Annotated in this window: 93 protein-coding genes, 5 tRNA genes and 4 pseudogenes (2 of these 102 only partly in view); 35 read left to right on the top strand and 67 right to left on the bottom strand. The window is 41.8% G+C overall.

Annotated features, from left to right (window positions below; all coding sequences use genetic code 11):
- Positions 1-250 carry the beginning of a LysR family transcriptional regulator gene (locus AC6I7V_RS19610; protein WP_261883642.1) on the bottom strand. Its footprint begins 653 nt before the window's first position, so only the first 250 of its 903 coding nucleotides appear in the window; it begins with the start codon at positions 248-250; its stop codon lies beyond the left edge, outside the window.
- A 148-nt stretch (positions 251-398) separates the two neighbouring features.
- Positions 399-472 (bottom strand) — tRNA-Cys (locus AC6I7V_RS19605).
- A 284-nt stretch (positions 473-756) separates the two neighbouring features.
- Here AC6I7V_RS19605 and AC6I7V_RS19600 point away from each other — a divergent pair.
- Entirely contained in the window at positions 757-1,545 is a 789-nt protein-coding gene (locus AC6I7V_RS19600) for a lipase family protein (protein ID WP_255231900.1), read from the top strand.
- 40 nt (positions 1,546-1,585) lie between these two features.
- Here AC6I7V_RS19600 and AC6I7V_RS19595 read toward each other — a convergent pair whose 3' ends face one another.
- From AC6I7V_RS19595 to AC6I7V_RS19565, 7 genes are all read right to left on the bottom strand, one after another.
- Positions 1,586-2,095 carry a hypothetical protein gene (locus AC6I7V_RS19595; RefSeq protein ID WP_498011967.1) on the bottom strand — a complete coding sequence of 170 codons (510 nt, stop codon included), beginning with the start codon at positions 2,093-2,095 and terminating at the stop codon, positions 1,586-1,588.
- 212 nt (positions 2,096-2,307) lie between these two features.
- Positions 2,308-2,381, bottom strand: a tRNA-Cys gene (locus tag AC6I7V_RS19590).
- A 56-nt stretch (positions 2,382-2,437) separates the two neighbouring features.
- A tRNA-Leu gene (locus AC6I7V_RS19585) sits at positions 2,438-2,524 on the bottom strand.
- An 80-nt stretch (positions 2,525-2,604) separates the two neighbouring features.
- A tRNA-Gly gene (locus AC6I7V_RS19580) sits at positions 2,605-2,692 on the bottom strand.
- Positions 2,693-2,717: 25 nt separating this feature from the next.
- Positions 2,718-2,791: transfer RNA gene (locus AC6I7V_RS19575), tRNA-Cys, on the bottom strand.
- 169 nt (positions 2,792-2,960) lie between these two features.
- Positions 2,961-4,406: an ATPase RavA stimulator ViaA gene (gene viaA, locus AC6I7V_RS19570; RefSeq protein ID WP_032552636.1), complete on the bottom strand. Its 1,446-nt coding sequence runs from the start codon at positions 4,404-4,406 to the stop codon at positions 2,961-2,963.
- Positions 4,407-4,418: 12 nt separating this feature from the next.
- Entirely contained in the window at positions 4,419-6,077 is a 1,659-nt protein-coding gene (locus tag AC6I7V_RS19565) for an ATPase RavA domain-containing protein (protein ID WP_255232793.1), read from the bottom strand.
- A gap of 291 nt (positions 6,078-6,368) precedes the next feature.
- Between AC6I7V_RS19565 and AC6I7V_RS19560 the strand changes: the two genes are divergently transcribed.
- Together AC6I7V_RS19560 and ltaE are read left to right on the top strand one after the other, a co-directional pair.
- Positions 6,369-6,884, top strand: coding sequence for an NUDIX hydrolase (locus tag AC6I7V_RS19560; protein ID WP_255231905.1), 516 nt, complete (start codon positions 6,369-6,371; stop codon positions 6,882-6,884).
- Positions 6,885-6,893: 9 nt separating this feature from the next.
- Positions 6,894-7,898 carry a low-specificity L-threonine aldolase gene (gene ltaE / locus AC6I7V_RS19555; RefSeq protein WP_498011966.1) on the top strand — a complete coding sequence of 335 codons (1,005 nt, stop codon included), beginning with the start codon at positions 6,894-6,896 and terminating at the stop codon, positions 7,896-7,898.
- A 488-nt stretch (positions 7,899-8,386) separates the two neighbouring features.
- Here the strand turns inward: ltaE and AC6I7V_RS19550 are convergent, their stop codons facing one another.
- From AC6I7V_RS19550 to AC6I7V_RS19535, 4 genes are all read right to left on the bottom strand, one after another.
- Positions 8,387-8,983 carry a TfoX/Sxy family DNA transformation protein gene (locus tag AC6I7V_RS19550; RefSeq protein ID WP_498011965.1) on the bottom strand — a complete coding sequence of 199 codons (597 nt, stop codon included), beginning with the start codon at positions 8,981-8,983 and terminating at the stop codon, positions 8,387-8,389.
- 90 nt (positions 8,984-9,073) lie between these two features.
- Positions 9,074-10,102 (bottom strand): porin, encoded by a 1,029-nt coding sequence (locus tag AC6I7V_RS19545; RefSeq protein WP_498011964.1) that lies wholly within the window; start codon positions 10,100-10,102, stop codon positions 9,074-9,076.
- A 434-nt stretch (positions 10,103-10,536) separates the two neighbouring features.
- The gene (locus AC6I7V_RS19540) at positions 10,537-13,353 is read right to left on the bottom strand and encodes an ImpA family metalloprotease (protein WP_498011963.1); all 2,817 of its coding nucleotides are present in this window, start codon (positions 13,351-13,353) and stop codon (positions 10,537-10,539) included.
- Positions 13,354-13,664: 311 nt separating this feature from the next.
- Positions 13,665-13,961: a DUF723 domain-containing protein gene (locus AC6I7V_RS19535; protein WP_498011962.1), complete on the bottom strand. Its 297-nt coding sequence runs from the start codon at positions 13,959-13,961 to the stop codon at positions 13,665-13,667.
- A 261-nt stretch (positions 13,962-14,222) separates the two neighbouring features.
- On the opposite strand from AC6I7V_RS19535, the gene AC6I7V_RS19530 reads away from it, so the two are divergent.
- The 4 genes and pseudogenes from AC6I7V_RS19530 to AC6I7V_RS19515 all read left to right on the top strand — a co-directional run bounded on the left by AC6I7V_RS19530 (position 14,223) and on the right by AC6I7V_RS19515 (position 19,875).
- Positions 14,223-17,315 carry a cellulose-binding domain-containing protein gene (locus AC6I7V_RS19530; RefSeq protein WP_498011961.1) on the top strand — a complete coding sequence of 1,031 codons (3,093 nt, stop codon included), beginning with the start codon at positions 14,223-14,225 and terminating at the stop codon, positions 17,313-17,315.
- A gap of 672 nt (positions 17,316-17,987) precedes the next feature.
- Positions 17,988-19,119, top strand: a pseudogene (gene istA, locus AC6I7V_RS19525) (IS21 family transposase); the annotation flags it as partial.
- Between the two features lie 290 nt (positions 19,120-19,409).
- A complete protein-coding gene (locus AC6I7V_RS19520; RefSeq protein WP_498011960.1) occupies positions 19,410-19,640 on the top strand; it encodes an ATP-binding protein in 231 nt (76 codons plus the stop codon).
- Entirely contained in the window at positions 19,564-19,875 is a 312-nt protein-coding gene (locus AC6I7V_RS19515) for an ATP-binding protein (RefSeq protein WP_498011959.1), read from the top strand. The genes AC6I7V_RS19520 and AC6I7V_RS19515 overlap by 77 nt, the downstream gene beginning before the upstream one ends.
- Before the next feature lie 412 nt (positions 19,876-20,287).
- Here the strand turns inward: AC6I7V_RS19515 and AC6I7V_RS19510 are convergent, their stop codons facing one another.
- The 25 genes from AC6I7V_RS19510 to AC6I7V_RS19390 form a co-directional block, all read right to left on the bottom strand.
- Complete coding sequence (locus tag AC6I7V_RS19510) at positions 20,288-21,313, bottom strand: hypothetical protein (protein WP_498011958.1); 1,026 nt, start codon at positions 21,311-21,313, stop codon at positions 20,288-20,290.
- Entirely contained in the window at positions 21,279-22,421 is a 1,143-nt protein-coding gene (locus AC6I7V_RS19505; RefSeq protein WP_498011957.1) for a cytochrome-c peroxidase, read from the bottom strand. The genes AC6I7V_RS19510 and AC6I7V_RS19505 overlap by 35 nt, the downstream gene beginning before the upstream one ends.
- Positions 22,384-22,650 (bottom strand): hypothetical protein, encoded by a 267-nt coding sequence (locus tag AC6I7V_RS19500; protein WP_498011956.1) that lies wholly within the window; start codon positions 22,648-22,650, stop codon positions 22,384-22,386. The genes AC6I7V_RS19505 and AC6I7V_RS19500 overlap by 38 nt, the downstream gene beginning before the upstream one ends.
- A 1,039-nt stretch (positions 22,651-23,689) precedes the next feature.
- Positions 23,690-25,057 (bottom strand): GGDEF domain-containing protein, encoded by a 1,368-nt coding sequence (locus AC6I7V_RS19495; RefSeq protein WP_498011955.1) that lies wholly within the window; start codon positions 25,055-25,057, stop codon positions 23,690-23,692.
- A gap of 249 nt (positions 25,058-25,306) precedes the next feature.
- The gene (gene tnpA, locus AC6I7V_RS19490; protein ID WP_498011954.1) at positions 25,307-25,741 is read right to left on the bottom strand and encodes an IS200/IS605 family transposase; all 435 of its coding nucleotides are present in this window, start codon (positions 25,739-25,741) and stop codon (positions 25,307-25,309) included.
- Positions 25,742-26,363: 622 nt separating this feature from the next.
- Entirely contained in the window at positions 26,364-26,837 is a 474-nt protein-coding gene (locus tag AC6I7V_RS19485) for a type II secretion system protein (protein WP_498011953.1), read from the bottom strand.
- Positions 26,838-26,995: 158 nt separating this feature from the next.
- Entirely contained in the window at positions 26,996-29,914 is a 2,919-nt protein-coding gene (locus AC6I7V_RS19480) for a hypothetical protein (RefSeq protein WP_498011952.1), read from the bottom strand.
- Between the two features lie 5 nt (positions 29,915-29,919).
- Entirely contained in the window at positions 29,920-30,348 is a 429-nt protein-coding gene (locus tag AC6I7V_RS19475; RefSeq protein ID WP_498011951.1) for an MSHA biogenesis protein MshP, read from the bottom strand.
- Positions 30,338-31,078 (bottom strand): prepilin-type N-terminal cleavage/methylation domain-containing protein, encoded by a 741-nt coding sequence (locus AC6I7V_RS19470; protein WP_498011950.1) that lies wholly within the window; start codon positions 31,076-31,078, stop codon positions 30,338-30,340. Before AC6I7V_RS19470 ends, AC6I7V_RS19475 begins: the two co-directional genes overlap by 11 nt.
- Positions 31,078-31,647, bottom strand: a complete 570-nt coding sequence (locus tag AC6I7V_RS19465) for a type IV pilus modification PilV family protein (protein ID WP_498011949.1) — start codon at positions 31,645-31,647, stop codon at positions 31,078-31,080. Before AC6I7V_RS19465 ends, AC6I7V_RS19470 begins: the two co-directional genes overlap by 1 nt.
- The gene (locus tag AC6I7V_RS19460; protein ID WP_498012381.1) at positions 31,644-32,093 is read right to left on the bottom strand and encodes an MSHA biogenesis protein MshC; all 450 of its coding nucleotides are present in this window, start codon (positions 32,091-32,093) and stop codon (positions 31,644-31,646) included. The genes AC6I7V_RS19465 and AC6I7V_RS19460 overlap by 4 nt, the downstream gene beginning before the upstream one ends.
- Before the next feature lie 52 nt (positions 32,094-32,145).
- The gene (locus AC6I7V_RS19455) at positions 32,146-32,721 is read right to left on the bottom strand and encodes a prepilin-type N-terminal cleavage/methylation domain-containing protein (protein ID WP_498011948.1); all 576 of its coding nucleotides are present in this window, start codon (positions 32,719-32,721) and stop codon (positions 32,146-32,148) included.
- Positions 32,722-32,910: 189 nt separating this feature from the next.
- Positions 32,911-34,134 (bottom strand): type II secretion system F family protein, encoded by a 1,224-nt coding sequence (locus tag AC6I7V_RS19450; protein ID WP_498011947.1) that lies wholly within the window; start codon positions 34,132-34,134, stop codon positions 32,911-32,913.
- 11 nt (positions 34,135-34,145) lie between these two features.
- Positions 34,146-35,870: an MSHA fimbrial ATPase MshE gene (mshE, locus tag AC6I7V_RS19445; protein ID WP_498011946.1), complete on the bottom strand. Its 1,725-nt coding sequence runs from the start codon at positions 35,868-35,870 to the stop codon at positions 34,146-34,148.
- Complete coding sequence (locus AC6I7V_RS19440) at positions 35,860-37,044, bottom strand: tetratricopeptide repeat protein (RefSeq protein WP_498011945.1); 1,185 nt, start codon at positions 37,042-37,044, stop codon at positions 35,860-35,862. Before AC6I7V_RS19440 ends, mshE begins: the two co-directional genes overlap by 11 nt.
- On the bottom strand, positions 37,041-37,886 hold the full coding sequence (locus tag AC6I7V_RS19435) for an ExeA family protein (protein ID WP_498011944.1): 846 nt from the start codon (positions 37,884-37,886) through the stop codon (positions 37,041-37,043). Before AC6I7V_RS19435 ends, AC6I7V_RS19440 begins: the two co-directional genes overlap by 4 nt.
- 43 nt (positions 37,887-37,929) lie before the next feature.
- The gene (mshL, locus tag AC6I7V_RS19430; RefSeq protein ID WP_498011943.1) at positions 37,930-39,597 is read right to left on the bottom strand and encodes a pilus (MSHA type) biogenesis protein MshL; all 1,668 of its coding nucleotides are present in this window, start codon (positions 39,595-39,597) and stop codon (positions 37,930-37,932) included.
- Between the two features lie 14 nt (positions 39,598-39,611).
- Entirely contained in the window at positions 39,612-39,947 is a 336-nt protein-coding gene (locus AC6I7V_RS19425) for an MSHA biogenesis protein MshK (protein ID WP_498011942.1), read from the bottom strand.
- Entirely contained in the window at positions 39,940-40,587 is a 648-nt protein-coding gene (locus tag AC6I7V_RS19420; RefSeq protein WP_498011941.1) for an MSHA biogenesis protein MshJ, read from the bottom strand. The genes AC6I7V_RS19425 and AC6I7V_RS19420 overlap by 8 nt, the downstream gene beginning before the upstream one ends.
- Positions 40,587-42,023, bottom strand: a complete 1,437-nt coding sequence (locus AC6I7V_RS19415; RefSeq protein ID WP_498011940.1) for an MSHA biogenesis protein MshI — start codon at positions 42,021-42,023, stop codon at positions 40,587-40,589. The genes AC6I7V_RS19420 and AC6I7V_RS19415 overlap by 1 nt, the downstream gene beginning before the upstream one ends.
- 310 nt (positions 42,024-42,333) lie before the next feature.
- Entirely contained in the window at positions 42,334-43,740 is a 1,407-nt protein-coding gene (locus AC6I7V_RS19410) for a lytic polysaccharide monooxygenase (RefSeq protein ID WP_498011939.1), read from the bottom strand.
- Positions 43,741-44,123: 383 nt separating this feature from the next.
- Positions 44,124-46,211: a glycosyl hydrolase family 18 protein gene (locus AC6I7V_RS19405; protein ID WP_498011938.1), complete on the bottom strand. Its 2,088-nt coding sequence runs from the start codon at positions 46,209-46,211 to the stop codon at positions 44,124-44,126.
- Between the two features lie 370 nt (positions 46,212-46,581).
- Positions 46,582-48,234 (bottom strand): response regulator, encoded by a 1,653-nt coding sequence (locus tag AC6I7V_RS19400; protein WP_498011937.1) that lies wholly within the window; start codon positions 48,232-48,234, stop codon positions 46,582-46,584.
- 128 nt (positions 48,235-48,362) lie between these two features.
- The gene (locus AC6I7V_RS19395; RefSeq protein ID WP_498011936.1) at positions 48,363-48,710 is read right to left on the bottom strand and encodes a hypothetical protein; all 348 of its coding nucleotides are present in this window, start codon (positions 48,708-48,710) and stop codon (positions 48,363-48,365) included.
- A gap of 101 nt (positions 48,711-48,811) precedes the next feature.
- Positions 48,812-49,465, bottom strand: a complete 654-nt coding sequence (locus AC6I7V_RS19390) for a winged helix-turn-helix domain-containing protein (RefSeq protein ID WP_498011935.1) — start codon at positions 49,463-49,465, stop codon at positions 48,812-48,814.
- A 1,989-nt stretch (positions 49,466-51,454) separates the two neighbouring features.
- Here AC6I7V_RS19390 and ylqF point away from each other — a divergent pair.
- Entirely contained in the window at positions 51,455-52,399 is a 945-nt protein-coding gene (ylqF, locus tag AC6I7V_RS19385) for a ribosome biogenesis GTPase YlqF (RefSeq protein ID WP_498011934.1), read from the top strand.
- Positions 52,400-52,595: 196 nt separating this feature from the next.
- On the opposite strand, the gene AC6I7V_RS19380 is transcribed toward ylqF, so the two are convergent.
- From AC6I7V_RS19380 to AC6I7V_RS19370, 3 genes and pseudogenes are all read right to left on the bottom strand, one after another.
- Positions 52,596-53,024, bottom strand: a complete 429-nt coding sequence (locus AC6I7V_RS19380) for a group II intron maturase-specific domain-containing protein (protein WP_498012380.1) — start codon at positions 53,022-53,024, stop codon at positions 52,596-52,598.
- A gap of 111 nt (positions 53,025-53,135) precedes the next feature.
- Positions 53,136-53,887: pseudogene (locus AC6I7V_RS19375) on the bottom strand (reverse transcriptase domain-containing protein); the annotation flags it as partial.
- Between the two features lie 617 nt (positions 53,888-54,504).
- A complete protein-coding gene (locus AC6I7V_RS19370; RefSeq protein ID WP_255231907.1) occupies positions 54,505-55,044 on the bottom strand; it encodes a GNAT family N-acetyltransferase in 540 nt (179 codons plus the stop codon).
- Positions 55,045-55,226: 182 nt separating this feature from the next.
- On the opposite strand from AC6I7V_RS19370, the gene AC6I7V_RS19365 reads away from it, so the two are divergent.
- Positions 55,227-56,369 carry an acyl-CoA desaturase gene (locus tag AC6I7V_RS19365; RefSeq protein ID WP_498011933.1) on the top strand — a complete coding sequence of 381 codons (1,143 nt, stop codon included), beginning with the start codon at positions 55,227-55,229 and terminating at the stop codon, positions 56,367-56,369.
- Between the two features lie 176 nt (positions 56,370-56,545).
- Here the strand turns inward: AC6I7V_RS19365 and AC6I7V_RS19360 are convergent, their stop codons facing one another.
- The 6 genes and pseudogenes from AC6I7V_RS19360 to AC6I7V_RS19335 form a co-directional block, all read right to left on the bottom strand.
- Positions 56,546-58,255 carry a methyl-accepting chemotaxis protein gene (locus AC6I7V_RS19360; protein ID WP_498012379.1) on the bottom strand — a complete coding sequence of 570 codons (1,710 nt, stop codon included), beginning with the start codon at positions 58,253-58,255 and terminating at the stop codon, positions 56,546-56,548.
- Between the two features lie 385 nt (positions 58,256-58,640).
- Positions 58,641-61,718: an efflux RND transporter permease subunit gene (locus AC6I7V_RS19355; RefSeq protein WP_498011932.1), complete on the bottom strand. Its 3,078-nt coding sequence runs from the start codon at positions 61,716-61,718 to the stop codon at positions 58,641-58,643.
- Positions 61,705-62,967: an efflux RND transporter periplasmic adaptor subunit gene (locus tag AC6I7V_RS19350; protein WP_498011931.1), complete on the bottom strand. Its 1,263-nt coding sequence runs from the start codon at positions 62,965-62,967 to the stop codon at positions 61,705-61,707. Before AC6I7V_RS19350 ends, AC6I7V_RS19355 begins: the two co-directional genes overlap by 14 nt.
- Positions 62,968-63,198: 231 nt before the next feature.
- Positions 63,199-63,351: pseudogene (locus AC6I7V_RS19345) on the bottom strand (aromatic hydrocarbon degradation protein); the annotation flags it as partial.
- Positions 63,352-63,510 (bottom strand): annotated as a pseudogene (locus tag AC6I7V_RS19340) (outer membrane protein transport protein); the annotation flags it as partial.
- Entirely contained in the window at positions 63,503-65,698 is a 2,196-nt protein-coding gene (locus AC6I7V_RS19335) for an alpha/beta fold hydrolase (protein ID WP_498011930.1), read from the bottom strand. The gene AC6I7V_RS19335 and the pseudogene AC6I7V_RS19340, both read right to left, overlap by 8 nt.
- Positions 65,699-66,154: 456 nt before the next feature.
- On the opposite strand from AC6I7V_RS19335, the gene AC6I7V_RS19330 reads away from it, so the two are divergent.
- The 3 genes from AC6I7V_RS19330 to dcuC all read left to right on the top strand — a co-directional run bounded on the left by AC6I7V_RS19330 (position 66,155) and on the right by dcuC (position 69,069).
- A complete protein-coding gene (locus AC6I7V_RS19330) occupies positions 66,155-66,820 on the top strand; it encodes a winged helix-turn-helix domain-containing protein (protein ID WP_498011929.1) in 666 nt (221 codons plus the stop codon).
- Positions 66,813-67,325: a hypothetical protein gene (locus AC6I7V_RS19325; protein ID WP_255231913.1), complete on the top strand. Its 513-nt coding sequence runs from the start codon at positions 66,813-66,815 to the stop codon at positions 67,323-67,325. Before AC6I7V_RS19330 ends, AC6I7V_RS19325 begins: the two co-directional genes overlap by 8 nt.
- Positions 67,326-67,701: 376 nt before the next feature.
- A complete protein-coding gene (gene dcuC, locus AC6I7V_RS19320) occupies positions 67,702-69,069 on the top strand; it encodes an anaerobic C4-dicarboxylate transporter DcuC (protein ID WP_255231914.1) in 1,368 nt (455 codons plus the stop codon).
- A 130-nt stretch (positions 69,070-69,199) separates the two neighbouring features.
- On the opposite strand, the gene AC6I7V_RS19315 is transcribed toward dcuC, so the two are convergent.
- Both AC6I7V_RS19315 and narQ read right to left on the bottom strand, forming a co-directional pair.
- Positions 69,200-69,832 carry a response regulator gene (locus tag AC6I7V_RS19315; RefSeq protein ID WP_255231915.1) on the bottom strand — a complete coding sequence of 211 codons (633 nt, stop codon included), beginning with the start codon at positions 69,830-69,832 and terminating at the stop codon, positions 69,200-69,202.
- A complete protein-coding gene (gene narQ, locus AC6I7V_RS19310) occupies positions 69,819-71,549 on the bottom strand; it encodes a nitrate/nitrite two-component system sensor histidine kinase NarQ (RefSeq protein WP_255231916.1) in 1,731 nt (576 codons plus the stop codon). The genes AC6I7V_RS19315 and narQ overlap by 14 nt, the downstream gene beginning before the upstream one ends.
- Before the next feature lie 251 nt (positions 71,550-71,800).
- Between narQ and napF the strand changes: the two genes are divergently transcribed.
- From napF to AC6I7V_RS19280, 6 genes are all read left to right on the top strand, one after another.
- Positions 71,801-72,280, top strand: a complete 480-nt coding sequence (gene napF, locus AC6I7V_RS19305) for a ferredoxin-type protein NapF (RefSeq protein WP_255231917.1) — start codon at positions 71,801-71,803, stop codon at positions 72,278-72,280.
- Between the two features lie 22 nt (positions 72,281-72,302).
- Positions 72,303-72,608: a chaperone NapD gene (locus AC6I7V_RS19300; protein WP_032552659.1), complete on the top strand. Its 306-nt coding sequence runs from the start codon at positions 72,303-72,305 to the stop codon at positions 72,606-72,608.
- Positions 72,605-75,094 (top strand): periplasmic nitrate reductase subunit alpha, encoded by a 2,490-nt coding sequence (gene napA, locus AC6I7V_RS19295; protein WP_498011928.1) that lies wholly within the window; start codon positions 72,605-72,607, stop codon positions 75,092-75,094. Before AC6I7V_RS19300 ends, napA begins: the two co-directional genes overlap by 4 nt.
- 75 nt (positions 75,095-75,169) lie before the next feature.
- Complete coding sequence (locus AC6I7V_RS19290; RefSeq protein WP_032552661.1) at positions 75,170-75,625, top strand: nitrate reductase cytochrome c-type subunit; 456 nt, start codon at positions 75,170-75,172, stop codon at positions 75,623-75,625.
- Positions 75,626-75,650: 25 nt separating this feature from the next.
- The gene (locus tag AC6I7V_RS19285; RefSeq protein ID WP_150869674.1) at positions 75,651-76,229 is read left to right on the top strand and encodes a NapC/NirT family cytochrome c; all 579 of its coding nucleotides are present in this window, start codon (positions 75,651-75,653) and stop codon (positions 76,227-76,229) included.
- A gap of 11 nt (positions 76,230-76,240) precedes the next feature.
- Positions 76,241-76,378 (top strand): TIGR02808 family protein, encoded by a 138-nt coding sequence (locus AC6I7V_RS19280; protein WP_255231919.1) that lies wholly within the window; start codon positions 76,241-76,243, stop codon positions 76,376-76,378.
- Positions 76,379-76,477: 99 nt separating this feature from the next.
- On the opposite strand, the gene phaC is transcribed toward AC6I7V_RS19280, so the two are convergent.
- The 5 genes from phaC to AC6I7V_RS19255 form a co-directional block, all read right to left on the bottom strand.
- Positions 76,478-78,259: a class I poly(R)-hydroxyalkanoic acid synthase gene (gene phaC, locus AC6I7V_RS19275; protein WP_498011927.1), complete on the bottom strand. Its 1,782-nt coding sequence runs from the start codon at positions 78,257-78,259 to the stop codon at positions 76,478-76,480.
- 89 nt (positions 78,260-78,348) lie between these two features.
- A complete protein-coding gene (locus tag AC6I7V_RS19270) occupies positions 78,349-78,693 on the bottom strand; it encodes a phasin family protein (RefSeq protein ID WP_255231921.1) in 345 nt (114 codons plus the stop codon).
- 104 nt (positions 78,694-78,797) lie between these two features.
- Positions 78,798-80,009 (bottom strand): acetyl-CoA C-acetyltransferase, encoded by a 1,212-nt coding sequence (locus AC6I7V_RS19265; RefSeq protein ID WP_255231922.1) that lies wholly within the window; start codon positions 80,007-80,009, stop codon positions 78,798-78,800.
- A 21-nt stretch (positions 80,010-80,030) separates the two neighbouring features.
- Positions 80,031-80,771 carry an SDR family oxidoreductase gene (locus AC6I7V_RS19260; RefSeq protein WP_255231923.1) on the bottom strand — a complete coding sequence of 247 codons (741 nt, stop codon included), beginning with the start codon at positions 80,769-80,771 and terminating at the stop codon, positions 80,031-80,033.
- Between the two features lie 549 nt (positions 80,772-81,320).
- Positions 81,321-81,995, bottom strand: a complete 675-nt coding sequence (locus AC6I7V_RS19255) for an SH3 domain-containing protein (RefSeq protein WP_498011926.1) — start codon at positions 81,993-81,995, stop codon at positions 81,321-81,323.
- Positions 81,996-82,084: 89 nt separating this feature from the next.
- Here AC6I7V_RS19255 and AC6I7V_RS19250 point away from each other — a divergent pair, with 89 nt between their 5' ends.
- Complete coding sequence (locus tag AC6I7V_RS19250) at positions 82,085-82,675, top strand: hypothetical protein (RefSeq protein WP_498011925.1); 591 nt, start codon at positions 82,085-82,087, stop codon at positions 82,673-82,675.
- 203 nt (positions 82,676-82,878) lie between these two features.
- Entirely contained in the window at positions 82,879-83,121 is a 243-nt protein-coding gene (locus tag AC6I7V_RS19245) for a hypothetical protein (RefSeq protein WP_084181908.1), read from the top strand.
- 106 nt (positions 83,122-83,227) lie between these two features.
- On the opposite strand, the gene AC6I7V_RS19240 is transcribed toward AC6I7V_RS19245, so the two are convergent.
- Positions 83,228-83,686 carry an Lrp/AsnC family transcriptional regulator gene (locus AC6I7V_RS19240; RefSeq protein ID WP_255231926.1) on the bottom strand — a complete coding sequence of 153 codons (459 nt, stop codon included), beginning with the start codon at positions 83,684-83,686 and terminating at the stop codon, positions 83,228-83,230.
- Between the two features lie 152 nt (positions 83,687-83,838).
- Between AC6I7V_RS19240 and AC6I7V_RS19235 the strand changes: the two genes are divergently transcribed.
- Positions 83,839-84,789, top strand: a complete 951-nt coding sequence (locus AC6I7V_RS19235; RefSeq protein WP_255231927.1) for a DMT family transporter — start codon at positions 83,839-83,841, stop codon at positions 84,787-84,789.
- Between the two features lie 81 nt (positions 84,790-84,870).
- A complete protein-coding gene (locus AC6I7V_RS19230; RefSeq protein ID WP_498011924.1) occupies positions 84,871-85,326 on the top strand; it encodes an exoribonuclease R in 456 nt (151 codons plus the stop codon).
- Positions 85,327-85,357: 31 nt separating this feature from the next.
- On the opposite strand, the gene AC6I7V_RS19225 is transcribed toward AC6I7V_RS19230, so the two are convergent.
- The 5 genes from AC6I7V_RS19225 to AC6I7V_RS19205 form a co-directional block, all read right to left on the bottom strand.
- Positions 85,358-86,746, bottom strand: coding sequence for a sensor histidine kinase (locus AC6I7V_RS19225; protein ID WP_498011923.1), 1,389 nt, complete (start codon positions 86,744-86,746; stop codon positions 85,358-85,360).
- 83 nt (positions 86,747-86,829) lie between these two features.
- Positions 86,830-87,564 carry a response regulator transcription factor gene (locus tag AC6I7V_RS19220; RefSeq protein WP_498011922.1) on the bottom strand — a complete coding sequence of 245 codons (735 nt, stop codon included), beginning with the start codon at positions 87,562-87,564 and terminating at the stop codon, positions 86,830-86,832.
- 79 nt (positions 87,565-87,643) lie between these two features.
- Positions 87,644-88,327 carry a spondin domain-containing protein gene (locus AC6I7V_RS19215; protein WP_255231931.1) on the bottom strand — a complete coding sequence of 228 codons (684 nt, stop codon included), beginning with the start codon at positions 88,325-88,327 and terminating at the stop codon, positions 87,644-87,646.
- A 9-nt stretch (positions 88,328-88,336) separates the two neighbouring features.
- Positions 88,337-89,020: a spondin domain-containing protein gene (locus AC6I7V_RS19210; protein WP_498011921.1), complete on the bottom strand. Its 684-nt coding sequence runs from the start codon at positions 89,018-89,020 to the stop codon at positions 88,337-88,339.
- 258 nt (positions 89,021-89,278) lie between these two features.
- Positions 89,279-89,617 (bottom strand): YggL 50S ribosome-binding family protein, encoded by a 339-nt coding sequence (locus AC6I7V_RS19205; RefSeq protein WP_498011920.1) that lies wholly within the window; start codon positions 89,615-89,617, stop codon positions 89,279-89,281.
- 237 nt (positions 89,618-89,854) lie between these two features.
- Between AC6I7V_RS19205 and AC6I7V_RS19200 the strand changes: the two genes are divergently transcribed.
- Positions 89,855-91,879 (top strand): PhoX family protein, encoded by a 2,025-nt coding sequence (locus tag AC6I7V_RS19200; protein WP_498011919.1) that lies wholly within the window; start codon positions 89,855-89,857, stop codon positions 91,877-91,879.
- Between the two features lie 77 nt (positions 91,880-91,956).
- On the opposite strand, the gene AC6I7V_RS19195 is transcribed toward AC6I7V_RS19200, so the two are convergent.
- The 3 genes from AC6I7V_RS19195 to AC6I7V_RS19185 form a co-directional block, all read right to left on the bottom strand.
- On the bottom strand, positions 91,957-92,577 hold the full coding sequence (locus AC6I7V_RS19195) for a LysE family translocator (protein ID WP_498011918.1): 621 nt from the start codon (positions 92,575-92,577) through the stop codon (positions 91,957-91,959).
- 96 nt (positions 92,578-92,673) lie between these two features.
- Positions 92,674-93,960 (bottom strand): DEAD/DEAH box helicase, encoded by a 1,287-nt coding sequence (locus tag AC6I7V_RS19190; RefSeq protein ID WP_255231935.1) that lies wholly within the window; start codon positions 93,958-93,960, stop codon positions 92,674-92,676.
- Positions 93,961-94,120: 160 nt separating this feature from the next.
- Positions 94,121-95,104 carry a CobW family GTP-binding protein gene (locus tag AC6I7V_RS19185; RefSeq protein WP_255231936.1) on the bottom strand — a complete coding sequence of 328 codons (984 nt, stop codon included), beginning with the start codon at positions 95,102-95,104 and terminating at the stop codon, positions 94,121-94,123.
- Between the two features lie 569 nt (positions 95,105-95,673).
- Here AC6I7V_RS19185 and clcA point away from each other — a divergent pair.
- Both clcA and AC6I7V_RS19175 read left to right on the top strand, forming a co-directional pair.
- On the top strand, positions 95,674-97,080 hold the full coding sequence (gene clcA, locus AC6I7V_RS19180) for a H(+)/Cl(-) exchange transporter ClcA (RefSeq protein WP_498011917.1): 1,407 nt from the start codon (positions 95,674-95,676) through the stop codon (positions 97,078-97,080).
- A 226-nt stretch (positions 97,081-97,306) separates the two neighbouring features.
- Complete coding sequence (locus AC6I7V_RS19175; protein ID WP_255231938.1) at positions 97,307-98,281, top strand: TDT family transporter; 975 nt, start codon at positions 97,307-97,309, stop codon at positions 98,279-98,281.
- A gap of 174 nt (positions 98,282-98,455) precedes the next feature.
- On the opposite strand, the gene hmpA is transcribed toward AC6I7V_RS19175, so the two are convergent.
- Complete coding sequence (gene hmpA, locus AC6I7V_RS19170; protein ID WP_255231939.1) at positions 98,456-99,652, bottom strand: NO-inducible flavohemoprotein; 1,197 nt, start codon at positions 99,650-99,652, stop codon at positions 98,456-98,458.
- A gap of 353 nt (positions 99,653-100,005) precedes the next feature.
- Here hmpA and norR point away from each other — a divergent pair, with 353 nt between their 5' ends.
- On the top strand, positions 100,006-101,607 hold the full coding sequence (gene norR, locus AC6I7V_RS19165) for a nitric oxide reductase transcriptional regulator NorR (protein ID WP_498011916.1): 1,602 nt from the start codon (positions 100,006-100,008) through the stop codon (positions 101,605-101,607).
- Positions 101,608-101,695: 88 nt separating this feature from the next.
- Positions 101,696-102,055 (top strand): glutaredoxin family protein, encoded by a 360-nt coding sequence (locus AC6I7V_RS19160; RefSeq protein WP_032552686.1) that lies wholly within the window; start codon positions 101,696-101,698, stop codon positions 102,053-102,055.
- Between the two features lie 117 nt (positions 102,056-102,172).
- Here the strand turns inward: AC6I7V_RS19160 and AC6I7V_RS19155 are convergent, their stop codons facing one another.
- A complete protein-coding gene (locus tag AC6I7V_RS19155) occupies positions 102,173-102,817 on the bottom strand; it encodes an OmpA family protein (RefSeq protein WP_255231941.1) in 645 nt (214 codons plus the stop codon).
- Positions 102,818-103,116: 299 nt separating this feature from the next.
- Between AC6I7V_RS19155 and AC6I7V_RS19150 the strand changes: the two genes are divergently transcribed.
- From AC6I7V_RS19150 to AC6I7V_RS19125, 6 genes are all read left to right on the top strand, one after another.
- Entirely contained in the window at positions 103,117-103,752 is a 636-nt protein-coding gene (locus AC6I7V_RS19150; protein WP_498011915.1) for a thiol:disulfide interchange protein DsbA/DsbL, read from the top strand.
- A gap of 45 nt (positions 103,753-103,797) precedes the next feature.
- Positions 103,798-104,271 (top strand): BamJ family beta-barrel-assembly machinery protein, encoded by a 474-nt coding sequence (bamJ, locus tag AC6I7V_RS19145; protein ID WP_032552689.1) that lies wholly within the window; start codon positions 103,798-103,800, stop codon positions 104,269-104,271.
- Positions 104,272-104,437: 166 nt separating this feature from the next.
- The gene (locus AC6I7V_RS19140) at positions 104,438-105,025 is read left to right on the top strand and encodes a TetR/AcrR family transcriptional regulator (protein ID WP_255231943.1); all 588 of its coding nucleotides are present in this window, start codon (positions 104,438-104,440) and stop codon (positions 105,023-105,025) included.
- 119 nt (positions 105,026-105,144) lie between these two features.
- Positions 105,145-106,173 (top strand): NADPH-dependent curcumin/dihydrocurcumin reductase, encoded by a 1,029-nt coding sequence (curA, locus tag AC6I7V_RS19135; RefSeq protein ID WP_498011914.1) that lies wholly within the window; start codon positions 105,145-105,147, stop codon positions 106,171-106,173.
- A gap of 9 nt (positions 106,174-106,182) precedes the next feature.
- Positions 106,183-106,800, top strand: coding sequence for a glutathione S-transferase family protein (locus AC6I7V_RS19130; RefSeq protein WP_255231945.1), 618 nt, complete (start codon positions 106,183-106,185; stop codon positions 106,798-106,800).
- 109 nt (positions 106,801-106,909) lie between these two features.
- Entirely contained in the window at positions 106,910-108,598 is a 1,689-nt protein-coding gene (locus AC6I7V_RS19125) for an RluA family pseudouridine synthase (RefSeq protein WP_255231946.1), read from the top strand.
- 34 nt (positions 108,599-108,632) lie between these two features.
- On the opposite strand, the gene AC6I7V_RS19120 is transcribed toward AC6I7V_RS19125, so the two are convergent.
- A complete protein-coding gene (locus tag AC6I7V_RS19120; protein WP_255231947.1) occupies positions 108,633-109,799 on the bottom strand; it encodes a D-alanyl-D-alanine carboxypeptidase family protein in 1,167 nt (388 codons plus the stop codon).
- A gap of 497 nt (positions 109,800-110,296) precedes the next feature.
- On the opposite strand from AC6I7V_RS19120, the gene AC6I7V_RS19115 reads away from it, so the two are divergent.
- Entirely contained in the window at positions 110,297-110,551 is a 255-nt protein-coding gene (locus AC6I7V_RS19115) for a YgjV family protein (RefSeq protein ID WP_032552699.1), read from the top strand.
- Between the two features lie 105 nt (positions 110,552-110,656).
- On the opposite strand, the gene AC6I7V_RS19110 is transcribed toward AC6I7V_RS19115, so the two are convergent.
- Positions 110,657-113,818 carry a chitinase C-terminal domain-containing protein gene (locus tag AC6I7V_RS19110; protein WP_498011913.1) on the bottom strand — a complete coding sequence of 1,054 codons (3,162 nt, stop codon included), beginning with the start codon at positions 113,816-113,818 and terminating at the stop codon, positions 110,657-110,659.
- Positions 113,819-114,268: 450 nt separating this feature from the next.
- On the opposite strand from AC6I7V_RS19110, the gene AC6I7V_RS19105 reads away from it, so the two are divergent.
- On the top strand, positions 114,269-115,343 hold the 5' portion of the coding sequence (locus AC6I7V_RS19105; protein WP_498011912.1) for a BCCT family transporter. It continues 512 nt past the right edge of the window; only the first 1,075 of its 1,587 coding nucleotides appear in the window; the start codon lies at positions 114,269-114,271; its stop codon lies beyond the right edge, outside the window.

The raw sequence follows: 115,343 nt of genomic DNA, 5'->3' as shown, positions 1-115,343 counted from the left end.
CGATCGATTCTTCTGCTGTTGCAACAGCTTGATAAACGCGTTTTGCTTGTTCATAAAACGACTGGCCCGCTTCGCTCAGCTTAATACTGCGTGTCGTTCGATAGAGAAGTTGCACACCGAGATCTTGTTCTAACTTAGCAATGCGCTTGCTCACCACCGACTTGGTCAACTGCATCTGTTTTGCTGCGCCACTAAAAGAGCCTTGCTCGATTAAGTGATAAAAGATGATGTAATCGTCGGTACTTCTCATGGACTCTCGCAAGCTTGTTGATAACAAGGTAATTTTAGGTGCTTTTAATTAAAAAAGCTGACCCTAATCTCACACTTGTTCAGCTCGGAGCACAAAGTTTAGATATAAAAAAAGCCAGCATAGCTGACCAATCTGAGTGATAGTGAAATGGAGGCGCCTCCCGGAGTCGAACCGAGGTCCACGGATTTGCAATCCGCTGCATAGCCACTCTGCCAAGGCGCCTTTGAGCTTTATTGTTATCTTAGGGAGCTTGTATAAAACCATGCCCTATAACAATTGTGCCGTGTTCTTACACGCTCTGTGCGAGAACGGGACGTACTATAACGCCTATAAAAATAGAGTCAACCGCTGCCTAAACTTTACTGTCTCATTCGTTGATGCTTTAAGCTAATGTTGAACAAAATAAGCACACAAACCCCCAAAAGCTAAATTCTTCGTATTAGTTTTCATGGATACTTCACAATTGCTCACTAAGGTAAGAAACAAAGGGAAAATTGGAATCAAGTTTGAAACCACTTAAAAGATACCAATATGAAAGGTATGCCGTTTTGTGCAATCTCGCCTACCCGAGAGTGTTTAGACATACACGCTATGGGTTTGACCCAAACGGACAACGAATCATCAAAAATCAATTTGGCAAAACCATGATCCGAGTATTGTGGAGTGAAGCAGAAACAGAGGTGATTGTGGTGCTTAAAGGGTCTCATAGCCTCAGTGATTGGCTGATGAACTTTGCGTTATGGACAAGAAGCTGTAAATCTATTGGACTCAACTACCGAATCCACGCAGGGTTTTATCATCTTTTGTTTCAAGAGAGCCAACCCAGTAGAAACGACGATACACTCGGCGCTTCAGTCTTCGAGCGTTTAGACACTACACTCGCGCCACTGATCGAAAAAGGCAAGCGCGTTACCATCACCGGCCACTCTTCCGGTGGAGCTATTGGCTGCGTTTTCGCTGATTACCTGAATCACAAATACCCAAAGAGCATTAAACGTGTCGTGACGTTTGGCCAACCAGCGATTGGCAACTGGCAATTCAAGCAGCGCTATTCTCTTAACAAGAAGACTTATCGCATCTGCTGTGATTTAGACATCGTGACTTTCATGCCACCCATTCCCCTTGTCTATTGGCATGCAGGCAGAATGCTCTGGCTTTACAACGGTCGAATCTATGAGAACACCCCAACCCTAATTCGCTTTGGGCGCTCACTGCTCAGTTGGGTTATTCGTCCCTTCTCGTATCACTTAATGAGTAAGTACATTCGCAACAAAGATTTTTTTGATCAGAGGTAAATACATAATTGCCCTACGCGATTCTAAGTGTTGTCACTGCTTAACAGTTGATCGACGCGTAGTAGATATCTGAATGAGTAGTAAACTCAAACATAAATTGATATGTCTTGCCATGGCTGTCTGACACAGAGATCATCAGTTGATTCGGCTGGTCAGTAAGCTGGAAAGCATTTGACGAGTACCAAGTGCGATACACTCCATCATTTAAATACTTCGACGTTAAAGTCAGCGATTCAGATTCCTCATTTAATTGAACGTCATTACTGACAACGGTATTTAGCTTCAAATGGTCACTGTCCTGTGAAGACTCTAATCCAAAGTTCACTATCAATGTCTTTTCTGAGGACAAGCTAGGATAAACTCGTACTGTGATATCGTCGACGGTCTGCTCAAGAGCGTCATATTTCGCTTTGTGATAACCACACCCAGAACTTGCTGTCTCTGCTTGCCCAGCTTGCACAATCGGCTTGTAGTAGTCTCGTGTTGTTGGATAAAGCACACAACCGGTTAACATGGTAATCAATGATACTGATACGAGTTTTCTGAACATTCACTATTCCTTTTCTTGATAACCCAACAATTATGAACAGTGTTTTATTATAGTGCTCGATTTCATTACACACGCTTACAAGCGAGAGGTTTTGAAACACGTTATTTAAAAAACTAAGAAATGACTGATTCAGTAACTTAAGTGAGGCAAAACAAGCTCATGGAAATTTAGATACAAAAAAACCAGTCACTAGGACTGGTTTGATTGAATAATGGAGGCGCCTCCCGGAGTCGAACCGAGGTCCACGGATTTGCAATCCGCTGCATAGCCACTCTGCCAAGGCGCCTTAAATTGGTTGTCGTAGTCTAAGGTAACTACGTGTCTCTTTGGAAGAGAAATAGATGGTGCCCCGGGCCGGACTTGAACCGGCACAGCGCGAACGCCGAGGGATTTTAAATCCCTTGTGTCTACCAATTCCACCACCAGGGCACGCAATTCTTTATTGCGATGCCGTTACGATTCGTAAACACCATCTTAATGTCGAAGTGAATCAACATTACAAAATTTTGAGCGAAACACGAGCTTCCCTATCTTCAAGGCTTAAGGCGTGGCCTCAACCTTGGCAAGGTTGCGCTCCACCAGCTGAGCTAGTCTCGCATAGTATTCAAACTCGAGGTTTGAATGGAGGCGCCTCCCGGAGTCGAACCGAGGTCCACGGATTTGCAATCCGCTGCATAGCCACTCTGCCAAGGCGCCTTTTTATTTCAACACGTTAGGATGTTGTCCCGCTGTGTTCGGGTGCTTACTTTACGGATTGAGAAAGGATAGTCAAATAAAAATGTGCATTTAAATTCTGTTTGCTGACATTTAAATCAAATTGCTGCACCTTCCACCTATTCAGACAGAAATCGTACAGCAATTTACATCACCATTTTTTCATTAAACGCCCAACGAGACTTGGATGGTACGACCAACAGTGGTCAAACATACTCATTAATTGAGGGTTGCCGTACTTAGAAAGGCTCACAGCGTGGAAGCGGTTCTTGTGTTGTTTCAATTTCTCAACCTGCGCAATCATCTCATCAGACTGCTTAGGCGCAATAAAGTCAGAAAGCACAACCAAATCTGCGTTCTTGTACTTATCGCCCATCATAAGATCAATCGACTTCATTAACACAGGCTCTAGATCGGTACCGCCGTGGAATGAGTAACTTAAGAAGTCACTCGCTTCACGCAATCCGTCCTGCCGAGTTAACTCATAAGTGATTTGCTCTGAAGAGAACAGAATTACGTAACAATCGCGCTCTTCCGCCAAAGCAATTTGCATCAGAGCATAAGCCATAGCTTTAGCCGATTGCTCAGGGAATCCGCTCATTGAGCCAGAGGCATCAACACAGACGATAAACGGCCCTTTTTCGATGTCGACATTCTTAGCATCTGGCTTTTGCGCTTTCACTTTTCTTAAAGTTCGAGATTTACCTTGAGAGCGGTAACTCAATAAACGCTTATCAGCTAAATGCTTGTAGAAGATAACTTCTAGTTCTGGGTAAGCCAAAAACATGGTCTCATTTGGCAGCATCTTATTGAGGTCGTCACTTTCGTGAATACCAACAATATCATCTACCGCTTCATCGGCTTTCTCTTCCACCATTTGAAGCTCTTCAACCGGTGCTTTATGCAGTGAAGGATCATCTTCTAACCCGGCCATACGGCCAAGCTTCTCAGCAATCTCTTGAAGCCCTTTGTGCTTGTTGAGGAACTCTGCATGACGCTTCATTACAGTAAGGTCGGTTTTACTCAGCTTAGCCGACGCCATATCCCACAATCGCCCTACACTGCCTTCGTCGCCAGATTCCGTCACTTTGTCCATGTTTTTCATGGTTTCCATACGTTGGTAAAGATCTGCAAGCACTTTCTCTTTGCTTGCTTCAAGCTCAGTCACCTGAGCTTGTTTGATCGCTTCAGACAGGGCTTGATACCACTGGTCACAGAAGTAATGCGGGAACATGGCGTTGTACACACCCTTGTTGTGTTCAAGCAGACGGCGAGCTTGCAGATAAAACGCAGAGTGCCACTCCAGCTTTTTGATCACCGAATCGATCTCTTCAAAAAACTGCTCTTCATTCCAGTGAATCACCTCTTGGTAGAGGGCAATTTCTTGTTGGAATCGATCGGTTTCGCAGACTTTGGTGACGCGTTTTTTTACCTTGCCACGCCACTTAACTAAATGGTTTTTAACAGAGGTTTTTACGCCTTTGTTCTCCGCCGCCATCATCACTTGCGAGCGGGCCAATAAGTCATTCATTGCAGTATCAATGATGCCAGAGTCTGCCACCATTAAAGCCAGATTTAATCCGTCTGCTCCTAACATGTAATGCCCCCCTTACTCGAAGTATTGGCTCATGAACTTGATACGCTGAACGATCTTACTGCTCTTAACTTGTGTAGTTTCAAGATCTTGAGTGATGGATTGCAAGCTTGCCTCCATCGCCTTCGGTAATTCAGGGTCAATAAAGTTATGTGGTAGCGCGCCATGGAAATCTGAGCGCACTTTTTTAAGGTTAAATTCTGCATCTTGAAGTTGTTTAAGCGCGGCTTCTGCACCCGTTAACCATTTGTCGTATAGCTCTTTGTCCAGGCCATCAGACGTCACGACGCTCACTAACACTGAACGGTTAGCAATATCTTTGATAACAAGTTGGTTGGATGCATCTAAATCCAGCTTCAGGCGACATAGGTTTTTGTTTTCATTTACATAACCATAGATGTCACCGTGACCTTCTTTGATCACGCGGTCGAAGTCGTCTTTCGCAACGTAAACCCAGCGACTGTCGCCCTTTTCAGACTCAGATACTGACATATTGCTTTGCAACAGCACCAATTTCACTAGATTGTAGGCACTACCTACGCTGTACATTTTGGCGTTTTTGATATCGTGCTGGTAAATGTCTTTACGCAGTAGACCGCTACTCGTTTCCATCGAAAGAGACACAGACAGCGTAGATTCTACGTCCGCTTGAATCTCTTCTAATTCTTCACGTGCTAGCTCAATTTGGTGTTTCGATTCTTGTTGGTCAAACGCTCGGTTCAACGCAAAATCGTTAACGACACTACGAACCACGTCACGAGATTCTGGGCTATGCCATAGGCAGTCTTGAAGTAGCATGATATCAAGTGGATTCACGGTATCACGCCCACTGAAGAAGGCACTTGCTTTAAGCAGTTTAACGGCTTTCTTCCAACGACGGTCAGACACGTAAAGTTCTGAGTCTGACATTACACCGCCCTGCTTCTTCACTGTCTCTTCAAGCATGGTTTTAAGCTCATAAAGCTTGTCGAAAGCGTTATCGTTAAGCTCTAGACGATCCAGCTCTTTCTGCCATTGGTGATACTCAATATCTGTGATGGCAAGACCCGGTGGAATAGTCGCTTCTTGAGGTGTACCCGTGGTTAGCATCGACTTAAAGTTTTGCTTATTCTGGATACGATTAACGAACACGCGCACCAACATACGGTCGTAAAGTGCCTCTAGGCCGCTGTCTTCATCTGGTAATTCGTTAGATGCCGAAACCAGCAGTCGCATCGGAACACGTTCGATATCGCTGCCGTTTTTAAAGGTTTTTTCGTTAACAACGGTCAATAGCGTATTAAGGATTGCCGGACCTGCTTTCCAAATCTCATCAAGGAAAACAACCTGAGCTGTTGGCAAGTAACCTTCGGTTAAACGCACGTAACGACCATTGTCTTTCAATTCTTGAATACTCAACGGGCCAAAAACTTCTTCTGGGGTTGAGAAGCGCGTCATCAAATATTCGAAGTAGCTACTGTTATCGAAAGCTTGTATTAAACGTTTCGCGATCAAACTTTTCGCGATACCCGGAGGACCAAGCAAGAAAACACTTTCGCCTGCAAGCGCAGCAAGTAAACAAAGTTTAATGGTGTCTTCACGTTCATAGACACCGTCAGATAAGGCTTGGGCAAGCTTGTTAATGCGTTCGGAGAGTAATGCTTTGTCAGCATGGGAGGATACAGAAGGATTCATCACAGCAAAACTCCGGAAACTTTCAAGATAATTAAGAGTGTAGATATGTTTTTATACATTTGTTAGCACTTTGTTACAAGTGTATTTTATTGTTGAGTAGCATTTATATCAGATGGTTAGATTGGTAATTTTGCTGTAATCAAAGATTCCAATTTTGAGAATAGAGTCACAATGTGTGATGAGTTGCAGGAAACACATTCAGAATTTTTCTTTTATTTTCGACATATTTGGCGTTAAGGTGGTCAACGTCTTATATGTCCGGCAATTGGCAAGGAAAGTGACTACCACTCCATGAAAACAATAATCCACAAATGGAAAAGCATCTCATTAATAGAAGAGGATGTTAAATTACCCACCGGGTCCTTAATTACTCACACCACGATTCAACACCCTGGCGCAGCAGTCATACTTCCCATCACGTCCAATGGAAAGGTCATTCTCATTAATCAATTTAGACCTTCGTTAAAAAAATGGCTGTTAGAGCTCCCAGCAGGCACGATGGAACAAGGTGAAACACCTTTAGATTGTGCGAAGCGAGAACTCGAAGAAGAGACTGGTTATAGTGCTGATCAATTTCAGAGTTTGGGGCAAGTGACTCCACTCGCTGGTTTCTGTGATGAGATCCAGCATCTATTCGTCGCATCAGAGCTCAACCTGACCACACGCTTTAGCTGTGATGATGACGAAGTGATTGAAGTGCTCGAACTGACTGTTGAAGAGCTTCAACAAAAAATTCGTAACGATCAAATTACCGATACCAAAACTATCGCGTGTTTAAGTAAAGCCCAACTTTGCGGCTACCTATAGGAGAGAAATATGGACTTTCGTTCTGATACCGTCACCAAACCAAGTCAGGCTATGCGCCAAGTTATGGCTAATGCAGAAGTTGGCGACGATGTTTACGGTGATGACCCGACTGTAAATGACTTAGAACAGTGGGCCGCCGAAGAGGCAGGTTTTGAAGCCGCCATGTTCACTTCATCGGGCACGCAAGCCAACCTTCTTGGATTGATGGCACATTGTGGCCGCGGTGATGAATACTTGTGTGGGCAGCAAGCTCACAACTATAAATATGAAGCGGGAGGTGCCGCAGTTCTCGGTTCAATTCAGCCACAGCCGATCGAGAACAACCCAGACGGTACTCTAGACTTTCGCAAACTCGAAAGTGCAATCAAACCTGACGACAGCCACTTCGCTCGCACAACACTTTTGAGCTTAGAAAACACCATCAACGGTAAAGTGTTACCACTCTCCTACTTGGTAGAAGCTCGTGAGTTTACCAACAAGCACGGTTTAAAACTGCATTTAGATGGTGCTCGTGTTTACAACGCAGCGGTAGCATTAGATGTCCCTGTTAAAGAGATCGCTCAACACTTTGACTCAATGACCATCTGTTTATCTAAAGGTCTAGGTGCTCCGGTTGGATCACTACTTCTAGGCAGCAAAGAGTATATCGCTAAAGCACGTCGCCTAAGAAAAATGGTGGGTGGTGGTATGCGTCAAGCCGGTATCTTGGCGGCAGCAGGTAAAATGGCGCTTACAGAAAACGTGGCGCAACTGAAAACCGACCACAAAAATGCAAAAGATCTCGCAATTGGCCTTAGCGAACTGCCAGGCTTCTCTGTAAACACCGACTTTGTTCAAACTAACATCGTATTCGCCAAGCTAGATGACAGTGTCGATATCACTGCAATCGCAAATAAACTGGCAACAAAAGAGATCACGATTACACCAAGCAAACCAATCCGCTTTGTGACACACCGTGATATCTCTAGCGAAGACATCGCTCGATTCCTCACAGAGCTTAAATCAGCACTTTAGTTAGCGGCTACGCTCCCAATAACTGAATACAACCCTATGTTGCTAGTAGCATAGGGTTTATAAGCAACAAGTTTTTGTTACAAAGATCGTAAGAAATAACGTACTAACGTAAGACTTGGACACTTATATTAAAACTTTAGTGTACAATATAGAAATCTAATTATAACAAAACAAATGTTCGTAATATAATCGATCTTTATTTTTGGATAAACACAATATACACAAGAACATTAATATAATTCAGTAACTTATTTATCGCCACTTTACGGGAAATCGAATTTTTAATACCCTTCACTCTGGATGAAATTTATTTATAATATATTTTAACTTGTTCAAGATTATAAAAATAAGAATAGATAAGAACGATAAATATCCACGGAGAAACTTTCTTTTTTACCTTGGCCAAAATATTGTGTCTATCTAACTTATCAAATCACGCAAACTAGCCTAACTCTATATTGGAAAAATCATGAACTTTAACTAAACATTCAAATACCATCGACTTGTATAATCGCTGAATGAAAACCATTCCACAGCTCTTCTTGTCTTAGTTTTGGTACAACTGACCAATGACAACCGACTATAGCACCTTCCAAAGAAAACAGAAATTGTGAGCTTACTTTAATATTTTGACTTTGATAGATAGCAATACATGCTGATAAAGATCCCATACATTTGAGTGACTCGACACTATTGATACCTGCTTTACGTAAGAGACGTTCAGTAGATACTCTCAAGTTAGGAAGATCTCTAATCCTAACACGCTTAGGAGTCATATTTTTTTCACAATTACTCACAACACTTTGGATTAGCAAAGAGAAATAACTGCTATTCTCAACATCTACAGGAAAATAATTCGTTATGATAGTACTCCCTAGTTTAGTATAAGAGTAAGGTTTTACTCCTCTACACATAAAGTGCAATTTAAGATGCCCTTCACATTTCAAATAAAAGGTATCGTTTATTATTTTTCCTACAAAAAAGTTATCTAAAAACACCCCATAACTACCGAATATAGTAGTATATGATACTTCTCCAAAGTTATCTAATACTGAAGTGCACTTTAATATAAATCTACTTTTCACTAAAAAATCACACTAAAAGTAACTGAATATTTTCATATTATTTTATATAAAGCCGCCTAAAAATAGGCGGCTACACTATAGATTATACTTTTACCAGTAAAATCTAGCACCAGCGGCAAAATTATTAACGCTATCAACAGTCTGAGGCTTAATCATTCTGTCATCGTTATTGTAACCAAACGTGGTTCCATTTCCATATCCATATTCGACATATGTTCTGAATTTATCATCAAACTTGTATTCAGAACCCAAATAGATTACTTTACTATCATCAATAAACTCCCCGTTAACTCCGGATAAGTCGTGGGCAGTCAGCTCATATCCGGTATAAATACTGGTTTTCTCCGTAACTTTATACTTACCTGCTAATGAGTATCCGTTTTCTTTTATTTTTGCAGAGCTTAAATTAGTCGACAAATTAGAGTGGAAATAAGTAAAGCCTACTAGTAAGTCATCACGATTATATTCGGCCGTTAATTGATAAAATTCATTTTTTATTTGCGTTGGAGCAACAGTTCCAATCAAGTCAGATGTTGAATTATAATCTTTATTAAAACCTACCCCTGCATGTAAGTCTAAATCACCAATAGAAGTCCCTGTGTAAACTTCATATAAGTCTTGGTTCTTTTCGTTCTCATTTAAACCGACACCAACTTTGATCCAATAGTTGTCACTGTCATATGAGTACTTAACTTGAGAATCATGTAAAGCGCCATTTAGAGTGCTATATCTTAACGCAGAACCACCAAAGAAATACGAATAATCCGCACCATATACATCGTCAGAGATAGTCCACTGTTTACCTAGTTTAACTGTGCCGTATTGACTGCTAAAACCCAAGATATGCTGTCTTACATTAACATCAGAATTATCACGTAATCCAAATTCCACTTTACCTAAGACGTCAATATTGTTTGATAGTGCATATGTACCATTAACTCCAGCTCGAGAGGATCCGGAACTTAAGTCTGCTTTATGATCATTGTTGTCTAAAAATTTCAATTCCGTACGTAGTTGACCATAAAAATTTACAGTTCCTTCATCAGAGTTGTAAATTTCAACAGCATTTACTGTTGCACTGCTAGATAATATAGCGATTGCAATAAGTGATTTTTTCATTTATCAAACCATTTTTAGTTTATTGTTAGATTTATCTATACCATAACTTTGTATAGAGATATTAGGGTAACCCTTATGTTCTACTTTTTCAGGTAATTAAATAAAAAAATCACTAATTTACATATAAAATGATAATTCGATTGATTTTAGAACTTTAATATTTAATAATTCAGTCAAAGTGTGTGTCTCGGAAAATTTTTAAGTAACGTTGTGATACAGAACTTCTTTTCCTAGAAAAGCAGAAATGTAACAAAATCAGAATTCAAACATAAAAGCGATTCAATAGATCGTATTAATAGGTAGGTTGAATACTGCAATATTAAGTAAATCAATATAAAAAGCCTAGCTCCATTGAGATCTCGGAACTAGGCCTTAAAATTCATTAAAACAAATGTGTAACTTTATGAAACCGTTTATCTAACTGATTAATCAATCTAAGGTTTCTTTTCTAAAGGATCACCGATAATTATCGTTTCTGTTGGGTTGTCTACAGGCCAAGTAATACAATCAGCCCCCCATATACAATTATCTTGCTGCCAAGGTGCTGTATAAAATACTGCTTGTTGAACTTTATTATAAGTTAAAGAATCCAACATGACATCCATTTTACTCGTCGGTGCTAACCCCCAAGCTGCAAAGAATTTTCTATAGTCTTTTTTGGTGATAAGGTTAGAAGCATAAATCATAAAGTCTATTGAGCTCATCTTTTGGAGGTCATCCAGTTCATAACTATCCAAGTGGAAATTAGAACGAACTCTTTGCCACTCATTTTCATCCTTAGCAACATGATCAAAATACCTTGTCAGTATAAACATTTTTGTATAAAAGTCCCAAACATCATTTTCAACGTCATCAGCGGTATACAATAATTGCGCATAAAATAAAACATTATTGACCCAAAGAGGATTTTGCCCAGGAGTTTCATTTTGTCTAGTTAGTAGGTATTGATAGGAATCATAAAAGTTAATTCTTAGCTGGTCCCAACCACTGAACGTACTCCACCCCATTTCTTTGGCTTCAGCCCAAGAACTACGCAAAATAATAAGTAGGTTACCGGTTTCACCACCGCTTGGAGTTAGCATTCGACCTGGAACCAATCTGTGGCCTATTTCATGAGAAATCAATTGCGATCTAGGATCAAACGGGATCTCCATATCCACTGGGTTTCCAGCACAAGCATTACCGCAAACAGATGAACTATCTGCGTTAAAATGTGAAGGAATTGGGTTGTAATTAACATAACTACTATCACAATCTATTGAAAAAACTGAACAAAAATCACGTACGCTGATAGACAATGCATTCAAAGAGTTACCATGCAAACCGATCAATTCGAGATTAGTTTTAATCAGGTATTTATCAATTCGTTGCGTAAAATCATCAATATTGCCATCGTAGCTATGTTCAATAGTGTTGACTAAACGCTTAGAAAGACTATGTAATTCAAAGCCATCGTGCTTAATGTCAATCCAACTAAATCTGCCTTTTTCTTTTGTTGCGAGCTCCCAGAATTCTTCAATGTCGTTGCCTTGAGCTACGGACAAATCTAAACAAGGGTGCTCAGCAACATTGTTGAAAGTCACGTTCGATGAGTTTTCCCCTTGAGAGTTAAAGTAAATTGGGCCACCATAAGGTGTAGAATAAGTATACACCTGCCCTGGCTCTAAATAAAAACGAGGAGATCTTAATGTTTGTGGCTTGTCATAACCATCATCTCTTTCTATTTCGTACGTATTTGGTCGGTTAATATTAAATTGGAAGTAAAATTTATCCGCTTTATTGTTATCTTTCCTCTCAACCGTGATTTCTTTACCAGGTAAAGCATAAAGACAGCTGGCAGTAACCATATCATACGGTTTGGAAGTAACCACTTTATCAACTATTTTAGCGGGAAGATTATGAATCTCTTGATTTGTGGCATAAGCCCCCTCAATATTCATATCTGCACCTAAAAACCTCCCCATATCCGTTTGCACAGAGTTACTCGATCTAGCATAACTCACCATATTATCGGCAAACAAACCACGATAGAAAAAGATATCCCCCTTAGCTTTATCAAGTGGGAATCTTAGTTGATCTCTATACTTGTCAGCCATTAAGTGTAGCAGTTTCACCCACTTGTATCGACTTTGTTCGAATATATCAATATTGCGGACATTGTGATAATAGTTCATTGCTGTCAGAATTTGTACGGGTTTAATGAAATCACTCTCAAAATTACCGTTTCCAAATTCATTTTCCAACGTTGGAGTTGGTGGAGCACCATTACAGCCATAGCCTGGGTAACTCGTATTTCCCCATGTCCAATTGTTATTTTGATTATTTGGACAACTTCCTTCAGGGAATGGAAATTTTATCTTTGACTGATGAAGCTTTTCGACTAGAGAAAATGATTCACTAACAAATGATCCAGATAAACAATTGCTATCTAAATCTGTCGCCTCGAAATTACTAACGTTTTTTGGTCCCCAACCTGCTAAGTGCATCGGCAGCCCGACTTTTTTGCCTCCGTATACCGGGTTAAACAAATGAATGTACATAGCAACGGGTTGCTTTGAGCTTTCTAGTGCATCTATTACATCTGGACTGGGTTCACCAGTAAATATTAATGTGTCAGGGTGATCTTTTATTGTGTCAGGCGTAATACTACTAATAAAATCGGCACGTTGATAAGGGTAGTCGTGTGAATCTAAGTACGATTTAATCCCATGAAATAAAGATTGTCGATAATCCCAACCCGAACCCTGATTATAAACAATTTTCAAGTCATCGCTTGAGCTTGCTCCTCTTAACCAATCGATCACGTTCACACCAATACCTCCAGATATGTATTCTCCTGCGGAAGGAGCAACAAAGGCAGCGACGGTACTAACCACAACTCTCGAACCATTAGGATATTCTTTTACAGCCATATAGGTTTCATGCGTAGTTTTATCAGCTAAGATAGGAATCCACGTTTCATCAAAGAGTAATATTGCGTCCGTTTTGTCTATCGTTCCATCGGTTTTGTCGCGGTTAGGAAATTGCGTGAGTATTTCTTTACACTGTGTGTTGAGTACCTTTTTCTCATTAATTAATCGATTAAAAATATCATCAGTTGATATATTTTTCGCATCGCCTTTTTCTAAAGCGATATCTACAATCCCATCGATAGAGGGAGGACTTTGTGGATGTGTGACCGAATCATTATCATCCGAATAGCAAGCAACTAAGGATGAACCCAAAGAGCAAACAAGTAGTATCTTTCGCATATACATTTTAAATACCGAAGAGATTAATTTTTATCTTTTATCAATTATACGATAGTTATAATAGCCACCATAAAGTTACTAGGAAAACCAATCTATCGCATAATTGCCCGTATTGAACAAACTTTGTTACTTAGTTGTCACTGAAATTAATTTGAAACAAAAACAACAAGGTAGACTTAATCGTTAATTTTTTCACTAGTAATATAGCCCATTTATTAAACTCATATAAAATAACCATGTTCGATGTTTATAGTCATAGACACCGACAATAAAAGCCACAAATTATAAAATAAATATAACATTCTTTAAAGTCAACTAAATATAGTATTAATCTTTTTGTTAATTATTTCCAAACTACTATATTCTTCAACATTACCTTTGTTACTTCTCCATAAATTTTGATATAATCCTGATATCTCTTTATAACATAATGGGCAACACTCTCGCTTTGCCATAAAATGCGCTTTGGGTGTTTGTTTGAAGTACACTTGATGTTTATTGCAAAATAGCTTCAACGAAGTTCTACTATTTATATAATCTACTTTGTCATAACCATACTTATCCCCCCACTTTCGCTTTGACCTTTCAATAAACTCTCTTTTGGTCATCCTCTTTATCGCCACACGCACACCCCTTCAACAAATCAACAAAAACCTTAACTGGCATAGCTATTATCAAGATCTAAGCGTAAAAAAAACTAAAAAGAGCAATTTATTTGATAAATTACCAATAATATGGTCGATTTTAGTTAATTTTAAGTATTACTAAAATGTTGTTGTGTAGAATTTTTCGGGTCATCTAGGTAAAAACCTATAACCTTTGAAGACTTACTGTATTAACAAATAGAAAACGTAATAAGGCAATGAGGTATGAGAAAATTAACTAAATTAGCTTTTGCTGTATCAACTGTTATTTTTAGTAGTTATATTTATTCAGCTGAAAATTATGAACCAAGCAAGTCCTACACTAGCGGACAGCAAGTATCAATTAACGGGAAGGTATATGAAGCTAAATGGTGGGTAAACCCTGGTCAAAGTCCAACAAATAATTACGCTAATGAATGGGACAGCCCTTGGAAAATGGTAGATCAGTTAGTCCCTCATCCACCAGAAACACCAGAAACACCAGAAACACCAAGCAATGTAATTATTTTTGTCCCTGGCAAAACGACGGTCAATAATGGTGATATGGTAATGTATAATGGTGAATGTTTTATCGCTAAAAACAGCCCTGGAGTTTGGGAAACTCCAACATCGACTTCATGGTTTTGGGATAAAGTCGGCTGTCCAACTGATGTTCCTGATGTTCCTGATGTTCCTGATGTTCCTGATGTTCCTGATGTTCCTGATGTTCCAAGCAATGTGATTATTTTTGTCCCTGGTACAACTGCGGTCAACAATGGTGATACAGTTATGTACAATAACGAATGTTTTATTGCTAAAAATAACCCAGGAATTTGGGAAACCCCAACGTCGACTTCATGGTTTTGGGATAAAGTAGCTTGTCCAACTGACGTACCTGACGTACCTGACGTACCTGACGTACCTGATGTACCTGACGTACCTGACGTACCTGACGTACCTGATGTACCTGACGTACCTGACGTACCTGATGTACCTGACGTACCTGATGTACCTGACGTACCTGATGTACCTGATGTACCTGACGTACCTGATGTACCTGACGTACCTCACGCACCAGGAGAACTATGTCAAGAGTTCAATGTTTATCCGAACTGGACAAGGGGCGACCATGCACTTAAAGGAGATATCATGGTTCACCAAAACATTGCCTACTCTGCAAACTATTATACTCCATCCATACCGGGAAGTGATGACTCTTGGAGTCATCACTTAAATTGTGACGGTACTGCTCCAGGAACCGCTCCCCTTTTCTCACTTCCTAACCCTCTTGATCCTTTAAGACTAGAAGTCGACGGCTGGCCAAACAAGCTTGTAGTACTTTCACCTTCATCTTCGAATCATGTTGTCACCACAATTAATACTGTTGGACTTGATGAGATCACAAGTTATGACCACGTAGTAAGTGCTTTCATATCATTAATTAAACAGACTCAAAATGTCGGAACTACCTCAATTGTACTTAATGGTGAGATCTTAAGTAATGTTGGTGCTGATATGGGTGCATCACTCGGTGTTGTGCCTGTTAAAAAAGCCCTACTTCAAGCAGCTCTTCAAACGGGCGCAACTTTGGACTTTGATAAGGTCAATTTATTAAGTGACAACATCAAAGGTTGGGCTCTTGCACACAACTTAGTGGTGTCAACTCTCGCTCCTCAAGCAACATTTGGCTGGTCATTAAATATTGGTGACTTCGCATATGACTCGTACTCTGGTAGACAATCAATATGGGACAATGCGTCAGGCTTAACTGCGAACGTTCTAGATAAGCTTGAGATTTACAAATCAGAACAATTTATCGAGGCAAACTTTTTAGCGTTTTCCAAAGGTACTGAAACGCCAGTCCTAACTGATACTCAATGGCACAATACGTTAGAATACATTAAACAAATAACTGATTATGTAAAGGCACCGGCAATACTAGCTCCAATTCCCACTCAAGAAGCTACTTACTATTTCATGGGTAACACCATCGGAGAAAGTAACCTTCGTAAAGCGGCTTATAGCAATGTATTCGCCGTGTTATTCGACAGTGAATCTACAGAGCTTCAAGAAAGAATTGAACGTTATCAGAGTTCACAAATCCCACTCTATTACGATGGAAATGACGTACATGAAGGTCCGCTGACTACCATCGAAAAACTGAATCAAGATCTAATTGAAGCAACCAGCGTCATGAACAACGAAGCGTTCTTATTTGAGACTCCCCAATCAGAATGGATACCTTCTACTGTCTACAAGTGGTCTGATTTTTTAGATGGCTTAAATGCCATGCATAACATTGGTGTTGCCGGTAACAAGTTCTGGTTGATCGACGATCAAACTGATGAAGAAACTAACATTAAATATGCAAAAGTTGCTATTGCAGCCTTCTTAGCACAAAGTATGCAGGAAACTATACGTTACAATGCATGTGATGAGAATAACTGGTCTGAAACACGCTGGGGAGCACCTACTGATTACCCAATGTCAGCAAGTTGTGGTCAACTAGACCAAAAGTATGCGGATTATGGTTTTAACCCTATAACAGGGCGGGATCATGCGCTATCGTGCCCACGTGATGACAGAATGGAAGTCAGTGCTTTAACTCATGCAAAATGGTATGGAGCTCCAGCCCCGGTATTTGCAGCTCCAGATTCAGTTCTAGAAGAACGTGGTTTGCTTGTTAATGGTCACGCTGGCCGTTGGTCTAACGAAGGTCATTGTAACGATGTCCCTGAGGCCATCGACACCTCTAAACAAGTTTGGGAGCGAGATGAATGTAAAGTCTATGAGGGTCAACTGGCTGGTAAGTTCATCTGGGATGGTAGTAGTCAAGAAAGTGTTCAAGGTTGTGGTTGGTGGGGCCGTGGCGTTATTCAGACCACAGGACGCCAAAACTTTGGCACGCTTAACCACTACATGGGACGTTCACATGTAGATCCTGATACGATCGGTAAAACAATTGATGGTGTAGTAGTAGAAGCACCACCAGAAAATCCGTTATATGCTGGGTTAGATTTTTGTTCTAATCCTGGTTTGATTTGTAGCTCAGAAGAAAACCGAGAGATTAAATGGATTGCTGGATTGTTTTACTGGGTAACATCAGTACAAGCTTACCCTGATGAAAGCGGTCAATACGGTGGTTGGAATTACTACGATGAACTCAAGGGTTACGTAAACAATGGTATGAAAGGCAATCAATTTATTGATGATGTATCAGGCATAGTTAACCGCGGATGTCCGGCTTTAGCTTGTGATACAGGTCCTGTTCATAATGTCGAAGAGCGCCGTGCAAACTTTAAGTTAGTGCTACAAAAACTAGGCCTCAATCCTCAATAATTATGATTTAGATCGCATATCTAAATCAATATAGATAATAGTTTTGATACATAGGTTGGCATTTACTATTAATACCAACCTATTTACTCTGATATGAAGGTATAAATTAAACAGGTTACATAAATCACGCTCTGGTCATTCGACAATAACAACAAATTATAAGAAACCCAAAACTAATTGATTCATATAAAGATTACATCGATCTAGTATTTATTCCTTAATAGAAAACAGTTTAATTAAAATTAATTTAAAACAATAAAAGTAACTTTACAAATCATCACAAATTGAATCATTCATATAGTCACTTTCCAACTATGATTAGTTATACAGAATACAGTTACTTTTCCACCATATTTTGCTTGGTTGAACTAATATTATAATCTACAAAATTGCTTTGTTGGTAATTCGATGTAATTAAATCAAGAAGTTAAGATTTAAACGGCTAAATCAGCTAATACTCGTAGCCTTATGTCTAAACCTCATTATAAAACAACTAGCTGGAAAGCCGTAATCGGCTTTGGTTCAATCACTTTCTCGATTAATAAAGAAACACAAAACGAGTGGAAGCGTTTACTATAAGAAACAGCCATAAATAGTGTTAAGCCGTCGCTAGGAGGGGCGCTAAGCTTTATAAATTACAATACTCACATACGTAGTGATTAAAACACTGAAAAAGCTTACAAGGCTTGGAGCAAAACCATGTCGCTTTCGATGCGTCAGGTTCACAGGTTCATAGGGCTGGTGGAAAGCTATTTATTGATTACTCTGGACGTTGTCGATCCTGATAGTGGAGAAGTAAGAACGGCTCAAATCTTCGTGGCAACGATGGGAGCTTCAAGTTACACCTATGCCGAAGCCACTTGGTCGCAAGGGATTGAAGACTGGGTCATGAGTCATGTTGACTACCTAGAAGGCTCCCCCTCCCCGAAATCGTGGTTCCTGATAACTTAAAATGCAGTACAACAAGAGAGTGTCGGTATGACCCCGCTATTAATCCTACCTACCAACAGATGTTGGCACATTATGGTGTCGCTGTGATGCCAGCAAGACCAAGAAAACCTAGGATAAAGCAAAGGTAGAAACTGCCGTCCAAGTCGTAGGGAGGTGGATAATGGCTAAGCTCCGTCATGAAACGTTCTTCAGCCTAAGTTCGCTCAACTACCGTATTATGGAGCTCTTGGTCGAACTCAATCAAAGACCGATGCAGAAGCTAAAGAGCTCTCGATACGAACTATTCACCCAGCTCGATAAACCTGTGCTTAACGCGCTCCCACAACAAGCGTATCAATACACCTACGTAAAAAAGGTGCGCGTTCATATGGACTATCATGTAGAGCTTCCAGGGCATCACTACTCAGTACCATATCGCTTACTGCAAGAGCAGTTAGAGGTACATATAAGCGGTGAACTGGCCACGCTTTTCCATAACGGTCAACTTGTCTCTAGCCACCCAAGAAAAAGGCATTTCGGTTACAGTACATTAGAAAAACACATGCCAGAAAATCACCGTCAGTACGCACAATGAACACCGGAACGCTTCTTAAAATGAGTGGCAGTAAGTGATGATTCGACAGAAGAACTGATGATGCATATCCTTGATAGTAAAGAGCATCTGACCCAAACATATCGTTATCTTATGGGGTTAATGCAACTACATGAACCTTACGGTTATCACCAACTGAATGACGCGTTAGCGACCAGTGTCTATCGACTCAAAGGGATTAAATCCATCTTAGAGAAAAGACTCGACTAGCAGCCTCTCCCTCAACCGGCTTCAGATCATCTAGCGGATCTAGAACACTGAAACGTACGAGGCAGTCAGTACTATCACTAAGCACAGGAAATCGATATGCAAGCCATACATAATCAACTGAAGCTCTCGGGCGTGAAAAGCGTTCTAGAGCAACAAAATGAACTCCCTAGTACTTACGGCTTAGCTTACTGTTAGATGAAGAACTGACACAGAGAGAATAAAAGGATCGCGCGCCTGCTTAAGCAGGCGTACTTCAGGCTTCATGGTGAGTTAGAAGAACTGGATCACCGCTCAGTAAGAGGGCTAAAGAAATCCGTGATACAAAACTTGGCAAGTGGTCAATGGTTAAGCAGGAAACAAAAATCCTTCTTACAGGAGCGACAGGATGTGGAAAAACTTACTTAGCTTGTGCTCTAGGTAGATATCTCTGCCGACAAGGCCATAGCGTTTACTACTTCCGACTAAAGAACCTCTTAGAAGAGTGTTATCAAAGCCATGCTGATGGCATTTATCCTAAGCTTCCCGGAAAGCTTGCAAAGAGCTCGCTCCTCATCACCGATGACTGGGGCTAGAGCCACTTGCTGCCAATCAGCGAGTTGTTTACTGGAGATCATCGATCAGCACTATCAAAAAAGTTCAATCTTGTTCATCAGTCAGCTTCCAATAGAAGAATTGCATAGGATGATCGGAGTTACTACTCATGCAGATGCAATCTTAGACCGTCTCGTTCACGGAAGCATCAAAGTGAACTTAGCGGGAGAATCAATGAGAAAAGTCTGTAGTCAGTTGACGGAAAGAGCTCAGTAAATGTAGTTTAAAGAAGGTTCTATGACGCCGGAGAAAACTGATCTCCATAAATGTTATTACCCGATCTCCTTCATGTTAATACGCAGTATGCCTGAATCACACAAATTCAGGCAGCTTAACTTTATATCCGAATTATGTACGAAACCTGTCACAAATAGAAAATACCGCGCATGCCACCTTTGTTCGGTTATATAAAAACCGACCATTATAATACCAATCACAATAAATAAGTGATCAAAAATAGCGCAGGAAAAAGGCTTGAGAACAAGGCAGAATTTTTCGATAAGTAGTTATTCTACAATCAAAAATTCTAACGCAGTTATCGAGCATTTTAACAAGCTAGGGTGAGCAATTATTTACTACGATTGGTATAATTACTCGGCTTAAAAACAGTTCTTATACAACTCCAGGGCTAATTATAAAATAACCTAACACACTTACTCTCTTTACTAATATTAGTCTTATTACATAGTTCAAAAAGTAGGACAAAAGCTGCTCCAAATATAGGTAAATGTCCTTCTATTTCATGTGCTCCATGGATTACAGCCGTAGTGACAAATGCACAGGTTAACATTATCATTACCAATCTATTCGCCACTCCAAATATTAATAGTATACCAAGTATTAATTCACAAAAGCCTATAAAAAATACAAAGTGTAGATCTGTCATCATCTCAAACCCGATAGATGGGAAGAAATTATAGAATGGAAACATTTCAACGAAAACTAAGGCTAAGCCAGGGTAGACTAGCTTTTCTGTAAATGCAAGTATAATAAGTTGTAAGCCAATACCGATTCTGAGCACTGTAACCGCTGCGCACCACATTTTTTTCTTATCTAACTGTAATTTTTTTACAACGATGCGATCTACATTAGATAAATAATGCCCGGTTAAAAACATAAACGTTCCCACGGCTAAAAACTCAAACGCATAATTTATGCTAATAAATAAAGGAATATGCATCATCATAAACAAAGTTGACACTAGCACCGCGAAGCCAGATAAACTTATACTAACACATGCTAATAAAACTATCATCGCTTGCAAAAACACACCTACACCTATCCACTTGGTGGGTAAATTTAAATTAGGTGCGATAAAACCACCTTTAATTAGCATTAGTAAAAAAAATAGCACAGTACAAAGCGAAAAGACTGTAGTATATAAATTTTTACTGTCTTCTGAATAGCAAGATATAAAATAATTCAACAACTTGTTTTTATAGCTTGACCGAGTTATAAGTATTGCTAAAAAAGCAAATGTAAGAACCGTTAGAGTAATAGTGTAATAAAGCCAATCGAACTTAAAAGAAACTTGTTTCATCTCTTCAGGTGAAACAAACCACTGAACATGAGCAAATGATATCGTGGGCATCAACATCAATAATGTGACAATTAAATATTTAATATTTTTTAGTACTTGTATAATATTCTTCATTTAAAACCTTTAAAAAAGCGAGTAATTGTTGTCTTTCATGAGGCATTAATCTTAATGGCCTAATATCAGTATGTGTCAATGGGTAACTATAAGGGTTTATATAGTAGTCAATCACTTCTTCTAATTTCCCAAACCGCCCATCATGCATAAACGCTGGACTGTCTTTTAAATTGCGTAATGATGGAACCTTGAAGGCTCCTTTTAAATCTGCTCCTTCAATCCTTGCATATTTTGTATATATACAAGATGATGACTCCTGCCAATTTTGACATTTATAGTTATTTATTTTATATTTTTGGCCTCCAGTTTGCCGGTCATAATTAGGTGTTTTACCTGTTCCAATCGCATAAAAACCTCCATTAGTGAACCTATAGCCACTATGGCAATCTATACAGCCTGTTTTCTGAGAATCAAAAAAGAGCTTAGCACCTGCGATCTCTTGTTCAGAAAGGAGCCCAACAATCACTTTATCTTTCATGATATATTGATATACAAATTCATCAAACCGTGTCCAATAGTGGTTTATACTTGAAACATAGGCTTCAATTGTACGACCGATAGCGACAATTAATTGGTCATCGCTTTTTTCGTTATCACATAATTCGAGTTCTAAAGTATACTTACCCTTGTAAGTGGTACATACGTATTCTAATATTTCATTTTTTTTTAGCCCATGATCATTTTCCAGTGCTTCTAGTGCTTGTGACCATAAAGAATCAACTCTTCCATCCCAAAAAAACCAATACTGGTCCTTAACACCTCGTAAGCTTAATGCACGAATAGAATCCGAATTAATTTTTTCAGACATACGGTTTACATCTTGAAAATTTCTATTTGGCACATGACATTTTGCACAACTTACCTCTTTGTTTTTGCTTAACCTATTGTCATTAAAAAGCTTTTCCCCTAACTCTATCACCTTTAAATCAAGCGTAGATTGATCCAAGCTATCAGGATCACGTAATCTAGGGTCAAGTAAAGACTGACTTAACAAGTTATATTCATGTGATGTAAAATATACTTCACCTTTATTAAGATAGAAACATAAGGCACAAACAAACAACAAACAACTACTTAGCAACAAAAGAAAGAGCTTTGACAGTTTCATCTTTTCTACTTACTTTAATTTTCCATATACCTGGCATATTAAAAAATATGCCGTCAATAACACAGTGTTCATCATTAAGTGTTTTTATTAGAGGTGATGTAGGCAAGCCATGATTATGACCAACCATATATCCAGAGACGGTTAAATGCGCACAATCTTTCCCTGAGTAATAAAATTCGATACTGTGTATAGTATTAACACTCATAAATTCCTCATTATTATCTGCCATTAATATCATTGGATAAAAAAACAAGCCTATTAGCAACTGGATATATATGATAATTGATTTCAATGACGCCCCCAAAGTTAAAAAATTAATTATACACTTATCTCTTATTAACAAGTAAAAAACAATATAAATTATTGAGTGTTATTAGACTGAAATTACACTGTCTCAGTCAGAAAAATTATTAATCTCAACCTAAGGCATGAATGAAACTTGTCAAATGTGTATTGGCTCCAACCATTTTATTAATGACAATATTCTCATTCAATAAAGGTGCTGATAACCTTATTTTACATCTCTTCTGACTTAAAGAAGACAATAGTTTTATCAGTAACTACTTAATACGAGAGCTTAGTGTAAGGTTAGTTGTTTTTATCCTTGACTATATTGTTTTCCAATGAGATCTAACGATATAATCGATGATTCCACGCTATAATCACCAGATCAAAAAATGGGATTGTAAATATTTAAAAGAACCAATACAGCTAATTAAAGGAATGGCTAACTCTTATCTCAAAGTATGAGCAATCATTCGTTTATATCGAGTTCTCCTTGCGTAACAAAGCCAAGGTTGATTTTTATTCCTAACTGAAAATGAACATTAATCGTCAACTTCGTATATCAATTCAAAATTGGTTAGATCAAAAGGTATCGATGTTACTTGTTTTGGCGTAATTTTTTGAAAGTGCTTAGTGCGTTTTTATATGTCAACTTTAAAGAACTTTAGTATAAGTTCTTGTTTATCGAACACCAGAGCTAGTCATATCAATGATTTATCTTTTATTCTTTAGGCTTCCTATGCCTCGTCTAGTTGAAATAAGCACTCGTAATCTAGGCAACGGCATCACTAACCCCGCGATGCCTTAATCTTGTGTAAAGGTGCAGTTGATTACAAAAACGGCAGTTTTCTTGAATAACAGCAATAGAAATACCTGGTCATGGACGTACCTACTTCTTGTTTCTTTGACGAGAATAACCAATCGCTTAACTTTGCTACACCTTCCTATGAATGTAGTACTTATTATATGTAATCAGAACTACACTAACCAATAACGCAATGCCCTTTTTTATCATTATACATTCTTGAGTCTGATATGCCTATCAACGTATCAATATCGGAAGACTCTTTTGAAGATGCAACACCATAAGAAACGGAAACACATTCGCCTTTTATCACTTCACAAACTTTAAGATTTTCAATAAGTCTGTTCATTACACCATGTACGTTTCTTAATTCATTGCATTCAACAACAATAACCAAAAATTCATCGCCACCGATTCTAAAAATTAAGTCATTACTTCTAAAATTACGACTAAGAGCCTGTGCGATAATTTTTATTGCATCATCTCCGATCTTATGTCCATAAGTATCGTTGATATATTTTATTTTGTTGCCGTCTATCGATATTACGAAAAAATCATCTAACGTATGAAAGTCTTGTTTGAGCTTATCAAAATATTTTCTATTATATACTCCAGTCAGCGCGTCGATATAAGCATGCTCATTAATTTTCAAAAAATCACTAATTACTCTCTTTTTTGAACTATATACAAAAAACGACCAAATTATCACTAAGCCAACCATAAGACTAAGAGTTATATCTTTTGGCTCAAAAACTTGACTAAAAGGTATTTTAGCGTCGTAATAGACTTTCTTATCTCGGATGGTTAACTCATTTTTTATCTTAAATGAAAATAAAGAGTCATGCTTTTCCAAAGGTCTTAATCTGAATTTAATTTCTTTATTTGTATAATCAGTATTTTCAATGGTAACGACATTATTTAAATAAGAACTCTTGGATAATTCAAGCTTCAAGAAATAGGTAGCTATCTTATTATTTTGATAAGGCACGTTCTCATAAATCATCAAAACATATCCACCAGCAGCTGATTCATATGGTCGGCTAAACTTAATTCTATTTATATTATAAACACCATTTATGTGTGATTCACTGACACAAATATTAAGCTTGTCACAAAAACTTGAAAACTCCATAGTTTCACGTTCTAGAACATAAGGAATGTGCGAATAGACCACTTCGTTATGCGGTAATATAACACCTCCATTATCGATATACTTTCTTTTGTCTAGTAAATTTTCAACGATTGACAAAATAGTGTAATCTTCGTCCTCGGGTTCTATAGTAATATCTTCATAATAAAAATTGCTTACATCTATATTCTCTATATTCTCTATATTCTCTATATTCTCTATATTCTCTATATTCTTTATAATATTAGCATAATCAGACAGCAAAGCTTCCGTATACAAAGCGACATATTTAAAATCACCATCCAAACTACCTTCTAATTTATGTTTAAATCTATCAAACATCAGTATAAGAGTTGTCAAAACAATGATTGCATATACCGGAATTTGATTGAATGAACGCTTATTTTTGTTCTCCATAATCTACCTTGTAAACACCAAATTAATTATTTCTATAATATGAAACATATCAATAACATCAACCAAAATAATAAAAAAAGATAAATTAGCACCTTCAAAACTGGGGAATTTGAATCAACATCACAATCAAATATCATTATTAGTTAATAATTATACCAACCGTAGTAAATAGTTGCTCACCCTAGCTTGTAAATTACCACCTTCTAAAGAAGGTGCTTTGTGTGAGCCCCCTAAAAGGGGGCCCTTTGTTTAGTCCAGTGCTAACTGTTGCTGTTCCACGCGCTCTTTCTTCTCCTGATGCCTTACATAACGTCGAATGATTTCTTCATTAATTCCTACGCTATCGACAAAATAGCCCCTTTGCCAAAAGTGGTTACCCCAAAGCTTATTTTTCCTCAAATATGGAAACTTACTGATAAGCTTTAAGGCTATTTTGCCTTTCAATACGCCCATCAACTTGGATATTGATAACTTGGGTGGAACCTTTACGACTAAGTCCACGTGGTCAACTTGGACGTTCACTTCAACAACTTCACATCCAAGTTGATTACAGTAAACATTTATACACCGATAAACTTCTTTACCTACATTGTTTTTCAAGATACTAAATCTGTATTTTGGCGTCCACACTATGTAATATTGACATCTCCAAAATACGTGGGAAGCTTGATTGTATCTACTCATGTTATTTGTCCTCTTTGACTTCGCTAAAAATCAAGGGAGCATTTAACATGGGTAGAACTATAGGCAAAGCCTAACTGAATGATAATCACCTACTGAAGTAGGTGGTTTAGGGCTGAAAATTAAAATGCTCTATAACTGCGTTAGAATTTTTGATTGTGGAATAACTATTCATCGAAAAATTCTGCGTTATTCTCAAGCCTTTTTCCTGCATTTTTTTGATCACTTATTTACTGTGATTGGTATTACTACAGTTACTGTAATAAGACGAAGTTATCTTTATAGGTTAAAAGTTTCTATAAATAATAGAAATAAACGCTCCTATACAGTAAAAAACTGAGCAATAATCGACCAATTATTTTAGTACTTCTTGCCGGGATACATCATTATTATATAATAATTGCATAAAACAACGGTTATATGTCTATAAACAAGTAATTGTTTTAGTTAAACCTTAGAATATAGATTACCAACTTAAAGTATTTGCAATGAAGATTAATAGATAGAAACATTCGGTCATGCACGTCACGAAGAATACACATGTAAAAGAAACTTTAGATTATTAAGTCCAAAATGCTAACTGCCACACATTAAGCGGCAGTTAGCAATCGATCAACAAAAAAAGTTAACAATGTTGAGTTTCAGGCGACGTAATCGTCGGTGCATCATTTCCTTGGTCGTCTACAGTATAAGTAACAATACATGTACTATCTATGGCTACGGGCGCTAAACCATACACAATAGTATTTGAAGAAGCACTAACATGTAACGGAATCTCCAAAAAATCACCATTTTGCTCAAGACCTTGAACAGCTTGACCTATACCTAAGCTAGATGCTTCTGGATATCCATAACGAAGAACAATCCCTGTATCTTGATCGGTGTGATTTTCGATTTTTTCTACTCCTCGTATTGCTGATTTACCATATACTATACCAGCCGCACCTGCCATAGCGCCTTTTAATCCTTTCATTGTAGCTGCACGTGCATCTGATTGTAGGTCTAAGAAGCGAGGCGCGGCAGTAACGGCAAGAATACCCAAGATAACAATAACTACTACCAATTCAATGAGTGTAAAACCATTTTTTGCAATTTTCATTTTTACGAATACCAAATATGAGGTTCAAATTAAGATACTTTCCAAGCAAATAACACGGAAACATCTTTCGAAATCAAAGCAAAGGTAATCTTTCTGGCTATATATTTCTCTAAAAAAGCTTAATTTATATGTTATATCGCATATTTTACTCTATTTGATCATCTACCATACATCCCCTGTTCGCCTCTATAAATCACACGGTCACTACCTCGTGATATACCAAAGGTGATAAGAGCTGAAGGATCTTCATCTCCTAGTTGCCTCCAGTTATAGCGTAGCCAAGGTTGGTTCTGATGACTACCAGAGCAGACTATAGGATTTTCATTAATTCTTGCCAAAGGTGTTGCGTCGTCCATCCGTAACCAAAAGCGAGCCTGTTCGCGTAGTGCTTTACCACCCACAATGGTGGTTTGTGTGGCAGACAATTTTCCTTGACCATCTGAAACATTACCCTTGCCATTTAATAAAATTGAAGTATCGCCCCTATTGTCTCCACTCCAAATTAGCTGCTTACAATAATTTTCGCTATTAAAACTACTAGACAGAGACTGACTTATGTTGTTTCCGTCATCAACGTTGATAACGAATTTATTTCCGTCCCAAAATTCAACTTTTAATGGAATGGTCATTACTGTATTTGAATTACCGCCCGTGTCTTGAAGTACCATCCGACCGTATCGAGCCGGAGGTTGAATCAAAAACACTACAGAGTCAGTAACATTATAGTCGTCTGAGAAGGAAACCGGATCAACGCTATCAATAAACACGAAACCGAAATTGGTTGAGGTTGAGCTAGGGTCAGAAGTATTAAAAGGTGTATCTTTTCGACTCACTTTATTCGAGTCTGTCACTCGGCGAAGAATGGATGATCGGTCAACTAAAAGCCAATATTTACGATATTCATTCCAAGATCCTGCCCTTGTGTCGAGTAAAAACAAATTGTCAACGCTATTATCATCTAATACACCAAATCCGGTCTGTAAGGTCGGATCAAAATATCTATAGTTATTTAAAGCTTTATCAATAGTTATTTCACCGGATGCCATTGGATATAGCTTATGTACTGTTGAGTCATAAGGTTGACCTAAATAAGCTATGTCGTTTTGCCCTGCTACATTCCATTCGGGGTTACCTTGAAGAAAATATTTGGGATAGAAACGACCTATTGATTTTTCTCCTGAAAGCCCTCCCAGAATCGATCCATAAAAGTGCCCGGTTTCATTAACAATGAAATTAAAACTACCAACCTCTGAATATTTCAATTTACTAAATTTATAACCATGATCTTGAGGCATAATGTCGACACTAGATTGACTAAGGTTACCACTTGATGACAGGTTTCCGAGTATAGCTCCATTGTTATTTGGACTATCAAGCGTATATACGACATCTACTTTAGCGTCAGATAACCTATAGTTCTTAGTCACTAAGTTATTGGTGCAAAGTTGACTAATATTATTTGTAAATTTAATTGGCTTAGCGTACACCTCGAACTCTTCACCGGCAGCAACAAATGCATTTCCAATCCAGCTATTCCCATCAGAATTCTTATCGGTACATATTGCAAATTGCCAGGGCCTTACATAAACATCAACGATACCCTCTAGGTTGCTCCAGCTCTCGCCATTATTATCAGTACATTGATACCCCTTTGGACATTCAAAAAAAGGATCTGAAAGTTTGAAACTTACTTTTCCAACTTCTTCGTAAACGATAGAGCCACTCGCTTTTGCTGAATGGTCAAAGTTAAAAGTAACTGTTGATGACGCCCAATTAGTATTACTATTTACTGATAGGCTTCCTTGGATTGCACCCTGATTAATTGTTGGGACATCTAATGAAAAATCTGAAACATTTAAGTTTTTTGAGCCTTGATAACCAGAAACACGAGTTACTTGATCATTTTTGCATGCTAATACTTCCAGATCGAATCGGGCCTCAAGACCGGCTATCGCATATACATCACTCGCTTCAAATTTATATGGTGAAATTAAAAAATCACCAAAATCTTTCTTACTAGGATCTGCTACTAAATGAGCTTCAACTCTATATGTACCTATAGTATCTGACTCTAATCTTATAATTAATAAGCCAGACGAGTTTGTCGAATAAGAATTATTCCCATTATACCTTCCTTCAATTACAGCACTAATACTAGTACCTATTGGTATAGAAATGTTCACATCAACTTGCTCTGAAACTTCTTTCCCTTGTGCATCTGTTACAACAATTGTCGCCAATGGCGACTCGCACAATAAAAAGAATTCTTTCTTAGGTATGAACTTCAACTCTAACTCTGGTTTTTCTGATTCACATTTTTGACCATCATCGATAATTTTTCCATCTGGTTTAATTTCTACATGTTTAGCCGTTACACGTCCATTTATAACCCCGTTACCACCTGAGACAATTACTTTGTCTCTACTAAAAACAAGTGCGTTTATACTCTCATCTACTTGGACTAGAGCACTTTTCCCCCGATAATTTTCCGCCCAGATATGTAGTAAATTATTATTACTTTCTAGTCTAGCAGAACCAGATAGCTCAAATCTATTAACGTAAAGTTTAGTATTTTTTGATAAAATGACTTTACTGCTACCGCCAATAACTAAGTTCTCAATATAGTAAGTATCACCCGTAAATTTGATAGTCCCTGAACCACCGGAAGATACTCTATTATATTTACCATTTGCCAATTCAATTTCTTGCCAGCCAGCATCAATATTATTACCGCTAGGCAAATCCAGATCTACTATAGGTGGCTCATTTATATAAAGTGAAGGATTCTCAATACACTCTTTTCCGTCACATTGTCTTTTTGGTGTTACTGTAGGGTTATGAGGATTAACCCATATACCAACATGCCCATTAGACTGATAAGTACCTTCAATTCTTATGTTATTGGTATTAGAGGTCCAAGTCAGACTACTATTTCCTTGCCAAGATTGGATTACATGAGGTGTCAAATTACAAATATCATTAGATAATGTTATATTTTTATCATTGGCATTAGCTAAAGCGATAGTATATGAAAGTATCCAAAATAGAACCAGTGTATAAACTATACTTATTCTCATAAACATCACTCCCTAACCCATACTTCTTGAATTCTTTGCACATGAAAAATGTCACTACCACACGTTGCTGTTGCTGTAATTTTCATAAGCATATTGCCTTTTAACTCTCCAAACTCATGACATTTCAACTCATCGACATAACATATATCCGATACACTTCCATTAATTTGATTAGCGCTTAACCCTCTACATATTGCACCTACGTCTGCTCCCCCCCCAGCGGATGTAGTTAATGGGAAAAGCTGAGTAAGCGCATATTCATTCATTGAATGTGCAATGAACCATGCTTGCGTGCCTAAATGCTTGCGCGTCAACGAATCATGGTTTGACCATTGTGTTTGTAACAGAGATTTCACAAGAAAACCTATAACCAAAATAATAAAGAGTACAACGAATAAAACACTACCATTTTGAGAGATTTTTCTACGACGCATTTAGTACCTTAATATCTTGTTGGTAAACACTTACTTCATTGTTTTGCTCAATAACTAATTCGATGTGTATTATACCACCTCTTTGTAGGCTCGGTTCTTCGAAACGAAAATTGCTTTTATTATAATTTATGCTATCTGAAATCGTAACACCATTGCGTTTAACTAAACCTTGATTTGAATTAGTATCGTTCACCAAGCAATATCTTACTGAAGAGTTTTCATCAAATACATAATGTCGCTTAGCAACTGAGTGGTTAATTGAGCCTACAGAAGGAAAAATAAAAACATTATTGATTGAAACCAAGCCTGATAGTGAAATTCGCTTAGTTGAACCAGTTACAAACTCAGAATGATTTGTTGGATTGATAATAATGAAATCATTTGCTTCCAGTCTTGGTGAATCTTGGCCTATAATGAAATATAAATCATTCGCCATTTCATCAAGTTCGTAAAAACCAGAATACTTTATAGGGTAAAAAGTAAGGCACTTTTGTGGAAAAACAGAATTAGTTGGTATACTAAACTCGAAACTATTTGGTACGGCGTGAGCGATTTCCCGCGACATTTTCTCAACTACAAATTGACCTTTTACTTGCACTTTTTGCCTATCAATAGTAGCGACATAACCTTTCATACTATGTTCAATGAAGCTTGATATTGTTAGTCCAATCACTCCGACAATGACTATCGTTACAACCATCTCAATTAAGGTAAATCCACGTTGCTTCATTAATAATTTCCTTTGTAAGCAATGATGCTATAACGATTTTTACCGCCGAAAACCTCTAACTCGACACGTTTCATACTGCCAATAGTACCATCATCAATACCATCCATATTACTATCGTAAAATACAGAGATTTCGACCCGAAAATTAGCATAACTATCTTCCATGTTTTCATCTAATACATTAACAAGTGGATATTTTACCGGTGATATACAAGCCGCTTCGGTGGTACTTGTATACCAACACCCTATATAATCATCAACATCATTAAAAGAAGCAGGCGTTATTTCTATACCATCAACACCAAGATCCATAGGGGAGGAACAAGCAACGAAACCTATATCCCCACAACGTAATCCACCATTATTAAAATCACTATGTTCGTCAAAATCACGAGCTATAATCTGGTTCATTAAGCTCTGTCCAAGAGCCGCTGCTCGACTTTGATATTGTGGTATTCCTGAGTTTGCTACTTGGGGTGCTAAAAACCCAGTTATTGTCACCATCGATATTCCCAATACAATAATTACAATAATGCTTTCAATTAATGTAAATCCATGTTTTCGAATCATAAACAAGCTCCTTTGTGAACATAACCTTGAGAGTTAATACAAACTTGGGAGCTATTGTTGCTGCCAATTGAGCTGATTGTAATGTTTATGCTTGAGTTGGTAGATGGATTACCTAAAAGGTCAAAATCTATGATAATATTATCTGGAGAGAAATTTATATTTGACTCGCGTATATAATCACTACGTGCTTCTGCTTCTAATTTTTGAACACTATTTGATAAGTCTAGATGACATGCTTTTATTGAACCTAAACAATCATTTAAAATAACAATACGTAAATTATCGTTAGGATTTGAAACATTTGATTGCATTCTATTCACTTGAATTTGACGAATAATAGAAATTACTTTTTCTTGCGAAGAGTAAACAGAATAGTCGCTTACACCGGAGGTCAAACCTATGGCAGATTTAGATAAAATACCCAAAATGATTATAATTACAATCATTTCTATCAGCGTAAAACCAGAATTAATTTTATTTATTATCACTATTAAACCTTTATTGTAATTCTATTGTTACACGACCAGTCTTTAGTTCATAAATAAACTTATGCCTTGTATTTGCCGCCAATTGTACATAAGTACACGTTGCATTATTAGAGTCAGACTTAGCCATATATTTGTATACGCCATTACCATTAATATCCGTAGCAGGGGCAACTTTAGGAGGATTTTGTAAAAGTCCCTCCATTAGATTAGAACAGGTTCTATCTGATATATTATGAAGTGTATTTATATGACCTTCATAGATAACCCATGGATATCCATCTTGGAATCCCGTCTCAACACTTTTTTCATCAACAGCGTTTGTTAATAAAATTTTAACTCCATCATAATTGACTATATTATACTGATTTTTATTTTCATTAATATTAGGTTGAATTTCGGCCATCCACTGTGTCCTTACCAATAAAACAGCTGTAGCAAACCCTCCAGCCACACCTTCAATACTAGATTTTTTTGCTTCTTCTGTTACATTAATAAAGCGGGGTAACGCAGTCAACGCCAACAGACCTATTACTACAATGACTACCACTAACTCGATTAGAGAAAAGCCTTTCCTATTTCTATTCATTTTTTCAAATTAACCAATTATCATCAGATAAGTACTCTAGTATAACCACATTCGTCGAAATGTATTTTATACATAGCGATTTATTATGCATTCATCTCGTATTTATCCACATTTATTATATAAATTTACTTAAATACAAACTACGTTATTGACGTAGATTTAATAAAGTATTTATCCTTCAAACATTACTTATCCTTTGATGACATCGAGCATGCCCCACATCGGTAAGAAAATACCCAGAGCCAGTATCAACACCATGCCAGCGACGATTACCAACAAAATTGGTTCGATACGCGCTGTCAGGGTTTTCAAATCGTAATCCACTTCTCGGTCATAAAAGTCCGACACTTCGAGAAGCAGTTCATCAATACGACCTGTCTCTTCCCCCACTGAGACCATTTGTATCACCAGTGGTGTGAAAATCTCGCTATTAATCGCGGTTGAAGAGACTGTACTGCCCGCTTCAATCGCTGATTTCATCTCTTGGACACGCAACTCTAGGAATCGATTATCCAGCGCTTCTGCTGATAGCGCCAAAGATTGATTCAGTGGCACACCCGCTTTAAGCATCAGAGCAAAGGTTCGTGAAAAGCGCGACAATAGAGCTCGGTTAACAACCCCACCAATCACTGGCATCTTGAGGCGGAATCTATCCCACGTCTCCAAGCCTTTATCAGTTTTCACCCAAGCCTTGAACGCGAAAATCAAACCCACAATCACGCCAACCATCAACATCCAGTAGTTGACGAAAAACTCAGACGTACCAATTAGAATGCGAGTTGGCAATGGCAAATCCACATCAAACCGTGTAAACATACTTGAGAATTGTGGAATAACCTTGATGTTCAGTATCAACATTGCAATCAAAATAAAACTTGTTACAAAGGTAGGATAACGCATTGCAGTTTTAATTCGTTTGCGAGTCTCGACCTCTTGCTCATAGTAACCAGCGAGTTGAAGCAGAGCCTGATCCAGTCGACCCGTGTTCTCGCCGACTCCGATCATAGAGACGAACAACGGACTAAACACTTTAGGGTGCATCTGCATCGATGCTGAAAGACCGCGACCATTGGTGAGCTCATTACTCACCTCCTCAAGTGCAGCTTTGAGTTGCTTGTTCTCACAGTTCTGTGTGAGGCCCTTCATAGAGCGTAGCAAAGGAACACCAGCTTTAGTCAAACTGTATAACTGACGACAGAAAAGCACCAAAACTTCGAGCGGAACGTTAGGTGAGAATAGGCTAGAGACATCCATCTCCAGCACAGATTCACCACTTTTGCCCGGTTTAATTGAAGTTGGGATGATCCCCTTCCCCATCAAACTCTCAGCTGCGAGCTCTTCGCTATTCGCCTCTAATTGTCCGGAAACCTGACGACCGTCGGAACCGCGACCAACATAACGATAAGTAGGCATACTCTACACCTCTACAACAAGATTGGTTCTGCCGAGCCTGAAGCGTCACCTTCACCAAGGTGCATAATTTCATCTAGGCTGACTACCCCTTGCAACGCCAGTTCCATCGCCGATGCGAGCAGTGTTTTATAACTTTCAGAGCGTCTTGCTGTTTGAGCAAAACCGACCGCATCATTAGCGCGAAGGGCATCCATCATATTTTGCTCAAGCTCCAACATTTCAAAGACACCAATTCGGCCACGATAACCGGTGAGGTTACAGTTCTGACAACCGCGACCTTTTACGAATGACGCAGAAACCTGATTGGGGAATCGCTCACTGAGCCACTGTTTACGCGCATCATCTAGATCATCTTCTACCTTGCAGTCGCTGCACACCTTACGAACCAATCGCTGAGCCACTACCGCACGCACGGCACTAGCCACCAAGTAACCTGGAGCCCCCATATCCATCATACGCAGAGCGCTATCAACAGCATCGTTCGTGTGAAGGGTGCTTAATACCAAGTGACCGGTTAATGCAGCTCGCAGACCAATCTCGACCGTTTCATGGTCACGCATCTCACCGATTAGGATGATGTCTGGGTCTTGACGCAGGAAGGTTCTCAGAATGGTTGAGAAGTCGAGGTCAATTTTCGGGTTAACCTGTACTTGGTTGATACGTGGTAAACGATATTCCACCGGATCTTCAGCGGTAATGATCTTCTTACCTGGCTCATTGAGCTCACTCAGCGCACCGTAAAGCGTGGTGGTTTTACCTGAACCTGTTGGACCCGTTACCAAGATCATACCGTGTGGTCGACGCAGCTGTTTGCGCAAACGAACCAAGAGATCGACTGGAAGACCTGAAGACTCTAACTTACGTAGGCCCGCCGATTGGTTAAGTAGACGCATCACCACCGACTCGCCGTGCTGCACTGGCATGGTCGACATACGAATGTCCACCGATTGCCCTTTGGCACGAATGTTAAAACGACCATCTTGTGGTAAACGTTTCTCAGAAATATCCAAGTTTGCCATCAGTTTTAAACGTAAAACCAGTGCAGACGCGATATTCACTTCGTTAAGCAGTGTCTCGTGCAGCACACCATCAATACGCTGACGTAAGCGCAATACATTGGCATCTGGCTCAATATGAATATCGGAAGCGCCAACTTGAATCGCATCTTCAAACAGTGAGTTGATAAGCTTAACAACGGTAACTTCATCGCTATCTTCTTCAGCGATATCAAAATCAAAAGCTCCATTCACTTGATGCTCAGCATGCAGCTGCTCAGCAAATGAGGCGATCTCTTTGGTACGACGATAATAACGGTCAAAGCCGTCAACCAACTGGCGTTCAGGGGCAACCACGAACTCAAGCGCGTAATCGCCTAATTGACCAAGCAGAGCTTCTTGAGCAAACAGATCCGCAGGATCACTCATCGCGACACGTAACATGTCATCTTTTCTGCCAATAACCAACGCACGAAGACGTCGCGCATGCACTTCAGGAAGCAGTTGGACTGCTTCAACATCAACCGCAGCACGGCTTAAGTCAATAAGAGGAATATCAAGCTGTTGCGACAAGAAGCTCAGCATCTGTTGCTCAGACAAGAATCCGAGCTCAATAAGCGTATCACCTAGCTTTCTGCCTGAGCTCTTTTGAGCGGCAAGTGCTTGGTCAACTTGCGCCTCAGTAATAATGCCCTCTTCAACTAATAGGTCACCGAGTCTTTTTCTTAATCTAACCTGCATTCTTGGTGCCCTCTAGGTCTGAGATAACTTTTAGCCTATCGCGGATAAAACTTTGAGATTGTGATGAGATACCGACACGAACCAACGCATTTTGGTAAGACTGCTTTGCATCTTCAAACATCAATTGACGCTCTTGCTGAATAGCTAAACCTAACCACCAGCGCGCGTTGTCTTGCTCTATCTCCGTCAATTTTTGATAACTCTCTAGCGCGATCGTTTCTCGCTGAGCTTTTTGGCTTAGCGCAGCGCGCATCGCAAGGTACTCTTTGGATACATTACTTGGTAAATACAACAGCGGGCTAAGTGCCGCCTCTGCTTGATCTGCTTTGACTAACAGTTTTGATAGTCCTAATCGCAAGGCTTCACTGTCGTTGTTCAAGCGTATACCCGCTTGCAAAAGCTCGTAGGCTCTGCGTGTTTCACCCTTACCAAAATAGAGTATCGCAAGTTTCTGTCTGACTTCTTCATCGCGTGGTGTATAGCGCAGCGCTTCTGTAAACCCTTGCAGAGCACCCTCTAGATTATTGGCATCAAGTGCCTTCTTACCTCGGCCAACGGCATTTGCAGCCAATTGCTCCGGAGTCAGATCAACTTGCTCAACAACGATCCCACTTGCGTTCTCTTGTGCAGTGGCTGCACTCTCGGCTGTTAACGGTTTCGCTTGAGCTACTGATTTTTTCGACTGAGCATGCGTTGTTTTCGCGCTTGCCAATAACACTGGTTTTGATGTTGTCACCGTCGGAGTATCGGTAGTTCTTGCGACACTGACGTTGGCTCGACTCGCTTTTACCGGCTCTGATGCCGCACCAACCGAAGTATTTGTTGCCGTCGCAGGTTTACCATTTACAGCCGTTTTAGCTAACGCTTTTTCAAACGCAGGTTGTGATTCTGCAGACACGATTTTTTTCGTCGGTGACTCTGCTAATACAGGAGATGAAACAACGTTAGTTGCAGTTACCTCATCATTCACTGCGCGGCTTAGCTCAACCGTACCGGACTCCACACTTGGCCCTTGAGACACAGCCCATCCGCCCATAGCCAGGCTCAATGAGAAGCCAGCCGTTACCCACAGCAATGGAGAGCGTGTTTTTATCTTTGGTACTTCAGCAGCTTCAATCGCTACTTTGGATTCTTTCTTAGCCAATTCTGATAAGGCGTTATTTATGGTACTCATGATTCACTCCAACCCCACAAAATTGGCTTCTTAAACTTAGGTTTTGATACATCGTAGGTTTCATGCATCGCTGAAAATAGGTGCTGATTTTCGACGGCCTGCTTATGCTCGCTAAAGGCCATTAACAGTGCTTTATGACACAGTTGATTAATTAGCCTAGGAACACCTCTGCTTGAACGCCAAATCGCCCTCTTATGGTTCAAACTAAATAGGGTTGATGCACCACCAGATTTGCTGATTCGGTTGTCGATATAGGCAACAGTCTCATCAAGATTCAGTGTTCGCAAACAAGAACTAAAAGTGATTCTTTGACGAAATTGCCTAAGGTCATAAGCTTCTAGTCGAACATCCAATTCAGGTTGCCCGAGTATTACAATCTGAAGTAATTTCTGTTTTCCAGTTTCCAAGTTACCAAGCAACCTCAGTGACTCTAACGCTTCATTTGAGAGGGCTTGCGCCTCATCAATTACTGCGACAACTCTAAGACCTGAGTTATGCAATTCAATCAACTTATTTTGAATAGAATCTAACGATACAACTTTGTTTTTAACAGTTACACCAAGCTCGCTTGCAACAGCATTATGTACTTCAGAGCCCAAAAACACGGGCGTTGGCAAGTAAATTAGGGCTGTGAAGTCTTTTAGATGATTGACCAACATCCGACACACCATCGTTTTACCTGTTCCAACTTCTCCGGTTATTTTTATGATACCTTCTCCCATGTTTAATGCCGATATGACCATTTGAATAGCCTCAAAATGCGGAGCTAAGCCATAAAAAAGCTTCGTATTTGGCGTTAGAGAGAATGGCGATTGTTCAAAACCAAAGTGAGCTTGATACATCACTAATCACCTCTGTGACGACGCCACTACGTAAAACTGCGGATTACTCTTCATCAGGGAACCATTGCTGCAGAAGATCACGTGAACGCTCAAGCTCACTTTGCCATGTGTTCACACCAACAACTGTCGGTTTTAGTAAGATCACTAGCTCAGTTTTTTGCGTCAACTGACTGGTATTTCGGAACAAGTGACCAAGTACAGGGATGTCACCCAAAAATGGCACCTTAGAAGTCATATCACTGGAGTTAGATTTCATCAATCCACCGATCACAACAACATCACCATTTCGTGCACGAATCACCGAATCTGACTCACGGATCGAGCTTCTTGCTAACGGCAATTCGACGATGCCTGTTGTTGAACCGAGGTTTAGAGACTTGGTCTCCTCGCTCACATCAATAACTGCAGGATGGACATGAAGGAACACGTTGCCTGTGTCATCAATCTGAGGCGTAACATCGAGAGAAATACCAGAGAAAAATGGGGTTAGTTCAACTTCTGGTGCAACATTAGCGTTGTCGCCACTGCCTACAGAGCTCGATAAGTCCGTCACGTAGTATTGATCGGTACCGACTTTGATCACCGCTTTTTGATTGTTGGATGCCGTTACTCGTGGACTAGATAGTACGTTCAGATCGCCTTGAGTACCCATAAAGCTCAATACCGCTTCAAAGCTACCGCCAGAGACAACAATATTCGATTGACCACCGAGCAGCGCACCAACCGGATCAAGTCCAGGTAGCGTCCTAGGAGTGATGACACCCGCTGTATCTTTAACAATGTTACCCTTGCCTATGGTGTAATTAGTACCATTAGATGAGAACATCTCGGTCCAGTTAATACCTTGCTGGTAGCCATCGCTTAGAGTGACCTCCAAGATCTTAGCTTCCAAGATAACTTGACGTTGTAAGCGCTCTTGAGAAACACCTAAAAACTGACGAACCTCACGAATCTCATCAGGGTACGCGCGAACAGTAATCACACTTGCTTGAGGTGTCACAACAACGCTTTGTCCATTGCCACTACCAATTAAATGCTTCACCGCCGCTTCCAACTGAGGCCAGAAATCACTCTCAGACGTGGTTTCAATCTCAGTGCCCCCTGTCGAAGACAAAGAGTTTGAAGATGTAGAAGCGTTGTTTGAGTTAGAGCTTGAGCTAGAGCTAGAAGAATTCGATGAATTCGAGTCTGAGTTCGTGATCGTCCCTGTTGTAATCGTCGTCAATGAACGACCTGCTCGCTTGAGCTGCAAGTAGTCAACAGGAATAGTCACGGTGCGCAAGCCAGCAGGGAAGATTTGGATAACCTTGCCGCGCTTCTCGATATCGTAGCCGTAAAGATCTTGTACGACAGACAGCACTTCATCCAGAGTAACGTCGGTTAAATTAACGGTAATGTTGCCCGTAACACTTGGGTGAATTGCGGCACTAAACTCCGTCCCTTTGACTAAGCTTGCAAAGAAAGCTCGAGCATCAACGCGATTGGCTTGAATACGAAAACGCTTAACCGTCTCCATATTTGCCGACATTGGATCATCGTCAAATTGCGGCATAAGATCGTCTTGAACCGATGAAGGAAGCTCACTCAGTGCGCGGCTATTGGCTTCATTAATGGATTCATTTAAAGACGCTTTGATCTCTACTGGGTCACGGTGGCCCATAGAACAACCGACTAAAGATGATGCTAGGATTACTACCATAAGTTTATACATGTCTTTACCCAAACTTAATTCTTTTTAATATCTGAAGAGAACAGCTCTAACTTCCATTGCTGAGTATTTCTCTGAAGAGTGACATATTCTGAATCTATTTTTTTTACTTTATACCCACGAACCATCTCGCCTTGCGAGACAACCTGACCATTCAAAATGGCATAGCACGGGCTCTCTCCTTTACACACTATGCTCTGTAATGAAGGGACGCGATAGCGAGTTGGGGTCTTTTTCACAGGTGCTGCTTTCTGTTCTTTTGGAACCAACCACCCTAGCGGTGCGGTTGGATCTTGCGCCGAAAAAACCGATGAGCTGCAAAACAGCAGAGACACGAAAAGAACTCTAACCACCAATAAACTCCTGTCTATTACCTAGGGTATACACCTCAAATATAAATCGAGCTTTAGGATATTCTTCTACCGTGTACTCAAAAGTACGCCAGTAGTAACGAACGGATAAAGACTCTAGTGTCTGAAGGTAAACTACAATATCAAAATAACCACCTGTCAGTTCAATTCTAACTGGGTGAATAAAATAGCCAGAATATTCACTGGTCTCTTTATTATTTGAAATCGCTTCTGGCTCTAGTGATTCAAGTAACTCCAATTTCACCCCATTACTTACATTGAGTACACTTTCAAGTAATTGCGACATTTGAGACGGTGATACCAGCCCACTAAGCATTCCAGCAAGCTCATCGGACAGATCTTGATTCTTTTTCATCAATTCTTTGTATTCGAGCATCAACTCTTTATTAGGGTCTTTGCTCAATTTAGCTTGCATAACAAGTAATTCACCTTGCTGTCTCTGATTGGATTCAATCAAGCTAGTCATCTGTATATTTTTTGTTTTTAGATCGAGGTATGCTGGCTCGATCACTAAAGTAAATAGCAACATCGAGAAACCAACGAAGCTACTCAGTACTAACAGCAACTTTTCTCTTCGACTTAATACAACGAAATAATCACTAAGCTGTTTCCACTGCTGCATTACTTACTTTCCCTGCGTGTATTCAGTTCAAAGGTCACTATATCTTGTTCATTACGACCAATTATTAGTTTTTCAAAAGAACGACCAACAAGATTGAGTTCATTTTTAAATTGGCCAACCCAATTAGGGATAACATTGGCATTTTGAGCCAAACCACTTAAGTCTAACGTGTCATGGGTCATATAGATGTGAGAGAGGGAAAGGTCACTGCGGCCCAGTTGAGCTAGAGAATTCATAATATTAGAATAACCAACTTGCATAGATTCATCGTATTGACTGACAGCATTTAATGTTTCTCTTTTAGCCTGATATTCGCGTTTTAGGCGGTCAACTGCCGCAACTTTGTCAAGAGAAGGTTTGTGTTGAGTTAACTCACTGTTCAATTGGTTAATCTGCTTACTAAGGTGGTTTGATTCTTGTCGTAGCGCAGTCAATTCAATATCTATTTGGGAGGTTTGATAGTCCATAACAAGGAGGCAGCCAAGTGAAAACATGCCAATAACGACCCAGATCGTGGCCAAATTAGCTAGACTAAAATAGTCTTTTCTCGGCTTTAAATATTCTGGATAAAGGTTTACTTTGAAAGATTTTATTTTAGCTGCAAACTGAACCAACAAATTTTCAGTATTTTCGCGATCACCCTCTATTAGCAGCGAAACTGTTGGACTTAACGTATTGTTTAACGCAATTTGTAACTCATCCTCATTTACATCATCACAGCAAATTTTTAGTTGATTAAGTTGCTTATCTTTTATTTGTGAAGACAAGTAATCTATCGATCGTTGAAGATCGAGAGCAAGGCTCTCTAGCTGTAAAGTATTAAATTTACCTTCAATTAGAGAAGACTCAACACCACGAATAGTTCTTTGAAAAAAAATAGTATGTTCAACAAACGCCCTTAGCTTGAAATTAGAGTTAGGACTACGTTGTAAAAGAATGAAGTTTGACAGATCACTAGCACTATGACACCAGACTTCATCTTCTGGCACGATCTCTTTTAACTCAACTTGCGCTGAACGAGCGATATCAATCAACTTATCTAATATTTTTTTTGCCAATATATACACTTGCAGTTTGTTCGAACCAGGCAAGGCTACGGCACTCGCAGTAATCTCTCTTTCAGAGACTAAGTCTTTAAGTAAAAATGGTAAGGCCTCTGACCATTCGCTCTCTGGAATATTTGGTTTTTCTACTTGATAGACTTGGTAATGTTTAGCACAAACAATAAGTTGTAAACTGTTTCCGGTAAAAACCTCACTATTTAAAGAATTTACAAGTGCCCCTTCCCAGTCGCCATTAACAAAAGGAATAGTCGTTACTTTAAGTTCTTTCCCTTTCGATGCTATATAAGCAGCATCATTACCAAGCATAATAACTTGAGTAGTATTATTATCATGAGATAAATTTAGTTTATCTATAATTTCTTTTAAATTCATTTTTAACTTCTACTTAAAGGCACCTACTTAATCAAGCCAATTTTAACTAAAATTCCGATTTAAACCATCTTAGTATTTCTATCTAACACGGGGAGTTGTTATTAATAAAATCAATTCTTAGTCAATTTAAACCCGATATTAAGTATATATTTAAGAAGTGCCTCCTAGCTACAAATCAATTTTTAATTAATCGCTATTTAAACAAGAAATCATCAATTACAATTAAGCCACTTTATATAAAGTGGCTTAGTGAGAAAAGCAAAGAAAATTGCCAATTTATGGAGCCAACAGAAAAGTTACTCTCGAGGCATTATTTTCTCCAAACACCCCATTCGCCAGTTGTACCTGGTATATCACCTTGCGTCCACCAATATGCAGTCCAGATTTCACCGTTATATGTTACAGAATCGCCATTATTATAGACTTTGGACTCTTGCCACTCCATGGAGGGTGTTTCAGGTTCTGTTGGTACTTCTGGAGCAGTAGGGGGTACAGATTCATTTTCCAGAATACGCCATACACCCCATTCGCCAGTTGTTCCTGGTTCCTCATTTCTAGTCCACCACTGAGCTACCCATATTGAGTTATTGTGCTCAACAATATCACCATCGTTATATACTTTATTTTTATCCCAACTAGGGTGACCAGTCACTGGAGGCTCAGGATCTACCTCTGGAGGCTGTGGCTCCGTTGCTTTTATCAATGATAATTGATAACTTGGATTCGACGAATTAGCAAAGACTTTATTCGAAAAAATGTTGCTTGTATCGAACATATAATGATTCATTGCTTCGTGCCAAATACCAACAAACCACTTTCCTTCTTTCTGTTCATTGAACTTTGCAGCTAGTACCGCAGGCCAATTATCTAGGTTAGGTGAAGATATATCTAAACGGACATCGGTAGTCTCAATACCATGCTTGTTAAATGTTCGGAATCTAACCGTATCACCGATATCTACACTTGGAAATTCTGTAGTTAGAAAGTAGCCTAAATCTACAAGATAATTGCCTTCTGGCTCATCAGGTGTTGCATCTTCACCTGGCGGCACTTGACCACTCGAAAAAGTTATGTCACTACAATTATAGAAACCCTCACCAGCGGCATCATTGCGTTGCCAGCGGGTATATAAAACAGCATCACCAGAACGTCCCTCTGGTAGGGTTAGTTCGATTCTGTACTTTCTATCCTCATCTACCTGTACATTTCCTGCTGTGTCTATCAACTCCAAATCTTCCCAATTAAGAGGGCGGCTATGATCATAATCTTCATTACTTAAATAGAATTGCCAGAAAGACGGATTGTGGGGTGCAGTAGCATTAAAAACCAACTCGAATCTGTTGTTATCGTCTAACGCTATTGGGGTTTTCTGCCAATGAGGTGATGCGATATTCAAACCAGCTTTAGCATTTGACCCGGCTGAACAAAGTGTACCGTTTGGGATCGCAGACTTAACTGAATCCATATCATTGTAATCGACGATATTGATTGCAACTTCATTACGTTGCACGAATGGATAAGCGCCAGACATGTCAAACGCAAGCTGGCACGCTTGATTAGGAAGTTGACCTGTCCAAAAACCTCCATCTAAATAACATGTATTTTGTCTAGCACTAGGATATTCAACCCAACCGTGGGCAAATACATCATTAGTGCTCATTAACAAGAACATAGGTAAAGTTGAAAGTACCTTAGGTGTTTTTCTAAGCTTAATCATAGATTTTCTCTTAAAATATCTAAAAAACGAGTCGAATAGAATTAAACCAATTCTGTACCGAAACGCTGTGTACGTTACCGGCATTATGCAATAACACCTAATAAAAAAGGTTAATTTAGCTGTAATTTACATGGTAAATTACAGCTAAGCATCAAAATCTCTTAGAGTTTTTCCTTTAAATAAGAATTAAAGTTAATTAATGCAATTGCAACTCCAAAGCTTATATAGATAAAGGGGCAATTCAACAACCTACATACTGCCACCGTACTTCAAAGCAATGTAAAATATAGGATTAATTAAAATTAATAAATGTCATGCGCTAGGAAGAAAAAAGCCAGCAAAATGAGCTGGCTTCGATTTAGATACAAGAATTTTTATTGTAATTAGTTGGCTGGGCGCCAAACTCCCCACTTATCATTCTCATAAGTTGTTTTCGGATTTTGACCACCTTGGATATACCATTGGGCTTTCCATTCACTACCAGCGTATGTCACAGTTTCTCCTCCTTTATAAATAAGCGTAGAGTCCCATGCTGTTGTTTCAGGAGTCGATGGTTCAGAAGGAACTTCTGGAGTATTTGGGTCTTCTGAAGTTACTGGTCTCCAAACACCCCACTTATCGTTATTAAAGGTAACTTCTGGATTGTTTCCACCCTTTACATACCATTGAGCTTCCCAACTCCTGTCTGCATACTGTACAACATCACCACTTCTGTACACTTTTGTTGCATCCCATTGGTCATCATTTGGTACTTCCGGTACTTCCGGCACTTCCGGTACTTCCGGTACTTCCGGTACTTCCGGTACTTCCGGTACTTCCGGTACTTCCGGTACTTCCGGTACTTCCGGTACTTCCGGTACTTCCGGTACTTCCGGTACTTCCGGTACTTCCGGTACTTCCGGTACTTCCGGTACTTCCGGTACTTCCGGTACTTCCGGTACTTCCGGTACTTCGTTGTCGACAAGACCAGTTAACGTCTTACAATCAGCTTCGGATAGTTTACTACCATTTGTGTCAATTAAACCGCAAGAGGAAATTAAGTTAGTCATATCTAGTTTGGTATTTACTATACGGTAACCAAGGCCTTCACGTGCAGCATTAACATGATAACCAGGGTCGTGGTCTACCATCCAATTGAAAACACCGCCCAGATTTTTCTTTTTAGCATATGCAGCCTTTGCATAAACACTTCGCGGTGTATCAATACTCAAGAATTGATTAGTATTTGGGTTAAACAGAAAATCAGAATTTGCATCAGTATCTGTGTACATTTCATAGCCGTTCATACCTACAACACCAGAAGCTTTATAGCTAACTAGATTATCAGCATAATCGTAAAGCTCTGATACACCAACATCGTAACTTTTATTTGTCGAACTATTCGGTACGAAAGTACCCACAAGAGGTGATACACTCTGAAGATCAACTCTACCTGCATTTCTGCTGTAATTAGCGTAACCAATTTGAATGGCTGTCGAAGGTACATCCAGAACATCAATCATGTAATCAATCGACTTTTCTGCTGAATGAAAAGTATCGTCACCTGAAAATATATCACCGGAGAGATTTGTATGATGAGCTAATTTGTCTTGCCACTCACCCATAAAATCGTAAGTCATCAAATGAACATAATCTAAGCCATTATCGATTAAGTCTTTTATATTGGATGCTGCAAGTTTGGTTGCTGGTGCTCCCGCTGCAATAGCAATTTTCTTTTCTGGCATTCCGTGGTGATTCAAAGCTTGGCGCAGCTCTTTTATCAACAGAGTGTAGTTTTTGCCGTCATCAACTGACCATGAATTGCCACTAGCACCTCCACCACCTGGATATTCCCAGTCAATATCAATCTGGTCAAACATAGGATATAAAGTGAACCATTTGATAGCACTATCTATAAATACTTTTCTAGATTTTGGATCTGCAGACATACGAGAAAATGGTTCAGACAATGACCAACCACCTACGCTAAACGCTAACTCTAAGTTAGGGTCCTTCGCTTTCATATCTCTCAGTACTGCAATGAGACCTCCCGCATATTGTTGTCCGGTTTCGAAGCTCGCGCCACCTTGTATCTCACTATTCCAATAACCGTTACCACTACCATAATCTGTCAAATAATCTGAATTCGGATCGGTGAATACGATCGTAAAATCCGGATAGTTATTTTTCGAGCACACACTAGCTACAGCATTTACAGCGGAAGTATTGGTTGGGTCACCTACGCCTGAACCACACAGACCCATAAAGGAATACACTAATTTATCATACTTCCCTTCAATATCATTGAGATTGAAGCCTCTTTCATACACACCCCAGTTAGATAAGTAACCAGCAACAGGAAGTAATGACTGATCATGTTCATATACGTTAAATACTTGCTTAGCATCAGACCATTTTGCTGCATGTGCCGTTCCCGCCACACTACAAGCAACCAACATAGCCAAGCTGGTTAGTTTTAATTGAGTTCTCATTATAAATCCTCTTTATGAAACTAAAATCACGCCTTAATATATTCAAGACGAAAACTTAATTTAAAGGGCAACGAAGTCATAGTCTATATAAATTCATATAATTAATCGTCTTTCTAAATCCGCTAATGGGATAAAATAAAAAGTTTTCAAACCCAAATCATATATAAGTTGAAAAATATAAAATTAATGTGAATTTATCATGTCATATACAAAGGAGACATGAGAACCAATGTCTAAACACTCTATCTTAAGATACACATTAGTTTCAGACACTAAAACTCTAGTCAATATTTCCGATATATTTCAACCATGAAATTTTTAGCACTTTCGACAAGGAATAGGAACGTTATTAGTATACTCAGTCTTTTTATCAAATATCATGAATAGTAGAAAAAGCTCTTTTATAAAAATAATCATACTTATGTTTTTCAAGATAATCTTTATCGCTAAGCTGTCTTATTACATTATCACTTTGTTTTAGCAACATCCTTGTTTGATTTTTACCTAACCCTTCAGGCCAAACCTCCCCCAAATGCTCCACAATTTTAATTCGAACAGATACTAAGGTTGGATATCTATTAGAAATTTCGATATAAATTAGAAGTGACTCTTTCTTATTTAAATTCCGTAATGCTTGATATCTTTCATTAAGCCAATTTATTTTTTCTTCTTCCAAATCTTTTGATCTTTTGAGAAGAACATTCATAGACTCAAGAATTATTTCACTGTTGATTTCATTTTTATTATTCACTATTATTCTTTCATAAGATTTCGCTAGCATTAAAGTTGCTTTTTGACTTTCTTTGTCATAAGAACAGAAAGATAATAACCAAACAAAATATAAAAGGTCGTAAAAATGAAAAAGACTATTATTAGATACTACCTCTCGAAAACATGAGTTTAACAGACATAAAAACTCATCGAACTTCCCCTGGAGTAGTAATAAGTGTGATGCCAATATATCTACATTTACTTGTAATGATCTAGATTTTTCTTCTATGGAAACTAGTTCTAGCACTGAAGATTCTATATTAGACAAAGAAATGCTATTCTTCGGTGAATCCATAGAGTAAAATGTTAACATCCTTCTTACTAAATTCAACTTCATCCAAAGATTATTTCTAAATGTGTCGTTATTTAAGTTATAATATTTTTTGTAAAAATTAAATGATTCACAATAATCACCAACAGCAAATGCTAAATTAGATATTACTAATTCCCTCTCTGAGCTACCTTTAGTTAACCCATTGACAACCTTAAGATGTACAATACTATCAGGGATATTATTAGAATGAAGATCAATACTAGCCAATTCTTTTATGGCATTTATATTCTTCGGGCTTCTCTCTAAAATGGATTTTACTAATTTCCTCGCACCCTCCAGCTCTCCGAGATTCTTCATAGAATTTGAAAAACCCAATAAAACCCAATCGGATTCGTTATCATTTAGAAGATCTTTATAAAAATTTTTAGCTTGGTTCCATAGCTTCATGAAACGGTAGAATCTACCTTTCTCCCGCATAATGTGATTGTAATATTGAGGAAGAAAAGGAAGTAATCTGTCACACTCTTGAACACCTAATTCAAAATCACCTTTATCTCGAGCTATATATATATCCTTCATCGCATGTTTACGCTTCACACCCGATACAACTCTTTTCCTAAGAAACTCTTGATTAAATGGCTTCAACAGATAATCATCTGGTTCTAACTCAATCAATGCATTAACTGTTTCTAAAGAGGAATCTCCGGTTATAACAACAAATAATGACTCACTCTTTAGGCAGTCAAAATGTTTCATTTCTTCAAAAATTTGTTTTCCGTCAAGTGTTGAATAGAAGTTATAATCACAAATTACGACATCAAATAATTCATTTTTAGCCAATGCTATCCCACTTTTCGGGCTTTGAGAAAATGCGATATTTTTCTCATTAAATCCGATTTTTGATAACATACCTCGCACACTACTTATAACCACATTTGAGTCATCAAGTATAAGTACTTTCAACTTTGTTACATCCATTATTGAAGTTTACTCTAATTATTTTAATCATTATTCATTTCTATTCTAATTATCAGTAATGTAATTAAATTCTAGTTAAATGATTTTCATAAAATAAAACAATGACTAAATTTCGGCCATTACATTCTTCATTCATTTAAAGTCAACCTCCCTTTAATATTAGCAACAATAAGTTTATTTTCAGGAAACTCCTGAAATATGTACATGGTATTACCATCTCGTTGCATGTGGTAAAACAACATTAGATAAGCCTGTGTCATCCTGTTGTAACGATCCGTAGAATTTTCTTTATTCCCTCCTTGTACTCTTTCTCGACTGTATACCAAATAAATAATTTGATTACCATATGCTAATTGTCGCCCTTCAACTTTCCATGTAGATAGAAGCTTATGTTGTTCATCGAAATGATAATGCATGGCTACAAATTTTCCTCTATAACAAGTTACAAATGTTTCTCTGTTTACTTCAGATTTCATTGTTGTCATCTGATATGAGCAACCGAAACCATTAATTACTCCATAACTCAGCCATGATAAAGCAAATATAGAACACAAGATGGATATCACGAGCAGTCTATTCATTGTTCTTTTACCTCTGTATAGTACTTCGAAGATACGAAATAGATCTTGCTTCCAGTACTATATCTCAAATCAACGAGGCGCTTCTCTTCTGAAGACAAGTAGCAAACGTCATTTGTAAATATTTTCTCACATTTGACATCAACCCAGGATATATAGAAATAGAAAAACTGCGCTAAAGTGGGAGCCAGAATTAAACTTAATATGATTATTTTTAATAAAACTTTACCTGGCTTTTTGTCTATATTTGAAACACCTTGGGTTTCAACATTTGAAACACCTTGGCTTTCAACATTTGAAACACCTTGGCTTTCAGCATTTGAATTAAATTTATCAGATCGCTTTACTTCCTCATCAATTACTATCTTATAACCACGCTTCGGTTCATTTACAATACTTATCCCACCTAATTTAAGAATTTTTCTTAAGTTAGATATAGCTACCGCTAAAGAATTCACTCCAGTTGAATTATTCTCTCCCCATCCTGCGATCTCTAAATCTTTTCTTGATACAAGTAAGTCAACATTACTATGAAGCGTTTTCAATATATTTGCTTCTGGAATTGTGATAACATAAGACACTCCGTCTGGTAACTTCAACGTAGCAGTGTTAGATATTTCTAGCTCAAAAGGCCCAACATGAACCAAGACCATTTTTTTCTCCGATTTCGAATGACGATACATACATTTTAGTTCATTTTTATTATGAGTACCTAGTCGAAAACATTGGTTACGCTAAATCTAACTCCGCCCTTACTTATGAAGTATGCCTTTAACCAGTCGAGTTCGTCTAAAGGCAGTTTAAAAGTACAATGCACGTTTTTTCCTTGGACTAAGTCATTATCACACATATCTAACACAGACTGAATCGAACTAGCAATTAATGTAGCCCTTGCTTCTATGTGTTTAGTATCATACAATTCAGACATTATCATTATTTCTTTGCTCTCTATTGAAATCACATTCATATCTTTCTTATCACACTACGATTCCACCTCGCATATGACATCGGCATTAGAAATGGAGCTACCGCATAACCATAGGAAAAATGCATAAATTATACATAAAATACGGTCATTAGGTGATACTGATCACATTGATTTTAGACTTTCGCGCTTGTGCTTCCTAATCATTTTAAGAGTGTTAATTAGTCATAACGTAAACCAGTAGACCCCTGTTAATCAAAACAAGCAATTTATAATTTTAACTCAAGTTAAATGTCAATTCTGTACTGAACAGACCGAGTTCATAAACATGGAAAGTTTCTTTCAGACTTTCCTTGTTTCAGATGTATTCATTTTAGAAAAAACTTCCAATTCAATTAGAACGACGTGCCTATTTAAACCAGGTGTCAAGGAAACAAATATAGATGCGCCGACAAATAGCGTGAAGCACGAAGATAAAGTTAGTTTAGAATGTTATATATGACGTAGTGTTGAGTAATACACAAAAGCCTTACTAACACAAGTAGTCTTAATGACTTGATAAGATAACATCGCTCTAATCTATCAAACTGATGAACAATGATTGTTTTTTGAGAAAAATGAGACTATCGAAGGCTTTATTAACACTCGCTCTAGACGCATTATTGAACGCATACTTAATAAGTATAATACGGATACTGCGAGCACCTCTCACTTTACGGAAACCTTCCGATATAATTTTCTTTTGTACAGGTGCATTTATTGTCTAAACGAAAGGTTTACGTATATTATTATAAAAGACATATGAAATCAATTGTGCACAACAATACAAAGTTATTTACACGGCCAAAAATGACTTGTGTAAAGAGCATCAAACTTTAAAATCTAGAAGAAATGCATAACCAAAATTAGACGGCGATTATCGGGAAATAATACGATGTTAAAATAAACAATTTCTAATCATACGATTATTTATAATATTTCGAAAAATTCCCAAAAAAAATAACACAATTAAGATCTGCATTTAAGATATAGTTATAAGCTTTTCATTGTGGCAATAGACGGCTTAACTTCTCTGACAGATATAAAAATACAAGTATTATAATACTTAACGGAAATAAAATAATAGCTATTTTTATTGTGCTAATATTATCCGATACGGAAATAACTAATAAATTTAAAAACGTCAATATAACAACGAATAGTTCTATCGCTCTGCTCATATATCTGTTTTTGTTTCTAAATATAGCATACTTTCTAATCATTAAATATAAACCTTATAACTTGGACTTTCCATTGCTACCATATAAGACTGATGTTATTACAAAAAAAACAGATTTAAAAATTAATTATTGTAAATTATGTATAATTTATCAAGTTAAATATGATAACCCATGAACACGCTATCACGTACAATATTGATGATCACAATATGGCCCACTTGCCTTTATACGAAACAAAGCTCACAGTAACTTTTATTTTGCCTTCACGGTATCGATAGCTTTTTAGGTCCACATCAATTATGATAGCGGAATAAAGCAGATGTGGGGCATTTAGTAACATAAACGTCATCGAACAATTTTCGTACATGCTATAAGGTCTTATAAATTGACATCGCCTTAACGACTCTTGTTATTTGATTCGATGTTTCATTCGAGTTCAAGTTATCTTAGCAATACTCCACCGACCTAGTTGAAAAAATAAAAGGAAAAATTTTCATATGGTTGCAAGCAAAATCCAATGGTTTCCGGGCCACATGCACAAAGCCCGCAAAGAAATCGAAGAAGTTATCCCTAAAGTTGACGTTATCATTGAAGTACTAGATGCGCGTATTCCATTTAGTTCAGAAAACCCAATGATTGCAGAGATCAAAGCAGGTAAACCGGTAGTTAAAGTTCTAAACAAACGCGACCTTGCTGATCCAGAACTAACCCAAATGTGGATTGAGCACTTTGAAAAAGAGCAAGGTGTAAAAGCGATCGCGATTACTACCAGCGTTAAAGAAGAAGTAAATCACATCATGGAGCTAGTACGTAAATTAGCCCCTCACCGTGAAGAGATTGGTAAAAACATTCGCACCATGATCATGGGTATTCCAAACGTTGGTAAATCAACCATCATTAACTGTCTGGCAGGTCGTACGATCGCCGTTACAGGTAACCAGCCTGCTGTGACTCGTCGCCAGCAACGCATCAACCTACAAAACGGTGTGGTGCTTTCGGATACTCCGGGAATCTTGTGGCCCAAAGTAGAAAACCCTCACAGTGGTTTCCGCCTAGCAGCAACTGGGGCAGTAAAAGATACTGCAATGGAATACGATGAAGTCGCATTCTACACGGTAGAGTACTTGGCGAAGCAATACCCTCACCTACTGAAAGAGCGTTACCAAATCGAAGAGCTGCCAGAGTCAGACATCGAATTGATGGAAGAGATCGGTCGCAAGCGTGGTGCACTGCGTGCAGGTGGTCATATCGATTTGCATAAGTGTTCAGAAATTCTTCTTCATGAACTGCGTAACGGCACACTTGGTCAAGTAACTCTAGAGCTGCCAGAAATGATCACGCAAGAGCTGATCGAAGTTGAACAAGAAGCACTGCGTAAAGCAGAAGAGAAAGCGAAGAAAAAAGAAGAACGTCGCAAGCGTTACCTGAAGAACAAGCGTTAATTCCAATCGCAATTCCTAACTCGTCAAAATAAACGATAATGGCGTTAGAGTTTTTGGATTATAGAGTCGCTAGCTACCGAATTGCGCCGAAAAGCCGACTTTACTCTTCAGTCATCTTACGACGTTGCGCTTAATCGATGACTTGCTGTGACTTGTACACAATCGAGTAGGAGGAGGCCTCACGGCCTCCGTCCTCTCACACCACCGTACAAGCGTAGGTCGCATACGGCGGTTCCGAATATATTTTCAGTGACTCATACCCGTCTCGTAACGAGTATAATTCCATCTCATTGAACCATTTAACTGGCATGGCGTGATTCACCTGAGGCGTTAACGTCAGATGCCACCAACCTTTATCTGACATCGCTAGCTTCCACGCATTGCGCTCTGTTACACCTTGTCGCTGTAACCATGTCGCTATGCTGTATCTGCGTTTGCGCTGCTTCAGTCGGTAGCATCTTAATCGACGCCGTATCCATTCGTCTAAACGCTGCATCGCGCTCTTACGCAGGGCGAGCTTGAAGTAGTGCTGCCAACCTCGTAGGTATTGGGTTAACTCGGTGATTATTACCGATAACTCTCGACCTCGATTTCGCTTCGTTATTCTCCGCACTCGCTTCTTCATTTGAGCTTGTGCCGATTTTGATATCAGGATGGTTCCGTCTCTCTTGAAGCTATGGCTTAAATAAGCTCGCTCCGTCACTCTTGTTGCTGCACTTTTCTCACGATTTACCGTGAGCTTTAGCTTCTGCTCCAAGAACCCCGTTATCGACTCTTTGACTCGATGGGCGGCTTCCTCACTACGAACGTAGATTTGGCAGTCATCTGCATATCGACAGAACTTATGCCCTCTACGCTCTAACTCTTTATCCAGTTCATCTAATACGATATTGAGAGTAACGGAGATAATGGACCACCCTGTGGTGTTCCTCGTTGTCTTCGTTCAACTAACCCATCTCGCATTAAGCCTGCCTGTAGATATGCCCTGATTAGCTTTAATACTCGTTTATCACTAATGTCCTTAGATAACCTGTGCATCAGCCTATCATGGTTCACTGTGTCGAAGTATTTCGCTAGATCGATATCCACTACATAACCTCGACCCTCTCTGATGTAACGGCTTGCGGTCACTAATGCATAATGCGCACTGCGGTTTGGCCTGAACCCATAACTGCTGGCGGAGAACTTAGGCTCATAGATATCAGTCAGCACCGATGTAATTGCCTGTTGAACAACCCTATCAAGCACCGTGGGGATGCCTAGTTGCCTTACACCACCATTAGGTTTAGGGATTTCTGCACCAAGGACTGGTTGAGGTTGATAGCTTCCGTCCAGAAGACTCTGCCGGAGCTCTTGCCCATTTGAAGCTTGTCGAAGTTTACAGATAGTCGCTTCGATATCGAGTCTATCGACACCTGCACAACCCTTATTCTTCTTCACGCGTCGAAGAGCATGGTTCAAATTCACTGGAGAGCAGATTTGCTCCATCAGCGGAGTTGGGGTCACCAAGACTCGTCCTCCTTTCTACGCCGATCATGCTTGTCATTCTTCGTGACCATGAGCTCTACTTGCGGCATTGCCCATTGGGACGTAGAGATGTTTTCCATCTTGCTATGACTCCACATCATTGAGTAAATAGTGACTGCTTCTTGATATATTCAGTTCAGGCCTTCCTTTGAGTTGTACTTCCTCAAAGTACTATGCCTTCTGCTGACTTCTCATTGCCCATCACACAACATCACTGCTGTATTAGTCTCAACTGAGACAAGCAATAAGATCTCCCGAGGTAAGACGTTGCTCTTTCCCTTGGTCGTGCCTGATTTACCTATACACACTTCCCGTCGAGGCATTGGGCTATTCTATCTATTGCTAGGTTACCCAAGTTGTACAGGCCTACTATCAGATTTCTGTTCGTCACAACCAAGTTTTGCCATTTGCTTCCTTCAGATTTCACCTCACGGCGAACACCCTTGCATAGGCTAACGGTTCTCGCTCGACTGAGCCCGTAGAGGACTTTCACCTCCTAGATCAACGCCATGCTCGGCGCACAACAAAAAGCCCCGAGCGAATACTCGGGGCTTTCGTTTATCATCTTGTTCGCTTTATCAAGCAGGTGTTTGCAGTTGCTGGGCCAAAGTCGAAGGCGATGACCAAGAGTAGACTTTCTCTTTGACTTTGCTGCCACAAGGCGCGTCCCAGATCTGCTCAAGCTCTTCTTTACCACCAATAGACTCATAAAAACCAATAGCCTGCTTGTTCTTCGACATCACCTCTAAGTAGAGACCACTATCAGCATAATATTGCTCAAGTCGCTCTGAGAGCTCTGACAATAAACGCTTACCAATCCCACGACCACGATAGGCGTTATCGACATGCAAAGCGTCAATAAAAGTACCACGGTCGAAGTTGTGATTACCAAACGCACATACAAACCCAACAAGCAAACCACCCTCTTCAAGCAGCAGTACATGTTGGTTAAAAGGTGGATTGATGAGGCGAGTCTGCCAAATTACCGATCTGTCTTCTAGAACGTCGTGATCTAGATATTGATCAGCAAGAATCCCACGATAGTAGATTTTCCAGCTGTCTGCGTGTAACTGTGCGATACGCTCGTAATCTTTATATTCAGCTACTCTAATTTCCATTTATTAGCCCTTAGCACTTCCATTTATTTATTACTTCTACATTTAATACTACTTAAACACAAAATTAAAGCAAAACATACTATTAAAGCCTGACTACTAACAGGTACTTACACTTTGATTATTGACTTACACGTGTACGCTGATATTCTAGCGAACAACTGTACGCTCAATGGAATATGCTGATGACAACTGGCAATACAACGCAAAATAGCAAGCCACCTCTTATCTGGTTAAATGTTTTTATCTTCTCTTTTAGTATGCTTTTGGCTTTGATTGCCGCCCCTCTTTATGGCTACTACAACGGCTATGGAGCGGAGCATTGGGTTTGGTTAGCAATCTGTTTTAGCTTTTGTAATCTATCAATAACAACGGGTTACCATCGTTTGTGGTCACACAAAGCGTTTGAAGCACATTCTAGCTTACGATTTCTTTTTGCTTTAGGTGGTGCATTTGCACTTCAAAACAGCGCCCTTCACTGGTCTTCAGATCACCGCGTACATCACAAGCATGTCGACAACAACGACAAAGACCCATACTCTGCGAAACGCGGCTTTTGGTACTCGCATATCGGTTGGATGATTCGTAACTACAACACTTCAATTTACAAGGACTACGAAAATTGTCGCGACCTTAAAAAAGACAAAATTGTGATGTGGCAGCATAAACACTACATCTTATTAGCACTTGTTATGAATTTTGGCGTACCTATTGCGCTTGGCGTGATCTATGGCGACGTGATTGGCATGTTGCTAATGGTTGGTGCAGTTCGCCTAGTACTTAACCATCACACAACTTTCTTTATTAACTCACTTGCGCACATCTGGGGTAGCCAACCTTTCACAGACAAGAATACAGCACGTGATAATGGCATTCTTGCGGTTTTGACTTTTGGCGAGGGTTACCACAACTTCCACCATATTTTTGAGAACGATTACCGCAATGGCATTTACTGGTGGCAATACGATCCAACTAAGTGGCTGATCAAAAGCGCGTCGCTATGTGGCCTAACGTCGAAATTAAAGAAAACGCCACAAGCACGAATAGAGAAAGCAGAAGCTGCGATGCTGTTAAAGCGTACTCAACAGAAAATCATGCATCGAGCAGACAACATTCAAATTGCTGAAAAGCTGCAAGCAGAGTTCGACTCTCTTGTGGCAAACATGAATGAATACTATGCGGTGAAAAAGCAGTTGCTTGAGAGCAAACGCGACGACGTAGTTAAGAAATATGAGCACTCATTACTTAAAGTTCGTTACCAGCAAATCAAGCTCAACTTCGAACAACAGAAGCGTAATTGGGTCCAAACCGTAGAGCAGTACGCTTAACCCTCTCAGCTACTGCTCCTCGTTTAGAGCGAGCAATGGTTGCTGCGATTGGTATAAACGTTACCCAAATTAAAATGCAGAAGGCGCACTTGATCGTGCGCCTTCGTTTTTTCTTCAGCATTAAAACGGTTTAGCAAACAAGAACTTTAGCTCTTAAATGCTTTGACTGTCTTAGTTTATGATGTTTTAAACTGCGCCACTGCACTGTCCATCTCATTCGCCTGTGCTGCTACTTTATCCACCTCAACCAAGCAATGTTGAGCTGAAGCCGTATTCTGATTCGAGATAGCACTTAGCTCAGTAATAGAATCACTCACCTGCGCCATAACCGCACCCTGCTCTTCAATTGCAGAAGCAATGCGTTCTGAGTTGCCTTGAATATCTTCCATATCACTTAGAATCAGCTGTAGACTTGAATCCAATGATTCAGAGTCACTTAATGTACGTTGACCTTGAGAGTTACACTCTCCAATCTCCGCCATAGAAGCTTCCATTTGGCTTTGAATTGCCGACACCACGTTAGTTATCTCTGTGGTTGATTGGTGCGTACGACTTGCTAGCGCGCGAACCTCATCTGCTACAACCGCAAAGCCGCGACCTTGTTCACCTGCTCGTGCCGCCTCAATCGCTGCGTTCAGTGCTAGCAGGTTCGTCTGCTCAGCGATACCTTGGATGATGTTTACCGCATCACCAATTTGGTCGACATGGTGGTTCAATGAGCTTATTGAGTCTTGGCTGCTCGATAGGCGTTCAGACAATTGCGTAATGTTGTTGATTGTCTCAACGACAACCTCACGACCTTTATCCGCATTAAGACGCGCTTTTTGAACTCCTTCTGCGGCAATCGCGGTACTTTCAGAGATTTCACCAATGGTTGATACCATCTCTTGAACCGATACTGTCATTTCACCCGTGTGGTTTGCTTGAACGTCAAACTGCTTAATCACTGATTCCAGTTCATTATGCATATTTGATGTGCTTGAAGTGAGCTGCTGAGACTTCTTCTGAGATGCCGAGATAAGCTTCTCTAGCTGATCCAACAACTGATTAAAATATTCACCCAGTGAACCTAGCTCATCGTGCCCTTTCAACTCTGAGCGAATCGAAACGTCGTTCGAATCCACAATACGGCGAATAACAGACAACAGAGACTCAATGCGACCAACAATAGAACGAACGATCACCCAACTCAACAAAACAATAATGACGAGCAACGTACCGCTTAATACTTTGTTTATAAGATTCAACCTGTCTAGCTGTTCAGCAGTGGTATCTTTGAGCAATGATGAAAACTCTTTAAACTGCGTTTCTACCTTATGAGAAGCAGAGCGCGCCTCGCCTAGTAAACCTTCATTGTGCTTTAGGCCAATTTTAACTCTCTGATCTACGACCTGCTGAGCTGAGTTTAAGAAGCTTGCCTGAGCATTAGAGAGTAAGCTTAAATCAAGGTTACCCTGTTCAACCAACTCATTGAATTGGTACATAGCAAGCCTCTCTTCGTCTGAAGCTCTTTCAAAGCTTACCGCCAAGTCTTTATGGAACTGGCCCAATAAGCCTTCATCATCTGATAGACCCAAAACTTGGTACGCGCCGACAAGCACCGTAAAGCTCTTATGGTAGTCGGAGATGTCCTGTCTTAGCTGAGCTGTATTCGCGAGACTTAAATCTTCAAGAACACTCGCCAACTCGGATTCTAGATCCTGAAACTGACGGTAGTTGTTTTCAAACTTGTCTAAGTACTTAATATCGCTTCGGAGAAGGAAATCTTTCTCGTTTCGACGCAAGTTAAGCAAACGAACTTCTAAATCTTTAGTGATCAATGTTGCTTCATGAAGCTGCTCACCGGTTTTTGTAAAATGGGAGGTGGTAAATAGTAGAGATACCATCCCTAAAATTGAGAATAGACCCAATGAAAATAGTTTATTTTTAATATTCATATAAAACATCTGATGTAAATAACGACCCCTAGTGATAACTCTATCAACAAGGTTGGACCATAAACGAGACCTGTAACACAGTCTTATATGTTAACAGACAGTGAATTTTCAAAAATTAAATAAATGAGAGAGTGATCGAGAATCAGTGACTACAGGCCTATTGCTACAGTTTTATGACAGAGTGTCATAATTATGAAATGTGGAGGGAGTTATTAACAAAAATCTCAAAAGTGAAACAAGATCGTACTTAAAGCGTGAAATTTGGCATAAAAAAGCGCTGATGAAATTGTGTTCTACTCAATCTCACCAGCGCATCATTTAAAAGACTTCTAAGTTAAGCTGCTTTCGTTCTTAACTTAGCAAGAATGTCGGCATTCTTTAGGTTTGCCATTCCAACGTAAGCCACTGGAACGAGGAACAAAGAGAAGAAAGTACCCACGGTTAAACCACCAAACAATACCAATCCGATATTGATACGGCCTAATGAACCCGGTCCTTCCGCCAATGCCAATGGTAATGAACCAAGGATCATCGTCAGCGACGTCATCAGAATCGGTCTCAGTCGAGAACGTGCGCTTACCATTGCCGCTTGTTTCGCCGTCGCACCTTTCTTACGCTGCTCATTCGCAAATTCCACCAGCAAGATACCGTGTTTGGTCACCAGACCGACCAAAGTCAACAAGCCAATCTTAGAGTAGATGTTTAAGCTCTGACCAAATACCGATAAGGTCAATACCGCACCGACAATACACAGTGGAACCGTTAACAAGATGATCATCGGATCAACAAAGCTCTCGAACTGCGCCGCTAAGATTAGGAAGATGAACACGAGCGCTAACACGAATAGCATCTGCGCCCCAGCACTTGAATCCACAAGATCTTTTACAATGCCGTTGAATTCATAACTCTGAGCATCTTCGAGCAACTCTGGTACGACTCGGTCGACGTAAGCCTTTACATCACTCGCAGTAAATCCTGGCATCAAGTCAGCGGTAATTTCCGCGCTGTCTTGACCCATAAAGGTTTTAAAGCTCGATTCAGATGTCACTTGTTTGATCGATACAAACTGAGACAGTGGCAGTCGCTGACCAGATTCTGAATCGACATAAAGCTTATCCAACACCTTGAAGTCACCTAAAGCGTTTAGGTTAACCTGCACTTGGATTGGATAGGTATAACCATCGTCAGCTTGCAGGTCAGCCGCTTTCACGGAGCCTAAGAAAGTCGAGAGTGCATTGGTTACATTGCCATAATCCACACCAGACAGGACAATCGCATTGCGATCAATGGAAAGATCATAACGCAGCTGATCTCGTAACATTGAGTTGCGTACATTGGTCACGCCTTCGTAGTTTTCTAATGCTTCAACCACTTTATGTGCCGTTTCAGATAACGCATCGGTATCTCGATTCACCGTCGTCAATTCGAGCACCATATTGGTCGCGATATTTAGGCTATCCGCAGTGCGCACTTTAAAAGACATACCATAAGCAGAAACATTGCTCTTAGCATCGGCAATAAACTCGTTGAGTAGTTCGTCTGCCGACTTGTCTCGCTCACCCCATGGTTTTAACAGTACGTGGTTAGTTGGTGTGCCCTCAATGTAAGACAGGTTCGCTTCAACCGAATCATTGTCTTTAAAGACCGAATTAAGTTGCTCGTTGTTGTCTAGATGGTACTGACGACCCACACCGGTTGGTGGTGTTGATGTTACTTCAACAAAGCCAGTATCTTCAGTCGGCAGTAATACCTGAGGCATTTTCCATACAGCAACCGCAGACAAGGCCACCATCACCAACGCAATTCCGGTCATCAACACTTTACGTTCAAACCATTTGTTCAACTCTGCGCTGTAACGGTCTGACAATTTATTCAGTTTAGAATCGACAACTGAGTACCATTTAGCAGGTGTAGATACCGGCTTCATTAGATAGGCACTCATCATTGGCGACAGTGTCAACGCCACAAAACCTGAGATGATCACGGCCGCAGCTAAGGTGAAAGCGAACTGTTTGAACAAGTCGGCCGTCAGGCCCGCCATCAAACCGATAGGTAGATAAACCACAGCTAACGTCAGCGTCATAGCAATTACCGGGAATACAATCTCACGGCTCCCTTTCAACGCAGCATTCAGTGGTGTCTCGCCCTCTTCGATATGACGATAACAGTTTTCCGCAACCACAATCGCATCATCCACAACTAAGCCAATCGCGAGAATGATCGCCAATATGGTGAGAACATTGATACTAAAACCCAATCCCCACATCACGGCAAATACACCGATTACACACACCGGAATCGTGATAATAGGAATCGAAGCGACTCGGAAAGAACCCAAGAAGATGATCACTACCGCTGATACTAGAACAACGGCCTCGACTAACGTCATGAAGCCTTGATCGATTGCTGCTTTGATGAAATCTGCTTGGTTGTAGACCATCTTCATCTCGATGCCTTCTGGCAACTGAGACTGGATGTCTTCAATTTGTAGTTTCACTCTGTCTGCTACCGTAACTGGGTTCTCACTCTTAAGTGGCAGCACTTGGATAGACATCGCTAACTTGTCATCGACACGAAGAATACTTGGCGCCAAGCTCTCTTCACCCATTTTTACGTCTGCGATATCTCCCACACGGATGATCTTTCCATTATCGACTCGGATAACAAGGTCTCGGACATCTTCAACGCTGGTGACTTGGTTCACAGGGTTAATAGAGAAATCGCGAACCTGACCTTTAATCGTACCCGCTGTAAAGGTTGCATTGTACAAGCTCAATGTCCCCACTACATCAGACGCACTGATATTCAGCGCCATCATACGATCCGGTTGTAACCAAACACGCACTGCCTTTGAGCTACCGCCATATGGGCCCCATACGCCACCCACACCTTGGATGTGCTTGAATTGAGGCACAACTTGCTGGCTGATGTAATCAAACATCTCCTGCTTAGACATATTGCCCGTGTTAACAAAGGTAATCACATTGCTCGGCGTGCCAGTGTCGGAAGAGTCATCCGTCACCGTTGGTTGATCGGTCATGCTCGGTGGAAAATCGCCGATCGCTTCAACACTACTGCGTAGATTGTTCATCAAGCCGGTGTATTCGACCTCATCAACATCGTCTTCAAACATTATTTTCAGACTACAGGAGCCCTCTTGGCAGTCTGTCGTCATAGTTTTCACGCTATCGAGCCCTGTTGCCGCAGCAATAAGCTTGTCAGCGACATTACGTGACATGAACTCTGCGCTGGCACCATTAATCGCGGCAGTCACCGTGGCCGATGGCGTTTTATGTTCGGGGAAGTATTGAATAGATAACTTTTGAAAAGAGAGTAAACCAATCAACACCATGGCGATGCTAAGCACAGATGCAAACACTGGATGCTTAATACAAATCTCAGGAAGCTTCATTGTTCACTCCTACTGTTGTCGCTTCCGTGCTGCTTTGTGATGAGTTTTCATTATTTGAATCTAAAGTGACTGATTCTGTCGTTGCTTGTTGATGGGTTTCTGAGGAGTTGCCTTCCGAACCCTTTTTTGCCGATGATGTGTTTTCGGGCTCATGAAGTAAATAAGCTGTCGGCCCGCCGTGTACATTTACAGAGGTTGTTGGTTCCGATTCCGTTAGCGCAGTGTTGATGACTTTAACCAGAGAACTCTGTTTAAGATTCTGTTGACCAGTAACAACGATCTTTTCACCTAGCAGCAGTCCGTCTTCAATCACAACGTGGCCGTCGTTGGTGTTAACTCCCAACTCAACCACTCTTTGTTCAATCGTCTCACCATTCACGACCCAAACAAAACGGGTGTTGTCTTTCGCTAGAACGGCGTTTTGAGATATCACTAACTCCGGCTCCTCATCGCTCGTCACTTGGCTCAGTTTAGCGAACATACCTGGAACAAGGCGGTGTTCTGGATTCTTAATGTGAGCGTGAATCTCGACACGACCAGAGCTCTCATCAACGGCTGGTGCAATATAGTCCACAACCCCTTTAAACGTTTCGCCAGCAAAAGAATCGACTTCAATCGATACATCTTGACCTAGCTTCGCTGAACCTAGGTCGGACTGTCCGATTGAGTATTGAACTTCAACAGGATCAAGCTTGATCAAACTCACCAACACGTTAGAACTATCAATTCGACTTCCTACAGAGTGGCTAAAGTTAGTAAGCTGACCATCAAACGGAGCAATCAACACATAATTGTTCATTAACGCCTTTTTTTGACGGAAATCTGCGGCGGCTAAATTCGCCTGCTCCTTTAGCTCTTCAACATCTTGTTGAGACATTGAATCGGGCTGCTTTTTAAGGAGTTCTTGAACACGTTTGAGCTTTGATTTCGCCAACGCCAATGAACTCTTCGCTTTGTCCAGATCGGCTTTCGCTGTGGTGTCATCAAGCTGTGCGATGACATCCCCCTTTTTTACAAAATCGCCGTCTTTAAAGTGAATTTTGAGAAGCTTTTCTGATGCACTGAATGTCAATGCGGCGGAGTCAGTGGCACGGATCTTACCTACTTCGTTAATTGATGAGGTAAAAACTTGGGTCGTCGCCTGTTCCACGGTAACGGGTACTTGATCTGTATTCTCAGCGAATGCAGAAGGCGCAGCGAGTGTAAGAAGTGTATAAGCAATTGTTTTACTAATTAGGGTCAATTTCATTACAGTAACCATAGAGCGTGCTCAATAATGAGTGCGCTAAAGTGTTATACCAATCCCAGTAAGCAAATGAGCAGTGACTTACTACGATTGGTATCAGCTATCTTTAACTGAACTAGCTTCCTGCTATTAAATTCAATGCTAATAACAGCCAGTTGTGGAGAGAAAAGGCTCAACGTCACTATTGAGCCCTGTTGTACTTAAAATGTGAGACGCTAGCTTTTTCGAATTACACTAAAAACGATATTGATACTGCATACCTACTAATAGTGCGTCGGCACTGACATCAGCAGTAATGTTGCTCTGAGTTCCCGGTATCGTTGTTAAACTCTCATCGACATCATCGCTCTCACCCATCACAATTCCGACACCAAGATCGATACTGCTGTTTTTAGATACAACCGCCGCGCTATCCGCTATCACCGCATCTCCAGAAAAAGCTCGACCTAGGCCTGTAGCGGACTGTGCATTCAATTGGAAACCCGCGGCCTGTGTAAAACAAGGCAGTAACGCAACGGTAGAGGTAATCAGAACTCGATTATTCATGGTCTGCTACCTCCGTTTCGATGTGTTCTACATTGTCAATTTCAATCGCATGACCGTCTGTCACAACCATTGATGCTACGGCTACTTGTTGGGTGTTAGTTGCATCCCAAACATATGAAAGCTCTCCATTGCCGGGTAGCCCCGGCAAACCTGATTCATCCATAGTGCCCTCATACGGGAAGAGATAAGTCCCGTGTCCACCTGTGGTTGCGCGAATGACACCTCGCGTCTGTTCAAGAGATTGCAAAGGTACTGGCGTGGAACCAACAATCTGTGTCAACCCAAGCGCCTTAATAAGAGGATCTGTACCGGTGCGAATATTGTCGGGAGCAAAGTTCGGAACCACACTGTCTGGCACATAATCTTCGCCTACATCGCAAGTTTCACCACAACTACCTACAGCAGCTAGCAGCAGAGTTGGTTGTTGGTTCGCTACCTGTCTTGACGTGAAGCTTGCAGGCTCTGCCCCATCAATCGTCATCTGCACACCTTGTTTGAGATCAGTTACGATCAAATCAAAGATGTCGTCTTCTAGCTGACTCACCGTAATCGCGTTCTCTTCTGATGCAACGACAAACTCTCTTAACGCTTCAATACAAACTTGGTTGCTTGCTTCGTGAGTACACACATCAGGAATGACAGTTTCAGCAATACTTCGCTGTATATCCGGTGACTTTTTCACAGCTTCAGACATTTCAGGGCCTAAAGTCTGAGAAGAGAGTACTAGGTTGGTTAACCCTTGCCCCGGAACAACAAAATTCACGGTATTAAAAGAAAAGTCTGAGTTGTCGTGAAAGTCTGCGCTAACCTGGCTGAACTCGCTCACCATCACCGACATGATCCCACCAAGCGAATGTCCAACTAGGTGGATTTGGTCTTTGTTGACCCATGGAGCGTCGTTCAACGCATATCGCAAGCCTAAGAAATCCGAAACTGATTGCTGCAAGTTGGAGCGCAACGCCAATGGTGAGTCGATATTGATGAAGAAAGATTTATTTGCACGCGCACTGATTTCAATGTCATCTTGGTTATCAGAATCGATGTCATTAGCGTAGCGCACGCGCTCACCATGATATGGCATGTCGATAGCAATTACGGCGTAGCCTTTTTCCGTATAATCGCTCGCCATTAATGAAGCAGCAGACTTGTCCGCGGTGACACCGTGAATGAAAACGACTGTTGGTAATTGACTAACGCCATCCCAACCTGCTGGAGTATAAATATCAGTCGTGATCCTCTGAGTCTCTACAACTTCTGGTAGCGGATCCGATATGGTAGGAAAACCACCCGATGCCGTTTTCATCCATTCGTACAGCGGTGGGCAAGACTCAATAGGGTCGAACTCACTAAGCCTACATTCAACTTCTCTAGACTCCGTAAAAGGCAAGTAGAATGGGACCTCCAAAGTATTTTTATAGAGATCGTATTTTTCATCATTATCTTGGACTACTGTTAACTTTGGCGAAATAAACCTCGTATTTTCATACATATGATTATTTCGCATTGCATCCAGCGTTGAATACGCGCTCTGAGTTTTAAATTGAGCCGCATACACAGGATTGCCTTCCCCTTGATATAAAGAGATGGCTTTTAATACTTGCTCTTGAAGTTCTTGATTTTGGTTTACATTTTGCGGTACCAAGCCATAAAGAATATCTTTAAAACTGTCGTCAGCTTGAAGCGGTTCACCAAATTCTGTTTTAACAGCATCAGTCACGACAACATAATATAGTTCGTTAGGCTTTAGGCTCGCCTCACACTCTATTTTAATGTTGCTTCCATCTGATGATATTTTTGTACTAATTTTCTCACTAGAATCATCCATTAACATCACGTTTCCTTCTAGGCTATTCGCATCTAATGGGAATCGCTTGTCGGAATTAATGCTCTGTAAAGGAATTAAAATAGGTTCGGCACATAAGCCCCAACCATCGATAGCAGAATATGAATTGTTGTAGTCTTGGTAATATTCTTCGCCATTCAAAGCTAAAAGAGCTTTTCTCTCCCCGCTACCTGTAATCGTGCCGTCGTTATCATAGCCATAACCATCGTTTGGTTTCGGCAACTCTTGAACATTGTATGGGACAAAAACAGACACAGGTTCTTGTGTCGTGCTCTCGTCAGATTGACAGCCAATTAGCGCCAGTGCGATTAACCCGCATAGATGTGATTTTTTAAATTTAGACAAAGCATCTCCTCATTTAAGCATCTTCGTGCTCGATATCGATACGTCGGTTCATGGTTGAATTTGGAGCCGAGTCCAGCTCTCCAATTTGTTGTCAGCGATGAATGGATAAATCGAGTCGATAACTAAAGATGGTTGTGTCAATTCACGACCACCCGATAACAACCTCAACATAATCACTATTCAACTTGCGACGCCGATGAAACTACGTAAGAGCCTTGAACACTCAATCCGACCCACTAAATCAGCTTCACATCCAAATGATCCAATACACCTTGCTTTTAGACACCTTAAACAACCTCAAACAAGTTCAAAAATGTTTATCAGAGAACATCAATTACACAAAAAGCCAAAATATATCGGTGACTTAGAGGTTTTTGAACGCCAAACATGCTCTGTTTATATATGTACTGCCTTTTGTTATATTTCAGTAAAGGCGTTTATTAAATGAGATAAAGTATGTCCTCTGAATTCACTATCAATGATGAGATACAAGTTGATTTAAAAGAGTATGAAATTCACCACCTCAAAACAGGGCGAACCTTTACCTTAGGTTCCAATGAGGTTGAGCTGCTCAAGTTTTTCTTTAAAAATCCCAACCAAGTGATCACCCGCCAAGCTCTTATTGAGCAAGTCTGGGAATCGAAAGGCATCTATGTAGAAGACGGCAGTTTGATGCAAACCATCTCTCTGTGCCGAAAAGCACTTGAAGACAAACCTGGACTTTTAATTGTGACTGAGCGCGGCAAAGGTTATCGATTTTCCGGCAGAGTTGTTGAAGGAAAAGTTGAAGTCAAACTGGATAAAACTCCAGAAGTCGTTCAAGTAGAAGAGCAGGAAGAACAACCGAAAGTGACACCAATAAAATTAATTCCAATCACGTTGGTTTTAATCATGAGTACTGTCCTATCCTATTTAGGCTTCACCTACTTTGAAAAAGTCTCGGTATCTAAAATCGTGACTACATCGCACTACCTGACCTGTAGAATTACCAGTGACCATATAAAATTTAAAGAGCTGTATAATGTCACCATGTATGAGTATGAGGATAGAAATATCATTATTGACCATACGGGTAAGTCGCTTAGCTTTCCGAACGAATTTACAGGAGTAGAGTGTGAGTAAAAATAACACGCTAATTGTATTCGTAGCATTATTTGGTATCTTGCTAGGTTGGCTGGCGACAATATTTACTAGCTTTAAGCTGGAAGGCCATTATTTGGCTAACCCAGTCAATGTTATTATGCCGCCCAATGATATCATCTATAATGCCTCTTCAATTAATATTGAATTTAAACAGAATAACAGTTATGACCTTCTTTACGTCACCAATAGAGAAGTGGGATTTACATCATCAGGCACTTACAGCATTACCAGTAAGCATATTTCTTTGGACGAAGAACAGCATCAACGAATTGTTCCAGAGCGAGAGCTTGATTTTTATGAAAAGGTGATGATAAGCGAAGGCTCTGTCTTGTCGTCAGACTTCATGCCGTACATTCCAATCAGTAAGGATGAGATTTTATTGATAACACCAAACTCTATGCTGCACCTGTGTAAATCAGTCGCATGTAGAGACCTTCCACACTATAAAAATGAAGTACCTAAACTGGCAGAAACGGAAGATTAATATCGCAAATTGTGAGTGAAAATAACTAAAATTCATAGGGGCTGTCGCCCCTTTTTTGTTCATTTTTACCAACTCAGCCTATAGTTTCCTTAAACACCTCAACCGCGTTTTCCTACGTTACAATTCCAACCTGTGCTCAACATCTCCAACACAAGGTGATCCGTTCGATATTCTAACTCGCCGCTAATTTCTTTTATTAACATCTAAACAACACAATTTAGTCACTATTAACGACCAAAATTAACATCAAAGAAATTGTTTGTTTTAGATCATACGAACTTCAACTTGACCTCGTGCCACAGAACAGTTTTCTGTACATTCAATGACATATTCTGAAACAGTTTCTTATATTTTTTTAAACTTGATGGAGATTTCTATGTTAGAACTCTTAATTGGATTTGTGGTGACTATTGCCGTTGGCTATTTTATTGTTAAAGGCTACAAAGCAGCTGGGGTACTCCTGACCGCTGGTATCGCATTACTTCTTATCACAGGTGTGATTGGCCATACGGTTCTACCTGCGAAAGTGACATCTACGGGTAACATGGTTACTGATGCACTTGAATTTGTAAAATACATGCTGCAGTACCGTGGTGGCGGCCTAGGTATGCAGATCATGCTACTATGTGGTTTCGCTTCGTACATGACGCACATTGGCGCAAACAATGTCGTTGTTAAACAGTTCTCAAAGCCACTGTCTGTTATCAAATCACCTTACGTGCTTCTAGTGGCGGCATATATCGTGGCATGTCTAATGTCCCTTGCTGTTAGCTCAGCAACAGGTCTAGGCGTTCTATTGATGGCAACCCTATTCCCAATGATGACAGCTATGGGTATCTCACGCCCTGCTGCTGTCGCGGTATGTGCTTCACCAGCTGCAATCATTCTTTCTCCAACATCAGGTGACGTTGTTATTGCTGCGGAAAAGTCAGGATTATCACTGGATGTATTTGCAGTTCAAACTGTGCTTCCTGTTTCTATCTGCGCAATCATCGTAATGGCTGCAGCCGCTTTCTTCTGGAACAAATACCTAGACCAGAAAGAAAACACGCCGATGGAAAAGATCGATGTATCAGAGATTGAAGCAAATGCACCCGCTTTCTACGCTGCTCTACCTTTCTTGCCGATTGCCGGTGTTTTCTTATTCAATGGCCGCACCATTCCTGGCTTGCAACTTGATATCTACACTATCGTTGTTGGCTCTATTTTTGTAGGCGCGCTTGTCGATTACGTCGTCAAGAAGTTCGATGGTGAAAAAACACTGGAAGACCTAGACTCTTGTTACCAAGGTATGGCTGAGGCGTTTAAAGGCGTAGTGATGCTGCTGGTTGCAGCTGGTGTGTTCGCACAAGGTCTGATGTCTATTGGCGCAATCGACAACTTAATTGGCTTAGCGGAAGCCGCTGGTGCCGGTGGTATCGCTCTAATGCTTATCCTAACAGGTCTAACGGTAGCAGCAGCAATCGCAACAGGCTCGGGTAATGCACCTTTCTACGCGTTCGTTGAACTTGCACCTTCATTGGCTGCGAAAATGGGACTAAACCCTGCATTCCTTATCATTCCAATGCTTCAGGCGTCTAACCTAGGCCGTACAATTTCTCCAGTGTCTGGTGTAGTTGTCGCTACCTCAGGTATGGGTAAAATCAGTCCATTTGAGGTGGTAAAACGTACCTCTGTACCTGTTATCTGTGGCCTGATTACGGTTATCTTAGGTACTTTGGTATTAGTTCCAATGGCGGCATAACGCTCCTCTTACTCAAGTATCACCGACAGAAACGTTATAACCAAAAGAAACGCCAAACTCATTGAGTTTGGCGTTTTTATTTGTGCTCTTCGAAATAGGAGAAGAAGCGCTTAACCAAATAAAGATGAAGCTACTTCATCTCTCCGTATCTCTCTAAGTAAAGAACGGTTGCGGCAGTTCTAGAAGCTACTTGCAACTTCTTGAGCAAGCTCTTCATATGCACCTTAACGGTCGATTCAGAGATAAACAGCTGGTCGGCAATTTGTTTGTTTCGGTAGCCCTTGGCAACCTCTTGCAGAATCTGCATTTCACGTTCCGTCAGCTGGTCAAAAATATCTTCGCGGCTTGCAGCATCGCTTAAGTAACTGGCTACTACACTGCTGTACGCTTTGTCTCCACTGTGCGCCTTTTTCAAAAGCTCAATCAGCTCATCCGGCTCAGTATCTTTAAGAAGGTAGCCATCAGCGCCTGCTTTAACGATAGCCTCAATGTCTGCGGGGCTGTCAGAGACAGTTAGAATCACGATGTTCGCACTAGAACCGTCAGTACGCAGTGCTTTCAATGTATCCAGCCCAGACATGCCTTTCATATTGAGATCCAACAAGATCAGATCTGGATCTTCCTCATGAGCCATTGCGACTGCATCTGTGCCGTTGCTGGCTTCGCCGACGACTTCAAACTCATCTTCAAAGCTGAGTAACTGACTGATACCACGGCGCATCAACGGGTGGTCGTCGACCAACATTACTTTACAAATCGTCAAGATTAACTTCCTTCAAACTCTTATACTTTAGAATGACTGTACAGCCCTTACCCTTCGCTGTTTCAATCGTTAATTCGCCATTCAGCCTTGCCGCGCGCTCCTGCATTATACTCATGCCATAGTGGTTTAACTTAGCAGTACTATGGTCAAAACCATCTCCGTTATCTTTTATCACGACTAATACTTCGCCGTTTTCATCGTTACAACATACATCGATCAAATCGGCATTGGCGTGTTTTATTGCATTTACAGTTGCTTCACGGATCAATTGAAGCAGGTGAACTTGGCTATGTGCGTCAAGTTCAATCGATGACAGATTGTTGGTTAGATTAATCGTGCCATCAGTTCTTTCACTGAGCTGCTCAAGCATAGTGCTCAAAGCATCTCCGAAATTACCCTCTTTGATTGATAACCTAAAGGTTGTCAACAATTCTCGCAATTGAGTATAAGCATCAGCCAGCCCATTCCCCAACTCTAGAGCAATTTGTTCTGATTGCTCTCTGTGTTTGTGCTCTGGGAGCTTTCCTATCACTCGCTTTAAGAGAGTAACTTGAATTTTTAAATAAGACAGTGACTGAGCTAGCGAGTCATGAAGCTCACGTGCAATCGTCGCACGCTCTTCCATGATGATCAGTTGCTCTGCCTGTTTTTGTGCAATGTTATAGTATACCGCACGTGAAAGTAGGCGAATAAAGTTATCAATTAGCGCTTTTGTTGAGTGCCCATGATGGTAGCAACAATACAGATAACCTAGTGTGATTTCACTGTCATCAAGCTTCATTTCAAATTTTTCGTAGTGCGAATTCTCGTCGTAACCTTCATCAAGAACAAAAGAGCGACCAGAGGTATCTAAGATCTCCAGTCTCAATGACTCAATATCTTTCAAACCCACAAGGTGCTGGAGTATAGCTCGAAAATTCTCTGGCGAGACGCGCGTAACACCTAGCTCCTGAGACGAATGATACAGTGCCTGAAGAGATTGGTTCGCACTCTGTAGCTCTTTGGTTTTTGCATCAACAACATCCTCTAAGTTGCGATAAAGCGCACCCAAATCTCGCGTCATCGAGTTGAAGGTCTTGGTTAAAATCCCAAGCTCATTGTTATTTGTGACTTCCAGGTGGACTTCAAAGTCACTGTTTTTTATTCGATGGCTCGCCGCGACTAAGGCATGCAGTGGTTTAACAACTTGTTTACGAACAAAATGAACAACAAAAAGAGATATGACTAGAATCCCACCCAGTCCGATACCACCAGCCCAGGCCAATTTGATGAGCTTGTTTTCAGAAAATTCTTGAAGCTTAAACACAAAGCCGTCAATTTCAGACACAAAGTTCTCAACAAGAACTAAGTAGTATTGCCTGTCTGAACTATTCAGCACCTGCTTCAATTCGTGCCATCGACCAATGATCAAATAGTAGTCTTCTGTGATATGCGTAGGTACGTTCCAACCGACCAGGCTAGACATCGACTCTGAGTAGAGAGAGTCTTCGAACTCTCGCATATGCTCTTCGTAATTCGTTGATTGGATTTGAATATCATGAGCTAAACGGTAGCTTTGCATTCGCATTGAGCCCGCAACGTTGACCGCCTCTGCGTCATTAAGACTCGAAGCCAAAGTGAAAATTGCAAATCCTGTCGTCGCAACCGATAAAAGCAAGATAAAAAGAAGCGACTTGGCGATGGTACTCGTGAGAGATGAAACAGGTTTAATAAGCAAAAGGAAATCCCAATCGTTCGAAGGAGCTTAACGGCAATTATTGTCACATATCGATATTCATAGCTCCAACCAATATGTGACCTATCACCACGTAATTTATTGATCTAAGACAATATACAACCCCATTTAGCCCTTAGGGGGTATTTATGCAAATATTTCTAAAACTACACTGCATGTGAGGATAAATGACAAGATGTTAACGAACAAACAGTCTACAATTACAACATCTTAGCAACATTTGAGGTGAGCATGTGCTAGATTTATCAAAACGGCGTCTGTTTTCTCGTAAAAAAGTAGATTCGAGCCTTATCCGATTACCTTGGATCAAAGAGTTAAACAATTTTACTGATGACTGTACTCGCTGTGGAAAGTGCATCGATAAATGCGAAACGAGCATCATTGTGTTGGGCGACGGAGGGTTTCCTACTGTCGATTTCTCAATTGATGAGTGTACGTTTTGTTACCAATGTGCCGATGTTTGTCCTGAACCTATTTTTAAAAATAAACAAGAAACACCTTGGCAAGCCAAAGCGTCGATTTCAGACAAATGCTTAGCCCAAAACAATGTTGAGTGCCGCAGTTGCGGTGATATGTGTGAGCCAATGGCCATTCAGTTTCAACTCAGAGCCGGTGGTGTGGCGCTGCCAAAAATCGATATCGATGAGTGTAGTGGATGTGGAGCTTGCGTAGCAGTTTGCCCGACTTCAGCTATCCTTGTGAGTAATGCATAAATAAAAATAACGAGAGCAGTTTATGTCGCTAAACGAAGTACATATTTCAAGTTTAGTCGTGCATGTGAGCCCAGAGCACCTCTCCGAGATCAAAGCAGAAATCGAGAAGTTCGACAATGCCGAGATTTATGGTGATAGCCCTGAAGGCAAGATCATCGTCGTGCTGGAAACAGAAAACCAAGGTTTTGTCACCGACACGATAGAAGCAATTAACAATATACAAAACGTTCTAGGAACCGCTTTGGTTTACCACCAAGTCGAAACAGACCTAGACGAATCAGAATTAGACACTGGAAGCAATAATTCTCAAATCGAGGGTGAAGTATGAAAATGACAAGACGTGCGTTTGTGAAAGCAAACGCGGCTGCATCAGCGGCAGCCGTTGCGGGTGTAACTCTACCAGCAACAGCAGCTAACCTGATCGCCAGCTCAGATGAAACAAAAATCACGTGGGATAAAGCGCCTTGTCGTTTTTGTGGTACGGGTTGTTCAGTACTGGTAGGTACTCAAAATGGTAAAGTGGTTGCAACTCAAGGCGACCCAGAAGCACCAGTAAACAAAGGCCTTAACTGTATCAAAGGCTACTTCCTTTCAAAAATCATGTACGGTAAGGATCGTCTAGATACGCCGCTACTTCGTATGAAAGATGGCAAATTCCACAAAGATGGTGATTTTGCGCCAGTTTCTTGGAACCAAGCTTTCGACGTAATGGCTGAAAAGTGGAAAGAAGCACTAGCGAAGAAAGGTCCAACATCTGTTGGTATGTTCGGTTCTGGTCAATGGACTGTAATGGAAGGTTACGCTGCCGCTAAAATGATGAAAGCAGGTTTCCGTTCTAACAACATCGATCCAAACGCTCGTCACTGTATGGCTTCGGCTGTAGTTGGTTTCATGCGTACTTTCGGTATCGATGAACCAATGGGTTGTTACGATGACTTCGAGCACGCAGACTCTTTTGTTCTGTGGGGGTCGAACATGGCAGAGATGCACCCTATCCTGTGGACTCGTATTACTGACCGTCGCTTAAGTCACCCACATGTAAAAGTAAACGTACTGTCTACTTACTATCACCGTTCATTTGAATTAGCAGACCAAGGTTATATCTTTAAGCCACAATCTGACCTTGCGATTGCAAACTTCATCGCTAACTACATCATCGAAAACGATGCAGTGAACTGGGACTTCGTGAACAAGCACACGAACTTCAAGCAAGCGGACACTGATATCGGTTACGGTCTACGTGATGAAGATCCACTACAGCAAGCTGCAGCGAATCCAAACTCTGGCAAAATGACATCTATCTCTTTCGAGGAGTACAAGAAGTCTGTTGCACCTTACACAGTAGAAAAAGCATCTGAAATTTCTGGTGTTGAACCAGAGAAACTAATCGAACTAGCGAAGCAATACGCGGATCCAAACACGAAAGTCATGTCTCTATGGACTATGGGTATGAACCAACATACTCGTGGTGTATGGATGAACAGCCTTGTGTACAACATCCACCTATTGGTTGGTAAGATCGCAACTCCTGGTAACAGCCCATTCTCACTAACAGGTCAACCATCTGCATGTGGTACTGCTCGTGAAGTAGGTACATTTGCACACCGTCTACCAGCAGACATGGTGGTAATGAATCCTAAACACCGTGAGTACGCAGAGAAAATTTGGGACATCCCTACTGGCGTTATCCCACCAAAACCAGGTTACCACGCAGTTCTTCAAGACCGTATGCTTAACGACGGCAAGCTGAACGCTTACTGGGTAATGTGTAACAACAACATGCAAGCGGGTCCAAACATCAACAACGAACGTCTACCGGGCTACCGTAACCCAGAGAACTTCATTGTGTGTTCTGACCCATACCCAACAGCAACAGCTCAAGCAGCTGACCTTATTCTTCCTACGGCAATGTGGATCGAGAAAGAAGGTGCTTACGGTAACGCAGAGCGTCGTACACAAGCTTGGTACCAACAAGTTCCTGCAGTTGAAGGCGCGAAGTCGGATCTATGGCAAATCATGGAATTCACTAAACGCTTCAAGATGGAAGAGATCTGGACTGAAGAGCAACTGGCTCTAGCTCCACAATGGCGTGGCAAGTCAATGTACGACATGCTTTTCCAAAACGGCAAAGTAAACAAGTACCCTCTATCTGAAGCTCAAGAGCTAAACGATGATGCAAAAGCAGCTGGTTTCTATATCCAGAAAGGTCTTTTCGAAGAGTACGCTGCGTTTGGTCGTGACCACGGACACGATCTAGCACCATACGATGTTTACCACACTGTACGTGGCCTACGTTGGCCTGTTGTTGACGGCAAAGAGACACTTTGGCGTTACAAAGAAGGTTCAGATCCATATGCGAAAGAAGGCTCAGGTTGGGACTTCTACGGTAAGCCAGATGGTAAAGCATTGATCATCTCTGCACCGTACGAGGCGCCACCAGAAGCACCAGATTCAGAGTTCGACATGTGGCTATGTACTGGTCGTGTTCTTGAGCACTGGCACACAGGTACTATGACTCGTCGTGTTCCTGAGCTTTACAAAGCCGTTCCAGATGCGGTGTGTTACATGCACCCTGCTGATGCGAAAGCTCGTGGCGTTCGTCGTGGTGAAGAAGTTCTTATTTCTAACAAGCGCGGTGAAGTACGAGTTCGTGTTGAAACTCGCGGCCGTAACCGTCCACCACAAGGCTTGGTATTCGTACCATTCTTTGATGCGCGCATTCTAATCAACAAGCTGATTCTAGATGCAACTGACCCACTATCGAAGCAAACAGACTTCAAGAAGTGCCCAGTTAAAATCACAAAAGTCGCTTAATTAGTTAAGAATGTCAGGGCTGCAGCCTTTGTGCAGCCCGCTATAAGAATTTAGCCATTCGGCGGAGAATAAATAATGAAAAAATTACTCATCACACTGTTATCTGTTGGTGCAATGATCGCTGGTGTTGCTCAAGCTGAGCTTGAAAACCCAGGTGGTATCGGTGGTGTAGAATCACTACGTGGTGCTAGCGAGCTAGAATCAACTCGTCCTGCAGATGATTTTAAAAAGTTCCCTCGTGAACAAGTACTAGAAAGCGACTTCGTTTACCAGCCACCGTTGATCCCACACTCAACTCGTAGCTACGAAGTGTCTCTTAACGCGAACAAATGTCTGTCATGCCACAGCTGGAAAAACGCGAAAGAGATGGGTGCAACTAAGATCAGTGTGACTCACTACATGAACCGTGAAGATGCTGTACTTGCAGACGTGTCACCTCGTCGTTACTTCTGTCTTCAGTGCCACGTACCTCAAGCAAATGCAAAACCATTGATTGAGAATGAATACCAGCGCGTAGAATCTCTTCGCTAATCCGTACCTGAGAAGAGGCGAATTTATGAAACTATTAAAAACGTTTTGGAAAAGGCTATCGACGCCAAGTAAAGCAGCGGCAGGTGTTCTACTGTTCATGGGCTTTGCAGGTGGTCTACTTTTCTGGGGTGCATTTAACACAGGGATGGAAGCAACCAACACAGAAGAATTCTGTTCTGGCTGTCACGCTCCTATCGTTGAAGAGATCCAAGAGACGATTCACTACTCAAACCGCTCGGGTGTTCGTGCAATCTGTTCAGACTGTCACGTACCACATGAATGGACTGATAAGATCGTTCGTAAAGTTCAAGCATCAAAAGAGCTATACGCTCACTTTATTGCTAAGACGATTGATACTCCTGAGAAATTCAAAGAGCGTCGTCATCACTTAGCAGAGCGTGAATGGGCTCGTTTGAAAAAGAACGACTCTCTAGAGTGTCGTAACTGTCACCAATTTGAGTTCATGGACTTCTCAGAACAGAGTTCACGAAGTGCTAAACAGCACTCAACAGCACTGGCTTCAGGCGAAAAAACATGTGTAGATTGCCACAAAGGTATCGCACACAAACTGCCTGACATGCACGGTGTTGAAGGCTGGCAATAAGAGGATAAGCAATGAGTACTTTAGAATCAGTAATTTGGCATATCCTTGGTTACGGTGCGATGCCATTCATCATTCTTTCAGGCTTCGCAGTTGTTGCTGCTATCTCTATCTGGATTCTTTCATTCGGTAAAGATAAAGAAGTCGACTAATTACTATCAACTTTTTGCCTATTTAGTTGATACTATAAAGCCACTGATTCCAGTGGCTTTTTTATTATTTCTATATAAAAGTAGAGAGTTAAACTTGAACTATTCCTCTGCGTCTATAATTGGCAATACTTGTTTCACATACTCACCTGGCGCGGTACCAATCACAGGGTTTAACTCTGACCCTCGGTTAAACGGCTCTCGCGGCTCATCACTTTCATACCCGCTTAACCACTTGTTCCAGTGAACCCACCAAGACCCTTCATTGTGTTTGGCATTGGCTAGCCACTCTTGCGCAGAATCATCAAGGTTGTCATTCAGCCAGTAGCCATATTTGTTCTTACTTGGGTGATTCACAACGCCTGCAATATGGCCAGACTCACCAAGCACGAAGGTTTTGTTGCCACCGGTGTTGAGTGCACCTCGATAAGTGCCCTGCCATAACGCAATATGATCATCTTTGGTCGAGATAAAGTAGCTTGGGATTTTAATCTTATTAAGATCAATCCAAACGCCACCGATTTTCACGCCCTTATCCTGAACGAGTTTGTTCTCTAAGTAGAGTTCTCTCAGTAAGAAGTTATGACACTTAGCGGCAACATTGGTGCTGTCACTGTTCCAGTAGAGCAAGTCGAACTCCATTGGGCTACTACCCTTCAAATAGTTGTCGATGTAGTAATTCCAGTAGAGGCTATTCTCTCTGAGTAGACTGAACGTAACGCTCAATGAACGACCGTCCATGAACCCTTTCATATTGTTCTGCTTCTCAATGGCACTGATAATGGTGTCATTGATGTAGGCACCTACCTCTCCTGGTTGAGAGAAATCCAACAATGTTGTGAAGAAGGTCGCTGTCTTGATGCGTTTCTTCATACGCTTAGCCGCATAGTAAGCGACCGTTGAAGCCAATACAGTACCACCAATGCAGTAACCCGCCGCGTTGATTTGCTCTCTACCTGTAATGTCTTCAATGGCAGCGACAGCTTTGACAACGCCTTCAGTCACATAGTCACCAAACTCAACGTCTTTCTGTGCCTCACTCGGGTTGCGCCAAGACATCATAAATACACTATGCCCTTGCTCTAGCAACCAGCGAACCATTGAGTTCTTTTCTCGAAGATCAAGAATGTAGTATTTATTGATAAACGGCGGAACAATCAACATTGGTGTCGCATTCACTTGTTCTGTCTTAGGATGATATTGAATCAACTCAAACAGTTCATTTTTGAACACCACGTCCCCTTTGGTATTTGCAACATCTTGCCCTAACCTAAAGGCATTGTTATTTGTCATGCGGATTTTGAGAATGTCAGCACTGGACTCAATATCAGCACGCAGTTGTTCTAAGCCATCAACAAGGTTTTCACCGTTGCGCTCTAAGGTAATCTTCATTAACTCAGGGTTCGTCGCAATGAAGTTTGTTGGTGAAAGTGCATTGATCGCCTGGCGTGAGAAGAAAGCAACACGCTCTTTTGTCTTCTCATCAATGCCTTCCATCGATTCAATTGTTTCTAAATAGCTTTTACTAAACAGCAAATAAGACTGCTTAATGAAGTTGTAGAAGGGATCATTTTTCCATGCGTCGTCGATAAAACGTTTGTCATCACGCTCTTCAGAAACTATGGTGCTGGTGTTACCCATCAAGACGGTATTCTGCCAGATTTGTAGTTGCTGCTCCCACCATTGTGTCTGCAACTTCAACATATCTGCAGGTTGGTTAATGGCTTGCTCAAAGATCTTGGATGCATCTTCGAAATTGATCTCTTGCATCGCTTTATTGAGAGGTGATTGTGCGGCTTCCTTGCTTTGTTCAAAGTTCTCCCACCATTGCTGGTTTGTCTGCTGAAGTTTTACAAGGTAGTCCGAAAAGAAGTGTTGGAACATAATCTAACTCCAATGATCGGAAAATCGCCACTGACTTCATACAGGTATAATCCACAAAGACTACACCTATGAGCCAGTGGCGACTTAATTTAGGCAGATGTTGTGTTTAGGTTTTCCGTCGTCAACGATTCCACATCTTCTTTAAACTCTTTCGCCGCAGCTTGGAATTTATTGCTATCGTTCATCATTTGTTGTGACAGTTGGCTAAGTACAGCAAGCTGCTGGCTGTTAAATGCAGCAAAACCGTTTACATCTTTGATGTCTGTTACCGCTTTCATTTGCGCTAGACCCATATCTGTATAAGTCTTCATTGCGTTCATTTGCAGCTCAGTCATAACCTCTACATTCTTAGCAATGAGCTTGTTGAACTTAAAGTAAGGTTCAAATTGCTTTTCTGTTTGGTCTGTCATTGATTTAAAAATATCCGTGTACATACATAACTCCTAAAGATTTCATAGATTGAATTACAATTCGTATTGTTCATTTCTAGAGGTTGACCAACAGTGGCGAAGCCGTTTATCGCCCACCACTACTGAAGTTACTCGTTGACGTTTTTCAATAAAACAGCCGTGCCCATGCCACCGCCAACACACAGCGAAGCCACGCCTGATTTGGCATCAGCCGATAACATTTCATGAATTAAAGAGACAATAATGCGGTTGCCTGAAGCGCCCAATGGATGCCCTAATGCAATTGCGCCGCCATTTACATTCACTTTGTGCTTAAATGCCTCTAACGGTAGGTCATGCTCTTCAGCTAACTGATACATGACTCCCAGTGCTTGAGCAGCAAACGCTTCATTGAGCTCAAACAGCTCAATATCTTTCAGTTGAGCATCAGCTTTAGCTAAGGCTTTAGTTACTGCCTCAACTGGCCCTAACCCCATCACTTTCGGATCCAAGCCCGATTGAGCATAGCTCTCGAGTTCGACTAGTGGCGTAAGCCCTAATCTTTTCACGGCACTTTCTGAAGCGACAATGACTGCGCTTGCGCCATCGTTAATGCCTGAAGCGTTTCCAGCAGTTACACTACCTTCACGATCGAATGCAGGTCTTAGCTTCTGTAAACCTTCGAAGGTCGCATCGGACTTAGGGTATTCATCGGTATCGAAAACGACAGTTTGACGGCGCTGTTTCACCTCTACCGGAACGATTTGGTCAACAAATTTTCCCGCCTCAATCGCCGCAACCGCTTTTTGCTGACTCTCTAATGCATAGTTATCTTGTGCTAAGCGAGAAATGTTGAGTTCTTTTGCGATGTTCTCTGCCGTCACGCCCATGTGATACTGATTAAACGCGTCCGTTAGACCGTCACCAATCAAGAGATCAGTCATCGAGATGTTGCCCATCTTGTGGCCATTACGAACTGACGAAGGTACAACGAAAGGAATTTGAGACATCACTTCCACACCAGCCGCCACAACAACATCAGCATCTTGCGCTTTAATGTGTGCTGCTGCGTCCATCACTGCCTTCATGCCGCTACCACAAATCATGTTTACGCCGTAAGCTGGCACTTCTTGCGGAACACCTGCAAACAGAGAGGCTTGTCGAGCAACCCCCATTCCTTGTCCAGCAGAAATAACGTTACCCACAATGACCTCATCAACGTTGGACGGATCGAGTTGCGCTGCATCTAAAGCCCCTTTGATAGCGACACCTGCGAGTTCACCTGCCGATGTCTCTTTTAAAGAGCCAGTAAATGAACCAATAGGGGTACGTTTTGCGGCAACAATGAATATCTTTTCCATAATTTATTCCTCAACAATTCCTTAATTCATGTACAAGCCGCCATTTACAGACAACGTCTCGCCTGTAATGTACGCACCCGATTCACCTGCAAGGAAGCCAACCGCATCCGCAATTTCAGTTGGTGTCGCCAAGCGCTTCATTGGAATTTGTCCTTTAATTGACTCAAGCACTTCGGGATTCATCTGCTCGACCATAGGGGTAGCCGTGTAACCCGGTGCTATCACATTGACTGTCACGCCGCTGCGAGCGCCTTCTGCTGCAAGAGCCTTAGAGAATCCAATCATGCCAGCCTTAGCTGCTGAATAGTTTGTTTGACCAAACTGACCTTTTAATCCATTGACGGAAGAGATATTGATGACTCGACAGTTTCCTTTTTCACACATAGGAGCAAAAAGTGGCTGGGTGACATTGAATAGGCTGTTCAAATTTGTTTCGATAACATCACGCCAAGCCGATGCATCCATTTTCTTAAAAACGCTGTCTCGAGTGATACCGGCATTGTTCACCAGAACATCAATCGTACCCTCTTCTTCCAATAACTTGCTTAAGCGTTGCGCGCATTCTTCAGTATTAGTCACATCAAGCTCAAACAATCTGACCTGTTCTGCAGTGAATTTTTTTTCATTAAACCAATCTACTGCGCATTGGTGATTACCAGTAAAGTAAGTCGCAATAACACGATAGCCTTGTTCGACCAACTTAGAAGAAATTGCTGAACCTATCCCACCTTTCGAACCTGTAATTAAAGCAAGTTTTTTCATTGATAACTCCATCCGATACAAGCAAATAACAATACTATTAAGAAAAATGCTTAGCGCGTCTTATTAATTCCATGACTACCGCTTTAATTAAACCCTACATGCTTGGACTAAAAACTTTTATTACAAACTAAACTAATTTCATATTTAATGGTTAGAATTTGACCTAGATCTCAAACCCAATGAAATGTTATCACCTTGTAAAACCACGTAAGCCAATGATTTATAATCATTTAATTATTGTTCACTTTATCAGCTTTAAATGTAAGCGACTGAATTTTCGAATGTTATTGTTGTCTCCCTACTCATTGCAAAACAAGTGCAAAGTTTGAACTCTCTTATATTCACTGAAATAATTACTGATAATTTAACTTTAACCACCTTGATTAGAACATAAAGCTATGACTGCAAATTCTTATTAACCGAGGAGAAAACAAGATATATAGAAACGCAAAAAGCCCATCATAATTGATGAGCTTTTTGTTATTAAACGCCAAACTAATGTCTAATAGACTTTATTAGTTTCAAATATGTTTCATTTAAATTACTCTTTTAAAATGAAAATATGTCACCCGAATCAACGTCTAAGTAAATTTTGTTTTCCAGTTTTAAACCACCGCAATAAATGAAGTAAACATTACGACTCGAGTACTTGACTGACTTAACCCAGCCACCAAGTTCTTCAAAATCTCCCGGCTCACAGGTTCCATTCTCGATCAAACCGTCAACGGCGACTCTAAAGGGCTTTCGGTAAGTTTTTAGGTCATCAGACTTTACTAAGTAAGAATCTAGGATTTCAACATGCTCATCGGGAGATATGATGACTTCATTCTCACTTAAATTAGACATCTCAATCCACTCTGCCATTTCTGGGGCGCCCTCCTTCAAAACAATGTAGTCAGAGATGCGCCCCCAACCGTTCGCCTTTTCGAGTACTTCGATGTGATCCCCCTTATAGAGATAGTCTTTGATCAAAGCATCGACATTAGGTTCATCGTAAACCGCTATCTTTCGTTCAGATACATAGTAATCGGTTTGTTCGGGTAGAGCAGATAAGTCCAGTATTGGCTTAGGCTCTTCATTCGGTTCCTGTGACATCTGTTCAACAGGCACCTTTTCCTCTTCTGGGGGAGTCACATCGTCTTTTTTCATTACTAAAAAGTAATAGGCAGCCCCTCCTCCACCAAGAAGACACAATATCACCAACGCTATGATTACTTTTTTCATGACAAATGTTACTCACTCTCCATAGATAAACTCAGTGTACAACAACTCTTTCTGATGCTCATCTATACTCTATTCAATATGTTAGAAAGATGGATGTTAGTATGAGATATGCGCTCGTCTGGTTGATCGCATTCGCCGCCACCACAACAACCTCTCAAGCTCATGCCGTTGAGTGTAACCAATATGAATGGGATCAATTACTGGATAGTCAATTGACAGCTGAGAGTCGCTATAATGACTATTCAAAGGAGTTCAACCTTGTACTTGGAACGTTCAAAACACACATTTTTCTGTCAAAGCAGTTTTCACAGCAAGAGCTCATTTCGTTTTGGAGACAAAACAACCCCTTCTTTCAACAACAGCTCGACCAGCAGATAAAAACGACACGTCAAGCGTACAAGATACTTTTAAAACAAGCGCATTTAACGCAAATTGAGATCGAACAAATCGTTCAACTCAAAGACAACTGGGCAGAAACTGCTGAGAGTTGCCGCGCACAAAATCAAGATCGCCAATATAAGACAGCTCAAAACCACGTTGTGCATACGCAAACACTCATCTCAGACTATGTAAGTTTGAGTGATAAATTCAGAAATCTCGCCCTCCGATACCTTAGTGAATCCAATTCTATACTCTCGGCCAAACAAGCGGCCTTGGAAGATAACGTCGATATGAAGTGACTATTTATTTAGTTTTTATAAACATTCACACTATCAACAACTTGTAACGCCAATTTTATCCACGCCAACAACATCGGTTAAAACACAATCAAAAACCAAACTTATCTGGGACACTCATCACAAAAAATATTTACAAACTCTCAAAAATTGCTATGATGGCCATTCATATAACTTAATAACAAGTAATATATTGGCTAGGTAATATGCAAAAATCGATGGCTTTAAACTGCTTGAGTAACACGGAATGGACTGCGGAGATAAGAGCCAAGCTTTTATCAGTAGTAAAACACATGGAAGAGTTCGGTTCAGTAAGTGAGCTAGAGCTATGCAAGATATTTGGTGAGACAATTTGGAATGACGGCGTTGATTATCATTCACATGCTTTCTCATTCAGAATTGATACGAAAACTGGAGATTGTTCAATTTCCAATTTCAAATATCACTAAAATTAGCGACTGATTTTGGATTCGGAGTACATTTATGTGCTCCGTTTTTCGTTTCTAGGCCCACACTTTTTCCATCACTCACACCTTTCACTAACTGGCTTCAAACTTACGCCTTATAAATAGGTAACGGTGTATTCCCTTTAACCTGCCTGATTGCTAAGTGGGTATGGATATCTTTTACGTTCTCTAAACGCTGCAACTTCCGAGTAAACGACTCGTACGCATTTAGGTTTTCACTAACCACTTCCAATAAATAGTCATACGCACCAGAGACAACATGACAGCTGATCACCTCTTCCATCTCCACAATGGCTTGCTCAAACTCGTTGATTGATTTCTCTTGGTGATTACTCAGACTCACCTCCACAAACACACTCATTGCAATACCAACATGACTGCGGGACAAGCTCACTCGATAGCTATCAATAATGCCATTCTGCTCTAGGCGTTTGATTCTTCTAGCACAAGGAGACGGAGACAACCCGACGAGATCCGCCAGTTCTGCAATGGTTAAGCGGCCATCTCGCTGCAATAGTTCTAACAAGTGTTTATCGATACGATCCATCACACAGACTCCCATATTGGTTAAAATCGTCAAATAGTTACTAAAAATTAACGATATCAGTTAATCAATAAACATTTCAAAGCAAATATTGCCAACTTTCACCTTTTTACGTGCTTCATAATGTCTCTATCAACCAAGGATAGGAAAATACAATGTTGCTCGGGTACACTTCCATTGCCGTCACTTTAATGATTTGGGCTAGTTTCTTTTTATCTCTAAAAGGAGGGGCTAACTCGGTTTTAGCTCCTGCAGATATCGCAATGACGCGATTTCTCATCCCGTCACTCGCTCTTTTTCCTCTGGTATATAAAGCTCGCCATGCGATAGCATCGGTACCTAAAATCTACCTAATAGGTATGTTCATCGGTTGCGGACTACCCTACTTACTGGTTACCAGTTCAGCGATGCAGTATGTGCCTGTTGCTCAAGGCAGTGCGCTCGTACCGGGGACATTACCTCTGTTTGTAACCATGATCGCCGTCTTCTTTTTCAAGCAACCACTCAGCCATCATCGTATTACTGGCTTCGCGCTTGTGATCATCGGGATTGTTATCTTTTTATATACTGGCTTATCTCTGCATACAGAACACAGCAGAGACTCATTAATTGGCTCTGAGACTTTAGGCCAATTGCTATTCCTGTTTGCCAGTTTGATGTGGGCGATATTCACCATTTCAGCGCGAGTTGCGAATCTGAATGCCCTTGTTGTGGCGGGCTTAATCAGTTTGATGTCGAGCATCCTATTGATAGCTTTAATCGTCGTAGGAGTGCTTCCTAGCTACCTATATGAACAATCGATGACCCAATGGCCAGTCAACGAATTACTTACCCATAGTGCGATTCAGGGTGTGGGAGCTGGAATTATTGCGGCAGCGACTTACTTATATGCGGTACAGACCCTTGGCGCCGAGCGCTCTGCAGCTTTTGGTAGTTCAACGCCGGTTATCGCTACACTACTGGCTATTCCAATCTTCCAAGAAGTGCCCAGTGTAAGCAGCTGGATCTCTCTAGCATTAATCTGCAGTGGTAGCCTACTCGCAAGTAATATCTTTCTTAAAAAAGATGCATCACTTGATTACAAGCCCCCAAAGCACCACGCATAAAAGCTGATACGATGATAATTCACTTTTTATCGCGCTATTTCTCATTTACACTGGCGCACCTTTTTCTAAAGAGAGAATGTCATGCAACGCGATTACACACTTAACTGCCTGATCACCATGCCACGTCATGAGCTTGAAGAGTTCAGCCTAAGAATGATCCATCGTCTAGTACCAGAAGATGCGATGAATGAGCTGTTTACCTTTGAGCAAGAAGAAGTGACCAGCGAAGAGCGCATGCAGTCAGCTAAATTTGACGCGATGCTACGAATGACGGCGATTGCTTTAGGTGAAGTCAATTTGGCATTTTCCGAATCAGAGAACGCTCAGCAGAATATTGATCGTATGACCCGTCTTCTGCTTTGGCACTTCTACTCGATCTCATTCAATTTGGAAGAAGCGATCGCAATTGAGGTTCACTGTGAAAAGGTAGAATCGATTTTGAAGAGTGCACCGAAAGATGCATTCGGTTGGGTGAAAGAGCTCACCGAACTTCTTCACTTCTACGCAAAAGTGAACGAGCAGAAAGGTGAACAATAATATCATCTTTGGGTTAGCCTAGCTCTCTTCCCTAAGACCCAAGAGCGTTTGCAGAAGGTAGATAAAAACTTTGTTTAAAGGTGTTATCTGCCTTTGTTGTTTCTAGCACACTGTGATGAAGCATCAGAATAGATTGTACGATGCGAGTCCCTATACCGAGCGAACCTTTCGCGGCAAGGCTGTCGACCTCATTTTGAATGGTTACTCTTGTTCGCTTAGCTTGCGTACCTTGCTCGACAACAATGCTTAGCTCACCATCGTGTGGAGCGTGACGAATTGCATTTTCCATCAGATTAAACATCAATCGCTCAATCAACTTCTGTTCCCCGACGATCAACACCGCACTGTCGATTCTGACGTTGAGTTTAATATGTTTGGCATCGAGCTGATTCTTAAATGTTTCCTCACATAGCGTCAGTAAGCGATTGAAATCAATTGTCCGGTATTCATACGTTGGCAACTCTTTCTCTTGTTTCGCTGTGTCTAGCAGCGAGTTAAGTTGCTCAAACAATTTGTTGCTGTTTCGATACGCAACATCAATCAATGGATCCGATTTCGGGTTCTGTAACTGCCACGTTTCCAAGTAACCCAACACGCTAGACAGTGGTGTTTTTAGGTCATGACTCAATTGGATTAATGTTTGGCGACGTTGTGAGGATTGATATTCAAGGTGCAGAAACTGCTGCTGTATATGTTTGGCCATCAATTCGTAAGACCTCGCCACAGGCACTAATTCAGGCACCTGCTTGGTGAAATCAGGCTCTAACCTAAAGTCATGCTCTGCTTGCTGCTGCAATTTGTCTGTCACTTTCTCAATAGGATTAAGCAAACTTCGTTTTACTAGCATGTAAGCGCCGACTGCAAAACCTAAAATCGATATCAATACCAAAGCTGCGAGTGCAATGTACGAGGAATCAACTTGGGCATCAGCAATCACAGCATGGCGATTACTACCAATCAACACATATAGATAGCCCACCGTTGAGCCTAACTCTTGAATAGCTGCAACAGAGAACACTTTAGGATCTGTCGGCGTACGAGGGTCTTCCCCTAAGATTGGATATGCTTCGTTGGCGAGAAAACGTTGGATGGGTTCTAAATCAACATACTCCATCATCTCTGTGCCTTCAGGAGCAGCGTGAGTGGTGATCTTACCTTGAGCATCGAGAAAGTAGATCTCAAAGTCAGGGCCAATCAACATTAAGGTATGGAAAATACTCTTAAGCGCTACAGGGTTATAATCAGTCCCGACCATAAGAGGATTGTCATCACGCATATGGCGCGCCAAGTCTTTGTGTAAGCTCTGCTTGGTTCTCTGCTCGATCGTCTGTTTTTGCCAATGATATGTAAAACCAATTGCCACACTCGCCAGCAAAAACCAAATACTAGTGAATGCCATCAATCGAGACTTGAAGCTCATAACTCAACCTCCCTTTGCCCTATCCAACTGCTGAATAATTCAACCAATGCTTAGCAAGCAAACTTACAACCCATCCAAACTAGTTATAGCTGCTTAGAGTGAAACTTATATCCAACACCCCACACCGTCTGGATATAGTTTTGTTCACCGTCTTGAGTAACCAACTTACTGCGCAGACGATTTACGGTGCTACACACAGTGTGATGGTATCCGGCATGGTGAGTGTTCCATACATGATCTAAAAGCTGATCTTTGCTATACACGCGCCCAGGCTTGGTTGCTAAAAATGACAACAAGGAGAACTCCATAGCCGTCAAAGAGACCTCTCTTCCGTCTAACACGACTTGGTGAAGCTCAGTATCAATAATCAGTGGACCAAAAGACATCGTATGTTGTTGCTGAGAGGTTGGTTGAGCCGGAAGGTCTTCGTGACTGATTCTTCGGATCACATTGCGTACTCGCGCTTGGAACTCTAGGACACTGAATGGCTTGGTAATATAGTCATCTAAGCCGGCTTCTAACCCTGAGACTTTGTCCATCTCACTATCACGAGCGGTCAGCATCAGCATTGGCGTCCAGTCTTTCTCTTTTCTCACAGAGCGACAAAACTCCACGCCATCTCCATCGGGTAGACCGCGATCAAGTACGACTAGATCAAAATCGTTTTCTTGATAGGCAGACTTTGCCTCTCCAATACTGGCGACTCTGCACACTTCTTGCCCCTGAAAGCGCAAGTGCATTGTCACTAATTCGGCGAGATCGTTATCATCTTCAACCAGTAGTATCTGCGCTGTCATTTTGTTTGCTGTCGATTCCATAATTCAACCATGTTCCAGTAGCGTCCATTTCTATTCGACCGGAACATGGAAAGAATTATTTCATTCAATTGGCTAATATCTACTCCATTCGAGTAATAGACAGACGAGCGCCGGGGTTCAAGAAACGATGCGATGCGCTCAACGTCGATGCAGTTAAACCATCATCTTGGCTTATCACACCAGAGTGAAATGAGACTGCATCTGTATCATCGCGTGCAGCATTAAACCCTTCACCGCCACCTGCTGGTCCGGGAATTGTCGCTGCGGTTTCGCTGTTTGCCTCAGTACCTGAATCCCACACATCCATATTCATGGTAAAGGTCTCACCGACAGACAGGGTTTTGATATTGATACCTGATTCACCGATAAACGCGTCATTGGTATTCACTAGCATAGAGGCTAATGAGAGATACTTAGCTTGTTTATAGTTCAGAGTCAATGTGACGGTGTCACCCTCACCCGGCAAAATCAGTCCATTACCTGACACACCTTGGTAAACATTACTATCATTGTTCATCAGACCGATTAGCTGAGAGTTACTTCCGCCTTCCGCTAAATATTCGAGTTCAGTTGACGCGCTTGACCCAATAGCAAACAGCTCAAAGTTACCATTGTGGCTTAATACAGCTAGCGGCGACATTGGTTGACTTGGCGTCAAATTCGTTACCGTCACGTTGTAGCGATAATAGTGATCATTGTCATCGCTTGGGCAACCTGCGAGCACCCCCACAGAAGCAGCTATGGCTAAAATACGTAATTTCATAACTGCCTCCTATTTCACTTCAATCGTGATCGTCGCAACCGGATTTAACCAACGATGGCTGCTGTTATCGAGATCACTAATACCACCAGTTGCGTTGTCATCACCAATGTTACCCGGATGAATATGGACTTTATTATTTGATACGGTTGTCTCTACACCCGTACCGCCACTGCCGAATGTAATGAATGGAGGGTTTGGCATGCTTCCGGCAAGTTCATCATTCGCTTCTGTGCCAGCATCATAGCCATTAAGTGAAACTTTGTAGGTACCGGCTTGCTCTGGAATTTTCCAACTATCTAGGCCAACAAAACCATCATTGGTTGGTAGAAGCATTGCACTCAAAGATAGATACTTCAGATCGCCAGTATCGATAGTCAATGACGCTGTTGCCCCAGGGTTTAGGATACCGTTAGCTGGGTTTTCCGATACAACACCACCAGCGTTGGCAATAACACTCGATAGACCTGAAATATCGCCACCTTCAGCCATAGCTTCCAGTTCAGCACTGGCCGTTTCACCCGTTCTAAACATAAATAAACTAGAGTCATGCGCGGCGACTAGAATCGGTGTGAAGTAGATACCTTTCGTCGCATTGGTAATAGAGATATCCAACTCGGCCGCGTTAAGTGTTGAAACCGACATAGACAATGCCAGTGCCGAAAATGTGAGTCCGAAAACTTTTTGCTTGTTCATAATGATTCCATCCTAGTGTCACTCATTGAGCGAGTTATGCCTTTATCAAAAATGGTCGTCGACCAAAGTGTTGATAAATAGGATGGCAATGAGATCTATCAGCGACTTCATTCAATTCTCATAAAAGTCTCACAAGTTTCTTGGTTTTCTCTCACTCAGGATACAGTGTCTGAACAAACACCCAACAAAAAGGCCCAGTGGGTGAACACTGGGCCTTGATGGATCTGAGTTGCTTCTAATGTTCAAAGCGATGTGAGGTTATAAGTAGTTCGCGTCTACTAGCTCACTCACTTCGACTTTGTTCACTTCTGCACGAGCTTCCAGCCATTGTGCAACTTGCAACTGTTCTGCTTCTGTTACTGAGCGGTAGCGTTCCGTTGCGCATACAAAACCTTCAAATAGCTCAAGGCCACCGCCACCAAAACACAAACCGATACCATCGATAAAATCAATGAACTCATCGATGAATACATCATACTGGTCAAAATCAGTAATAGATGTTATGCAGCTCACTTCAAAACCCAAAATAGCGAACTCACCTAGGTATAGCTTTTTACGTAGACGACGGTTCTTGTTTTCGATTTTATCTAATTTCATAGCATTCTCTCTTAATTGTGCCGCCCATTTCTCATGGGGATATAAGCATTTATACACAGTTGTCCATCGATTCTAAAGGGATTTGTAAGGCACAGAACTCAAAAGCGTAAGAATCGTGCTACAGCAACAAAACCTTAATATAATTTATAAAAATATGTCACTTACTTCCATCAGGATTGGCATCGTATTGAAACTATTACTCTAATAACCATCTCAACCTCAATAGGAAGTAAGTTCATGAGCAAGGAAACATTCGATAGCCGTCGCTTTAACAAGAGTGATAACAAACCCTTTGAAGAAGTACTAGAAGCGAGCCTATCTCGTCGCAGCATTCTTAAAGGTGGTTTAGGTATCAGTGCAATGACGGCGTTTGGTGCTTTCGGCTTAGCAGGCCATAGTGCACCCGCTGCAGCGGCATCTCATGCATCGTCAACAAAGAGCAGCGCACAGCTTGCTTTTGAATCTGTAAAAGGATCTCTGACCGACAGTGTCGTTGTGCCTAAAGGTTACGTAGCACAGGTGCTTGTACCTTGGGGAACACCATTGAACAAACAAAGTAATGCATGGCGTGAAGATGGCAAAAACACCAGCGACGACCAAGCCAATGCACTCGGTATGCACCACGATGGCATGCACTTCTTCCCACTAGACGGCAACAGCAACGATGGCCTACTGGTTATCAACCACGAATACATCGACCAGAAAGCGCTGCACCCAAATGGCCCTACATATCAAGATGGCGCTCGCACTAGCATTGATGAAGTGCGTAAAGAGATCAACGCACATGGTGTAAGTGTGGTTCGCGTTAAGCTAGAGGGCAATCAATGGGTTATGGTCGACAACGATCCACTCAACCGCCGCTACACAGGTGCGACAACGATGGATCTTTCTGGCCCTGTTGCTCACACAGAGTTGGTGAAAACCAAATACTCTCCTGACGGCAGCCAAGCTCGTGGAACTCTCAATAACTGTGGTAATGGCTACACCCCTTGGGGCACATATCTAACATGTGAAGAAAACTGGCCGGGTTATTTTGTTAACAAGGGTCAAACCACCACAGCGCAAGAGCGTATCGGTATTGCGACAGATAAAACACGTTACGGCTGGGATACACTAGCTGGCAGTGCTGAAGAGCGACTAGACGAGTTCGCACGCTTTGATGTGACTCCTACTGGCAAGTCAGCCAAAGATGACTACCGTAACGAGGCACATGGTCACGGCTACATCGTTGAGATCGACCCATACACTGCTAATTCACGTGCGAAGAAGCGCACTGCACTGGGTTGTTTCCGTCACGAAGGCTGTACGTTTGGCAAGGTAACCGAAGGTCAGCCAGTTGTATTTTACTCTGGTCACGATTCTCGCTTCGAATATCTTTACAAGTTCGTTTCTGACGCGAAATGGGATCCAAAAGATGCGAAGCCAGAAAACCGCCTCGTTGCTGGCGACAAATACATGGATAAAGGCACACTCTATGTGGCTCGATTCAATGAAGACGGTACAGGCTCTTGGCTTCCACTAACGCTTAATAGCATGACTGCGAAAGGTGGTAAGCTGTCCGACACATTCAACTCTCAAGCTGAGTTGATTGTAAATACTGCTGGCGCTGCTGACCTTGTTGGTGCAACTCCGATGGATCGCCCTGAGTGGTGTGCGGTTGACCCAATGACTGGCACGGCTTACCTAACGCTAACCAACAACACTAAGCGTAAAGAAGCGAACTCAGCAAACCCACGTATTAACAACAAGTTTGGTCATGTGATCCGCTGGGATGAAGGCAAAACCGCTGATGCGTTCCAATGGGATATCTTTGTGTTCGGTTCACCGGCCGTTTCAGATCCAAAGATCAATCGATCTGGCCTCAACGATATGAACCAATTCGCCAGCCCTGATGGCTTAGCCTTTGATGGTCGTGGCATTCTTTGGATTCAGACGGATAACGGTGCCGATGAAGTGACTCAGTACACTAACGATCAAATGTTAGCTGTCGTTCCATCTCAGCTCACAGATAGCAATGGTGACCATGCGGTTGTGGGTACGGAAAACCAAACCCAATTGAAGCGTTTCTTTGTTGGTCCAAATGGCTGTGAAGTAACAGGCTTTACCATTAGCCCTGATTACAAGTCACTGTTTGTAAACATTCAGCACCCTGCAAACTGGCCAATGTCTGACGATGCAACCGCTGAGACAAAAGGCAAGGTTCGCCCAAGAGCTGCAACTGTGGTTATCCGTCGTGAAGACGGTGGTGAAATCGCGGTTTAAAACTACGTAATCCACCTAAAAAAAAAGGGCGATGGATATAGAATCCGTCGCCCTTTCTAATGATGAAATCTACAATATCAACTCACAAACAACCACACACCGACACCCATCATCAAGGTGCCAGCAATACGATTCATTAAACGAACATTGTCTGCTTGACCAAGAAGGTGTTTTAAGCTTTTACCGCCTGTCGCGTATAACGTCATACACACAAACTCGGACACCAAGATAATAGAAACTAAGAGAGATAGTTGAGGGAACAAAGCCTTAGAGCTATTAATGAAAGGCGGCAACAGCGAAATCATGAATGCCCAGCCTTTGGGATTCGCGATGGCTGTAACGAAGCCTTGAACCACCAAATCCCAATCATTACCCGTTGCTTGGTTTTGAGTATCAGCGGTTATCGCCAGTTTACCTTTCGAGCGCCACATTTGAACGCCAAGGTAAAACAGGTACGCGGCACCAACGAACTTAAAGCCAGTAAATAACCACGGGTAGTTGAGCATAATGGAAGCGATACCGAGCACCGCAGCCACAGACACAACCCCGACACCAACCAATTCGCCAACCATCATCCAGAGAGTACGACGATATCCGATGCTCACCCCGAGCGTCAGAGCCAACGTCATACACATCCCAGGGGTAATTGAGACAAAGAAAAATGTGGGGATGAAAGCCAATAGTAGTGCGCTGTCCATAGTGCTACCTTAATTCATGCAAGAGGAGACTTATTTCGTACAGAAGGAAAAAGAGCCACATTACCGTGGCTCTTTAGATTCGAATGACTGAGCGAATTACTTACGACGATTCTTAATGCGTTTCATCATCGCTAGACGGCGCTCAGCATTTGCTTGGTCTGGCTTTTCTTCGTTCGCATTGTTTCTGCGACCTTGACGGTTCTTGTAAGCCGATTTGGTGTTTAACTTCTCGATGTAAGCATCACGCTTTTTAGGCTCGTAACCCGGTTGCTCGACGCGACGAATGCGTTGTTGAATCAGTTTCTCTACTTGTACAACCGTCAGCTCTTCTTCACGGTTAACAAACGAGACGGCATGACCTTGTTTACCAGCACGACCCGTACGACCAATTCGGTGAACGTAGTCTTCTGCTAGGAATGGCATGTCGTAGTTGATTACGTGCGGTAAGTCTTCGATATCTAGACCACGAGCTGCAACGTCTGTTGCTACCATCACACGAGCTTTACCTTCTTTGAAATCATCCAGCGCACGACGACGAGCACTTTGTGCCTTATCACCGTGACACAATACCGCTTTGATACCGTCAAGCTTAAGCTCTTTAACGACTTCGTTTGCTGTCTCTTTATAGTTCACAAACACCAGCACTTGGCGCCAGTTTTTACGGCCAATCAGCTCAGAAAGCAATTCAGTTTTACGCTCTTGGTCTACTGGGTAAACCACATGACCAACCGTCGCCGCCGTTGAGTTTTCACGCTCCACGCTAATGCGCTTTGGCTTGCGTAGAATATCAACTGAAAGCTGGTTTAATTGCGTTGAAGTTGTCGCTGAGAACATCATGATCTGCGGTGAGGTTTCAACATCCATCATGATCTTGCGTACCGCATTGATGAAACCCATATCGAGAATACGGTCTGCTTCATCAAAAACCAGGAACTCAAGATTAGAGATAGAGACATTGCCCTCTTCTAGGTGCTCTTCTAAACGACCCGGAGTTGCAACAAGAATATCCACACCCAGATCTAACTGGCGAACCTGTGATGACATCTTATTACCACCGTAAACCGCCGCTACGCTCAGCTCGGTGTACTTAACGTAGTCTTTGATGTTCTGTGCGATTTGAGCAACCAGTTCACGTGTTGGCGCAAGGATCAAAGCACGAGCCGTACCGCGTGATGCTTTGTTGCCGCTGTTCAACAAGTGCTGAATGACAGGTAATGAAAACGCAGCTGTTTTGCCCGTACCCGTTTGTGCCGTAGCAAAAATATCATGGCCTTTACGCGCCATTGGGATCGCTTTTTGTTGAATAGGTGTGAGTTTTTCATAACCACACTCAGTCAGCGCTTTTACGAGTTCAGGAGCAAAACCTTGAGAGGAAAATGACATTGTTACGAGTTCCTTAAGCAGACAGCCTACATTTCTATTTCAGCCGAGCACTATAAAGTAATTAGAGTGATTTATCTCACATTTATCGTGATACAACGCAAATTTTATCACTCTAATTGACACTTATTGAGCGTGAAGCCCAACAAGTGCCATCTTTTTACTATTTCAGGCCGCAAAGTTTGAGCAATACCTGTTCAAGGTCTGCCCAAGGCATGAGTTGCGAGTCGATCACCTCTAGGCGAGATTCAAAGCCATCTAAGCTGATTTCATTAACTGAGACCACTTGATTAGCCACATTAAATGCGAAACAGCCTTGATCTGTATTGACTACCGCTTTTACCCTTTCAGCTTGGAGTGCTGAAAGCATAGAAAATAGCTGGTCGAAATCAAATTTGTGCTCAGCACCAAACAGCCAACCACAGCTAAAGTAGCCCTGCCCTTTGTTCTCTTTGCGAATGAAATCTTCACCCGGTGGAAGTTCAAACTGAGGCTCTAGTTCAGCATGTTCATGATGATGCGCTTCAATTCCAAACGATGCGCCGCCGCGAACACGCTCGATGTCTAACACTTCAAGCGGCACTTCGCCATCATGGATCAGTTTATGGAACACCTTAGCCGGAGATTGATTCGTCACCCAGTCATTAAAGGTATCGATGTCCTCAGAGTGAACAAGATCCACCTTGGTGCCAATAATCACATCTGCACTGTCTAACTGGTCATTAAAATTTTGATTTGATGTGTATTTTTCGTCTGAAAGATAACGTGGGTCAACCAAACCTAATGTCGCTTTTAGATCAACATAAGGTGTGTATTGCTCAGAGGTCAACGTAGCAATCACTTGTTTAGGATGCCCTAGGCCGGTTGGCTCAATCAGAAGACGATCAGGCTTTTGACGAAGTAACGCATTGATCCCAACAGACATAGGAACACCTGCCGTGCAACACATACATCCCCCCGGAACCTCTTTAATCATTGCACCCTGATCAGTCATCAGCGCGCCATCGATCCCAATTTCACCAAATTCGTTAACCAATACTGCCCAGTTTTCGTTCTCTGGTTTGTTCTTCAGCAAATTGAGAATCGCGGTCGTTTTACCCACCCCGAGAAAGCCAGTAATAATATTGGTAGGAACTCTATTCGTCATAGTCCATTCTCCTTTTTTTAGGAGTATATACCGAATATCAAAGGTTTGTCCGCATCGGATTAATAGTGACTAGAAAGGAATAAAAGTAGATTTAGGGAAGCGTATTGCAGGAGTTTCAAATGTGGATGAAATGAAGTTGGCTGAAGGTCAAGATTTATGCTATTCCAGACAAACTAAAGGCGCACTTCGGTAGCGCGCCTTACCCTCGTTACTCAATCGTGAGTTCGCGAATCAGGAAGTCTTGTCATCGACCTGAACAATGAACGAGGAACTAGAAAATTTCTTTTTTGAATCCATCCAAATTGTGTGTAAAACCTCATTTCTCCTTGCGGTTCGTTATGTTGCTTTACGCTTTAAATATGGTTCATTTTTACCGTAATTCAAGTTACCAATATAGATTCGATCAAAATTGTGACGGCGATTCCAATGTATTGGCTATAATTCTAATCTATGAAACACACTACTTTCATAAATGAAATTCAACTTTGCATCTTTGCTGCTATAGGATAAGTATGGGAAGCGTATAATTTGAGACCTCCCCAGCGCATCAACTCAGGAAGCTAGCTTTAATGACTAACAGAGAGAAAATAATGCAATCCTTTTTAGCAAAAATGCCAAGGGATGCTATCAACCAATTTCTCTCCAGAGACAAAACTCCCGCATCTGTTCTCATTCTCTCTTGTATTGTCGGTATCCTTGCAGGTTTAGTCGGTACCTATTTTGAAGTTGCGGTTCATTTCATCACAGAAACTCGTACCGATTGGCTAAAAGATGAAATTGGGAGCTATGTACCGCTTTGGCTGGCCGCGTTTCTTATTAGTGCTGCCTTTGCTTTCATCGGATATTTTCTTGTCCATCGTTTTGCACCAGAAGCCGCGGGATCCGGTATTCCTGAGATTGAAGGCGCGATGGACGGCATGCGCCCTGTTCGTTGGTGGCGAGTTCTTCCTGTAAAATTCTTTGGTGGTATGGGCGCACTCGGCTCAGGCATGGTGTTAGGTCGTGAAGGGCCAACGGTACAGATGGGTGGTAGCATCGGTCGTATGGTTACGGACATCTTTCGTGTAAAAGATGACGACAGCCGCCACTCCTTGCTTGCCTCCGGTGCCGCAGGAGGTTTGGCAGCAGCGTTCAACGCACCATTAGCCGGGATTATGTTCGTTGTTGAGGAGATGCGACCACAGTTTCGTTACTCTCTCATCTCAATCAAAGCTGTGATTATTTCTGCAGTGGCTGCCAACATTGTCTTTCGCTCTATCAATGGGCAGTCGGCTGTCATTACCATGCCTCAATATCACCAACCTGAATTGAGTGCACTGTGGCTATTTCTACTGTTAGGCGTACTGTTCGGGATGTTTGGTGTGATTTTCAATAAACTGATCACCCTTTCACAAGACATGTTTGTCGCAATACACAAAAACGACCGGAAGCGTTACTTAATGACGGGGACTCTGCTTGGTGGTTGCTTTGGCCTATTGCTTCTCTATATTCCAGAACTGACGGGTGGTGGTATTGGTATCATCCCAAATATCACCAATGGAAATTACAGTACCAACATCTTATTGCTTATCTTCTTGGGACGAGTACTTACCACACTACTCTGTTTCGGTTCTGGCGCGCCGGGGGGTATCTTTGCTCCTATGCTAGCACTGGGCACCCTCTTCGGTTATGCATTTGGACTTATCGCAGCTGCTTTCTTTCCTGAACTGAATATCGAGCCGGGCATGTTTGCGATTGCAGGAATGGGAGCTCTATTTGCAGCGACCGTACGAGCCCCTATCACAGGAATTTTGCTCGTTATAGAAATGACCAACAACTACTACCTGATATTGCCGTTGATCATCACTTGTCTTGGTGCCGTCATCATTGCTCAGGTGCTGGGTGGTCAACCGATTTACAGCCAACTATTGAAGCGCACACTAAAAAACGAGAAATTAAGACAACAAGATCTCCCTCAGCAAGAAGAAGTTCGTTAATTACAAATGACTCATGAAACAAAAGCACACATTCAACGTGCTTAATATCCCGATTTCGAATCAAAATCAAAAAAGCAAACGTTAAACTTGATATCATCCACTCAAAATTAGTTGAGCTTGCTCAACATCTATTGAGAGCCCAACTGTACGCTCTGTCTAGAGCAATAATCCTAATTTTGATAGATAACTTGTATTTTTTGATAGATAACTAAGTTGGAGCAAGTCGTTGAACTGGAGAAGATTAACCCAAGTTAAAAATGTGCCGCCCTCTCAGGCGTCTTTAGCACTTGGCGTTATTGGGTTAGGACAAGCATGGGCTTTATATATTCCGGGGATTGGTGAGATCATTCGTCCTTATCTCGCGTCGCTTGGTGCACTACTCTTGCTACCTGTTTTACTCCGTTATCTCACCAGTTTTAATACCTTCATCAACGACATTCGCCACCCGTTAAGTGGGAGCTTAATGGCGCCTATGAGTATGGCACTGTTGATCCTATGTGACTATCTTGCCGAGATATCACCAGTCATCGCCTACCCTATCTGGTTCTGCGCCCTATTACTCCACTTTACGATGATGGTGCTGTTCTTTAGTTTTCAGATCATCAACTTTAAAATGTCGAACATCGTTCCTAGCTGGTTCTTGTATCCCGTTGGTCTGATCAGTAGTTCGCTGGCGGGCACACAGTTTGGACACACGGTATTTTCAGAAACACTCGCAGCCACGTGCATCGGTATCTACTTCTTCATGCTACCTGTGGTGTTATATCGCTTAGTGTTCGAAGGCAACCTTCCGCGAAGAGCAAGACCAACACTTGCGATTATGGCAGCGCCTGTCAACTTGTCGCTCGCAGCCTATTTAGTTAACTTCCCATCACCCGATCCAATTTTAACCGGAGCTTTAGCAGGCATAGCCATCACGATGACGCTGCTTATCTACCTGTGTTATATCCGACTGATGCGACTGAAGTTCCAACCGTCGATCGCCGCCGTAACATTCCCATCGGTGATCAGTGCTGTCGCAATGCATCGACTTACGGAGTTTTTCGGCTCCGAGTTTCCGCAATGGTATTGGCTACATAACTTTGGCTTTTTCGAGCTTACTGTTGCGACCATTCTGGTGATCTGGGTATCGGGTGGATATGTGAAAATGTACTGGCCAGAATTATTTACTCCCAGTCATCTCATGAAAAAAGCGAAATAAATTAGACACTACCGGCGCAATTTCACTTGGAATGTTAAGAGCACTGCGTTCAGAGTAGCTTAATTAATCCCAGATACTGCTGTTACTCTGCAGCCTTGGGTTGCCCCTTCCATCATTTACTACCCAAAAGGCCCCACAAACGTGAGGCCTCTTAGCAAGAAGTTTAGATCCAATCTAGAACTGAGAGTGAGGTCCAAACACTTCGTAATGGACACGAGAACGATCGACCTTAAGTGCATCCAGCTGTTCAACGATATTCTTCATAAAACCAACTGGACCACAGATGTAGAAATCACTATCTTCAAACCCTGGCGCTCCGCTCACTTGAGATAGATCCATCTGGCCTTCCAGTACGTTGTCGCAATCCGTTGAAGGCTTGTTCATGTACCACGTTTTTGCCGACCAACCTTTGTCAGCAACAATGTCAGACACACGTTGAGTAAATGAGTGCTGCTCTACTTTTTCACAAGCATGAAGGTAAAGAACAGGCTCTTGCTTCTGCTGTTTGCTCAAGTACTCCAGCATAGATTGCATTGGAGTAACACCCACACCTGCAGAGATCAAGGTTACTGGCTTTTGACGCTCTTGATAGAAGAAGTCACCTGCTGGCGCGTAAAGTTTCACCTCATCGCCCACCTCTACAGAGTTATGTAGGTGATTTGAAACAAGACCTGAGAACTGACCGCCCTCACCTTCACGTTTAACCGAGATACGGTAGGTCTCACCGTTTGGTGTATCTGAAAGCGAGTATTGGCGAATTTCGTTGTTCGCCGCACCTTCAGGTTTCACTTCAATACCGATGTATTGGCCCGGAACATAATCCAATACTGGGCCGTTGTCTTTTGGTTTAAATACAAAACTCGTCACAAGATCAGATTCCACAACCTTTTGTTCTACAACGAAGGTTCTTGCGGCTTCCCAACCGCCCACAGCCATTTTTCTTTGCAGGTAAAGCTCGCCCTCACGGTCAATGAAGACTTGAGCAAGGAAAAGGTATGCAGCTGTCCACGCTTCCTCCACTTCTGGTGTGAACGCTTCAGTGGCTAATTCACGTAATGTTTCAATAAGGTGGTGACCAACAATCTGGTAATGTTCTGGCTGGATATTAAAGCTGGTGTGTTTTTGAGCGATGCGCTCTACCGCACCTTGCAGCGCTGCTAAATTTTCAATGTTCTTCGCGTAAGCAGCAATGGCCTCAAACAGTGCAACACCTTGGCGTCCAGTCTGTTGATGAGTCATATTGAAAATGTCTTTCAACTCTGGATTGTGAGAAAACATACGTTGATAAAAGTGTGTTGTTAACGCTGGGCCTGCACTCTCAAGTAGCGGGATCGTAGACTTGATGATATCGATATGTACATTGTTAAGCATGGATTTACTCCGAACACTGAGCCTTGTGACATGTATGTCACTTTGACTACCTTTAAAAAATAAGAATGACTGTTCGACTTTCTGAGATCTAAGTTATTTTGACTTGTTTTTATTTCAAAAAATCACAAAAACCAATTAATAAACATCGATTGATTGAGATCAAAAATGCATCAATAAATCATTGGTATAATTAGCTTTCGATGTCTCTTTTGCACATTCAGTGCCAACTTCTCCAACTCCCGTCATCATTAGCTTTCAAGCAAAAATACACTTTATAAAAATGTCAAAAAGACCTTTTATTTGTGTCATTAAGACTCTATCATGTACATACACCCACGCAGTTAGAGTGAATCATGCAAGATATCTCCGCATCAACCCTCATGGAAATGACCATCGGCCTAGCCAGTGGCGTCAACGACCAAGATCGTTTCAATCGCCTCATTGATGCGATACGCAAGACAATTACCTGTGACTGTGTGGCGTTATTGAGTCTCCAAGGTGACACTCTAGTACCTATTGCGATGCAAGGTCTCAGTCGCGACACGTTCGGGCGCCGCTTCATCATTTCAGAGCATCCACGCTTCGAGGCAATTTGTGCTTCTAAGACTCCCGTTCGATTCGACTCTGACAGTACACTACCCGACCCATTTGATGGTTTGCTGATCGATCACGATGGCGATCTTCCAATGCACGCTTGTATGGGGCTGCCACTGCTCTTTGGCGACAAACTGCTTGGCGTTCTTACCTTAGATAGTCTTACGCCAGATGTTTTCGCTAACATTCCAGCGCGCAACTTAGAGGTATTGGCAGCCATCGCCGCTTCAACCATGCAGATGGCTCTTACCTTCTCTCAACTAGAGAGCCAAGCTAAACAGTCAAAACAGCTATTAGAAGAGCTTAATGAAGAAGCTTGGGAGCGCGAAGGCGGAGAGCTCATTGGTAAAAGCGATACCATGATGGCTCTGAAAAACGACATCGCTGTCGTTGCTCCTTCCGAGTTTAATATCCTCATCCATGGTGAAACCGGTGTTGGTAAAGAACTGGTTGCGCGAACTCTGCATCATCAATCTGCACGTAAACGCAAACCCTTAGTCTACGTAAACTGCGCGGCTATACCTGAAAATTTAGTTGAAAGTGAACTGTTCGGCCATGTGCGTGGCGCATTTACTGGTGCTGATAAAAACCGCTCAGGTAAGTTTGCTTTGGCCGATGGGGGCACGCTGTTCTTAGATGAGATTGGTGAGCTGCCTTTAGCTGCGCAAAGTAAACTGTTGCGTGCACTGCAAAACAATGAGATTCAACCTGTCGGCCAAGACAACATTCAAACCATTGATGTTCGAGTACTTGCTGCAACTAACCGTGATTTAAAACAAGAAGTCGAAGACGGAAACTTTAGAGCTGACTTGTACCACCGACTCAGTGTTTACCCTATCGCCGTGCCCGCGCTTCGTGACCGCGGAGATGACACTAGCTTGCTCGCGGGATTCTTTTTGGAGCAAGCTCGACGCAAGCTGGGTATTAATCAGATCAAATTCCGCTCTGATGTGTTGGTATTCCTAAATCGTTACAACTGGCCAGGTAACGTACGTGAGCTTGAACACGTAATTAGCCGCTCAGCACTCAAAGCCTTAGCAAGAAGCACCAACAAGCGTTTAGTGACCATCACTAAAGAAGATTGTGGGCCACTGGATCAAGAACTTGCTGTTAATTCACCAGCTTCCAATGCACAAGGTCAAGGTTCAATGGCTGCGCCTGAAGTTGATCTATCGGAAGGATTACGCGGTGCAACAGAAGATTTCCAAAGAACCATCATTACTGATGTTCTCGAACAAGCGAACTTTAACTGGGCTCAAGCAGGTAGAACATTAAAAACCGACAGGGCTAACCTTACTCGTCTTGCTAAGCGATTAGGTCTCAACGTCGCCAAGTCGCACAGTATTGAACGGACGAAATAGAGTTTCACAATTGTTACGAGCATCTTGCTAGACTTGTGTATATAATGCTGCGAATTGTAATCCTAATTGTGAAAATATAGAGATAATTATGAAGTTTATCCGTTGGTTCCTAGGCCGCATCATTCTGCTACTTAACTTTGTATTTACGCCACGCGGCGTTAAACGCTCAGCTGAAGATCAATCTAAAGTTGATGAACAGGCAAAGAGCTACGCTCTGTATCAATTCGAAGCTTGTCCGTTCTGTGTAAAAGTTCGTCGTGCAATGAAGCGCCAATCTGTAAAAATTGAACTGCGTGATGCGAAAAACAACGATCAACACCGCGCCGAACTTGAAGCTGGTGGTGGTCGCGTAAAAGTGCCATGCCTACGCATTGAAAAAGATGGTAAAACGGAATGGATGTACGAGTCTTCAGACATCGTTGCATACCTAGAGAAGAACTTCGCTTAACTCTTTCTTCAAGTAGCAGTCGTTTTTGAAATAACAACTGCTCGTGAAAGCCAGAATCAAAAAATCCCTCAACGTTGAGGGATTTTTTATATCTGTTTGTCAGTGGGATCTGTGAAACTACTTGGCAACTATCAACATCAATTCCACTCGACGGTTACACGCTTTGCCCTGAGAAGAAGTATTGGTACAAGCTGGAACATATTCACCGAAGCCACGCGTATAGATGGATTGGCTCGATACGTAATTGCGCTCCAATCTTGCTTTCACCTCTTTCGCTCGCTGCTCTGAGAGAGGATCATTAATTTGATCGTTACCTGTGTTATCGGTATGCCCTTCAATCACTATGTCGATATCCGAACGCTGTGAAAGATAGCTGCCTAACGTGTCTAACCAGAGATCATTCACCGGTGCTGGAATTGCCGAACCTGTTTTAAAGTTCACATGGTGGTTCAATTTCACCATTACGTGATTACCCGGTAACACTTGATAGTCAATGCGGTTTTGTCTCAAAAAGACTTCTAGAGGGTCATCGGTAGATATTCCTACGCCATAATTTGTAGTGATGGTTTTGCGTGAAGAGTTTTGAGCTTGACGATAATTGGTCACAACACGTGTCTCTTGAACAACACCCCACTCTGGGTACATTACGTCGTAGTCCGTTTGTGGTGCGGTCTCTAACATGTTACCGCCCAACATGGCCATTGAGTTGGTTGCTTCACACCCTACCAATGCCAAACTGCAAATCAGTGCCAAATACTTCATTAATTCACCCACCACTTAAACGTTTTACTTCTACCAGATACTATATCGGCGGCTTTGCTATAACTTTAGCCGAAAATTTCGATGCTCTTCTATCTGCTTGAGCATGCTATCTAAACGATAGCAAATCCTCACCACGCCGAATATCTGAAGTAAAGAGTGTTTCCGATCACAGTTGACATTGAATTGACGGCTCTCGGATCGCCACATCGATCTGTTTGCATTTAATTACTTTATAATTGTTTTCCTAATCCCACTAAATCGTTAGAATTTACCGAATTTTTAACGCTAGAGTAAATTATATGTTCAAGCCATTTACCCAACTATTTGTTGCTCTTATCGCTCTTGTCGCTACGGTCGCCCTAGCAGGTTGTAGTGAAAGCAATGAGCCACAACCCGGCGTTCAGTATGAAGCGCTTCCTGTTGCGCTAACCGAGTACGACCTATCCCCTGTGACAGAAATCTTCTCTCTTAACTGTGGCCACTGCCGTACTATGGAGAGCGCAATTCCTGAGATCGAATCTCTAACTAATCAGAAGATTGGTAAGGTACACGTTACCTTTAATGAAAGCGCTCAAATCAGCGCAATGATCTTTTACACTGCCGTAATGCAGTTGAATGACACGCCAGACCATGCCTTCATGGAAGACCTATTTGCCGCTGTACAGATGGGTGGCGACGCAACACCAGAAGCTCGCCAGCAAGCTCTGGAAACAGCGTTTACCTCTCGCGGTTTGGTAAGCCCATACCAGCTAGAAAAAGATCAACAAGTTGCACTGTTTGAGTACGTACAAAAAGCCGAAGAGATCTCAATGAAAGGTCAGATCAACTCAGTTCCGACCTTCATCGTCAACGGTAAATACCAAGTACTGACTGCAGGTCATCAAGATTTGGAAGGTATCGGCAAAACCATCAACTTCCTTTTGACTCAGCCTTAATGGTTGATTTTCAACAACAGAATATTTTTATAAATAGGTTTCAATATGTCTAAATTTGTCATCCCAATTATTGTATTCATCATGGCTGGTTTCATGATTTACCGTACTTGGACCAACCACAAAGCTGGTTCTGAAAACTTCGAACAAGGCCAACAATTCCTTATCGAAAACGGTAAAAAAGCGGGCGTTGTCACGACAGAAAGCGGCCTACAGTACCTAGTTCTTGAAGAAGGTACGGGTACAGAACACCCAACGAAAAACAGCCAAGTTACGGTTCATTACCACGGCACCCTGATCGACGGCACAGTTTTCGATAGCTCAGTAGAGCGAGGTGAACCAATCACATTTGCACTTAAGCAAGTAATCAAAGGCTGGCAGGAAGGTCTAACCTACATGGTTGAAGGTCAAAAGGTTCGACTGTTTATTCCTAGCACGCTCGGCTACGGAAAAGGTGGCACAGGTCCAATCCCACCTTCAGCAACGCTGATCTTCGACGTAGAGCTACTATCAATAAAGTAACCTAACAACGAACCTGCAATAGCCCTGCCATTTAGAGCAGGGCTTTTTTTGTGCCAACGAATGACCAAGCTTCACACCAACGATTTCTTACGCGCATCAAATCTAATGACAAACAGATAGATGAACAAAACTAGACGACTGGTCTAATTTTAATTATAGTCACCCCATGAATCAGAAAACAAACGACACACGCCTGCATATTTTGGATGTCGGCTATGAGCTTATCGTCAATCAAGGCTTTACTGCTGTTGGGCTTTCTCAACTGCTTAAAACCGCTGATGTACCAAAAGGCTCTTTCTATCACTACTTCAAATCAAAGGAAGCTTTTGGTGAGGCTTTGGTCGAACACTACTTTGATACTTACTTAACCAAAGTCGAGTCAATCTTAGTACACGGACAGGGTGACCATGCAGAGCGACTACTGGATTACCTTTCTCGCTGGCGGGATACACAAAACGGAGTGTGTAACGCACATAAATGTTTAGTTGTGAAACTCTCTGCAGAGGTATCTGATCTGTCTGATTCGATGCGACTCGCTCTGCAAAAAGGTGCAGACAAAGTGGTTCAACAAATGGCGAGGTGTTTAGAAAACGGCGTTAAAGAGGGTTCCATTGCTTCACTGGACCACCAGCAGGCCGCCAAAAATCTATATTCACTGTGGTTAGGCGCAAGCCTTTTGAGTAAGTTGAGCCAACGGACAGACACATTAGACAGCGCTTTTGACGAGACAAAACGCATCATCGCGCTAACATAATCACTTAAGTGATACGAAAATAACATCGACTTTCCCGTCTACGTATAAAGAGGCGGGATTTTTAGAAATCATAACTAGACGACTGGTCTAATATATAAAACCTTCATTAAGGAGCTCCAATGACTGATAACAACAGAAGAATCGTACTCGCCTCTCGCCCAGTTGGCGCCCCAACCCAAGACAACTTTCGACTAGAGACTGCAACGGTACCAAGTATTCAAGAAGGCGAGATTTTACTGCGCTCTATCTACCTATCACTTGATCCGTACATGCGTGGACGAATGAGTGACGCAAAATCTTACGCAGAACCGGTAGCGATTGACGAAGTGATGGTTGGTGCGACAGTCTGCCAAGTGGAACAGTCACAGCATTCAGATTATCAAGTTGGCGAATGGGTATTGGCTTATACCGGCTGGCAAGATTACGGTGTTTCAAACGGTGAAGGCCTAGTCAAATTAGGTATGGAGCCAAGCCATCCATCTTTCGCTCTAGGCATCATGGGTATGCCAGGTTTCACCGCTTACATGGGTTTGCTTGATATCGGTCAGCCAAAAGAAGGCGACACTCTTGTGGTAGCGGCGGCGACAGGACCTGTGGGTGCGACTGTAGGCCAGATTGGTAAGCTTAAAGGCTGCCGAGTTATTGGTATTGCCGGCGGAGAAGAAAAGTGTCGCCATGCTAAAGAAGTACTGGGTTTTGATGAGTGTATCGACCACAAGGCAGAAGACTTTGCTGAACAGCTAGCCGCAGCATGCGACAAAGGTATTGATGTCTACTTCGAAAATGTGGGCGGAAAAGTCTTCGATGCGGTTATGCCATTGCTAAACACAGGGGCGCGCGTACCAGTTTGTGGCCTTATTTCTCAATACAACGCGACATCACTACCAGACGGCCCTGATCGCATGTCGGCATTGATGGGAATGCTGCTCGTGAAGCGCATTAAGATGCAAGGGTTCATTATTTTTGATGACTACGCACATCGTTACAACGAATTCGCCGTTCAAATGACAGAATGGCTCGCTCAAGGCAAGATTCAGTACAAAGAACAGGTGGTCGAAGGGTTGGAAAACGCACCTCAAGCCTTTATGGGGCTTCTAAAAGGTGAGAACTTCGGCAAACTCGTCATTAAAACTAATCAAGAAAAATAGGCAATAACAATGATTACTCTACACCACTTAAATAAGTCTCGCTCAAAGCGAATTATCTGGTTACTAGAAGAACTGGGCGTTGATTACCAGATCAAACCATACTTGCGTGACTCCGTAACGTTTCTGGCACCGCCAGAACTGAAATCTGTCCACCCACTTGGTAAATCACCAGTTATCGAAGATCAAGGCATGATCATTGCTGAGTCGGGCGCGATTACGGATTACCTAATTGAAACCTACGGTAATGGTCGTTTCGCACCACAAAGAGGTACTAAAGAGCACCTCGAATATAATCAGTGGCTTCACTTTGCAGAAAGCTCAGGCATTCTGCCGCTTCTACTTAAGATCTTTGTGGCAAAAGACGGTTGTGAAACCAACTTCTTGGCGCAATATGCTGAAGACGAAAACAGTAAGATCATGGCTTACTTAGAGCAATCGCTCGAAGGAAAGAGCTACCTTGTTGGAGAGACTCTTACCGGTGCAGACTTTATGATGTCATTTATTGTCGAGGCGATGGATAACTTTGGTGCATCACACGCCTACCCTAACCTTGTCGCTTACACTGAGCGCCTTAAGTCTCATCCAAATTTCCAAAAAGCGGATGAGATCGAGCAAAAACACGGCTAGTTAACCACTACCTCGAAGCCAAAGTACGTTTTAAAGCTGCTTTGGCTTCTCATTTGACTCCATTTCGTCAACAATACCGAGCTCTATCGTTTGTCAAAGAGTTCATCCCATGCCACAGCGTCTTTTGCACTTCACGCCACTGCCTACAGATCCGGCAGACCATCACACACTACCAGATCGTTTTACGTTCCCGTATTACTACGCGCCTCATAAAACGTGTGAGTTGGCGATGCTCGATTTGCAATCACGCCTACAAAAAGCAGGCGTTGATGGAGACTCTTTTGGTCAGCTCTATGCGGTATTGCTCACGCAGGATCTAAACACAGGTGAGCTTGGTTATTTGTCGGCTCATGGAGGGTTAGCGCTTGATGAAAGCCTTGTTGCCCCGCTGTCTTCGATTGAATTTGTGCCTTCTGCTTTTGAGAAAACTAGGTTCGAGTTAGAGTGTGGCGGTTTAATCAACCAAGTAACAGAACAAGCTAAACAGATCGAATCTTTTGAACAACTCCATAACCTTGCTGAGCTCAATATCAGACTCGAACTAGCTAAAGAACAATCCGCAACCGAAATTGCCAACTTCCAGAAACAAATGGCAAACAACAAAACGGAACGAGACGCTCTACGTGCTAGCTATGAAGCCTCGATGCAGGAAATTCCAGATTCTTCTGAGCACACAGCTCAAGGTAGCGACCTTCTCAAACAATTGGGCGCTGCGAGCAGCCAAGAGAAGCGCGATCTCAAGGCTCTGAGAGTTAAATGGAAACAAGCGATCGCTGAGCTGCAATCAAACATAGACACAATCAACACAACATTACACGATAAGCGCAAACAGTATGCAGAGCTTGCTGTTCGGCTAGAAGAGCAGCGCTTGTCGCATTATCACTTTCTCAATGCGAGCAATCAGACCAAATCATTGTTGAAGCTTTTGAACGGTAAAGAGGCTCTTGAGGGTACAGGGGATTGCTGCCTTCCAAAACTTCTGAATTTCGCATTTAGACACAACCTAAAACCTCTCGCTCTTGCCGAGTTCTGGTGGGGTCGCCCTCCGCGTCAAGAAATACGTCAGCATGGCAATTTATACCCAGTTTGTCAGAGCCGAAGTTTCGAAATTCTAGAGCATCAACTTGAAGGCATGGCGTTAGAGGATAACCCTTTGATCGTGAACCCAGCGGTTGGTAAACAGTTTGATATTGTTTATGAAGACAAAGAGATTGTTGTAGTGAATAAGCCAGCAGAGTTCCTGTCTGTTCCAGGTAAATTTATCGAGGATTCCGTCTACTCTCGGATTAAAGCAAAATACCCAGACGCAACCGGCCCACTCATCATACATCGCCTAGATATGTCGACGTCGGGTTTGTTGATTCTTGCTCTGACAGCAGAATCCAACCGCCATATCCAAAAGCAATTTATCGAGCGGACTGTCGAGAAACGTTACACCGCACTGCTTGATGGGGATGTTCAAGGAGAAAGTGGCGATATAAGTCTGCCATTACGAGGCGACATTACAGACCGTCCAAGACAGCTAGTTTGCCATCAGTATGGGAAAAAGGCACAAACTCATTGGCAAGTAGTACGCCGAAGTGAAGGTAAAACTAAGGTTCACCTCTACCCTAAAACAGGGCGAACGCATCAACTCCGTGTTCATTGCGCCCATCCTGATGGCTTAGGTACTCCAATTACGGGCGATGACCTTTATGGCTATAAACGCGACCGTCTGCACTTACATGCTGGCTACTTAAAACTGGTCCACCCAACAACTGGACAATGGATCGAGTTTGAGGTGCCCAGTGCATTTTAACTAGCCTGCAGGCAAGATTTAGGCGGAACCTAACTTAGAACAAGTTAGTGAAGAACAGCTTGATATGATCTAGGATTCGCTTAAAGAAACTGCCCTCTTGAACCGACTCTAGAGCGACCAAAGGCTGAGTTTTAATATCTTCACCATCAACGGTGTAGTGAACCATACCTAAGGTTTGACCTTTCTCGATAGGTGCTTTTAAGTCAGAAGTCAGTTCAACCGATGCCGAAAGCTTTTTGCCGTCTGCTTTTGGTAGCGTAATGAAAGTGTCTCGGTCAACACCCAGTTTGAGTGTGTCTTGCTCCCCAAACCATAGCTTCTCTTCTGAAATCAAATCTCCACTTTGATGTGGGTTCAGTGTATCGAAGAATCTAAAGCCGTAGCTCAATAGCTGTTTGCTGTCTGACTCACGGCCTTTAACGCTACTTGACCCCATAACTACCGCAATCAAACGCATCTCACCTTGTGTTGCAGAACTTGCTAAGCTATAGCCGGCACCAGAGGTATAACCGGTTTTCATACCATCGACGTTCAAACTTCTATCACGTAATAAACCATTGCGGTTGTGCTGTGTGATGCCGTTATAACTGAACGAACGCTCGCTGTATAAACCGTAAACATCTGGCAGATCACGAATAATTGCACGACCTAACAACGCGATATCATAAGGCGTTGAGTAGAGGTCTTCGGCATCAAGTCCGTGTGCGTTAGCAAAGTGGGTATTGTTTAGTTGAAGCGTGCTAGCCCATGAATTCATTAAATCGACAAAAGCGCCTTCAGAGCCAGCCACATGTTCAGCAATAGCCACACTCGCGTCATTACCTGACTGAACAATCAAGCCGCGGTAGAGATCCATCATATCAACATTGGTATTGACTTCGATGAACATCTTAGACGAGTCAGGAAAATTCTTTGCCCACGCGTTTTCGCTGATTCTCACCTTATCTTCTGCTGAGATGTTGCCGCGTTTCATCTCTTGCCCAGCAACATAGCTGGTCATCAACTTGGTTAAACTCGCAGGGTTCAGTTTTGTGTGAGCGTTATTTTCAACAAGGACTTCACCCGAGTTGAAATCCATTAAGACATAGCCTTTCGCACCGAGGCTAGGGGGAGAAGGTACAATCGTTGGTGCTGCCATTACAGCATTACTCGCAACCAATAAACCAACAAGAGAAAGTGAATATTTAGCGAACAATTTCATTGGATAAAACCTGAGTTAACGTTTTGTTCAGTATAGCTAAATACTCAGAAAAGACGCCGAAACTTTACGTTGCTTTACTCAAATGAACCTTTAGTTACAAATTTCATGGATGGCTCGAATTATGTTCAACTACTGAGTCAATATTATTGACCTCCTTAATCGTTTTATCGACTGAGCAGGTCTCTGAATAAACGATCAACACAACCCGTCTAGGCATCTATTTCTCATACCTCGCGACCTTTTCGATATATGCTCTACTATTGCTTTCAACACCAACACATTCAGTAATTATATTACGTAAAAACCTTTTAAACGTTTGCGTAATCGCTAACCTTCACTTTCACTCGTTTTGGGGCTTTTATCACAAAAAAAGGCTTGCTATAGTCAGCACCAGTTAAATAAAACCAGACCATTCGAGGCACGGAGCTTCCTCAATAATCTCATGAAGAGAAGGATTGGTACCGACACTGTATCGGCAAAACTAAGAGGGTCCAACAATGGAATTTAATATGGTTGAAATTTTAGGTTACGCTGCATCTATCATGGTTGCGATTTCATTAACTATGAAAGACATCGTTCGCTTACGTGTTCTTAACTTTATTGGCTGTGCTCTCTTCACAGCTTACGGCGTAATGATTGATGCATGGCCGGTCGTAGCAACCAATGGCTTCATCGCAATCGTCAACGTTTATTTCTTAGCTAAAATGCAAAAAGAAAAAAAAACGGAAGCGTTAAAAGCAGCCAAAGCCTAGTACTAGAATCAAATAGAAAGCCCGAATAATTGACCTTATTCGGGCTTTTTCATATATAAAGTTTTGTTTTATTTATTTATGATCATTGAGACACCTAGCCCCCTCTCACGAACAAACAACCGTCCAGCTACCATCACTACCCGGCTCTGAGCTTGTCCACCAGTTAGCTTGGTAAATGATTCCGTTGTGAACCACTTTATCGCCCGTATTTGCGTGGCTTGAGTTACCGGCCCAATCTTTCTGAGGCAGATCTGGGTACACAGTTAAGCCTGCAGTATCACAAGTACCAGGGTTGGTGCCACCATCGCCAGGGTTACCGCCGCCAGAGCTGATATCACCTAAAGGTAGATCGGGTTGCTCAAAGCTAAAGGCATAATCGACACCACCTACGTTAACGGCATAATTAGCAGGGCCTGAAATTGGTAAGTAATACACCATGTCGAGCTCATACACGCCACCAGCAGGCAGCTCTTTCCATGCAGGTAATGTGAAGGCTACGCGGTGCATAGGCCCGTCTAGTCCCCCAATGTTATCCGCACGAGTGTGACCCGAAGCAATCACAGTTAAACCACCACCAGATTGATCTTTCGCGTTATCTGGTGCCGATACTGGAATATCAAATTGGAACTCAGTACCGCCAGGCAGCGCTTGACCCGTATTGTTGGTAAACGTGATCTTAGGATTGATTGGATAGTTTTGGTCACCGACTTTGAAGCCACCAACCGATACTGCAATGTCTAATGCTTCGGTAGGAATTGCGCCAGTCGCTACTTTGTTTCCGTATGGGGTTGCCGACTTAAACTTATCGTAGATAGCTTTAGTCATAGTATTACCCATGTGGAACTCACCGTTACCGCTGTTACACGCTTGCTCTGTGGTATCAACCGTTGTGCGGTTGCCACTTGCGTCAAGTACATAACAGTTGTAGTCACCAGCCAGTTCCCAGAACATGATGCCGCCGATTTCCTTATCGATAACGTAGTCCGCTTTCACATTGATAGATTCTTTATCTTCCGTAGAAAGGAACACGCCTTTTTCAGCATTCCATAGCCAAGGTGCAACCGCTACGCTGTCGTAGTTACGCGTGTAAGTACCTCTTAAAACATCCGTTGGATCGTTTACAGGATCAAGCTTGTAAGCATCCGCATAAGAACCCCAAATGCCTTTCTCTAGGTTCTTCGCATGCCACATAGGGTTCGAACCTGCGCCCATTTCGTTTCCTTTAGGGTCAGTATCGTGCCACATGTTATCGATACCAATCGCGCCGTGACCACAGTTGTTCTTCTCGCCTTCACCTGTACCAGCAGCACATTCAGATTGATTAGGCAGTGCAGCTCGGCCCCAAAGACCATTTTCACCACCTGTTACACCCTGCCAACCACGCGTGTAGTAAGGCACACCGATATTAATACGGCCAGCAGGCATTGAACCGCGGAAGTAATGGTAAGCCCAATCGGTATTCAGGTAGCCAATACCGCCATAAGCCGCCGTGTCGTATACGTTCCACTGGGCTAGCTCTGAATCTTTACCTGTGTCAAACAAGGCAGCGTTATGGCCGACGTGGTCGTTCCAAGCACCGTGAAGGTCGTAAGACATGATGTTCACGTAATCAAGATATTGAGTGACATCGAATGTTTCCATACCACGCAACAGGTAACCAGAAGAAGGTGCCGCGATAGTCAACATGTAGTGTGTTCCATCTTCAGCAGACGCCACATCAATCTTCTCACGTAGTACTTTCATCAACACTTGGTACGAAGCCCATAGGTACTGGCGACGTGGTTCCATGAAGTCTTTGTCGTATGGGTTACCCGCGCCTGCCATTGAGGTTGGATACTCATAATCGATATCTAGACCGTCGAACTGGTACTTACGCAGCATTTCAACGGCTGACGTCGCGAATGTTTCGATACCTTGATGGTTGATTGAACCATCAGCATTGGTCGTCATGGTGTAGAAGCCACCATCAGCAACACGGCTGCCGTCTGTGGCAAAGTGACCGCCAGTCTCAGCCCACCCACCAATTGAGATCAACGTCTTAACACCGTGTTTTTTCTTCGCGGTAGCGAGCGCACCAAAGTGACCTTTAAAGCCTAATGCCGGGTCAACCTCTACTCCTGGCCACTCTCTCCCTACGGCCGCATTATTTGGATCATTCACATCACCAACATTCACTTTGCCATCTGAACCGATGCTCACGAACGCGTAGTTAATGTGTGTGAGTTGTTCCCAAGGAATGTCATTCACTAAGTAAGCCGCTTGTGGGTCGTCCCCTGCACGCCAGCTCGTGAAGTAACCAATCACACGACGAGGATGATCCGCGCCCATTTTCTCTCGGCCTTCATCATCGTAGATTGTACAGTAAGGAACATCGACGCCCTGCGTTTGATACAAGCCATCAGGACGACATGTACTCACCGTTGGAGCACCGTTCACGTTCAAAGAAGCCAAAGCTGAATCCGTTGTTGCGCCTTGATCGTCGGTCGCTTTGGCGTAAACAGACAAAGTACCTGCTTGAGTGGTTGTGTAGTCAAGCGTATACGGGCTTGTTGCAGCCGTTCCAACTAAAGAACCTGCCACATAAAAATCGACTTTATCAACCGTACCATCACTGTCTGCAGCTGTTGCAGTGAGTGTAACCACACCACCTACATCAACAGAAGCCGCTGAAAGTGCAACTGATACCGTTGGCGCTTCATTGCCAGGTTGCAGTGAATCAACAGAAACAAATACCGCGCTTGCTGCACTCGCTGTACCTTCATTATCTGTTGCAACAACAGAAACCTGATGGTTGCCCGACGTTGCAGTCCAAGCCGCTTCGAATGGTGCCGCTGTTACTACTGCGACGGAAGTACCATCGACAAAAAATTCTACTGAAGCAACACTGCCATCAGCATCGAGTGCTGTTGCACTTAAGATGACATTGTCGCCCTCAATGATCACATCGGACGCAGTTGGCGCTGTTAACGAAGCGGTTGGTGCTTCATTTGGCGTACCTCCGCCTCCACTACACACATCAATTTTTTTCCACTGAGCATAGTCACCCTCGAATTGGCTCGGATTGTTATTTTTATTCCAGTAATTCGCTGAATACGCGCTGCCGTCATGTGAAACCTGATCACCACCGGTGTATACCGTGGCTGAATCCCACGCTTCTAACGTTGAACAATCAACAGCCGCGTAGCTGTTGAACGCCATTAAGCATGACGCGGTGAGTGTACTGAGTGTAAAAACCTTTTTGGCCACTCTTCCTTGGTTTAGGTGCATTTATGTATCCCTTAAGTTGTTGTTTCAAGATGTTTAATTTCGATCGTATTCGCACGACCACTTAAATCTCTTCGCAAAACAACTTTAGGCAACAAAGCTAGTCGCGCACTGATAACATTCACTATTTATAAAATGACTCGCAATTATTTGCTTACACTCTGCAAGAACTCGACACTTATTTTGCACCAACAACTAATAATAAATTTATTTCGATAACCTAAAAAATAACTGCTTATCACACCAAAAAGCCACAAATACAACATGGACAAACTGCATTCAAAGTAACCAAAAAGGATAGATTTATTGAAGGAATGGATTTCTTTTTGCAATTCGCCGACTTTCTAGTGACAGATATGTTAGGATTTGCGGCTTTTTTGACGAACCTCACATTTTATAATGGAGATGTGCGGGAAATACACAGGCTTCACGGCCAAATATAGCGAAGAAATAATGTCTAACTTGACGCAAGTCGCCAACGAAAACATCAACGCAGAATCTACTTCTATCAACTTCACTAAAGCCCAATCTTTGGGTGAAAAACTAGAACTCGGAAACCCAGTGTTCTGGCTAAGCGGCAGTTTTTTAACTCTCTTTGTCGTTCTTGCTTTTACCAATACTTCAGCTTTATCTGAGCTGGTCAATATCGGTTTTAACTACTCAACCCAGTGGTTCGGCGCTTATTGGCAAGTGCTCTTGCTGCTCAATTTTATTCTCGGTTTGGTGCTAGCACTGGGCCGTACAGGGCAAGTTCGATTAGGAGCACTTGCCCTACCAGAAATGTCCACGTTCAAATGGATGTCGATAGTTCTCTGTACCTTACTTGCCGGTGGTGGTGTATTCTGGGCTGCAGCTGAACCTATCGCCCACTTTGTTTCTGCTCCACCTTTTTATGATGAAACAGATCCACAAACTAAAGCACTCAATGCGCTCTCACAGTCTTTCATGCACTGGGGTTTTCTTGCTTGGGCAATATTAGGTGGCTTATCCTCTATCGTGCTCATGCACCTACACTACGACAAAGGGCTTCCTCTAAAACCTCGGACTCTTCTTTACCCTGTGCTTGGCGATAGGGCAATTAATAGCTGGATTGGTAACGTAGTCGACGCGTGCAGTATTGTTGCTGTGGCTGCTGGGACTATCGGTCCAATTGGATTCTTAGGACTTCAAATCAGCTATGCGTTAAGTGAACTGTTTGGAATCTCAGACAGCTTTGCTACACAAAGTGTCGTTATCCTGTTTGCTATTGCCATGTATACCTTGTCCGCATTGAGTGGCGTGAATAAAGGCATCCAACTGGTTAGCCGCTATAACATTATCTTATCGGTGTGCTTAATCGGTTACATCTTAGTTGTCGGTCCAACGAGCTTTATCGTAGACGGCTACCTACAAGGCATGGGAGAAATGGTCGATAACTTCATCCCTATGGCACTTTACCGTCAAGATACCACATGGCTCGGAGGCTGGACGGTATTCTTCTGGGGTTGGTTCTTAGGTTATGGCCCAATGATGGCTATTTTCATTGCTC

It is taken from the genome of Vibrio sp. KUL70, from assembly GCF_059725515.1.
The sequence above is the reverse complement of the archived record's forward strand: the minus strand, read 5'-3'. Positions and strand labels throughout refer to the sequence as shown.

What these genes read in the sequence shown, in the direction of transcription:
- AC6I7V_RS19240 (WP_255231926.1), bottom strand. Translation starts at nt 83,686, where the DNA reads ATGGATCGTATCGATAAACACTTGTTAGAACTATTGCAGCGAGATGGC.
- AC6I7V_RS19140 (WP_255231943.1), top strand. Translation starts at nt 104,438, where the DNA reads ATGAATCAGAAAACAAACGACACACGCCTGCATATTTTGGATGTCGGC.
- AC6I7V_RS19185 (WP_255231936.1), bottom strand. Translation starts at nt 95,104, where the DNA reads ATGACGAATAGAGTTCCTACCAATATTATTACTGGCTTTCTCGGGGTG.
- AC6I7V_RS19190 (WP_255231935.1), bottom strand. Translation starts at nt 93,960, where the DNA reads ATGTCATTTTCCTCTCAAGGTTTTGCTCCTGAACTCGTAAAAGCGCTG.
- ltaE (WP_498011966.1), top strand. Translation starts at nt 6,894, where the DNA reads ATGGACTTTCGTTCTGATACCGTCACCAAACCAAGTCAGGCTATGCGC.
- AC6I7V_RS19255 (WP_498011926.1), bottom strand. Translation starts at nt 81,995, where the DNA reads ATGAAAAAAGTAATCATAGCGTTGGTGATATTGTGTCTTCTTGGTGGA.
- AC6I7V_RS19330 (WP_498011929.1), top strand. Translation starts at nt 66,155, where the DNA reads ATGTCCTCTGAATTCACTATCAATGATGAGATACAAGTTGATTTAAAA.
- AC6I7V_RS19290 (WP_032552661.1), top strand. Translation starts at nt 75,170, where the DNA reads ATGAAAAAATTACTCATCACACTGTTATCTGTTGGTGCAATGATCGCT.
- AC6I7V_RS19270 (WP_255231921.1), bottom strand. Translation starts at nt 78,693, where the DNA reads ATGTACACGGATATTTTTAAATCAATGACAGACCAAACAGAAAAGCAA.
- AC6I7V_RS19160 (WP_032552686.1), top strand. Translation starts at nt 101,696, where the DNA reads ATGAAGTTTATCCGTTGGTTCCTAGGCCGCATCATTCTGCTACTTAAC.
- AC6I7V_RS19535 (WP_498011962.1), bottom strand. Translation starts at nt 13,961, where the DNA reads ATGACCAAAAGAGAGTTTATTGAAAGGTCAAAGCGAAAGTGGGGGGAT.
- AC6I7V_RS19360 (WP_498012379.1), bottom strand. Translation starts at nt 58,255, where the DNA reads ATGGTATCTCTACTATTTACCACCTCCCATTTTACAAAAACCGGTGAG.
- AC6I7V_RS19355 (WP_498011932.1), bottom strand. Translation starts at nt 61,718, where the DNA reads ATGAAGCTTCCTGAGATTTGTATTAAGCATCCAGTGTTTGCATCTGTG.
- AC6I7V_RS19200 (WP_498011919.1), top strand. Translation starts at nt 89,855, where the DNA reads ATGAGCAAGGAAACATTCGATAGCCGTCGCTTTAACAAGAGTGATAAC.
- AC6I7V_RS19280 (WP_255231919.1), top strand. Translation starts at nt 76,241, where the DNA reads ATGAGTACTTTAGAATCAGTAATTTGGCATATCCTTGGTTACGGTGCG.
- AC6I7V_RS19285 (WP_150869674.1), top strand. Translation starts at nt 75,651, where the DNA reads ATGAAACTATTAAAAACGTTTTGGAAAAGGCTATCGACGCCAAGTAAA.
- AC6I7V_RS19545 (WP_498011964.1), bottom strand. Translation starts at nt 10,102, where the DNA reads ATGAAAAAATCACTTATTGCAATCGCTATATTATCTAGCAGTGCAACA.
- AC6I7V_RS19495 (WP_498011955.1), bottom strand. Translation starts at nt 25,057, where the DNA reads ATGGAGAACAAAAATAAGCGTTCATTCAATCAAATTCCGGTATATGCA.
- hmpA (WP_255231939.1), bottom strand. Translation starts at nt 99,652, where the DNA reads ATGCTTAACAATGTACATATCGATATCATCAAGTCTACGATCCCGCTA.
- AC6I7V_RS19475 (WP_498011951.1), bottom strand. Translation starts at nt 30,348, where the DNA reads ATGCGTCGTAGAAAAATCTCTCAAAATGGTAGTGTTTTATTCGTTGTA.
- AC6I7V_RS19300 (WP_032552659.1), top strand. Translation starts at nt 72,303, where the DNA reads ATGTCGCTAAACGAAGTACATATTTCAAGTTTAGTCGTGCATGTGAGC.
- mshL (WP_498011943.1), bottom strand. Translation starts at nt 39,597, where the DNA reads ATGTATAAACTTATGGTAGTAATCCTAGCATCATCTTTAGTCGGTTGT.
- AC6I7V_RS19220 (WP_498011922.1), bottom strand. Translation starts at nt 87,564, where the DNA reads ATGGAATCGACAGCAAACAAAATGACAGCGCAGATACTACTGGTTGAA.
- napA (WP_498011928.1), top strand. Translation starts at nt 72,605, where the DNA reads ATGAAAATGACAAGACGTGCGTTTGTGAAAGCAAACGCGGCTGCATCA.
- AC6I7V_RS19465 (WP_498011949.1), bottom strand. Translation starts at nt 31,647, where the DNA reads ATGATTCGAAAACATGGATTTACATTAATTGAAAGCATTATTGTAATT.
- AC6I7V_RS19500 (WP_498011956.1), bottom strand. Translation starts at nt 22,650, where the DNA reads ATGGCAGATAATAATGAGGAATTTATGAGTGTTAATACTATACACAGT.
- AC6I7V_RS19560 (WP_255231905.1), top strand. Translation starts at nt 6,369, where the DNA reads ATGAAAACAATAATCCACAAATGGAAAAGCATCTCATTAATAGAAGAG.
- mshE (WP_498011946.1), bottom strand. Translation starts at nt 35,870, where the DNA reads ATGCAGGTTAGATTAAGAAAAAGACTCGGTGACCTATTAGTTGAAGAG.
- AC6I7V_RS19350 (WP_498011931.1), bottom strand. Translation starts at nt 62,967, where the DNA reads ATGAAATTGACCCTAATTAGTAAAACAATTGCTTATACACTTCTTACA.
- AC6I7V_RS19405 (WP_498011938.1), bottom strand. Translation starts at nt 46,211, where the DNA reads ATGAGAACTCAATTAAAACTAACCAGCTTGGCTATGTTGGTTGCTTGT.
- AC6I7V_RS19390 (WP_498011935.1), bottom strand. Translation starts at nt 49,465, where the DNA reads ATGGTCTTGGTTCATGTTGGGCCTTTTGAGCTAGAAATATCTAACACT.
- clcA (WP_498011917.1), top strand. Translation starts at nt 95,674, where the DNA reads ATGACTAACAGAGAGAAAATAATGCAATCCTTTTTAGCAAAAATGCCA.
- AC6I7V_RS19450 (WP_498011947.1), bottom strand. Translation starts at nt 34,134, where the DNA reads ATGCCTACTTATCGTTATGTTGGTCGCGGTTCCGACGGTCGTCAGGTT.
- AC6I7V_RS19210 (WP_498011921.1), bottom strand. Translation starts at nt 89,020, where the DNA reads ATGAACAAGCAAAAAGTTTTCGGACTCACATTTTCGGCACTGGCATTG.
- AC6I7V_RS19485 (WP_498011953.1), bottom strand. Translation starts at nt 26,837, where the DNA reads ATGAAAATTGCAAAAAATGGTTTTACACTCATTGAATTGGTAGTAGTT.
- AC6I7V_RS19515 (WP_498011959.1), top strand. Translation starts at nt 19,564, where the DNA reads ATGCTGATGGCATTTATCCTAAGCTTCCCGGAAAGCTTGCAAAGAGCT.
- AC6I7V_RS19205 (WP_498011920.1), bottom strand. Translation starts at nt 89,617, where the DNA reads ATGAAATTAGATAAAATCGAAAACAAGAACCGTCGTCTACGTAAAAAG.
- AC6I7V_RS19235 (WP_255231927.1), top strand. Translation starts at nt 83,839, where the DNA reads ATGTTGCTCGGGTACACTTCCATTGCCGTCACTTTAATGATTTGGGCT.
- curA (WP_498011914.1), top strand. Translation starts at nt 105,145, where the DNA reads ATGACTGATAACAACAGAAGAATCGTACTCGCCTCTCGCCCAGTTGGC.
- AC6I7V_RS19195 (WP_498011918.1), bottom strand. Translation starts at nt 92,577, where the DNA reads ATGGACAGCGCACTACTATTGGCTTTCATCCCCACATTTTTCTTTGTC.
- AC6I7V_RS19115 (WP_032552699.1), top strand. Translation starts at nt 110,297, where the DNA reads ATGGAATTTAATATGGTTGAAATTTTAGGTTACGCTGCATCTATCATG.
- ylqF (WP_498011934.1), top strand. Translation starts at nt 51,455, where the DNA reads ATGGTTGCAAGCAAAATCCAATGGTTTCCGGGCCACATGCACAAAGCC.
- dcuC (WP_255231914.1), top strand. Translation starts at nt 67,702, where the DNA reads ATGTTAGAACTCTTAATTGGATTTGTGGTGACTATTGCCGTTGGCTAT.
- AC6I7V_RS19455 (WP_498011948.1), bottom strand. Translation starts at nt 32,721, where the DNA reads ATGAATAGAAATAGGAAAGGCTTTTCTCTAATCGAGTTAGTGGTAGTC.
- tnpA (WP_498011954.1), bottom strand. Translation starts at nt 25,741, where the DNA reads ATGAGTAGATACAATCAAGCTTCCCACGTATTTTGGAGATGTCAATAT.
- AC6I7V_RS19260 (WP_255231923.1), bottom strand. Translation starts at nt 80,771, where the DNA reads ATGAAAAAACTTGCTTTAATTACAGGTTCGAAAGGTGGGATAGGTTCA.
- AC6I7V_RS19225 (WP_498011923.1), bottom strand. Translation starts at nt 86,746, where the DNA reads ATGAGCTTCAAGTCTCGATTGATGGCATTCACTAGTATTTGGTTTTTG.
- AC6I7V_RS19400 (WP_498011937.1), bottom strand. Translation starts at nt 48,234, where the DNA reads ATGGATGTAACAAAGTTGAAAGTACTTATACTTGATGACTCAAATGTG.
- norR (WP_498011916.1), top strand. Translation starts at nt 100,006, where the DNA reads ATGCAAGATATCTCCGCATCAACCCTCATGGAAATGACCATCGGCCTA.
- AC6I7V_RS19470 (WP_498011950.1), bottom strand. Translation starts at nt 31,078, where the DNA reads ATGAAGCAACGTGGATTTACCTTAATTGAGATGGTTGTAACGATAGTC.
- AC6I7V_RS19215 (WP_255231931.1), bottom strand. Translation starts at nt 88,327, where the DNA reads ATGAAATTACGTATTTTAGCCATAGCTGCTTCTGTGGGGGTGCTCGCA.
- AC6I7V_RS19125 (WP_255231946.1), top strand. Translation starts at nt 106,910, where the DNA reads ATGCCACAGCGTCTTTTGCACTTCACGCCACTGCCTACAGATCCGGCA.
- AC6I7V_RS19420 (WP_498011941.1), bottom strand. Translation starts at nt 40,587, where the DNA reads ATGCAGCAGTGGAAACAGCTTAGTGATTATTTCGTTGTATTAAGTCGA.
- bamJ (WP_032552689.1), top strand. Translation starts at nt 103,798, where the DNA reads ATGTCTAAATTTGTCATCCCAATTATTGTATTCATCATGGCTGGTTTC.
- AC6I7V_RS19245 (WP_084181908.1), top strand. Translation starts at nt 82,879, where the DNA reads ATGCAAAAATCGATGGCTTTAAACTGCTTGAGTAACACGGAATGGACT.
- AC6I7V_RS19365 (WP_498011933.1), top strand. Translation starts at nt 55,227, where the DNA reads ATGACAACTGGCAATACAACGCAAAATAGCAAGCCACCTCTTATCTGG.
- viaA (WP_032552636.1), bottom strand. Translation starts at nt 4,406, where the DNA reads ATGTTAGGAGCAGACGGATTAAATCTGGCTTTAATGGTGGCAGACTCT.
- AC6I7V_RS19370 (WP_255231907.1), bottom strand. Translation starts at nt 55,044, where the DNA reads ATGGAAATTAGAGTAGCTGAATATAAAGATTACGAGCGTATCGCACAG.
- AC6I7V_RS19250 (WP_498011925.1), top strand. Translation starts at nt 82,085, where the DNA reads ATGGATGTTAGTATGAGATATGCGCTCGTCTGGTTGATCGCATTCGCC.
- phaC (WP_498011927.1), bottom strand. Translation starts at nt 78,259, where the DNA reads ATGTTCCAACACTTCTTTTCGGACTACCTTGTAAAACTTCAGCAGACA.
- AC6I7V_RS19155 (WP_255231941.1), bottom strand. Translation starts at nt 102,817, where the DNA reads ATGAAGTATTTGGCACTGATTTGCAGTTTGGCATTGGTAGGGTGTGAA.
- AC6I7V_RS19380 (WP_498012380.1), bottom strand. Translation starts at nt 53,024, where the DNA reads ATGAAGAAGCGAGTGCGGAGAATAACGAAGCGAAATCGAGGTCGAGAG.
- AC6I7V_RS19265 (WP_255231922.1), bottom strand. Translation starts at nt 80,009, where the DNA reads ATGGAAAAGATATTCATTGTTGCCGCAAAACGTACCCCTATTGGTTCA.
- AC6I7V_RS19540 (WP_498011963.1), bottom strand. Translation starts at nt 13,353, where the DNA reads ATGCGAAAGATACTACTTGTTTGCTCTTTGGGTTCATCCTTAGTTGCT.
- AC6I7V_RS19440 (WP_498011945.1), bottom strand. Translation starts at nt 37,044, where the DNA reads ATGAGTACCATAAATAACGCCTTATCAGAATTGGCTAAGAAAGAATCC.
- AC6I7V_RS19520 (WP_498011960.1), top strand. Translation starts at nt 19,410, where the DNA reads ATGGTTAAGCAGGAAACAAAAATCCTTCTTACAGGAGCGACAGGATGT.
- AC6I7V_RS19480 (WP_498011952.1), bottom strand. Translation starts at nt 29,914, where the DNA reads ATGAGAATAAGTATAGTTTATACACTGGTTCTATTTTGGATACTTTCA.
- AC6I7V_RS19565 (WP_255232793.1), bottom strand. Translation starts at nt 6,077, where the DNA reads ATGAATCCTTCTGTATCCTCCCATGCTGACAAAGCATTACTCTCCGAA.
- AC6I7V_RS19150 (WP_498011915.1), top strand. Translation starts at nt 103,117, where the DNA reads ATGTTCAAGCCATTTACCCAACTATTTGTTGCTCTTATCGCTCTTGTC.
- AC6I7V_RS19595 (WP_498011967.1), bottom strand. Translation starts at nt 2,095, where the DNA reads ATGTTCAGAAAACTCGTATCAGTATCATTGATTACCATGTTAACCGGT.
- AC6I7V_RS19410 (WP_498011939.1), bottom strand. Translation starts at nt 43,740, where the DNA reads ATGATTAAGCTTAGAAAAACACCTAAGGTACTTTCAACTTTACCTATG.
- AC6I7V_RS19130 (WP_255231945.1), top strand. Translation starts at nt 106,183, where the DNA reads ATGATTACTCTACACCACTTAAATAAGTCTCGCTCAAAGCGAATTATC.
- AC6I7V_RS19460 (WP_498012381.1), bottom strand. Translation starts at nt 32,093, where the DNA reads ATGATTGTAATTATAATCATTTTGGGTATTTTATCTAAATCTGCCATA.
- AC6I7V_RS19505 (WP_498011957.1), bottom strand. Translation starts at nt 22,421, where the DNA reads ATGAAACTGTCAAAGCTCTTTCTTTTGTTGCTAAGTAGTTGTTTGTTG.
- AC6I7V_RS19435 (WP_498011944.1), bottom strand. Translation starts at nt 37,886, where the DNA reads ATGTATCAAGCTCACTTTGGTTTTGAACAATCGCCATTCTCTCTAACG.
- AC6I7V_RS19120 (WP_255231947.1), bottom strand. Translation starts at nt 109,799, where the DNA reads ATGAAATTGTTCGCTAAATATTCACTTTCTCTTGTTGGTTTATTGGTT.
- AC6I7V_RS19395 (WP_498011936.1), bottom strand. Translation starts at nt 48,710, where the DNA reads ATGAAATCTGAAGTAAACAGAGAAACATTTGTAACTTGTTATAGAGGA.
- AC6I7V_RS19110 (WP_498011913.1), bottom strand. Translation starts at nt 113,818, where the DNA reads ATGCACCTAAACCAAGGAAGAGTGGCCAAAAAGGTTTTTACACTCAGT.
- AC6I7V_RS19530 (WP_498011961.1), top strand. Translation starts at nt 14,223, where the DNA reads ATGAGAAAATTAACTAAATTAGCTTTTGCTGTATCAACTGTTATTTTT.
- AC6I7V_RS19510 (WP_498011958.1), bottom strand. Translation starts at nt 21,313, where the DNA reads ATGAAGAATATTATACAAGTACTAAAAAATATTAAATATTTAATTGTC.
- AC6I7V_RS19415 (WP_498011940.1), bottom strand. Translation starts at nt 42,023, where the DNA reads ATGAATTTAAAAGAAATTATAGATAAACTAAATTTATCTCATGATAAT.
- AC6I7V_RS19230 (WP_498011924.1), top strand. Translation starts at nt 84,871, where the DNA reads ATGCAACGCGATTACACACTTAACTGCCTGATCACCATGCCACGTCAT.